The sequence below is a fragment of the Pseudomonas sp. CFBP 13602 genome (assembly GCF_014842725.1).
Taxonomy (GTDB): domain Bacteria; phylum Pseudomonadota; class Gammaproteobacteria; order Pseudomonadales; family Pseudomonadaceae; genus Aquipseudomonas; species Aquipseudomonas baltica.
In genome coordinates, this window is record NZ_JACYVT010000002.1 from 285,748 (window position 1) to 400,752 (window position 115,005).

Annotated in this window: 95 protein-coding genes, 1 tRNA gene, 12 pseudogenes and 1 riboswitch (2 of these 109 cut by a window edge); of the genes and pseudogenes, 52 read left to right on the plus strand and 56 right to left on the minus strand. The window is 56.5% G+C overall.

All coding sequences use genetic code 11. The annotated features are described in order from the left end of the window. Together IFU31_RS04450 and IFU31_RS04455 are read right to left on the minus strand one after the other, a co-directional pair. A protein-coding gene (locus IFU31_RS04450; protein WP_185794376.1) for a 4-hydroxythreonine-4-phosphate dehydrogenase PdxA crosses the window boundary here: on the minus strand, positions 1-584 show its 5' portion. It extends 475 nt beyond the left edge of the window; the window shows 584 of its 1,059 coding nt (coding positions 1-584); its start codon is at positions 582-584; the stop codon falls past the left edge of the window. Beyond that, positions 581-1,537 (minus strand): amidohydrolase family protein, encoded by a 957-nt coding sequence (locus IFU31_RS04455; protein WP_192102395.1) that lies wholly within the window; start codon positions 1,535-1,537, stop codon positions 581-583. The genes IFU31_RS04450 and IFU31_RS04455 overlap by 4 nt, the downstream gene beginning before the upstream one ends. A 398-nt stretch (positions 1,538-1,935) precedes the next feature. On the opposite strand from IFU31_RS04455, the gene IFU31_RS04460 reads away from it, so the two are divergent. From IFU31_RS04460 to IFU31_RS04500, 9 genes are all read left to right on the plus strand, one after another. After that, entirely contained in the window at positions 1,936-2,952 is a 1,017-nt protein-coding gene (locus IFU31_RS04460) for a tripartite tricarboxylate transporter substrate binding protein (protein ID WP_192102396.1), read from the plus strand. Between the two features lie 52 nt (positions 2,953-3,004). After that, a complete protein-coding gene (locus IFU31_RS04465) occupies positions 3,005-3,538 on the plus strand; it encodes a tripartite tricarboxylate transporter TctB family protein (RefSeq protein ID WP_192102397.1) in 534 nt (177 codons plus the stop codon). Next, positions 3,535-5,064, plus strand: a complete 1,530-nt coding sequence (locus IFU31_RS04470) for a tripartite tricarboxylate transporter permease (RefSeq protein WP_122476270.1) — start codon at positions 3,535-3,537, stop codon at positions 5,062-5,064. Before IFU31_RS04465 ends, IFU31_RS04470 begins: the two co-directional genes overlap by 4 nt. A gap of 69 nt (positions 5,065-5,133) precedes the next feature. Further along, positions 5,134-6,075, plus strand: a complete 942-nt coding sequence (locus IFU31_RS04475) for a LysR family transcriptional regulator (RefSeq protein WP_122476272.1) — start codon at positions 5,134-5,136, stop codon at positions 6,073-6,075. Between the two features lie 214 nt (positions 6,076-6,289). Then, positions 6,290-7,492 carry a pyridoxal phosphate-dependent aminotransferase gene (locus tag IFU31_RS04480; RefSeq protein ID WP_192102398.1) on the plus strand — a complete coding sequence of 401 codons (1,203 nt, stop codon included), beginning with the start codon at positions 6,290-6,292 and terminating at the stop codon, positions 7,490-7,492. Between the two features lie 52 nt (positions 7,493-7,544). Then, positions 7,545-8,444 (plus strand): transporter substrate-binding domain-containing protein, encoded by a 900-nt coding sequence (locus IFU31_RS04485; RefSeq protein WP_122476276.1) that lies wholly within the window; start codon positions 7,545-7,547, stop codon positions 8,442-8,444. A gap of 98 nt (positions 8,445-8,542) precedes the next feature. After that, complete coding sequence (locus IFU31_RS04490; RefSeq protein WP_192052989.1) at positions 8,543-9,271, plus strand: amino acid ABC transporter permease; 729 nt, start codon at positions 8,543-8,545, stop codon at positions 9,269-9,271. A gap of 3 nt (positions 9,272-9,274) precedes the next feature. Next, positions 9,275-9,961 (plus strand): amino acid ABC transporter permease, encoded by a 687-nt coding sequence (locus IFU31_RS04495; protein ID WP_122476280.1) that lies wholly within the window; start codon positions 9,275-9,277, stop codon positions 9,959-9,961. Then, a complete protein-coding gene (locus IFU31_RS04500) occupies positions 9,958-10,686 on the plus strand; it encodes an amino acid ABC transporter ATP-binding protein (protein WP_122476282.1) in 729 nt (242 codons plus the stop codon). The genes IFU31_RS04495 and IFU31_RS04500 overlap by 4 nt, the downstream gene beginning before the upstream one ends. A gap of 27 nt (positions 10,687-10,713) precedes the next feature. Here IFU31_RS04500 and IFU31_RS04505 read toward each other — a convergent pair whose 3' ends face one another. From IFU31_RS04505 to IFU31_RS04515, 3 genes are read right to left on the minus strand one after another with little or no spacing between them, the layout of a single operon-like run. Then, a complete protein-coding gene (locus IFU31_RS04505) occupies positions 10,714-11,502 on the minus strand; it encodes an NADPH-dependent F420 reductase (RefSeq protein WP_192102399.1) in 789 nt (262 codons plus the stop codon). 46 nt (positions 11,503-11,548) lie between these two features. Then, positions 11,549-12,289: an NADPH-dependent F420 reductase gene (locus IFU31_RS04510; RefSeq protein ID WP_192102400.1), complete on the minus strand. Its 741-nt coding sequence runs from the start codon at positions 12,287-12,289 to the stop codon at positions 11,549-11,551. A gap of 34 nt (positions 12,290-12,323) precedes the next feature. Continuing rightward, positions 12,324-13,637: an NtaA/DmoA family FMN-dependent monooxygenase gene (locus IFU31_RS04515; protein WP_192102401.1), complete on the minus strand. Its 1,314-nt coding sequence runs from the start codon at positions 13,635-13,637 to the stop codon at positions 12,324-12,326. Between the two features lie 227 nt (positions 13,638-13,864). Between IFU31_RS04515 and IFU31_RS04520 the strand changes: the two genes are divergently transcribed. Beyond that, entirely contained in the window at positions 13,865-14,473 is a 609-nt protein-coding gene (locus tag IFU31_RS04520; RefSeq protein ID WP_192102402.1) for a TetR/AcrR family transcriptional regulator, read from the plus strand. Positions 14,474-14,564: 91 nt separating this feature from the next. Here the strand turns inward: IFU31_RS04520 and acnB are convergent, their stop codons facing one another. From acnB to IFU31_RS04555, 7 genes and pseudogenes are all read right to left on the minus strand, one after another. Beyond that, entirely contained in the window at positions 14,565-17,165 is a 2,601-nt protein-coding gene (gene acnB, locus IFU31_RS04525; RefSeq protein ID WP_192102403.1) for a bifunctional aconitate hydratase 2/2-methylisocitrate dehydratase, read from the minus strand. 191 nt (positions 17,166-17,356) lie between these two features. Continuing rightward, positions 17,357-17,968 (minus strand): annotated as a pseudogene (locus IFU31_RS04530) (PrpF domain-containing protein); the annotation flags it as partial. A 136-nt stretch (positions 17,969-18,104) separates the two neighbouring features. After that, positions 18,105-18,455 (minus strand): annotated as a pseudogene (locus tag IFU31_RS04535) (aconitase family protein); the annotation flags it as partial. A 44-nt stretch (positions 18,456-18,499) separates the two neighbouring features. Further along, positions 18,500-19,387: a methylisocitrate lyase gene (gene prpB, locus IFU31_RS04540; protein WP_192057975.1), complete on the minus strand. Its 888-nt coding sequence runs from the start codon at positions 19,385-19,387 to the stop codon at positions 18,500-18,502. A gap of 204 nt (positions 19,388-19,591) precedes the next feature. After that, positions 19,592-20,512 (minus strand): NAD(P)-dependent oxidoreductase, encoded by a 921-nt coding sequence (locus IFU31_RS04545; protein ID WP_192057973.1) that lies wholly within the window; start codon positions 20,510-20,512, stop codon positions 19,592-19,594. 95 nt (positions 20,513-20,607) lie between these two features. Beyond that, entirely contained in the window at positions 20,608-20,892 is a 285-nt protein-coding gene (locus IFU31_RS04550; protein ID WP_192057971.1) for a YciI family protein, read from the minus strand. Between the two features lie 166 nt (positions 20,893-21,058). Further along, complete coding sequence (locus tag IFU31_RS04555) at positions 21,059-21,961, minus strand: LysR family transcriptional regulator (RefSeq protein WP_192102405.1); 903 nt, start codon at positions 21,959-21,961, stop codon at positions 21,059-21,061. A 576-nt stretch (positions 21,962-22,537) separates the two neighbouring features. Between IFU31_RS04555 and IFU31_RS04560 the strand changes: the two genes are divergently transcribed. Continuing rightward, a complete protein-coding gene (locus tag IFU31_RS04560; RefSeq protein WP_192057968.1) occupies positions 22,538-24,169 on the plus strand; it encodes an MFS transporter in 1,632 nt (543 codons plus the stop codon). Positions 24,170-24,203: 34 nt separating this feature from the next. Continuing rightward, positions 24,204-25,730, plus strand: a complete 1,527-nt coding sequence (locus IFU31_RS04565) for a CoA-acylating methylmalonate-semialdehyde dehydrogenase (protein WP_192102406.1) — start codon at positions 24,204-24,206, stop codon at positions 25,728-25,730. Between the two features lie 245 nt (positions 25,731-25,975). Here IFU31_RS04565 and IFU31_RS04570 read toward each other — a convergent pair whose 3' ends face one another. From IFU31_RS04570 to IFU31_RS04580, 3 genes are all read right to left on the minus strand, one after another. Further along, positions 25,976-27,292, minus strand: a complete 1,317-nt coding sequence (locus IFU31_RS04570; protein ID WP_192057964.1) for a CitMHS family transporter — start codon at positions 27,290-27,292, stop codon at positions 25,976-25,978. Positions 27,293-27,608: 316 nt separating this feature from the next. Then, positions 27,609-30,380 carry an aconitate hydratase AcnA gene (acnA, locus tag IFU31_RS04575; RefSeq protein ID WP_192102407.1) on the minus strand — a complete coding sequence of 924 codons (2,772 nt, stop codon included), beginning with the start codon at positions 30,378-30,380 and terminating at the stop codon, positions 27,609-27,611. A gap of 225 nt (positions 30,381-30,605) precedes the next feature. Continuing rightward, entirely contained in the window at positions 30,606-31,535 is a 930-nt protein-coding gene (locus IFU31_RS04580) for a GntR family transcriptional regulator (RefSeq protein WP_192057961.1), read from the minus strand. Positions 31,536-31,692: 157 nt separating this feature from the next. Between IFU31_RS04580 and prpF the strand changes: the two genes are divergently transcribed. The 3 genes from prpF to IFU31_RS04595 all read left to right on the plus strand — a co-directional run bounded on the left by prpF (position 31,693) and on the right by IFU31_RS04595 (position 35,405). Continuing rightward, positions 31,693-32,865: a 2-methylaconitate cis-trans isomerase PrpF gene (prpF, locus tag IFU31_RS04585; protein ID WP_192102551.1), complete on the plus strand. Its 1,173-nt coding sequence runs from the start codon at positions 31,693-31,695 to the stop codon at positions 32,863-32,865. Beyond that, the gene (locus IFU31_RS04590) at positions 32,862-33,590 is read left to right on the plus strand and encodes a transporter substrate-binding domain-containing protein (RefSeq protein WP_192102408.1); all 729 of its coding nucleotides are present in this window, start codon (positions 32,862-32,864) and stop codon (positions 33,588-33,590) included. Before prpF ends, IFU31_RS04590 begins: the two co-directional genes overlap by 4 nt. 171 nt (positions 33,591-33,761) lie before the next feature. Beyond that, positions 33,762-35,405, plus strand: coding sequence for an acetolactate synthase large subunit (locus IFU31_RS04595; RefSeq protein WP_192102409.1), 1,644 nt, complete (start codon positions 33,762-33,764; stop codon positions 35,403-35,405). A 115-nt stretch (positions 35,406-35,520) separates the two neighbouring features. Here the strand turns inward: IFU31_RS04595 and IFU31_RS04600 are convergent, their stop codons facing one another. Then, on the minus strand, positions 35,521-36,861 hold the full coding sequence (locus tag IFU31_RS04600) for an MFS transporter (protein WP_192057954.1): 1,341 nt from the start codon (positions 36,859-36,861) through the stop codon (positions 35,521-35,523). Positions 36,862-37,456: 595 nt separating this feature from the next. On the opposite strand from IFU31_RS04600, the gene IFU31_RS04605 reads away from it, so the two are divergent. The 3 genes from IFU31_RS04605 to IFU31_RS04615 all read left to right on the plus strand — a co-directional run bounded on the left by IFU31_RS04605 (position 37,457) and on the right by IFU31_RS04615 (position 39,697). Further along, on the plus strand, positions 37,457-37,684 hold the full coding sequence (locus IFU31_RS04605; RefSeq protein ID WP_192102410.1) for a ribbon-helix-helix protein, CopG family: 228 nt from the start codon (positions 37,457-37,459) through the stop codon (positions 37,682-37,684). Further along, complete coding sequence (locus IFU31_RS04610; protein WP_192102411.1) at positions 37,678-38,049, plus strand: type II toxin-antitoxin system VapC family toxin; 372 nt, start codon at positions 37,678-37,680, stop codon at positions 38,047-38,049. The genes IFU31_RS04605 and IFU31_RS04610 overlap by 7 nt, the downstream gene beginning before the upstream one ends. 424 nt (positions 38,050-38,473) lie before the next feature. Next, a complete protein-coding gene (locus IFU31_RS04615; protein WP_192102412.1) occupies positions 38,474-39,697 on the plus strand; it encodes a tyrosine-type recombinase/integrase in 1,224 nt (407 codons plus the stop codon). A 338-nt stretch (positions 39,698-40,035) separates the two neighbouring features. On the opposite strand, the gene IFU31_RS04620 is transcribed toward IFU31_RS04615, so the two are convergent. Continuing rightward, entirely contained in the window at positions 40,036-42,501 is a 2,466-nt protein-coding gene (locus IFU31_RS04620; protein WP_192102413.1) for a P-loop NTPase, read from the minus strand. 813 nt (positions 42,502-43,314) lie between these two features. Between IFU31_RS04620 and IFU31_RS04625 the strand changes: the two genes are divergently transcribed. Together IFU31_RS04625 and IFU31_RS04630 are read left to right on the plus strand one after the other, a co-directional pair. Next, entirely contained in the window at positions 43,315-44,337 is a 1,023-nt protein-coding gene (locus IFU31_RS04625) for an AAA family ATPase (RefSeq protein ID WP_192102414.1), read from the plus strand. 44 nt (positions 44,338-44,381) lie between these two features. Further along, a complete protein-coding gene (locus tag IFU31_RS04630; protein ID WP_192102415.1) occupies positions 44,382-46,877 on the plus strand; it encodes a S8 family peptidase in 2,496 nt (831 codons plus the stop codon). Positions 46,878-47,186: 309 nt separating this feature from the next. On the opposite strand, the gene IFU31_RS04635 is transcribed toward IFU31_RS04630, so the two are convergent. Beyond that, positions 47,187-48,170 (minus strand): tyrosine-type recombinase/integrase, encoded by a 984-nt coding sequence (locus tag IFU31_RS04635; protein ID WP_244657630.1) that lies wholly within the window; start codon positions 48,168-48,170, stop codon positions 47,187-47,189. A 290-nt stretch (positions 48,171-48,460) separates the two neighbouring features. Between IFU31_RS04635 and IFU31_RS04640 the strand changes: the two genes are divergently transcribed. Both IFU31_RS04640 and IFU31_RS04645 read left to right on the plus strand, forming a co-directional pair. Next, positions 48,461-48,922: a DUF411 domain-containing protein gene (locus IFU31_RS04640; protein ID WP_090361361.1), complete on the plus strand. Its 462-nt coding sequence runs from the start codon at positions 48,461-48,463 to the stop codon at positions 48,920-48,922. A gap of 252 nt (positions 48,923-49,174) precedes the next feature. Beyond that, positions 49,175-49,501 carry a four-helix bundle copper-binding protein gene (locus IFU31_RS04645; RefSeq protein WP_090361366.1) on the plus strand — a complete coding sequence of 109 codons (327 nt, stop codon included), beginning with the start codon at positions 49,175-49,177 and terminating at the stop codon, positions 49,499-49,501. A gap of 64 nt (positions 49,502-49,565) precedes the next feature. On the opposite strand, the gene IFU31_RS04650 is transcribed toward IFU31_RS04645, so the two are convergent. The 8 genes from IFU31_RS04650 to IFU31_RS04685 all read right to left on the minus strand — a co-directional run bounded on the left by IFU31_RS04650 (position 49,566) and on the right by IFU31_RS04685 (position 57,270). Beyond that, positions 49,566-50,927, minus strand: a complete 1,362-nt coding sequence (locus IFU31_RS04650; protein WP_244657631.1) for a heavy metal sensor histidine kinase — start codon at positions 50,925-50,927, stop codon at positions 49,566-49,568. Next, complete coding sequence (locus IFU31_RS04655) at positions 50,924-51,610, minus strand: heavy metal response regulator transcription factor (RefSeq protein WP_192000376.1); 687 nt, start codon at positions 51,608-51,610, stop codon at positions 50,924-50,926. The genes IFU31_RS04650 and IFU31_RS04655 overlap by 4 nt, the downstream gene beginning before the upstream one ends. Before the next feature lie 55 nt (positions 51,611-51,665). Continuing rightward, positions 51,666-52,598: a copper homeostasis membrane protein CopD gene (copD, locus tag IFU31_RS04660; protein WP_192102416.1), complete on the minus strand. Its 933-nt coding sequence runs from the start codon at positions 52,596-52,598 to the stop codon at positions 51,666-51,668. A gap of 3 nt (positions 52,599-52,601) precedes the next feature. Continuing rightward, on the minus strand, positions 52,602-52,982 hold the full coding sequence (gene copC / locus IFU31_RS04665) for a copper resistance system chaperone CopC (RefSeq protein WP_090361382.1): 381 nt from the start codon (positions 52,980-52,982) through the stop codon (positions 52,602-52,604). A 61-nt stretch (positions 52,983-53,043) separates the two neighbouring features. Beyond that, on the minus strand, positions 53,044-54,030 hold the full coding sequence (locus IFU31_RS04670) for a copper resistance protein B (RefSeq protein ID WP_192102417.1): 987 nt from the start codon (positions 54,028-54,030) through the stop codon (positions 53,044-53,046). Positions 54,031-54,035: 5 nt separating this feature from the next. Continuing rightward, positions 54,036-55,856 carry a copper resistance system multicopper oxidase gene (locus IFU31_RS04675; RefSeq protein ID WP_192102418.1) on the minus strand — a complete coding sequence of 607 codons (1,821 nt, stop codon included), beginning with the start codon at positions 55,854-55,856 and terminating at the stop codon, positions 54,036-54,038. Positions 55,857-55,984: 128 nt separating this feature from the next. Then, a complete protein-coding gene (locus IFU31_RS04680; protein ID WP_192102419.1) occupies positions 55,985-56,176 on the minus strand; it encodes a co-regulatory protein PtrA N-terminal domain-containing protein in 192 nt (63 codons plus the stop codon). Positions 56,177-56,307: 131 nt separating this feature from the next. Then, positions 56,308-57,270 (minus strand): tyrosine-type recombinase/integrase, encoded by a 963-nt coding sequence (locus IFU31_RS04685; protein ID WP_192102553.1) that lies wholly within the window; start codon positions 57,268-57,270, stop codon positions 56,308-56,310. 294 nt (positions 57,271-57,564) lie between these two features. On the opposite strand from IFU31_RS04685, the gene IFU31_RS04690 reads away from it, so the two are divergent. Both IFU31_RS04690 and IFU31_RS04695 read left to right on the plus strand, forming a co-directional pair. Next, positions 57,565-57,915 carry a metalloregulator ArsR/SmtB family transcription factor gene (locus IFU31_RS04690; protein WP_090361397.1) on the plus strand — a complete coding sequence of 117 codons (351 nt, stop codon included), beginning with the start codon at positions 57,565-57,567 and terminating at the stop codon, positions 57,913-57,915. A 20-nt stretch (positions 57,916-57,935) separates the two neighbouring features. Continuing rightward, a pseudogene (locus tag IFU31_RS04695) lies at positions 57,936-58,097 on the plus strand (ArsB/NhaD family transporter); the annotation flags it as partial. Between the two features lie 16 nt (positions 58,098-58,113). On the opposite strand, the pseudogene IFU31_RS04700 reads toward IFU31_RS04695, so the two are convergent. Both IFU31_RS04700 and IFU31_RS21645 read right to left on the minus strand, forming a co-directional pair. Continuing rightward, positions 58,114-58,722: pseudogene (locus IFU31_RS04700) on the minus strand (LysR substrate-binding domain-containing protein). Beyond that, on the minus strand, positions 58,613-58,963 hold the full coding sequence (locus tag IFU31_RS21645; protein WP_320498481.1) for a LysR family transcriptional regulator: 351 nt from the start codon (positions 58,961-58,963) through the stop codon (positions 58,613-58,615). Before IFU31_RS21645 ends, IFU31_RS04700 begins: the two are co-directional and overlap by 110 nt. Positions 58,964-59,141: 178 nt before the next feature. Here IFU31_RS21645 and IFU31_RS04705 point away from each other — a divergent pair, with 178 nt between their 5' ends. Continuing rightward, positions 59,142-60,314, plus strand: a complete 1,173-nt coding sequence (locus IFU31_RS04705; RefSeq protein WP_090361400.1) for a TDT family transporter — start codon at positions 59,142-59,144, stop codon at positions 60,312-60,314. Between the two features lie 155 nt (positions 60,315-60,469). Here IFU31_RS04705 and IFU31_RS04710 read toward each other — a convergent pair whose 3' ends face one another. The 3 genes and pseudogenes from IFU31_RS04710 to tnpA (IFU31_RS04720) form a co-directional block, all read right to left on the minus strand. After that, the gene (locus IFU31_RS04710) at positions 60,470-61,798 is read right to left on the minus strand and encodes a voltage-gated chloride channel family protein (protein ID WP_192102420.1); all 1,329 of its coding nucleotides are present in this window, start codon (positions 61,796-61,798) and stop codon (positions 60,470-60,472) included. Between the two features lie 80 nt (positions 61,799-61,878). Continuing rightward, positions 61,879-61,951, minus strand: a riboswitch (Fluoride riboswitch). 213 nt (positions 61,952-62,164) lie between these two features. Further along, a pseudogene (locus IFU31_RS04715) lies at positions 62,165-62,533 on the minus strand (IS66 family transposase); the annotation flags it as partial. A gap of 1 nt (position 62,534) precedes the next feature. Next, complete coding sequence (tnpA, locus tag IFU31_RS04720; protein ID WP_192067646.1) at positions 62,535-62,828, minus strand: IS66-like element accessory protein TnpA; 294 nt, start codon at positions 62,826-62,828, stop codon at positions 62,535-62,537. A gap of 62 nt (positions 62,829-62,890) precedes the next feature. Here tnpA (IFU31_RS04720) and IFU31_RS04725 point away from each other — a divergent pair. Next, positions 62,891-63,748, plus strand: a pseudogene (locus tag IFU31_RS04725) (ArsB/NhaD family transporter). A gap of 94 nt (positions 63,749-63,842) precedes the next feature. Here the strand turns inward: IFU31_RS04725 and IFU31_RS04730 are convergent. Both IFU31_RS04730 and IFU31_RS04735 read right to left on the minus strand, forming a co-directional pair. Further along, the gene (locus tag IFU31_RS04730; RefSeq protein ID WP_090361409.1) at positions 63,843-64,835 is read right to left on the minus strand and encodes a YVTN family beta-propeller repeat protein; all 993 of its coding nucleotides are present in this window, start codon (positions 64,833-64,835) and stop codon (positions 63,843-63,845) included. Between the two features lie 136 nt (positions 64,836-64,971). Then, the gene (locus IFU31_RS04735; RefSeq protein WP_090361411.1) at positions 64,972-65,889 is read right to left on the minus strand and encodes a LysR family transcriptional regulator; all 918 of its coding nucleotides are present in this window, start codon (positions 65,887-65,889) and stop codon (positions 64,972-64,974) included. Between the two features lie 117 nt (positions 65,890-66,006). Here IFU31_RS04735 and IFU31_RS04740 point away from each other — a divergent pair, with 117 nt between their 5' ends. Next, entirely contained in the window at positions 66,007-67,176 is a 1,170-nt protein-coding gene (locus IFU31_RS04740; RefSeq protein ID WP_192102421.1) for a TDT family transporter, read from the plus strand. A gap of 8 nt (positions 67,177-67,184) precedes the next feature. Here IFU31_RS04740 and IFU31_RS04745 read toward each other — a convergent pair whose 3' ends face one another. Next, positions 67,185-67,787, minus strand: a complete 603-nt coding sequence (locus tag IFU31_RS04745) for a uracil-DNA glycosylase (RefSeq protein ID WP_090362448.1) — start codon at positions 67,785-67,787, stop codon at positions 67,185-67,187. 586 nt (positions 67,788-68,373) lie between these two features. On the opposite strand from IFU31_RS04745, the gene IFU31_RS04750 reads away from it, so the two are divergent. From IFU31_RS04750 to arsH, 4 genes are read left to right on the plus strand one after another with little or no spacing between them, the layout of a single operon-like run. After that, positions 68,374-68,724, plus strand: coding sequence for a metalloregulator ArsR/SmtB family transcription factor (locus IFU31_RS04750; protein ID WP_192102422.1), 351 nt, complete (start codon positions 68,374-68,376; stop codon positions 68,722-68,724). Positions 68,725-68,744: 20 nt separating this feature from the next. Next, entirely contained in the window at positions 68,745-70,034 is a 1,290-nt protein-coding gene (locus IFU31_RS04755) for an arsenic transporter (protein WP_192102423.1), read from the plus strand. A gap of 9 nt (positions 70,035-70,043) precedes the next feature. Beyond that, a complete protein-coding gene (locus tag IFU31_RS04760; protein WP_192102424.1) occupies positions 70,044-70,514 on the plus strand; it encodes an arsenate reductase ArsC in 471 nt (156 codons plus the stop codon). Beyond that, the gene (gene arsH / locus IFU31_RS04765) at positions 70,514-71,248 is read left to right on the plus strand and encodes an arsenical resistance protein ArsH (protein WP_122743641.1); all 735 of its coding nucleotides are present in this window, start codon (positions 70,514-70,516) and stop codon (positions 71,246-71,248) included. The genes IFU31_RS04760 and arsH overlap by 1 nt, the downstream gene beginning before the upstream one ends. A gap of 86 nt (positions 71,249-71,334) precedes the next feature. Here arsH and IFU31_RS04770 read toward each other — a convergent pair. The 6 genes and pseudogenes from IFU31_RS04770 to tnpA (IFU31_RS04790) all read right to left on the minus strand — a co-directional run. Next, a pseudogene (locus IFU31_RS04770) lies at positions 71,335-72,129 on the minus strand (arsenic resistance protein); the annotation flags it as partial. Between the two features lie 175 nt (positions 72,130-72,304). After that, the gene (locus IFU31_RS21820; RefSeq protein WP_411431746.1) at positions 72,305-73,180 is read right to left on the minus strand and encodes a methyl-accepting chemotaxis protein; all 876 of its coding nucleotides are present in this window, start codon (positions 73,178-73,180) and stop codon (positions 72,305-72,307) included. Further along, a pseudogene (locus IFU31_RS21825) lies at positions 73,181-74,341 on the minus strand (HAMP domain-containing protein); the annotation flags it as partial. Between the two features lie 286 nt (positions 74,342-74,627). Next, on the minus strand, positions 74,628-76,154 hold the full coding sequence (locus tag IFU31_RS04780) for an IS66-like element ISPsy43 family transposase (protein ID WP_192102425.1): 1,527 nt from the start codon (positions 76,152-76,154) through the stop codon (positions 74,628-74,630). Between the two features lie 83 nt (positions 76,155-76,237). Beyond that, positions 76,238-76,573: an IS66 family insertion sequence element accessory protein TnpB gene (gene tnpB / locus IFU31_RS21650; protein WP_004409766.1), complete on the minus strand. Its 336-nt coding sequence runs from the start codon at positions 76,571-76,573 to the stop codon at positions 76,238-76,240. Continuing rightward, positions 76,570-76,902: an IS66-like element accessory protein TnpA gene (tnpA, locus tag IFU31_RS04790; protein WP_054081783.1), complete on the minus strand. Its 333-nt coding sequence runs from the start codon at positions 76,900-76,902 to the stop codon at positions 76,570-76,572. The genes tnpB and tnpA (IFU31_RS04790) overlap by 4 nt, the downstream gene beginning before the upstream one ends. Positions 76,903-77,003: 101 nt before the next feature. Between tnpA (IFU31_RS04790) and IFU31_RS04795 the strand changes: the two are divergent. Beyond that, a pseudogene (locus tag IFU31_RS04795) lies at positions 77,004-77,192 on the plus strand (IS3 family transposase); the annotation flags it as partial. A gap of 146 nt (positions 77,193-77,338) precedes the next feature. On the opposite strand, the gene IFU31_RS21830 reads toward IFU31_RS04795, so the two are convergent. Continuing rightward, positions 77,339-77,821 carry a YagK/YfjJ domain-containing protein gene (locus tag IFU31_RS21830; protein WP_192102426.1) on the minus strand — a complete coding sequence of 161 codons (483 nt, stop codon included), beginning with the start codon at positions 77,819-77,821 and terminating at the stop codon, positions 77,339-77,341. On the opposite strand from IFU31_RS21830, the pseudogene IFU31_RS04805 reads away from it, so the two are divergent. Continuing rightward, a pseudogene (locus tag IFU31_RS04805) lies at positions 77,760-78,470 on the plus strand (aldehyde dehydrogenase family protein); the annotation flags it as partial. The gene IFU31_RS21830 and the pseudogene IFU31_RS04805 sit on opposite strands and share 62 nt — an antisense overlap. Positions 78,471-78,714: 244 nt before the next feature. Here IFU31_RS04805 and IFU31_RS04810 read toward each other — a convergent pair. Next, positions 78,715-79,209 (minus strand): annotated as a pseudogene (locus IFU31_RS04810) (3-demethoxyubiquinol 3-hydroxylase). A gap of 814 nt (positions 79,210-80,023) precedes the next feature. Here IFU31_RS04810 and IFU31_RS04815 point away from each other — a divergent pair. The 6 genes from IFU31_RS04815 (at position 80,024) to IFU31_RS04840 (ending at position 88,201) form a co-directional block, all read left to right on the plus strand. Then, positions 80,024-83,020: a xanthine dehydrogenase family protein molybdopterin-binding subunit gene (locus IFU31_RS04815; RefSeq protein WP_134723314.1), complete on the plus strand. Its 2,997-nt coding sequence runs from the start codon at positions 80,024-80,026 to the stop codon at positions 83,018-83,020. Beyond that, the gene (locus IFU31_RS04820; protein ID WP_134723315.1) at positions 83,017-83,823 is read left to right on the plus strand and encodes an FAD binding domain-containing protein; all 807 of its coding nucleotides are present in this window, start codon (positions 83,017-83,019) and stop codon (positions 83,821-83,823) included. Before IFU31_RS04815 ends, IFU31_RS04820 begins: the two co-directional genes overlap by 4 nt. Positions 83,824-83,825: 2 nt before the next feature. Further along, a complete protein-coding gene (locus IFU31_RS04825) occupies positions 83,826-84,326 on the plus strand; it encodes a (2Fe-2S)-binding protein (RefSeq protein ID WP_134723316.1) in 501 nt (166 codons plus the stop codon). 5 nt (positions 84,327-84,331) lie between these two features. Further along, entirely contained in the window at positions 84,332-85,870 is a 1,539-nt protein-coding gene (locus IFU31_RS04830; protein WP_134723317.1) for an AMP-binding protein, read from the plus strand. Positions 85,871-85,889: 19 nt separating this feature from the next. Beyond that, positions 85,890-86,693, plus strand: a complete 804-nt coding sequence (locus IFU31_RS04835) for an enoyl-CoA hydratase/isomerase family protein (protein ID WP_134723318.1) — start codon at positions 85,890-85,892, stop codon at positions 86,691-86,693. A 122-nt stretch (positions 86,694-86,815) separates the two neighbouring features. Next, positions 86,816-88,201, plus strand: coding sequence for an MFS transporter (locus IFU31_RS04840; RefSeq protein WP_240050141.1), 1,386 nt, complete (start codon positions 86,816-86,818; stop codon positions 88,199-88,201). On the opposite strand, the gene IFU31_RS04845 is transcribed toward IFU31_RS04840, so the two are convergent. Next, positions 88,194-89,021, minus strand: a complete 828-nt coding sequence (locus tag IFU31_RS04845) for an alpha/beta fold hydrolase (protein WP_192102427.1) — start codon at positions 89,019-89,021, stop codon at positions 88,194-88,196. The genes IFU31_RS04840 and IFU31_RS04845 overlap by 8 nt on opposite strands. A 66-nt stretch (positions 89,022-89,087) precedes the next feature. On the opposite strand from IFU31_RS04845, the gene IFU31_RS04850 reads away from it, so the two are divergent. Next, positions 89,088-90,059, plus strand: a complete 972-nt coding sequence (locus IFU31_RS04850; RefSeq protein ID WP_192102428.1) for an XdhC family protein — start codon at positions 89,088-89,090, stop codon at positions 90,057-90,059. A gap of 219 nt (positions 90,060-90,278) precedes the next feature. Then, a complete protein-coding gene (locus IFU31_RS04855) occupies positions 90,279-91,133 on the plus strand; it encodes an AraC family transcriptional regulator (protein WP_134723321.1) in 855 nt (284 codons plus the stop codon). 92 nt (positions 91,134-91,225) lie between these two features. On the opposite strand, the gene IFU31_RS04860 is transcribed toward IFU31_RS04855, so the two are convergent. From IFU31_RS04860 to IFU31_RS04875, 4 genes are read right to left on the minus strand one after another with little or no spacing between them, the layout of a single operon-like run. Then, the gene (locus IFU31_RS04860) at positions 91,226-92,635 is read right to left on the minus strand and encodes a UbiD family decarboxylase (protein WP_192102429.1); all 1,410 of its coding nucleotides are present in this window, start codon (positions 92,633-92,635) and stop codon (positions 91,226-91,228) included. A 56-nt stretch (positions 92,636-92,691) separates the two neighbouring features. Next, positions 92,692-93,924 carry an alpha-hydroxy acid oxidase gene (locus IFU31_RS04865; RefSeq protein WP_244657632.1) on the minus strand — a complete coding sequence of 411 codons (1,233 nt, stop codon included), beginning with the start codon at positions 93,922-93,924 and terminating at the stop codon, positions 92,692-92,694. Between the two features lie 14 nt (positions 93,925-93,938). Beyond that, on the minus strand, positions 93,939-95,591 hold the full coding sequence (locus tag IFU31_RS04870; RefSeq protein WP_192102431.1) for a thiamine pyrophosphate-dependent enzyme: 1,653 nt from the start codon (positions 95,589-95,591) through the stop codon (positions 93,939-93,941). After that, a complete protein-coding gene (locus IFU31_RS04875; RefSeq protein ID WP_134723325.1) occupies positions 95,588-97,006 on the minus strand; it encodes a sodium:solute symporter family protein in 1,419 nt (472 codons plus the stop codon). Before IFU31_RS04875 ends, IFU31_RS04870 begins: the two co-directional genes overlap by 4 nt. 336 nt (positions 97,007-97,342) lie before the next feature. On the opposite strand from IFU31_RS04875, the gene IFU31_RS04880 reads away from it, so the two are divergent. From IFU31_RS04880 to IFU31_RS04895, 4 genes are read left to right on the plus strand one after another with little or no spacing between them, the layout of a single operon-like run. Beyond that, complete coding sequence (locus tag IFU31_RS04880; protein WP_192102432.1) at positions 97,343-98,101, plus strand: SDR family NAD(P)-dependent oxidoreductase; 759 nt, start codon at positions 97,343-97,345, stop codon at positions 98,099-98,101. Positions 98,102-98,121: 20 nt separating this feature from the next. Continuing rightward, a complete protein-coding gene (locus tag IFU31_RS04885) occupies positions 98,122-99,564 on the plus strand; it encodes an aldehyde dehydrogenase family protein (RefSeq protein ID WP_134723327.1) in 1,443 nt (480 codons plus the stop codon). A gap of 24 nt (positions 99,565-99,588) precedes the next feature. Continuing rightward, positions 99,589-100,536: a LysR family transcriptional regulator gene (locus IFU31_RS04890; RefSeq protein WP_134723328.1), complete on the plus strand. Its 948-nt coding sequence runs from the start codon at positions 99,589-99,591 to the stop codon at positions 100,534-100,536. After that, a complete protein-coding gene (locus IFU31_RS04895; protein WP_134723329.1) occupies positions 100,526-101,143 on the plus strand; it encodes a UbiX family flavin prenyltransferase in 618 nt (205 codons plus the stop codon). The genes IFU31_RS04890 and IFU31_RS04895 overlap by 11 nt, the downstream gene beginning before the upstream one ends. Positions 101,144-101,314: 171 nt before the next feature. Here the strand turns inward: IFU31_RS04895 and IFU31_RS04900 are convergent, their stop codons facing one another. Then, positions 101,315-101,590 carry a hypothetical protein gene (locus tag IFU31_RS04900; RefSeq protein ID WP_197979600.1) on the minus strand — a complete coding sequence of 92 codons (276 nt, stop codon included), beginning with the start codon at positions 101,588-101,590 and terminating at the stop codon, positions 101,315-101,317. Between the two features lie 558 nt (positions 101,591-102,148). Between IFU31_RS04900 and IFU31_RS04905 the strand changes: the two genes are divergently transcribed. Next, entirely contained in the window at positions 102,149-102,436 is a 288-nt protein-coding gene (locus tag IFU31_RS04905) for a hypothetical protein (RefSeq protein WP_192102433.1), read from the plus strand. A gap of 460 nt (positions 102,437-102,896) precedes the next feature. Here the strand turns inward: IFU31_RS04905 and IFU31_RS04910 are convergent, their stop codons facing one another. Next, positions 102,897-103,247 carry a helix-turn-helix domain-containing protein gene (locus IFU31_RS04910; protein ID WP_134723330.1) on the minus strand — a complete coding sequence of 117 codons (351 nt, stop codon included), beginning with the start codon at positions 103,245-103,247 and terminating at the stop codon, positions 102,897-102,899. Between the two features lie 118 nt (positions 103,248-103,365). Between IFU31_RS04910 and IFU31_RS04915 the strand changes: the two genes are divergently transcribed. Then, the gene (locus IFU31_RS04915) at positions 103,366-104,346 is read left to right on the plus strand and encodes a toxin-antitoxin system YwqK family antitoxin (RefSeq protein WP_192102434.1); all 981 of its coding nucleotides are present in this window, start codon (positions 103,366-103,368) and stop codon (positions 104,344-104,346) included. 22 nt (positions 104,347-104,368) lie between these two features. Here the strand turns inward: IFU31_RS04915 and IFU31_RS04920 are convergent. Both IFU31_RS04920 and IFU31_RS04925 read right to left on the minus strand, forming a co-directional pair. Continuing rightward, positions 104,369-104,494: pseudogene (locus IFU31_RS04920) on the minus strand (IS3 family transposase); the annotation flags it as partial. Positions 104,495-104,680: 186 nt separating this feature from the next. Next, positions 104,681-105,823 carry an inovirus-type Gp2 protein gene (locus IFU31_RS04925; protein WP_192102435.1) on the minus strand — a complete coding sequence of 381 codons (1,143 nt, stop codon included), beginning with the start codon at positions 105,821-105,823 and terminating at the stop codon, positions 104,681-104,683. Between the two features lie 346 nt (positions 105,824-106,169). On the opposite strand from IFU31_RS04925, the gene IFU31_RS04930 reads away from it, so the two are divergent. After that, the gene (locus IFU31_RS04930; protein WP_192102436.1) at positions 106,170-106,901 is read left to right on the plus strand and encodes a hypothetical protein; all 732 of its coding nucleotides are present in this window, start codon (positions 106,170-106,172) and stop codon (positions 106,899-106,901) included. Between the two features lie 7 nt (positions 106,902-106,908). Here the strand turns inward: IFU31_RS04930 and IFU31_RS04935 are convergent, their stop codons facing one another. Together IFU31_RS04935 and IFU31_RS21835 are read right to left on the minus strand one after the other, a co-directional pair. Then, complete coding sequence (locus IFU31_RS04935; RefSeq protein ID WP_122801090.1) at positions 106,909-108,390, minus strand: YfjI family protein; 1,482 nt, start codon at positions 108,388-108,390, stop codon at positions 106,909-106,911. Next, positions 108,387-108,626: a helix-turn-helix transcriptional regulator gene (locus IFU31_RS21835; protein ID WP_122743645.1), complete on the minus strand. Its 240-nt coding sequence runs from the start codon at positions 108,624-108,626 to the stop codon at positions 108,387-108,389. Before IFU31_RS21835 ends, IFU31_RS04935 begins: the two co-directional genes overlap by 4 nt. A gap of 364 nt (positions 108,627-108,990) precedes the next feature. Between IFU31_RS21835 and IFU31_RS04945 the strand changes: the two genes are divergently transcribed. Together IFU31_RS04945 and IFU31_RS04950 are read left to right on the plus strand one after the other, a co-directional pair. Further along, positions 108,991-109,386 (plus strand): hypothetical protein, encoded by a 396-nt coding sequence (locus IFU31_RS04945; RefSeq protein ID WP_192052977.1) that lies wholly within the window; start codon positions 108,991-108,993, stop codon positions 109,384-109,386. A gap of 2 nt (positions 109,387-109,388) precedes the next feature. Continuing rightward, on the plus strand, positions 109,389-110,357 hold the full coding sequence (locus IFU31_RS04950) for a DUF932 domain-containing protein (RefSeq protein WP_122743646.1): 969 nt from the start codon (positions 109,389-109,391) through the stop codon (positions 110,355-110,357). A 407-nt stretch (positions 110,358-110,764) separates the two neighbouring features. Here IFU31_RS04950 and IFU31_RS04955 read toward each other — a convergent pair. After that, a tRNA-Ser gene (locus IFU31_RS04955) sits at positions 110,765-110,854 on the minus strand. A gap of 213 nt (positions 110,855-111,067) precedes the next feature. Between IFU31_RS04955 and IFU31_RS04960 the strand changes: the two genes are divergently transcribed. Further along, positions 111,068-111,757, plus strand: a complete 690-nt coding sequence (locus IFU31_RS04960; RefSeq protein ID WP_122476290.1) for a crotonase/enoyl-CoA hydratase family protein — start codon at positions 111,068-111,070, stop codon at positions 111,755-111,757. Positions 111,758-111,945: 188 nt separating this feature from the next. Then, positions 111,946-112,917 carry a magnesium and cobalt transport protein CorA gene (locus IFU31_RS04965; protein ID WP_185794353.1) on the plus strand — a complete coding sequence of 324 codons (972 nt, stop codon included), beginning with the start codon at positions 111,946-111,948 and terminating at the stop codon, positions 112,915-112,917. A 36-nt stretch (positions 112,918-112,953) separates the two neighbouring features. Here the strand turns inward: IFU31_RS04965 and IFU31_RS04970 are convergent, their stop codons facing one another. Both IFU31_RS04970 and IFU31_RS04975 read right to left on the minus strand, forming a co-directional pair. Next, positions 112,954-113,679, minus strand: coding sequence for an amidotransferase (locus IFU31_RS04970; protein WP_192102437.1), 726 nt, complete (start codon positions 113,677-113,679; stop codon positions 112,954-112,956). A 538-nt stretch (positions 113,680-114,217) separates the two neighbouring features. Further along, positions 114,218-115,005: the 3' portion of a transglutaminase family protein gene (locus IFU31_RS04975; RefSeq protein ID WP_122476294.1), read on the minus strand. 46 nt of this gene lie beyond the right edge of the window; only the last 788 of its 834 coding nucleotides appear in the window; the start codon falls outside the window, past its right edge; the stop codon is at positions 114,218-114,220.

Consider the following 115,005-nt stretch of genomic DNA (forward strand, 5'->3'; position numbering starts at 1 on the left):
GCGGTGTCGATCAACTGAATCGCTTCGATCACCCTGGTCTGCGAGAGCAGGCCCGGCACGTCGGCCAGGGCAACGTGCGAGGTCACGCGCGAGGTCCACAGGTTGTCGAGCACGTTGAATTCGCAGAACGGCCCATCGAAGCCCAGCAACTCGGCGAACCAATGCAGCTCATCGCTGTGGGCCATGCCGGCCATGTGCAGCGAGGTCTTGTTCAACGGGCCGAACAGCACGGCATTGGTAGTGCCGGCTTCGGTCAAGCGCAACGCCTGTTCAAGGGTGTCGAGGCTGTAGCGACCGCCGATGACACTGGCTTCACTGCGGGCAAATTCGCCCACGGTGTCGCCGCGAAAGTCATACAACAGCGGCGTGTCATCGGCGAACGACAACTGCTCCAGCGACTCCACGCGGCGGTAGGGAAATTCCATTCCGGCGATGCGCATACCGCGCTGCATTTCCGCTTCGTCGGCGATCAGAATCACGTTGGCCTGGCTGCGCACCGAGGGCTCGGCGAGCAGCCGTGCGATCAGTTCCGGGCCGATGCCCGCCGGGTCGCCAAGGACCATGGCGATGGATGTCTTGTTCATGCTTCACTCCTCAAGGGTTCAGGCCGTGTCCGGTCAAGGGTGCCCGGCTCGCAGCGATACACGCGCTGCGCATTGCTGTAGAACAAACGTTCCTGATCGGCCAGGGGCAGATCGGCAACGATGGATTTGAATCCGTTGTAGATGACGTCGAACGAGCCACAGAGGCTGTCCACCGGAAAATTGCTGGCGAACATCACGCGGTGGGTGCCGAACATCGCGATCACCTCGCGCACGATCCAGGCGTTGTCCTTGGCCCGCCACGCCTGGCGCAGCTGGCCGAGCCCTGACACCTTCACCTGCACGTTCGGCCACTGAGCCAGCCGCGCCATGGCCAGTCGCCAGGCGGCGAGGCCTTCGGCGCTGCGATCATTGGGCAAGCCGGCATGGTTGAGAATAAGCGTGGTGCCCGGAAAATCCCGCGCCAGCCATTCCGCCTCATGCAGATTCCACCACGGTGTCTGCAGGTCGAAATGCAAGCCCAGCCCTTGCAGCACGGCATAACTGCGCCGCCAGCGCTCGTCGCTCATCAGGCTGCGCACGCGCCCGACCTGCGCCCTTGTGGTCGGGCCTCCAGGCTTGTGGCGCACGCTGCGCACGCATTTGTAGGAGGCTTGCTCGGCCAGTACGGCGGCGGCCTCGGGATGATCCAGCCAGGCTTGCGCGACGATTGCATTGGGCAAACCGTAGCGGCGGGCGAGTTGTTCGACGAAGCGGGTTTCGCCCACCGGGTCCTGCGGGTCCCATTCCGATTCGATGTACACCGTCTGCACGACCTGGTGAGTACCGGTATCGGCGAGGTAATCGTCGGGCAGGTAGCTGCGTTTGATCGCGCTGTAATCGCCATAGCGGAACGCGACACTGGCATCGGCTGCCAGCCACGGATGGGGATTGATCGAAGGATCCCAGAAATGATGATGGGCATCGATGATCGGACCGTTCCACAGCTCGGCCATGGCGCACCTCATTGGTGATTTATTGTTCTTTTGATTGATCGTTCTTCTGGGTGCAATCCACCGCAAAACACGGCGTTGGTGTGCACTATCGAAGGCTCCCCGATAACCGTCCAATCAAAACTTGGAATAGAGCGATAGCCTGGAGTTATCTCAACGGGGTTTTCGCGTGTCGGCGGATGGGTTGCAGCGAACTGGACTTTCTTATGAAATGGCTCTGGACCGGCATTTACACCCTGCTGTGCGGCTTTGAACCAAGCTAGCTATAACCCCTGGTTATCGGTGTATGTATTGTTTTGACTAGACGCGGAGCTTGCACCTTCCCACACTCACTCCAGGCTTGCGGTTCGACCGCTCAGACAAGTCACTTATAACAACTACAAGAAAACGAGGCTCTTTCCATGCGAAATGCATTCGTCCGTCGCACATCCCTTCTCATGCTCGGCTGCTCCCTGGCCGCTGCCGGCGCTCTTCCAGCGCTCGCCACGGCGGCCTGGCAACCGGACAAGAATGTCGAAATCGTCGTCGCCGGGGGCCCAGGTGGCGGCACCGACCAGTTGGGGCGCCTGATTCAGTCGATCATCTCCACGCACAAGCTGCTCGACGTCAACACCATCGTCCTCAACAAGGGCGGCGGCAATGGCGCCGAAGCGTTTCTCGACCTGAAGATGAACAAGGGCGATCCGGAAAAACTGGTGATCGGCACCAACAACATCTACCTGCTGCCGCTGGTGGCCAAGCTCGGTTACCAATGGCAGGAACTGACCCCTGTGGCGGCCGTCGCCGAGGATGACTTCATCCTGTGGAGCTACAAGGACGCGCCATGGAAAGACGCGAAAGGCTTCTACCAGGCGGCCCAGGCTGACCCTGCGAAAATGCGCATGGGCGGCAGTCAATCCAAGGATGTCGACCAGACATTGACCTTGCTGCTGAACCAGACCAACAACAGCAAGCTGGTCTACATCCCGTTCAAGAGTGGCAGCGAAGCCGCGACCCAACTGGCCGGCAAGCACATCGCCGCCAACGTCAACAACCCCAGCGAAAGCATCAGCCAATGGCGCGGCGACCAGGTCGAGCCGCTCTGCGTGTTCAGTAAAGAACGCATGATCTACACCGACAAAGTGGCCGGCGACAAATCCTGGGCCGACGTACCGACCTGTTACGAACAAGGCCTGGGCATCGATCAATATCGCTTTCCGCGCACCGTGTTCATGCCAGGCGACGTGACCGCCGAACAGCGCGCGTTCTATGTCGAACTGATGCGCAAAGTCACCGAGACGCCGGAGTTCAAGGCCTACGTCAAGCAGAACGCATTGGTACCGACCTTCCTCGAAGGCGAGCCGCTGACCGCCTACATCGAAAAAGACACCGCCCGCGTGACACCGGTGTTCAAGGAAGCCGGCTGGCTGAAAAACTGAGTCGCCTGCGGCCGTCCGCCTACGGACGGCCGTCATCTGCTGGAGGTGTTTCATGTCCCATTCTTCGGATTCACCGGCGCTGGTCGGCACCCGCTGGGTCGAACTTGGCCTGACACTCTTCACCACGCTGATAGGCGTGGTGGTGATGTTCGGCAGCGTCGAACAGGGTATCGGCTGGGGCGACTCCGGCCCCGAGCCGGGCTACTTCCCTTTCTACATTGGCCTACTACTCAGCGCCGCCAGCCTGGGCAACGGCGTGTTGACCCTGGTGCGCTGGAAAGCGCTGAGTGTTGCGTTCGTCAGCCGCAGCGCCTTTGGCCAGGTGTTGTCGGTGTTCATCCCGATTGCCCTGTTCGTCGGCGCGATGCCGCTGGTGGGCATCTACGTGTCATCGGCCTGCTTCATTGCCTGGTTCATGTGGAGTGACAAGGCACGCGCCACGCCCTACAGCAAATGGAAGATCGCAGGCATCTCCCTCGGTGCAGTGCTTGCCAGCTACCTGATCTTTGCGCTGTGGTTCAAGGTCCCGCTGGATGGCGGTCCATTGGGCGAATGGATTGCCCAGACCGTGAGATATTTCAAATGAGCGAATTCGATTCCTTGTTGCAGGGCATGAACCTGATCCTGACCCCGGGCCACATCGGCCTGATGGTGATCGGCGTGCTGCTGGGTATTCTGGTGGGGGTGTTGCCCGGTCTCGGCGCGCCCAACGGCGTGGCGTTGCTGTTGCCGCTGACATTCACCATGTCGCCGGTGTCGGCGATCATTCTGCTGTCGTGCATGTACTGGGGTGCGCTGTTCGGCGGCTCGATCACCTCGATTCTGTTCAACATACCCGGCGAGCCGTCATCGGTGGCGACCACCTTCGACGGCTACCCGATGGCCCGCGAAGGCCGCGCGGCAGAAGCATTGACCGCTGCATTCAGCTCGGCACTGATCGGTGCCCTTGCCGGTGTCCTGCTGCTGACGTTCCTGTCGACACGCATCGCCGAGTTCGCCATGTCCTTCAGTTCGCCGGAGTTCTTTGCGGTGTATCTGCTGGCGTTCTGCACGTTCATCGGCATGAGCAAGAATCCACCCCTGAAAACCGTAGTCGCCATGATGATCGGCTTCGCCATGGCTGCCGTCGGCATGGACACGGTGTCCGGCAACCTGCGCCTGACGTTCGACCAACCGATCCTGATGACCGGGATCAGTTTCGAAGTGGCAGTGATCGGCCTGTTCGGCATCGGCGAGATTCTCTGCACCGTCGAGGAAGGCCTGGTGTTTCGCGGCGAACATGCGCGTATCACACCGATGGTCATCCTGCGCACCTGGGCCAAGTTGCCGCGATACTGGTGGACGATCGTGCGCAGCACCCTGGTGGGTTGCTGGATGGGCATCACCCCGGGCGGGCCGACGGCCGCCTCGTTCATGAGCTACAGCCTGGCGCGGCGTTTCTCGAAAAACCGGGAAAACTTCGGCAAGGGTGAACTCGAAGGCGTGATCGCCCCAGAAACCGCCGACCACGCGGCAGGCACCAGCGCGCTGCTGCCGATGCTGACCCTGGGCATTCCCGGCTCGGCAACCGCGGCAGTGATGCTCGGTGGCCTGATGATCTGGGGCCTGCACCCCGGGCCGACATTGTTCGTCGAGCAGCATGACTTTGTCTGGGGGCTGATTGCGAGCATGTACCTGGGCAACGTGGTGAGTCTGATCGTGGTGCTGGCCACCGTGCCGCTGTTCGCTTCGATCCTGCGCATTCCGTTCTCGATCATCGCGCCGATCATCATCATGGTCTGCGCCATCGGCGCGTACTCGGTGCACAACTCGTTCTTCGACGTGGTGTTGATGCTGGGCTTCGGCGCCCTGGGTTACCTGTTCAAGAAGCTGGGCTACCCGATTGCGCCGCTGGTGCTGGCAGCGGTGTTGGGCGACAAGGCGGAAGATGCGTTCCGGCAGTCGATGCTGTTCTCGGACGGTCACATCGGCATCTTCTGGTCCAACCCGTTGGTGGGCGGCTTGACCACGGCGGCTCTGCTGATGCTGTTCTGGCCGCTGATCTCCAAAGCGCTGCAAACCGTGCTGGGCCTGCGCAAATCCCAATTGCCGAAGGCAAAATCAGTGCTGTGACACGCCATGCTGGCAACGCCTGGCATTTGTTGTCAGGCTTGCCGCAGTTCATTTTCGCGAGCCCGGCCCATGACCCGAATTCCTGATGCCAACGTGATCCACGGCCGCCTGCGCCTGCGCCAACTGCGGTTGATGCTGACGCTGCAGGAATTCGGTTCATTGCGCCGCGCCGCCGATCATATCGGCATGACCCAACCCGCCGCGACCAAGATGCTGCACGAGGCCGAGGATCTGCTCGGTGTCGAACTCTTCGAGCGCCTGCCACGCGGCATGCGCCCTACGCCGTTCGGTGAAACCGTCACTTACTACGCGCGCATGGTCTTCGCTGAATTGAGCGGCATGCGCGAGGAGCTGGTGGCGCTGGAATCCGGCAACCTCGGCCGGGTCGCCGTGGGTGCGATTCCGGCACTGGCCTCGGGCTTGTTGACCCGCACCATCGCCACCTTGAAACAAAGCCACCCTCGCCTGTCGATGAGCATTCAGGTCGACACCAGCGACGTGCTGGTGCAGGCGCTGTTGCAGGATCAACTGGACATCGTGCTGGGGCGGATTCCGGCCGGCGCCAGGGCCGAAGAACTGTTGTTCGACAGCCTGGGTGAGGAAGCCCTGTGCGTGATCGCCGGCGCACAACATCCTTTGTCCAAGGAGAAACAGCTGAGTTGGGCCGAGTTGCAGAACATGACCTGGGTGTTGCAACAACACCCCAGCCCGATGCGCTCGATCATCAATCAGGTGTTTCACAACGCGCGCGTGGACATCCCCAGCAGCATCGTCGAAACCACCTCGATCATGACCTTGCTGTCCTTGGTACAGCAGACCGACATGCTCGGCGTCACCCCGGTGTCGGTGGTCGAGGACTATCCCGGACGACATCTGCTGGCGGTGTTGCCAATCAAGTTCGAAGCACGCCTGCCACCGTTCGGGCTCATCACCCGACGCCATCGCATCCAATCCTCAGCGATGCAGGCGTTCATGAACTCGGTGCGCGCGGAGCACGCGTTGGTCAAATGAGCGGCGAGAAGAATCGAGCACACTGATAAATAGACCGCGCAAATTAAACGTTCGAGAGCTTCGCGTGACGTTCGCAACGCCCTTTTCAACGCACTGAACTTTTAGGTATTTGAGCGATTGCAGAGGGCGCCGCCCGTGTCATACTACGTCCTACAACTAGAACGACAGGATGTCTCAAAGGCCCTGGCGCACGACCAAAGGAAGGCTGTTTTTCATGAATTTTGAAAGCGAACGCGTCCGCCAAATCTCCTCGTCCCCCAGCATGGTCATCTCCATGCGTGCCAAGCAGCTGTCCAGTGAGGGTCGCGACATCGTCGACATGAGCCTGGGCGAACCCGACTTCGACACCCCTGCGCATATCATCGAGGCCGCGCATCAGGCGATGCTCGACGGGCACACTCGCTATACCGCACCGCAGGGCACCCTGCCCTTGCGCAAGGCCATCGTCGCCAAGTTTCAGCGTGATAACGACCTGGCTTATAGCGTCGACGAAATCACCGTCGGCAACGGCGCCAAGCAGGTGATCTACAACACCTTCGTTGCAACCCTGGAACCCGGCGACGAAGTGGTCATACCCGCGCCCTATTGGGTGTCGTACTCCGATATCGTCACCTTGAACGGCGGCGTGGTACGGATCATTCCCTGTGGCATCGATGCAGGCTTCAAGCTCACGCCGCAGGCCCTGCAAAGCGCGTTGAACGACAAGAGTCGCTGGCTGATTCTCAACTCGCCGTCCAACCCCTGCGGGGCGATCTACTCTGAAGCCGAGTTGCAGGCACTGGGCAAGGTGCTGGAGGACTTCCCCAATGTGCTGGTGATGTCCGATGAAATCTACGAGCACGTGCTGCTCGCCGACCAGCCTTTCGTGTCATTTGCCCGCGCCTGCCCGCACCTGCGCGAACGCACCCTGCTGATCAACGGTGTGGCCAAGGCCTACGCCATGACGGGCTGGCGTATCGGCTACGGCGCAGGGCCCAAAGGTCTGATCGCCGCCATCAGCAAGATCCAGTCACAAAGCACTTCCGGCGCGAGCGCCATCAGCCAGGAAGCGTCCCGCGCAGCGCTCGAAGGCCCGCAGGATTTCGTCAGCCGTTGCGCCAGGGAATACGCCCAGCGCGGCAAGCTGCTGGTAGACGGCCTGAGCCAATGCCCGGGCCTGCGCCTGAGCGCGCCGGCCGGTGCGTTCTACGCATTCCCGGAATGCAGCCAGTTGTTCGGCCGCATCACGGCGCAAGGCCAGGTGCTCGAGGACGACGTAGCACTGTCGGCCTACCTGCTCGATCACGCCGGTGTCGCCGTCGTGCCGGGTGCGGCGTTCGGCATGCCAGGGTACTTCCGACTGTCATTTGCCACTTCACGCGAACAGATAACCAAAGCTGTCGTTGCCATTCGCGAAGCGCTTTCGGCCCTGCGCTGACGCTATCGCTTTTCGTTGTGCCAAAGCTGCCATAACAACATCGGAGATCTACATGCTCGATCAAAAGAAACAGCTGCTTGCCCTGGTTGTCGCGGTTTGCCTGGGCGCCAGCGCTGCGCAGGCTGAAGAACTGACCGGTACACTGAAAAAAATCAAGGAAGTGGGCACTGTCACGCTGGGCTACCGCGATGCGTCGCTGCCTTTCTCCTATCTCAACGACGCCCAGCAGCCTATCGGCTACAGCATCGAGCTGTGCAAGAAAATCGTCGACCAGATCAAGGTCAAGGTCGGCGAGCCCAACCTCAAGACCGAATACGTATCGGTCGTTGCGGCCACCCGTACCCCGTTGTTGATCAACGGCACCATCGACATGGAGTGCGGCGTTACCACCAACACCGTCGAGCGCCAGAAGCAGATCGGATTCCTGCTGACCAGCTACATCGCCAGCGCCAAATACGCCGTGAAGAAAACCGCCGGCATCGACAGCGTGGCCGATCTGAAAGGCAAATCGGTGGTAGTGATCACCGGCGGCAGCGGCGAGTGGATCACCAAGAACCTGGACCGCGAAAAACAGCTGGGCTTGAAAATCCTCAACGCCAAGGACGGCGGCGAAGCCTTCCTGATGCTGGAAACCGGCCGCGCCGTGGCCTATATCAACGACGACGTGCAACTGATGGCAACCATCGCGCAAAGCCGCAGCCCGGACGCCTACGCCTTGCTGCCTGAGCCGATGTCGGCCGAACCCTACGCCATCGGCATCCGCAAGAACGACCCTCAATTCAAGACCTTCGCCGACGATGTGCTGCGCAACCTGTACAGCACCGGTGTGATCGATACGCTGTACCCGACCTGGTTCCAGCAGCCGATCCCGCCGAAAAACGCCACGATCAACCTGCCGATGAGCGATGCATTGAAGCAAGCCATCGCCAACCCGAACGACACCGGCGTCTGACCCGCCCCCTTCACGCCAGGCAGTGACGCGGCGCACATGCGCCGCGCCGCTGCGCGCCTGGCTGCATGCAGTGCTTCTCCCTGAACGTTGGTGTTGGCATGGATTACAACTGGAACTGGAGCGTGTTCTGGGATTTTGCTCCCGGAGAATCCGCCTCGTATTTGCATTGGTTGGTCACCGGCACGAGCTGGACCCTGGCGACCACCCTCCTCGCGTTCACCCTGGCGTTTCTGATTGGCGGCACGGTCGGCACCCTGCGTACCAGTACGGTGCGCCCGCTGGTATGGCTGGGCAACCTGTATACCGAGGTGTTTCGCAACATCCCACTGCTGGTGCAGATGTTCATCTGCTTCTTCGTGGTCCCCGAACTGCTACCCCTCTCCTGGGGCGACTACCTCAAGCAAGACCTGCCCTACCCGTCTTTCTTCAGTGCCGTCGTGGCCCTGACCCTGTTCACCTCGGCCAAGCTTTCCGAGCTATTCAAGGCGGGCATCGAGTCGGTTGCCTACGGCCAGCGCGGCGCGGCGCTCGCCCTCGGCTTGCGGCCCACCCAGATGTACCTGAACGTACTGCTGCCGCAGGCGATCCGCGTGGTGTTCCCGCCGCTGACGTCCGAAGCACTCAACACCCTGAAAAACTCTTCGGTAGCGTTGACCATCGGCTTGATGGAGCTGACCGCGCAAGCACGTAACGTCAGCGAATACTCGTTCAATACCTTTGAAGCCTTTACCGCGGCAACGGTGATCTACGTGGCCATTTCACTGCTGATGACGTTCGTCATGGGTCGTATCGAAAGCTCCCTGGCCGTTCGCGGCGCGACGAGGTAAGTCATGTTCGATCTAGACCCCAGTGTCATCGTGCGAGCCATGCCCGCACTGTGGAACGGCCTGAAGTTCACCTTGTTGCTGACGCTTGTGGCGATGTCGGTGGGCATCGTTGTCGGCACCCTGCTGGCACTGATGCGCTTGTCGGGCAACCGCGTGATGCGCGGCTTCGCCCTGGGCTACGTCACGGTCATGCGCAGCATTCCGCTGGTGCTGGTGATCTTCTGGTTCTACTTTCTGATGCCGCTGCTGCTGCAGATGACGTTCCACACCGAACGTCCCGTGCAGATAGGCCCGGTGGTGACTGCCTTCGTGACGTTCTGCATGTTCGAGGCGGCGTACTACAGCGAAATCATCCGCGGCGGCATCCAGAGTATTTCCGGCGGCCAGAAGCAGGCAGCCCAGGCCCTGGGCCTGCGACCGTCGCAAGCGATGCTTTACGTGATCCTGCCGCAGGCGCTGCGGCGCATGCTGCCGTTGCTGCTGACCCAGACCATTATCCTGTTTCAGGACACCTCGCTGGTGTACGTGCTGTCCATCGCGGACTTCACCGGCGCCGCCAGCAAATTCGCCCAGCGCGACGGACGCCTGGTGGAGCTGTACCTGTTCGTGGCTCTGGTGTACCTGGTGATCTGCTACCTGCTGTCGCGGCTCAGTAAACGCCTGAAAAGAAGCACGGAGAGAACCGCATGATCCAGATGAAAAACCTGAGCAAGTGGTACGGCGATTTCCAGGTCCTGAAAGACTGCACGACCCAGCTGTCGCGCGGTGAGGTGATGGTCGTGTGCGGGCCGTCCGGCTCGGGCAAGAGCACCCTGATCAAGTGCGTGAACGGTTTGGAGCCGGTGCAGGAAGGACAGATCTCGATTGACGGCCAACCCGTCACCGGCCGCGGTGTCGACCTGCCGAAACTGCGCGCCCGAGTGGGCATGGTCTTCCAGCATTTCGAGCTGTTCCCGCACCTGACTATCGTGGAGAACCTCAACCTGGCGCAGATCAAGGTGCTCAAGCGCGATGTCACCACCGCCACCAGCAAGAGCACGGCACTTCTGGAGCGCGTGGGCCTCAAGGCCCATGCGCACAAGTACCCCATTCAGCTGTCCGGTGGCCAACAGCAACGGGTCGCCATTGCCCGCGCCCTGGCCATGGACCCCATCGCCATGTTGTTCGATGAACCCACCTCGGCGCTCGACCCGGAAATGGTCAACGAAGTGCTGGATGTGATGGTGGAGCTGGCAGGCGAAGGCATGACCATGATGTGCGTCACCCACGAGATGGGGTTCGCCCGGAAGGTCGCCGACCGCATCGTGTTCATGGACGGCGGCGAAATCATCGAGGACGTGAAATCCGAAGAGTTCTTCAGCGCGCCCCGCTCCGATCGTGCTCGCAGCTTTCTGTCGAAGATCTTGCAGCATTGAGTACCCGACCCGGCGCAGAGACCAGGCTTACATATTGATGGCCCGAACCAGCCGCACGCCCCAGTCCTCGTCGGGGTTGGTTGTCCCATCTCCTAGCCGTTCCTGCATAACCGCTACGCCCAGATCACGGCGCTTTGGCAATCTCTCGCGCTCAGCGGCTTTCAGGGCAGGCTCGATTTCTGCGTTCGAAAGATCCGTGCAATAGACAGGCGCCCCTGGCTGCTGGCGCCAGGAGTCCGCCAGCGGACCGGCGTAAACGGCGTCCAGCCCCGTATCATTGACCAATGACATGGTCACATCGCGATCACGATCGCGATCGGCTGATACCGGAATGGCGATCCGATCGGCTGCTCCGGCAGGCTTTCCTTTTTTGGCCAGCGAGGCCGATCCGATTGCATTCCACGCTTTGGCTATCGGGCGGCCTAGTTGCTCTGTGACCCACAGACTCTCTACCTGGCCGCGCTCAATGGCATCGATCTTCTGGTCGCGGAAAGGATAATAATTCGAGGTGTCGATCACGACCGTCTCTGCCGGGAGGCCAGCGATCAGCGGGGCGATGCCGGCCAGGCGGTTGAGAGGAATGGACAAGATGACCACCTCGACATCGACCAGTGCGTCTTCGGTCGTTACCGCTCGAGCACCCGACGCCAGCAGTTCTGGAGCGATGGAGTCAGGACCTCGAGAATTGGCTACCTTGACGTCATGTCCTGCTTCGCTCAGACGCACAACCAGTGTTTTGCCGATGTTTCCGGTTCCTAGAATGCCAATTTTCACGAGGGTGTCCTTAGATGAAGTAAAGCTTTGTTTGAGTTGCATAACTGGACGCTCACACTGAAGATCTGCATGTGTTTGGGACATGCCATCAGTGGGGAGCCGTAACTTCTCGATTTCGCTTGATGACAGTGTCGTGGTCGAGCGACGTTGTGCTTGCTGCAAACTCGGCCATCAGGCTGTCACGATGATGAGGAGCGAGTTTTTTAACGGCGTGAGCCACTGCCCACTTGAGCTCTGGCAGCGTCAGTTCGGTGCAGTAGGCAGGCGTGCCTGGTTGCTGACGCCATGACAGCGCAAGGCTTCCTGCATCAAATGGCTCGAATCCGGCGTCTTCGATCAGCTGAAATGCCACTGCCTTTCCAGCCTGGGAGTCACCGGATACGGGCATAGCGATCCTATCTATGGTCCCTTTGGGCTTGCCGCCGTCGGCCAATGTTTTAGCCAGTGCAGCGTTGAACGTCTTGATGACAGGTCGCCCCAGTTGCTCGCTCGACCACACACTTTCAGGCGTGCCCGCATCGACTTCCGCAACACGTGTACCGAACTGCGGATAATAGTTCGAGGTGTCGATCACAATGGCCTCTGGGGAAGCGCTGGCAACGATCCCAGCAACCTGCGGGATGCTTGCAAACGGGATCGACAAGATGATCACTTCTACATCTTGTGTGGCTTCATGCGAAGCGACTGCAATGGCACCTATTCGATCGGCAAACTGCTGGATGTCAGTCGGCCCCTTGGATCCTGCCAACTTGACTTTATGGCCTGCGGCGACGAGTTTACGTGCGAGGGTTCCGCCGATGTTGCCTGCGCCGATAATACCTATTTTCATATACTGTCCTCATGGGTTTAGGGTAGATGTTGAGTCAGGTGGCAATGCGCGGATCGGTGCCATACTGGGCCGTTGCGTCCAGATGATCGCGCAGGGTGGCACCTTCATAATCTCGATGAAAAAGACCACGTTCTTGAAGAATCGGGACAACGCCGTCGACAAATGCGTCGATACCGTCGTCGTTGATGTCGGGTGAAATCCAGAAGCCGTCAGCTGCCCCGGCCTCAAACCATTTCTGCATATGGTCTGCCGCTTCAACGGGTGGGCCGACGATAGCCGGGTGATAATCGATCACGCCGTGGGCCAATATGTCTTTCACACTCCAACCCTCGCGGGCAATCTCCAACGCGTGCAGCGCGCGCGGGTCGAATGGCGATGGGTGCGCTGTCGCCAGCTGCATTGGCGACAGCGGTCGGTCAATCAGCGCGAGATCGAAACTCAGGCCTAACATCTGCCCCAGGTAAGCAGCCTGCTGGGCAAAATAGCGCTCGTTGAGCATCGTTCGACGATCCAGCGCCTCGCGACGGGTGTTCGCAATAGTCGTCATCAAACCGGGAATGAATTTGATTTCATCCGGATGCCGACCAGCGTTTACAGCTGCGTTGCGAAAAGCCTGCCTCTGCGCCTGGGCATCTTCCACTGTGAAGCACGCACCGATCACCGCAGTTGCATACCGACCGGCAAACTCAAAGGCATTGCGGCCGCCGCCCGCATGAAAAACGACTGGCTGTCCTTGCTCGGAAGGAGGGATGTAAAGAGGTCCGCGAGAGCCTACGTACTGGCCCTGAAACGCTATAGGTGCGATCTGATCCGCCTTTGCGAATTGCCCGCTGACTTGGTCGTGAACCCACGCGTTTTTGCCCCAACTCCCCCACAAAGACTGCACCAGTTGTACAAACTCGTTGGCACGCGCATAACGATCTGCACTGGACGGGATTCGCTGGCCATAGTTTGCGGCCACGTCATTGCCGCTTGAGGTGACGGCGTTCCAACCCGCGCGACCATGGCTCATGATGTCGAGCGCCTTGAATTGCCGCGCGAGGTTGAATGCTTCATTGAACGTCGTGGATCCAGTGGCTACCAAGCCTATGCGTTCGGTACCACGCGCCACGGCTGCCAGTGTCATCATCACATCAAGGTTGAAATGAGGCGCCTCGTTTTCAATATCAGCCACCGCGCCAGGGCCATCGGGCAGGAAAATGAACTGAAATTTTCCACGCTCTGCCGCTCGCGCCTGACGTACTCGCGCATCGAAGCTCACGTAATTTGTAGGATCGACCCACGGCATGCGCCATGCGCCGGGTTGTGAACCGTAACCGTTACCCAGATGCAGGCCGATGATCATCATACTCATAACCTTCCCGCCTTGTGGCCACCGGTCTTGAGATAGGCAGTGCCGGTGAGCCTGACTGTGTCCACGCGGACACCTTGGTATGGCGAATGCCACGGATAGGGATCTATCATGCCGTCCTAACGCCCCAGTATTAGCCAATGCATAAAAACGGAAAGCCTCTCCGCTTGTCTTGAGCTAATATATGGAGATGCACTCCGGATATCAAGAGCCAAATCACAGCCATGCCTACACAACCCTCGATACGGCCCCCACGGGCCGATGCACTGCGCAACCGAAACCATATTCTGGAAGTCGCAGGCCTCGCCTTTGCCGATGAGGGCGTCGACGTCTCCATGGACAGTATCGCCAAACGTGCAGGGGTCGGCCCCGGGACCTTGTACCGCCATTTTCCGACGCGCGACGCCCTGCTGGCTGCTTTGATGGAGGTGCACTATGCGTATCTCGATCAAGCACGCATGGCCATCCAAGCCGATGAGCCAGATCCTGGAATTGCGCTGGACCGTTGGATCGAAGCCTTGGGAACCTGGATGAATGCATACGAAGGGCTACCAGAACCTTTGCGTGCGGCCTGGTCCCAGCCGAGTTCTGTTCTCCGCCCCACCTGTCAATCACTCGTCGATGCTTCCGCCGTATTTCTTGAAGCTGCGCAGCGCAATGGTGATGCGCGACCTTCGCTGACCGGGCGCGACATCTTTCTTGCGGCGTTAGCCATTGCCTGGGCAGGCGCCAATACTGGCGGGGCCATCGATACGCGTCAGGCCTTGCAGGAGGTCTTGCGCACTGGCTGGGCGCTACCGGTCTCTGCGCAAGATGGGCCTCATGAGAAGTAAAATGGCTCATCCCCTGCTCGCCCATCGCCGTGTTAACCCAGTAGTGCGCAGCACGCCATTTGCCTGTACGCCTTTCCTATTGCTGCCGGGTCTAAGCTGACGCGACAGCTATCCGGGCGTTCTGCGCTGCATTCTTGAAGCTCGCAATCTGATCAAAGCTCAAGTATCTGTAAATGTCAGAGGACATTTTCGCGATCACTTCTGCGTGCTGCATGTACTCATCCAGGCTGGGAAGCTTGCCAAGGATCGCAGCCACGGCGGCAAGCTCTGCAGACGCCAGGTAAACATTGGCCCCGCCTCCCAGACGGTTTGGAAAGTTGCGCGTCGAGGTCGAAACAACGGTCGAGTCTGGCGCGACGCGAGCCTGGTTGCCCATGCACAACGAACACCCGGGAATCTCGGTTCGAGCACCAATACGCTTGAACACATCGTAGAACCCTTCCGTTCTCAGCTGGTGCTCGTCCATTCTGGTGGGTGGACATAACCAAAGTCTGGTCGGAATCGAACCGACCTGCCGATTCAAAAGTGTGCCGACGGCTCGGAAATGGCCAATGTTGGTCATGCACGAACCGACGAAAACCTCATCGACTTTGCTACCACTCACGTGTGAAAGAAGCTGCGCATCATCAGGATCGTTAGGTACACAAACGATCGGCTCGATAATGTCGCTCAGATCGATCTCGAGCACGGCCGCATAGTCGGCGTCGGGATCGGCGGACATCAGCGACGGGGTACTCAACCAGTCCTCCATCGCGGCTGCACGCCGCTCGAGTGAACGGGCATCACCGTAGCCCTCGGATATCATCCAGCGCAGCAGCGTGACATTCGAGTTCAGATATTCAGCGACAGCTTTCTCTGGGAGCTTGATCGTGCAACCTGCTGCAGAGCGTTCGGCCGAGGCATCGGACAGCTCGAATGCCTGCTCGACGGTCAAGTGATCGAGACCTTCAATTTCAAGAATCCGGCCGGAGAAGACATTCTTCTTGCCTTTCTTCTCGACCGTCAGCAACCCTGCTTTGATCGCGTAGTACGGAATGGCATGCACAAGATCCCGTAGGGTGATGCCTGGCTGCAATGTCCCTCTGAACCGAACCAGAACCGATTCAGGCATATCCAGAGGCATCACACCCGTCGCTGCCGCGAAGGCCACCAGACCTGAGCCGGCCGGAAACGAAATGCCCAGCGGGAAACGCGTATGGGAGTCACCGCCGGTGCCGACCGTGTCAGGCAGAAGCATTCGATTGAGCCAGCTGTGGATGATCCCGTCGCCTGGCTGCAGTGATATGCCTCCTCGGTTCCTCATGAAGTCCGGAAGGGTGTGATGAGTCATAACGTCTACAGGTTTGGGATACGCGGCGGTATGGCAGAAGGACTGCATTACCAGGTCTGCGGAAAAGCCCAGGCATGCCAGATCCTTGAGTTCGTCTCGCGTCATGGGCCCTGTCGTGTCTTGCGAGCCCACCGTGGTCATCTTCGGTTCGCAGTACGTTCCTGGCCGAATGCCTGCAACGCCACAGGCCTGGCCCACTATCTTTTGCGCAAGGGTGAAGCCTTTTCCAGAATCCGCTGGCTGCTCTGGCTTATGGAAGAGCATAGAGGCTTCGAGCCCCAGTTCGACCCGAGCTCTTTCTGTCAATCCACGACCGATGATCAGAGGGATTCGACCGCCGGCTCGTAGTTCGTCGAGTAGAACAGGGGTCTTCAGACTAAACCTTGCTACGACTTCGTCCGAGTCGTGCTTACAGACCTTCCCTGCCAGGGGGTACACATCGATGACATCCCCCATGCTCAAAGCCGAGACATCGAACTCAATCGGAAGCGCACCGGCATCTTCCATTGTGTTGTAGAAAATGGGGGCGATCTTGTTTGCGAAGCAGAATCCTCCCGCACGCTTGTTCGGTACGTGAGGTATGTCATTTCCAAAGAACCACAGTACCGAGTTGGTAGCCGACTTGCGCGACGAGCCGGTCCCAATCACATCGCCCACAAAGGCAACGGGATAGCCTTTGGCACGTATGTCTTCGATCTGCTTGAGCGGACCAATTTCACCGGGGCATTCCGGCTCGATACCGTCACGGGTCATTTTGAGCATGGCCCTGGCATGCAGTGGAATGTCCGGACGCGACCAAGCATCTGGCGCTGGAGAAAGATCGTCCGTGTTCGTCTCCCCCGCTACCTTGAAGACGGTCAGCGTGTATTTATCTGCAATAGCCGGTCTGCTGGAAAACCATTCACCCTTGGCCCATGATTGCAGCACTTTCTGGGCATAGTGATTTCCCGCTCTGGCTTGGTCCGCCACATCACGAAACGCATCGAACATGAGCAGGGTGTGCTTGAGCTGCGCCGCTGCTTCTGCAGCCAGAGTGGGGCTATCCAATAATTCGACCAAGGTTGAGACGTTATAGCCGCCCTGCATGGTGCCAAGCAGTTCAACGGCCTGCAGTGGGCTTATCAAAGGAGAGTGCCCGGTGCCGTGTGCAATGGCCGACAGGAAGCCCGCTTTTATATACGCGGCCTCATCGACCCCAGGCGGCACACGGTGTGTGATCAACTCCAAGAGCAGTTGCTCATGCTCAATGGGTGGCGACTTCAAAAGCTCCACCAGCGCCAACGTTTGTTCCGGGTTCAGAGCCAACGGGGGCAAACCAAGCGCCGCTCGTTCACGTACATGATCGAAGTATTTCTCTAGCACGTTGTCATTCCTGATCTGGGGCCGTGGGACATTGACCAGCTGTAGGCAATGCCGTTGGCATCAGCCCTGAAAATCGGACACTCAGTTCACCGCTACCAGGTTTTAGGTACGCGAACAAAGCCGTTCATGAGCACTCGGGCACTGCGACTCGTCACCATGCGATCGATGTGCCCCACCTCATGGTGACGCTCAACGCTCGGGTCCACTTGCAAGGTTTCGCTGGGAAACATCGATTTGCCATCGCCATCTGCGCCGGAAGCGGAGTCGAAGAACTCGAGGACAATCTCTCCTGCTGGAAACGTCACACCCTCCAGCTCGAAATCACCCAACTCCTGCACTTCGGCATCCCTGATGGGAACCTTCGCCAGCACGGTCCTGCCGATATTCTTCTGCCATATGCGAACGGTAGCGATACCGTCGAGGGGAACGCGTGCGAACGGCAGCAGTGCGTTGCTGATTGCAAATGGGCCCACCGCAGCCGATAGATCTGCGCAGCTTCCAGACCAGTCGACGAGGGCGTCATCGATCGACACCTGTCCAAACAGATAATCGACATCATGATCAGGGACTTGGCTGCGGCTGACGATCACCACCTTGCTAGTGCTGGAAGTGGCTCCTCCCATTCCATCGATCTGTTTGCCATAGGGGTCGGGACTTCCGATGATTCGAAGAACCAGGGCATCTCTCTCGACACCGGGTCGTTGGGCCTCTCTGGGTAGATCGTCGAGTGAGAAAAAAACGCCCTTGCTGGCTCCGCCTCGCATGTAGGTAGCGGGGATTCGCAATTGTGCCGGATGACTCATGACGCCACTCCCGTCTTATGCCGGTGCATTTTCAAAGAAGTCTTCTGCAAAGCGCTGCAACACCCCACCGGCCTCATAGATCGAAACCTCCTCGGCCGTATCCAGACGACAGGTGACAGGCACCTCAAGGGAGGTTCAGCCGCATCCACGAGGCCCGACCCAGCATGACGTTCTCAGCCTCCAAACCACCTACACCCACCGCGATGACGCCAAGCGCATCGACATGGGGAGTATGGCTATCGGTACCTACCAAGGTATCGGGAAAAGCCACCCCGTCCTTCACTTGAACCACCGGGGACATTTTCTCCAGATTGATCTGATGCATGATCCCGTTGCCGGGGGGTATGACCTCCACATTTTCGAACGCTTTCTTTGTCCACTCGATGAAGTGAAACCGGTCTTCATTGCGGCGATCTTCAATCGCACGGTTTTTGATGAAAGCGTCGGGGTCGTAGCCCCCGCATTCCACAGCCAGCGAGTGGTCGACTCTGACCCGCAGGATTCATCGACGCCCGCCGACAAAGCGGGTCGTTACGCCCGACTCCGCGCAAAAAGCGCGTCGAGCTTTTGCTCGTACTCGTGGTAGCCGATTGACTCATACAGCTCCATTCGGGTCTGCATGGTTTCCACAGCGCCTCGCTGGGTGCCCGTTCTACGAAGAATTCGATAGACGTTTTCCGCCGCCTTGTTCATCGCTCGAAAGGCCGAGAGCGGGTACAGCACCATTGCCACATTGACCGAAGCCAGCTCGTCAGTTGTATAGAGTGGGGTTGAGCCGAATTCCGTGATGTTGGCCAAGATGGGCGCCCGCGCCCGTTCAGCGAATTGCTCATACATGGCAAGTTCGGTCACTGCTTCGGGAAAGATCATGTCCGCCCCCGCTTCGACGTACGCAGCTGCACGGTCCAGAGCCGACGCTACTCCTTCGATCGCCAGCGCATCGGTGCGGGCCATGATGACGAAATCCTCGTCTGTCCGAGCATCGACAGCAGCCTTGATTCGATCGACCATTTCCCGCTGGCTGACGAGTTCTTTGTTGGGGCGATGGCCGCAACGTTTGGCACCGACCTGATCCTCGATATGGATTGCACCGGCGCCGAACTTGATCATCGACTTTACCGTTCGCGCAATATTGAACGCCGACGAACCAAAGCCGGTATCGACGTCGACCAATAATGGAAGATCACACACATCGGTGATACGGCGAACGTCGGTCAGAACATCATCCAGACTGCTGATTCCGAGATCGGGTATGCCCAAAGATCCAGCTGCTACCCCTCCTCCAGAAAGGTAAATGGCGCGGAAGCCAGCACGTTTCGCCAGTAGCGCGTGGTTCGCATTGATCGCGCCTACAATCTGTAACGGACTTTCCTGCGCTACCGCTTGACGGAAGCGCTGACCGGCAGAGGTTATCGTCATATCGACCTCACTTATTATTATGGGCGACTTCATGCGGCAAACCGAGGCCGCAGCCGAACGCCAAGCGCCAGCCCTCATGAGACCGCAGTTACTTAGGGACACCAGCGATGGTTATTTAAATTTGCATATGACAGGTGAATCAGAAATGGCCCGAAGCTGAGACTCCGGGCCGGATGTCGCAATGTTCCAGGACAGCGCTTGCGATCAAGCGATAGCTTTCTGTGGTACGGCTTTTTCAGCGGCGTCTTTCAGGCTAAGCACCAAGGAAGTAGCATCCATGTCTGCGCCGCCGTTATCCATGTGTTTTTTCAAGATGGCGTGGGCAGCTTCGGCTGTGGCGATCGTGGCACCCACTTCGCGGCCTGCCTCCATGGCAAGGCTGAGATCCTTGGCCAGCAGCCAGGTCTTGAAGCCTGCTTTATAGCCCTTCGATGCGGGGGCAGTTGGAACTACACCCACACCAGGATTCCAGACGCGGAACGTCCAGTTATCGGCAGTGGATCGAATGGCAATTTCGAAAAACTCTTTCAGGTTCAGACCCAGGCGCTCGGCCAATGCAGTGGCTTCGCAGTTGACCGCGACGCAAACCCCCATGATCAGGTTGTTGACGACCTTTGCTGCCTGGCCAGCCTCCGGACCACCGGCATGGGCGATGTAACCACCCATCGGGCCCAGCAGCTCCTTGACGCGGGCCACGTGCGGGTCTTCACAACCAATCATGAAGGTCAGACTGCCATCTATGGCCCCCTCGGTACCACCGGAGACGGGCGCCTCGGCAAAGATTCGACCGGCTTTCCTGGCAGACGCATGTACAGCACGGGCGTTTTCAATGCCAATGGTGGAGCAGTCGATGACCACGGTGCTTGGATCAATGCTGGCAAATACACCGTTCGGACCGGTCAGGACTTCCTTGACCTCGGTACCTGTAGGCAACATGGTGAATACGGCATCGACACCCTTACAGGCTTCAGCCACCGTCGCACAAACTTCGACGCCGTTTTTTACAGCCGCTTCACGGGCAGCAGCGTCAATATCCACACCCCTCACGGTGTAGCCGGCATTCAACATATGTTTGGACATAGGGATGCCCATGAAACCAAGACCGATCCAAGCGATAGTTTTCATTTTTGTTCTCCATTGCTTTACAAGGGTTATGCCAAACAGTCAGGCGCGATTATCGTAGGTTGTCCAAGTACAGGCGTTTACGCTGCACGCTTGGATTAACGCTGATCGATTGCTTTGATATAGGGGTTGATGCTGACTTCACTCCAAACATTGTTTAGAGCAAACGGATCATTTTTCTGAAAATTTGTAGCTTGCTCGAGAGATTCTGCTTCCACCACCAGCATGCTCCCAATCTTCTTTTCGCTGTCGGTGGACGTGTAGGGCCCGGCGACCAGAATCTTGATCGATGCACTTTTAAGGTAAGCACGATGCGCGTCGTAGAACTCATCACGCAAAGTGGGTGTAGATGGATTATCTCTGCAGTAGATGACGTAGAGCATGCTGCACCTATTATTGTTTTTAGACGTTCCAACGAAGCCAGACTTCCGAGGAAGTATCCTGCTCGATGGAATGACGTTACGCCCGCCGGTTGTGCCTTCACAACACAATAAATACACATCCGGCGTGCAAAAAATCACTGACGTCCAAAGGTGCCTACCCGTGCTACTACAGGAAGAGCTGCTGGTTGGCACCGACCTCGTCCGCGATGAACCTGGCGACTTCGCGTATGTGCGCAGCTTTGCGATGGTCCTCATGCACATGCATGTAGAACGAGCGCTTGATGTTGACCTCGTCAGCCAGCACGGGAATCAACTTGGGGAAGGAGTTTGCGATGTAGGCAGGCAGGATGCCCAGGACCGTCCCTCCCAGCACCGTGTGCAACTGAGTCAACAAATTGGTACTGCGCAGGCGCGACACCAGATCAACCTTCAGACCGCTCGAAAAATTGAGCTGAGGTGCGAACAACAGTTCTTCAACGTACCCCACGAACGAGTGCTGCTGCAGATCCTCCTGCGTCCGTATTGGAGCAGCCTTATCGAGGTATTCACGAGTGGCGTAGATCTGCAGGCGATAATCCGTGAGCCTGCGAGAAGCTACACGCATGTGTTCCGCTGTCGCCAGGCTGATGCCGATATCAGCTTCGCGTTTGGAAAGACTGAACACGCGAGCGGCGGCATAGATCTCGACCTCAAGATTGGGGTGTCTCCGTGTCAGTTCGGCCATGCGCGGGGCGAGGAATACGCTGCCGAAACCATCCGGGGCACCGATTCTGACCAGACCGGAGATTTGCCCCAGGTCACTCTCGTCACTTTTGTAGGACAGCAGAATGCTTTCCATACTTTCAACCGCATTCAGCACACGTTCCCCCTCAGGGGTGAGTTCGTAGCCCGAATTGCTTTTGTGAAAAAGCCTGATGTTCAACCCATCCTCGAGCGCAGAAACGTGCCTTGCAACGGTAGTGTGTTCCGTTCCCAGCGTTTCGGCAGCGCCCGACAAGGTTCCGGCTCGGGCAACAGCTAGAAAATACCGAAAATCATCCCAGTTCTCTTTTTTTTGTTTCTTTGCCATCACTCGGCTCCTGGTCTTGGTGCGAACCTCTTGAGGTTCCTGCCATCAACTCCCTGCTGAAAGCCGGAGCAATGTGTGGTTCATGAATACGTCTGTGGTCGCGCGAGTGTACGCAGGTGCAAGCTTGGCTAGGTAGCGGCCGGAGTCTGCGCCATGATCCAGCCGCATTGGAACTGCAAACCGTCCTTCCTCACCAGGCTTGGGTACCTCGAGCAACGCGCACCGATTTTGTGTCTCACGTAGCTGCTCCGTATGCGAGATCACACGGCCCATAACGACGCTGCCGCGTTGCATTGGGCTGTGCGAGGGATAGAGGGTCACATGCCGGCCATCCCGCCTTTTTTGCACATCCGTTGAGCACATTCTGCTCTGTGCCACGCTATAAGGCGCTCATAGACTCGGCCTCATTACCGCTGGCGCTTGAAGACAAAGCATCCGTTGTAAGAAGCATGAACCATCGGTTGAAAGTTAAATTGTTGGAGGGTGAACTCCAATGATCCAACGATGGCGGCCTATCCAATTGGCCGGCAGTCAAGAACAAAAACAAAATGAGCCCACCGGGCCGAGGAACTGCAAATGAGTGATATTGCGCACACCGAAAGCGTCGGCGCGTCCGAAATAGGACGCCAAGACAGAAAAGTTATTTTCGCCTCGTCCCTCGGGACTATATTCGAGTGGTACGATTTCTTCCTGTATGGCGCCATGGCGGTCATTATCGGCAAGCACTTCTTCTCCGGCGTCAACGACACTACTGCCTTTATTTTCGCTCTGATGACGTTCTCTGCCGGCTTCCTGGTAAGGCCCTTCGGCGCACTTGTGTTTGGTCGTTTGGGCGACATGATCGGCAGGAAATATACATTCATGGTGACGATCGTCCTCATGGGTGTATCAACTTTCCTCGTAGGTATCCTTCCCACTTATGCGTCTTGGGGTATAGCTGCTCCGATCCTTCTCGTCGTTCTGCGCATGCTTCAAGGCCTGGCGCTCGGCGGAGAGTATGGCGGAGCCGCGACCTATGTCGCAGAGCATGCGCCAAGAAACAAACGTGGAATGTTTACTGGCTGGATTCAGTCAACAGCGACCTTTGGATTATTGCTTTCACTGCTGGTCATCTTGATCTGTCGCAAACTCACCGGTGACCAATTCGAAGTGTGGGGCTGGCGGATCCCATTCCTCTTGTCTCTGATTATGGTAGGTATCTCCGCCTGGATTCGCATGAGCATGCACGAGTCGCCCTCTTTCAAGAAAATGAAGGAAGAAGGCACCACAAGTAAATCGCCTATCCGGGATTCGTTCGGTTCCTGGGAGAACTTGAAGGTTGTACTGATTGCGCTGTTTGGGATCAATGCCGGTCAGGCAGTGACTTTCTACACCTCGCAATTCTATGTCCTGTTCTTCATGACTCAGTTTTTGAAGATGGACCCCGCACAGGCCAACACACTGCTGATCATCAGCGTTGTCATCGGCGCCCCGTTCTTCGTCATATTCGGATCGCTGTCCGATAAAATTGGCCGCAAGCCCATTCTGATGACGGGATTGCTACTGGCTACCGTTCTGTACTTCCCGTTGTTCAAAGCCCTGAGCCATTATGCAAACCCGCAGATCTCGCAAGCCAGCATGACGGCACCCGTCACGGTGACTGCAGACCCTGCATCGTGCACCTTCCAATTCGACCCGGTTGGCAAAGCCAAGTTTGATAGCCCCTGCGACAAGACAAAGGCTTACCTGGCCAAGATGGGTATTCCTTATGAAACCATTGCCAGCCCGGCTGGCAGCGAGATCGAGATTGCCGTCGGCAGCACGGTGCTCAAGGGTTTCGATGCTGTAGCCATCAAGAACGTGACCGTGGCGGCGGGTTACCCATCCAGCGCTGATCCGGCGCAGGTCAACCAACCCATGGTAGTCGCGATCATCGTCGCTCTGATTCTGATCGCCTGCATGACCTACGGTCCATTGGCAGCCACGATGGTGGAATTGTTTCCGACGCGTATACGTTACACCTCGATGTCCTTGCCTTACCACATCGGTAACGGTTGGTTCGGGGGACTGCTGCCCACCATCTCTTTCGCACTTGTGGTTTACACAGGAGATATCTACTACGGCCTCTGGTACCCCGTCCTCATCACAGGCGTCAGTCTCGTCATTGGCGTCATTGCACTCAGAGAGACCAAAAACGTTGATCTCGATGCCGTAGAAACTTCGAAGTAAGCATTGACTTTAGAACTGTAAACAAGGAGACATCATGAATGCTTCATTGAACAAGAACAATACTACAGTGGCTCAGGTCAAGTTGCTGATCAACGGAGAATGGGTCGACTCCAAGACGAAAGAGTGGCTCGATGTGGTGAACCCGGCCTCCCAAGCCGTATTGGCGAAAGTGCCGATGGCCACTCAGGAGGAAGTCAAAGCTGCCATCGACGCCGCCGAGCATGCGTTTCACAGCTGGAAAAAAACACCGCTTGGCGCACGCATGCGCATCATGCTCAAGCTTCAAGCGCTCATCCGTGATAACTCCAAGCGCATCGCTGAGGTATTGAGCGCCGAACAAGGCAAGACCATCGCGGATGCTGAAGGTGATATCTTCCGAGGCCTGGAAGTCGTGGAGCACGCGTGTTCAATTGGCAGCCTGCAAATGGGCGAGTTTGCCGAAAACGTCGCAGGGGGTGTGGACACTTATACCCTGCGGCAGCCCGTTGGTGTATGTGCCGGTATAACGCCCTTCAACTTCCCCGCCATGATTCCACTGTGGATGTTTCCGATGGCGATCGTTACGGGTAATACCTTCGTACTCAAACCATCGGAACAGGATCCGCTGTCCACCATGATGCTGGTCGAACTGGGACTGCAGGCTGGTATTCCGGCCGGGGTCCTTAATGTGGTGCATGGTGGTAAAGAAGTCGTCGATGCCCTCTGCACCAATTCAGACATCAAGGCTATCTCGTTCGTAGGTTCCACGCACGTGGGTACCCACGTCTACAACCTGGGCAGCCAGCACGGCAAGCGTGTTCAATCGATGATGGGCGCCAAGAACCACGCCGTGGTGCTGCCTGATGCGAACCGCGAACACACATTGAATGCACTGGTTGGCGCAGGTTTCGGCGCAGCCGGTCAGCGCTGCATGGCCACCTCGGTGATCGTCTTGGTGGGCGAAGCCCGCACTTGGCTGCCCGATATCAAGGAACTGGCTCTGAAACTGAAAGTCAACGCCGGCTCTGAACCGGGTACCGACATCGGTCCAGTCATTTCAAAGCGTGCCAAACAAAGGATCCTGGATCTGATTGAAAGCGGTGTACGTCAGGGCGCGAAGTTAGAGCTCGATGGCCGAAATATCAATGTCCCGGGTTTCGAAAACGGCAATTTCATCGGGCCGACCCTGTTCTCAGGCGTCACCACCGATATGGATATCTACACCCAAGAGATCTTCGGTCCGGTTCTCGTCGTCCTCGAAGCCGACACCTTGGACGATGCCATTGCCCTGGTGAATGCCAATCCCTTCGGCAACGGTGTGGGGTTGTTTACCCAAAGCGGCGCCGCTGCCCGCAAATTCCAAAGCGAGATCGACGTCGGTCAGGTGGGTATCAATATTCCGATCCCGGTACCCGTACCGTCGTTCAGCTTTACCGGTTCGCGTGGTTCGAAACTTGGTGACCTTGGCCCCTATGGCAAGCAGGTCATTCAGTTCTATACGCAAACCAAAACCATCACAAGCCGCTGGTTTGATGACAAAAGCGTCAGCGAAGGGATCAATACGACCATCACATTGAAGTGAGATGTAATGCCCGGCTCGATGCCGGGCAGCGGTGTACATCATCCTGGTATGGTCACTGGCCGCATTTTACAGAGCACGCTGTCTCCCAAGTCCGGGCTATCAGCGTGAAGGCACCACGGCAGTGAGGCCAGTCACCCGCTCAGAATCCCTACCCCCAGGTGTCCAGATATGACTTTTCCATGTCTGGACACCGTGACGTCCTCCAGATGCAATTCAGTAAGCTTTGCAAACGATGCTGGCCGGCATCACTGCGCGCGGTGTAACGGAAACCCTCCGAACAACACCCCTCCCACCAACAGCGCCAGGCTCGCAAGCACTGCCCACTTCAGGGCAAATTTCTGGTGGTCACCCAGGTCGACCTTGGCAAGCGCGACCAACAGGTAGAGCGATGGCACCAGGGGGCTCAACAGGTGCACGGGCTGACCGACGATGGAAGCTCGCGCGATTTCCAGCGTCGTGAACCCGTAAGTGGTAGCCGTTTGGGCCAGCACTGGCAGGATGCCAAAATAGAATGCGTCGTTTGACATGAAGAACGTGAAAGGCAAGCTGACCACGGCTGTGAATACCGCAAGGTACGGGCCGAAGCTGTCTGGAATGACATGCAGCAAGCTCTGCGCCATGGCATCGACCATGCCGGTGCCTGAAAGAATGCCGGTAAAAATACCTGCAGCGAAAATCACCGACGTTACGGCCAACACGTTTGCGGAGTGTGAAGCGATGCGCTCCTTCTGCTGCTGCAAATGGGGGTAGTTCAATGTCACGCCAATACCGAAAGCGACCATGAACAGTACTTGAATGGGCATGAGGCCCAGCACCAGACAGGTCAGCAATCCAATGGTCAGTATCAGGTTTGGCCAGAACATTTTCGGACGCCGATTCCTCGCGCATTCCTCTGCATCGCCGTTACCCAGCGCAAGTTCACCATTGGCAAAGTCCTCGACATCGACGATGCCAAGCCGGGCCCGTTCGCGGCGACCGATGATGACTGCGGTGAGCATCAGCACAGCGCAAGCCATCAGCATGGCTGGAATCATGGGCAGGAAAATATCCAGGGCATCGACGTGCAGCGCTGCAGCTGCCCGCGCGGTAGGGCCTCCCCACGGCGAGATGTTCATGATCCCGCTCGCAATGTTGACCACGCACGTCAAGCCTAGAACACTCATGCCGAGCCGTTGGTAAAGAGGCAGGAAGGCAGCGATAGCGATCATGTAGGTGGTGGAGCTGTCACCGTCCAGGGAAACGAACAGCGTCAACACCGCTGTACCGACGACGACCTTGAGTGGATCACCCTTGACCAGCCGCAGTATGAAACGAACCAGCGGGTCGAAGAGGCCTGCATCGATCATGATGCCGAAATACAGAATGGAAAACGTCAACATCACGCCTGTCGGGGCAAGCGCCTTGATGCCATCCAACATCATTGCGCCCAGCCCTGTCCAGAAACCGCCGATCGCCGCAAATACAATAGGCACCAACAAGAGTGCAATAAGGGCAGTCATGCGCTTGGTCATGATCAAATACATAAAGCAACAAACCATCGAAAAGCCGAGAATAGCGAGCATGGCGATACCCTATCTTTAATGTGAATTGCTCAGGCGCACGGCGCACCGGCATGTAGTCGCGAACTGACTAAGTTGCGACCCATCAAAAATAAGATTTTCTTTCCAACACCCATGACCGGACGACTTGCATCGTTTGATAGCAATCATTGAAACTTCCTCATTCATTGTTTTTATCATTGGAGGCTGTCGATAGCGTATTGACCGCCAAGACTCATTACTTATGCGACGAACCCGACCTCCATCAGGCTCGCACTGTTTTGTGGTTCAAACGTACGGAACAAAAATCAATGCCGAGCCAATCGACGCCCGAAGGCGATCAAGCTTGCGCTGCGGTTGTCTTTTCAACCAACTGCCCGTTCGCGGAGGACAGCAGGCCCGCCAATACGAAAGGCAGAATGCCTCCATTGGCGAAGTAGGTTGCTTCGATCGCTGTATCGATACGGGCCAATAGAGTTACGTCTTGCTGGCTGCCGTTCTGGCGGGTGATCCGAAGCGTGACATCTTGAGCAGGCGTTACGCCGTTTTCCACACCGAGAAGGTCGAAGGTTTCCGTGCCATCCAGCGCTAGGGACCTCATATCGTCAGCGCCTTTGAATTGCAATGGAAGTACGCCAAGTCCAGCCAGGTTACTGCGGTGAATACGCTCGAAGCTTTTGGCAATGACAGCCCGTACGCCCAGCAAGCGTGTACCCTTCGCCGCCCAGTCTCTACTGGAGCCCGACCCGTACTCCTCGCCGGCAAAGATCAACGTTGGCGTTTGAGCAGCGATGTAGCTGCGCGACGCATCGAACAAGGTTGTCCGAATACCTGAAGGCTGAAGTAACGTGTAGGGACCTTCGTCTGCCGATCCATCTGCCTTCGTCGCAAGCATCAGGTTCTTCAGGCGAACGTTGGCAAACGTACCACGTACCATGACCTCGAAGTGACCACGGCGAGCACCATAGGTGTTGAAATCCTTGCGCTCTACACCGTGTTCGGCGAGCCATTTTCCAGCACTCGAATCAGGAGTGATCGAGCCGGCCGGGCTGATGTGGTCTGTGGTGATGGAGTCGCCCAGGATGGCCAGCGCACGCGCGCCAAGGATGGGACGAGCCGCTTGAGTGGTGTCGAAGAAATCGGGCTCGGCGGCGTAGGTTGATTGAGGCCAATCGTACACCTCCCCCTCGCTGGTCTTGATTGAGTTCCACAGGTCGTGATCCTTGGTCAAATCGGCATAGAGGTTCTTGTACAGTTCAGCGTTTGCAGCCTTCACGCTCAGCGCTTTGATTTCATCATTGCTTGGCCAGAGATCGGCCAGCAGTACGGGCTTCCCATCGCGATCATAGCCCAATGGTTCAGTGGTCAGGTCACAGCGCGTGGAGCCCGCCAACGCAAATGCAACCACCAAAGGTGGACTGGCAAGGAAGTTTGCCCGCAGGTTGCCGTGAATACGGGCTTCGAAATTTCGATTGCCCGACAGCACTGCGCTGCATACCAAGTCCTCGCCAACCACTACCTTTTCCAAGGCAGGATCAAGCGGGCCGATATTGCCGACACAGGCGCCGCAGCCATACGCTGCGATGTCGAAGCCAAGCTGGCTCAGGGGCTGGGTCAGGCCGGCATCCTGCAGGTACGCGGTCACGACGCGCGAACCCGGTGTGAAAAGCGTCTTCACCCACGGCTTGGCGACCAGGCCCTTCTCGACGGCTTTTTTGGCCAGCAAGCCAGCGGCGATCAAGAGCTCGGGATTCGAGGTGTTGGTGCACGAAGTGATCGCTGCGACCAGCACATGACCGTGCCCTACTTCGTAAGTCTGTTGCAGACCAACCGCGCCGGCAGGCTGGGCAGTGACTGGGTACAGCTGCTCAAGCTGGTCCTTGCTCTTGGCATAGCCACCGCTCTTGGCATCCTGGACCATGACTTCATCGAACCGACGCCCGAGGCCCGTAAGGTCAACGCGATCCTGGGGACGCTTGGGGCCAGATACGCACGGAACGATCTGGTCGAGATCGATCGTGATCACTGTCGAGTAATCAACACTGCCAACAGCAGGTGTACCGAACATGTCCTGGGCTTCGAAGTACTTGCGAATCAGCTCGATCTGCTCGGCACTACGCCCAGTCTGGCTGTAGTAGTCGAGTGTCTTGTCGTCGACCGGAAAAAACCCCGTCGTTGCGCCGTATTCGGGCGCCATGTTGGCAATCGTTGCGCGGTCGGTCGCGCTGAGGGAGCTTGCCCCCTCACCAAAGAACTCGACCAGCTTGCCTACCACCTTGGCAGCACGCAGCGTCTGAGTTATCTGCAGCACAGCATCTGTGGCGGTGACTCCAGGACGCAGGCTGCCGCTGAGTTCAACCCCGACCACATCCGGCATCAACATGTACACAGGCTGCCCCAGCATGCCAGCTTCGGCCTCGATACCCCCCACGCCCCAGCCCAGCACGCCAATGCCATTGATCATCGTCGTATGGCTATCAGTGCCCACGAGCGTATCGGGATACACGAGCGAGTTCTTCTCGATGACACCTTGAGCCAGATACTCCAAATTGATCTGGTGACAGATACCGATGCCTGGAGGAATGACCTTGAATGTTTCGAACGCTTGCATGCCCCACTTCATCAGTTCATAGCGCTCACGGTTACGCTGGAATTCGACCTCCATGTTCTTGCGAAGCGCGCCGGGCACATTGGAAAACTCTGTCTGCACCGAGTGATCGACAACGAGGTGAACGGGTACCAGTGGCTCAATAGCTTTGGGGTCACCACCCCGCTTTTTCGCCTGGCTGCGCATGGCAGCCAGGTCGGTCAATAACGGGATACCGGTGAAGTCCTGAAGAAGGACACGCCCCACTACAAACGGGATTTCACGCTCCCGACTGCCCTGTGGCTGCCAGCCTGCGAGATCCTCGACGTGAGACTGGAGCACCTTGCTGCCATCGCAGTTGCGCAGTACTGACTCCAACAGGATCCGAATCACGACAGGAAGACGGCTCAAGTTCGGATAAGCCGTCGCCTGCAGCGCAGGCAGTGAATAATAGTGGTGTTCACGGCCATCGGACGTCTTGAACGACCGCAGACTTGTTGTTGAAAGCTTGTTGGCGTCGGTCATGTGGTTCTCTCTAGGCAACTCATCAGGTACACGGTTGGAACTGGAGTCATTCGTCCGGCAGCGTCGAGTCCATGAAAACTGGACATTGTTTATTGTCTGCCGAATGTGCAGTCAGACTAGATCCGCTGAATTGCGCTTGTCAATTAATAAACGCAATAAAAACCCTGCCCCATAAAAAAGCCACCTATGCGGTGGCTTTGCTGGACGTACGATAGTTGGCCAGGGTCAGATCGTGTCCGGCACCGATTGCACCTTTGCAGTGGATTGGAATACGGCGGAAACCGCCTTCTTGCGCCACGCACCTTCGATATGCTGCCGCATGTAGCTGGCGGCGCCGAGGTTATCACCCGCTTCGATGGCACCCAGAATCTGTAGATGCTCTACAGCGAGCGCCTGGCGCGGCAGATCCAGCTGGGTCTGGCGGTATTCGGCCAAGCGGCGCACCTGGTCGAGCCGACGAAGCGTCTGGAGCGCGAATCGGTTGCCTGACCATTCGGCTATCGTTTCATGAAAGCGGGCATTGGACTCGAACCGCTCGATGGCGGTCATGGTCAGGTAGCCGCCGTCCAGAATCGCCTGCTGCTCTTCGCGCAGCAGGCGCAACTGCGCCAAATCAGGCCTGAACTTGCTATTCAAAATGCCGGCCGGCTCAATTGCCAGTCGCAGCGAGTACATGTCCTCATAGGCTTCCAGCGAGTCAATCATCGGAAGAAAACGCCAGCCGTAACCGACTTCCTTTTCAACCCAACCTTCGCTTTGTGCTCGCGAAAGCACTTTGCCAATCTCGCTTCTCGACACGTTCAGCAGGCGGGTGAGATCAGCCTCCGTTACAGAGTCAGCTACCAAACGATCAAAACGCGCGTCTGCCAAACGCAGGTAAAGCGGATCGTCGATTTCCTGAAAATGAGCCTGCAACTCTGGTGGCAGCGTGTCGACGTCCCCATGCACGTGATAGCCCCGGTTTTTGTCGAACCGCATCAGTCCGGCGCTCACCAGACACTCCAATGCCACCTTGACGGGTGAGCGAGACGTCCCTATCAGTTTGGCTAACGTCCACTCAGGTAGATGCGTGCCCTTGGGCAAGCGCTCTCGTCGAACGTAGCTGATGATCTCGCGCAACGCCTTGCGCTGGCTTTTGGTCAGATCCTGGGTCATGTCTTATGAGCTTAATAGGCCTGGCGGAGCGCCGAATATACACGCCGCAGAGCGATTCGGGGACAAAGCGCAACTGCTGGGAAAATTTCCACTTGCGGTATTTTTGCGTTTGTTGTCGAATAAACGCATAAACCTATTACAGTTCCCTGAGGTGCTCATGCCGCAACAGTCCTTCAAAGCCGTTTACATGCGAGGCGGCACCAGCAAGGGGGTCTTCTTCCGCACGGATTGGTTGCCAGACGATCCAGGGATCCGAGATCGCATTTTACTGCGCGTGATTGGCAGCCCGGACCCTTATGGTCAACAGATCGATGGCATGGGCGGAGCGACCTCCAGTACCAGCAAGGTCGTACTCGTCAGTAAATCCAAAGAGCCTGACTGTGACGTGGACTATCGCTTTGGTCAGGTCGCGATAGATCGGCCGATGGTCGACTGGTCCGGCAACTGCGGTAACCTGACGTCTGCCGTAGGTCCCTTCGCGATCGCACAAGGTCTTGTGGACGCGCCGGCAAATGGCATCGCGGTCGTCCGAATCTGGCAAGCCAATATCAATGCGAAGATCGTTGCCTACGTCCCGATGCGTGACGGACAGGTCGTCGAAGAAGGTGATTTCGAACTGGATGGCGTGACCTTTCCGGCAGCGGAGATAAAAATCGAATTCCTCGACCCCAGTGGCGATGCCGACGAAGAAGGCGCTAGTGGCATGTTTCCTACAGGAAATGCGTTGGACACTCTCTCTGTACCGGGCGTCGGTAACGTCGAGCTCACCATGATCAATGCCGGGAACCCAGCCATTTTCGTACATGCGGATGTTCTGGGCCTAAAAGGCAACGAGCTGCAGAAAGACCTCAACAGCAACCCCGAATTGCTGGCCAAAGCCGAGGCGATCCGCGCTCACGCAGCTGTGAAAATGGGCTTGGCAGAGTCCCCCGAGCAAGCGACACAGTTACGCCCTCACACCCCGAAATTGGCTTTCGTTGCAGCACCAGAAGGTTACACGGCGTCTGATGGCAAGGTTGTCGATCCGGCAACGCTCGATCTCAATGCGCGAATTTTTTCCATGGGCAAGCTGCATCACGCGATGACTGGAACCGGCGCTGTTGCAATCGCTGTTGCGGCCGTCATTCCTGGCACGGTCATCAATCGTCTGGTGCCAGATTCCGCGGGCCGCCAGATTCGCTTTGGGCATCCATCCGGAAGCCTGGCCGTAGGGGCAGAAGCGAGGCAGACCGAAGGCACGTGGGTAGTTTCAAAAGCGGTCATGAGCCGTTCTGCACGCCGTCTCATGGAAGGCAGTGTTCTGGTTCCGTCGGACACCTTATCGATATGAAAGCGATCAGCTCCGAGTTGCGTCAGGCCTTTGCCCTCACGGAAGAGCTACGGGTGGTGATCAACTATGGAAACCCTATTCTGGCTCATCGTCCGGTATCGGGCGATGAGCCCCAGGGAGTGTCTGTCGATATCGCTCGGCGCCTGGCTCAGGCCTTGAACCTGCGTCTGCGTTTGGTAACGGTCGACACAGCAGGGTTCGCAGTCAAGGCCGTCGAGAACGGCGAGGCTGACGTTGGCTTTTTCGCCATTGATCCTGTGAGAGGTGCTCAGATCGCATTCACCTCTCCCTACGTCATCATCGAAGGCTGCTACTTGGTGCGCGAGCACTTCCCGGCATACGCACTGGGCGATATCGATGTGGCTGGCAATCGCATCGCAGTGGGTGAAGGTAGCGCTTATGACCTGTTCCTGACTCGTGAAATACAGCATGCGACGCTGGTTCGCGCCCCGTCTTCACCGGCTGTGGTCAATACCTTCATTGAGCAGAATCTAGAGATTGCTGCAGGCGTTCGCCAGCAATTGGAGGCCGACCGCAGTACGAAGCCTGGGCTCAGGCTGATAGAAGAGCCTTTCATGCAGATCCGGCAAGCCATGGGCGTGCCCAAGGCGCGAGGGCAGCAAGCATCCATTTGGCTCGACGATTTCATCAGGGGCCTGATTGCCGAAGGCTTTATCCATCAGGCACTTTCACGTCATTCCATTATTGGCGTAACTGTTCCCTGACGAAGCGAACCGCTGTGTTCCACAGCGGCGTAGCTCTGCATCGCCATAACGGCAATCGGTAGCCCATAATCGACCCGGCGCTTGTAATGGAGCTGGCAGGCCTCACTGGGCAGGGCTGACTGGCTGCGACAGGCGTTTCTTTCTACTCCCCCCCGAAGAGGTTCAAACCCAATGGCCAAGGCCGCAGATGTCGTCGTGCAATGTCTGGAGAACGAAGGCGTTGAATACGTTTTCGGTATTCCCGGCGAAGAAAACCTGGACCTCCTCGAATCCCTGCGCAAATCACCCATCAAGTTGATATTGACCCGCCACGAACAGTCTGCCGGCTTCATGGCGGCGACCTATGGCCGTCTGACCGGCAAGACCGGGGTTAGCCTCTCTACCCTTGGACCAGGTGCAACCAACCTCGTGACCGCCGGCGCCTACGCTTATCTGGGCGGCATGCCAATGCTCATGATCACAGGCCAAAAGCCGATCAAGAAGTCCAAGCAAGGTCGGTTCCAGATAATCGATGTCTGCCAAATGATGAGCCCTATCACCAAATACACTCACCAATTTGCCTCGGCGGACAACGTTCCGGCGCGCATGCGTGAGGCTTTCCGCCTTGCCGAAGAAGAGAAGCCTGGTGCCGTGCATCTGGAACTGCCGGAAGACATCGCGGCTGAGCAGACCGACAGCCTGCCTATCCCGCCGAGCCTCGCACGTCGCCCATTGGCCGAGCACAAGGCCGTCGAAGCTGCAGTCGCGAAGCTCAATAGCGCGCGCAGCCCGATCTTGGTGATAGGCGCCGGCGCGAATCGCAAAATGACCGCCAAGGTTCTCAAGCAGCTGATCGACCAGACGGGTATTCCGTTCATCACCACGCAAATGGGCAAAGGCGTTGTCGACGAGCGTCACCCACGTTTCCTCGGCAATGCTGCACTGTCGTCCGGCGACTTCGTGCACCGCGCCGTCGAGGCTGCCGACCTGATCATCAACATCGGCCACGACGTCATCGAGAAGCCGCCGTTCTTCATGGTCCGAGGCGGCACCGAAGTGATTCACATCAACTTCCGCTCCGCCGAAGTCGACGCTGTGTACTTCCCGCAGATCGAAGTCATTGGCGATATCGCCAATGCCGTCTGGCAGATCGGCGAAGCCCTGACCGACGTCAGCCACTGGGACTTCACCCGCCTGCTGGCCATACGCGAAGCCAATGAAGCGCAGATCGTCGAGGGTGCCGACGACGACCGCTTCCCGGTCTACCCACAACGTCTGGTGGCAGACGTTCGTCGCGCCCTGCCCTCCGAAGGCATCGTTGCGCTCGATAACGGGATCTACAAGATCTGGTTCGCGCGCAACTACAAGGCGCACAAGCCCAACACTGTTCTGCTCGACAACGCCTTGGCGACCATGGGAGCGGGCCTGCCCTCGGCCATGGCTGCACACCTGGTACACCCGGACCGTTCGGTGGTCTCGGTATGTGGTGATGGTGGCTTCATGATGAACAGCCAGGAGCTGGAAACCGCAGTCCGTCTGGGCATGCACATCACTGTGGTGATCCTGCGTGACGATGGTTACGGCATGATCCGCTGGAAGCAGGCCAACATGGGCTTCGCCGACTATGGCCTGGACTACGGCAACCCGGACTTCGTCAAATATGCCGAGGCTTACGGGGCCAATGGTCATCGTGTGGAAAGCGCCGCGGGTTTTCTGCCGCTTCTGGAGCACTGCATCAAGACCCCAGGCGTGCACGTGATCGATTGCCCCATCGACTACAGCGATAACGACCGTATCCTGAACTACGAGCTGCGTGAGCGCGCTCTGGCGGTTTAGACGTTAGCGGTTCATCCGCGAGAGCATCAAAAAGCTCGTGGGTGAATACCACTGCCACGCAGCAAAAAGCCCGGGTAGCTGAGCACAGCACCCGGGCTTTTTTTGCGCATGCTTTTTATCTAGAGGCTTGGGCAAGCTTCTGGGACTTTGCGTTCTGGCTACCGATGTAGAACACCAGTATCACGCCCACGAAGCACATGCCGGCAATGGGTAACAACGCCAGCGGGAAGCTGCCTGTTTTGTCCCGAATGAGGCCCACGAAGAAGTTCAGCGTACCTGTACCCAAATGCCCCAACGTATTGACTGCTGCGATACCCACCGCCAACACACTCGGAGAAAGGGTTTCACCGGTAAGGGCCCAGAAAGGTCCTTTCAATGCAAAATTGCTGATCAGTACCATGGACAGCAAGATCAGAGTGATGACCAACGAGTCGGTCATCAGGGTGGCGACGAAGCTCAGCCCCATGATCGCCATAGGGATCGCCGTGCTGAAGATCCGGTCGCCCGTTTTGTCGGCACGCATACCCCAGAAGATCATGAACGCCGCACCAAGCCCGAATGGAATCATGTTCAGCAGACCTGTCTGCGTATCGGTCAGGTGGAACGACTTGAGAATCTGAGGCATCCAGAGCGACAGGGTGTTGCTGGTGGCCGAGATGCTCATATAGATCACGGCGAGCAGCAGCACCCACTTGTTGCTCATGGCTGCCCAAATCTTGCTCGCACCGTGTTTGTGTGGCTTGTTGTTCTCGCTTTGCTCGCGATCTTTTTGCTCAGCTTCAAGACGGCCTGATAGCCAGCTTTTTTCGTCATCGGTCAGCCAGCGAGCTTCAGACGGTTTGCTGGGGAGAAAAAACAGCGTGGCAATACCCATGATCACAGCAGGCAGTGCTTCGAGCATGAGTAACCACTGCCACCCACGGTAGTCCCAGATGCCATCCATTTTCAGCAACAGAACCGACAGCGGCGATCCGATGAAATTGGACAGCGGTACTGCGACCATGAACACGGCTACGATTCGTGCCATGTACGCTTTGGGGAACCAGGTAGTGAGGTATAGCAGGACGCCTGGAAAGAAACCCGCTTCAGCGGCACCGAGCAGGAAGCGCGAAATACCATAGGAAATCGGACCGGTAATGAACGCTGTACAAAACCCTACAATGCCCCAAGTGATCATGATGCGGGCGATCCATCGCCGTGCGCCAAATTTCTCCATGGCGACGTTGCTGGGCATTTCAAACAGCACGTAGGCGACGAAAAACAAGGTAGCCCCGAAGCCGAAAATGCTTGCGGTCAGACCAATGTCTTTGTTCATGGTCAACGCAGCGAAGCCAATGTTGACGCGGTCAATATAGGCGATGAAGTAACAGAACATCAGGAAAGGCAGCAGCCGCAGCATCATTTTGCGCACGGCGGCCTTCTCGACCGGGGATATGGTTTTCGCGTCGGTGCTCATGACCGTTCCTCATTATTTTTAGATTCGGCCTCGACCCTGACAGTCAAGGCAGGTTCTCGGCTTCTGTTTGGATCTGTGAGCGTCGGAAGGCGCCAGCCTGAAATCCCGGGAAACCATACCCAGACGGGCCATGCGTATTTCACATCACAAACGCAATGAGGCTATGTGCATGCGTTGCGTTCGTCAATTCAGAAAAGCATTTATCGCCCTCTCTTCTGCCAATAAAACCCATGAAAGCGGATTTCTATGGCAACCTTCAGCATGAGCGTATTGCGCTTATCGTCACTGATAGGCAATCTCTTTGATTTTACAAAGCGCCATACACGCGAATTGTCGCGTGGGCCACATGAGTGCTGCGCTTACGCAAGGAGGGTAGTGACCGGTTCCTGAAGGAACGGTACGCATGGCGGAGACCGCATCAATTCAATAAGGACTTAGCGTCTTGCGCTGCTGAGGGAAGACGCAACATAGTGTCCGGGATCAATGGCCCCCACCGGTGGATGTGTAGCACCACCCTCGGCGAAGTGACCAGCGGCGCCAACCGCTCTCTCGTGGCTGATATACACTAATGATATCAACCACGGGAGATTACCCAATGAGCCGGATTCTTGCCGACCTCACCCCCAAGCAACTTGAAGACCTCAACCACCTGGCATCGGCCTTGGACACATCGCGCGCAGCCCTGATCCGGGAAGCGGTGGCCGCCTTCGTCGCGGTCAAGAATGAGGAGCTGAAGCACGCCGCCCCGAACGTTTTCGGGCTGTGGAGGGATCGCGCCGTGGACGGCCTGGCTTACGAACAGGAGCTGCGCAACGAATGGTGAGGTCCCTGTTTGATACCAATATTCTGATCGACCACCTATCTGGTAGACCCTTGGCCGAGCAGGTCATCCAAGCTGCACACAGACCCATGATCAGCTTGATCACGTACATGGAGGTACTGGTGGGTGCAGGTGATGCCAAGGAGGCCGACACCCTGCGTCATTGGATGGGGCAGCAATTCGAAGTGGTACCGGTCTCGCTTGATATCGCACATGAGGCCGTCTTGCTACGCCAGCAGCGCCGCATCAAATTGCCCGACGCGATCATTTGGGCAAGTGCGCGCCTGGCAGGCGCAGTCCTGGTGACACGTAACACCAAGGATTTCCCCGAGACCGAACTGGGCGTGCGTGTGCCGTACCAGCTGTAAGCGTTTTGCGAATGCGGCCCCGTGCAGTGTTCTACCAACCCCGGCCACCTTTTCAGGCGAAAATGATCGCTACCTAGAGGTGTTGGATGAACGGACAACGACGTACCGTTGCCAAACAACGGATCCTGGATTTGATTGAAAGCAGTGTACAGCCCAACGGGTGACTCCTTGCCCAGAAACCAAAAACCCCCGGAGCACTAGACGCTTCGGGGGTTTTTGACGTATCGAATATGGCGGTGAAGAAGTCCGCCATCGACTTATCCTGTTTTGTCCCACAACGTCCGAGGAAGCTAGGTAAATCGGGCCTCTGAGCCTATCATACCGTCCGAAGACGTCCGGTAAGATATCACTGCATCTATCTAAAAATGTGGGAACAAATGGGGGAACGATTCTCCTGGGCTTGTAGGAGTGTGAGTGCAACGTCATGGGTAAACTCAACCCGAAGCAAATCGAAAACCTAACGACCTCAGGGACCTACGAAGATGGCGAAGGTCTCAGAATGGTCGTCAAACCGACCGGGAAGAAGTACTGGGTTCTGAGGTACCAACTGGCGGGTAAACGACGGGAAATGGGCCTAGGCAGTTTTCCTACGATCACGTTGAAGAAAGCGCGAGAAGCTGCGGCCGGACATCGAAAAATGCTTAGCCAAGAGATCGATCCGCTGGTGAGCAGGGATGCTGAACGCAAAGCATCGCGACTTGCCGAGGAAGCTCGGCAGGCGCGTGCTATCAGCTTCAGAACGGTAGCGGAAGACTATATAGCGGCACATAAAGCGGGATGGAAGAATGCGAAGCACAGTCAGCAATGGCTGAACACGCTGACCACCTATGCCTTTCCGGTGATTGGGGACACGCCAACGGAAAAGGTCACAACTGAGGAAATTTTGAGGATCCTTACCCCGATCTGGCAAACAAAGCCTGAAACAGCGTCAAGAGTTCGTAACCGAATGGAGATGGTGCTCGATGCAGCAAAGGCAAGGTGCCTCCGAGACGGTGAAAATCCAGCCCGCTGGCGCGGGCATTTGGACAAGCTTCTTCCACCTCGCTCAAAGGTGAAAGCGGTAGTACATCATCCTGCTTTGCCATGGCGCGAACTGCCAGGCTTCATCAGCCGCATCAAGGTTAGGGACGAGCCCAGCTACAAAGCGATGTTACTGACCATTTTGACGGCTTGCCGAACAAATGAATGCTTGGCAGCAACGTGGGATGAGATTGACCTGAAGAATGCGGTTTGGAAAATTCCAGCTCATCGCATGAAGGCTGGCAAGGAACACCGGATCCCCTTGAGTCAGAGGGCATGTGACGTGTTGCGCAGCTTGATAAGGATCAAGGACAACCCCTACGTGTTCCCCAGCACCCAGAAAGGGAAGCATCTCTCGAATATGGCTATGCTGATGGGGCTACGGTATCTGGGCCGTGGAGACCTCACTATCCATGGATTCCGCTCGACGTTCAGGGACTGGTCAGCGGAGGCGACGAGTTATCCTCGCGAGGTCTGTGAGCAGGCATTGGCGCACAATCGGCAGGACAAGGCGGAAGCGGCGTACTTCAGAACCGATCTTTTTGAGAAGCGTCGTGCAATGATGGAGGAATGGGCGGAATACGGATGTTCGGTAAAGGCAGACAAGACGCAGACTTCCGGGCCATAGGCCTAGAGGTCTGCTTTCTTTTTTTGTCTTGATCCGAGCCCTTTCGAGAGGTATGGGCTGCCCGACAAGCGGCCGAATCAGTGCAGTCATTAGCGACAGGCTCCTTTAAGCCGAAAGCGGTCCGTCGTTTACCTATAATAGGAGTGTCAGACATTACGAATAACGGGTGCTATGTTAAATCCGGCCATGATGCTATTAGGACCAAAGGCAGCATTGTGGACGGCTGCACTCGATTCAAAGCTGTAAAACGCGAAGGGCCGCTTCCGGCCAAAAGCAGACATTCATCTATGGCTGCTTTCGACCTTTAACTGCGACCAACCGGACTTAACAGACTATTTTTAATCTGCTACGGCATTCAGAATCCATTGACGTTGAAAATTTTCTAACGAAGATTTGCCTTGATCATCAAAAATTAACGACTTGGCATTTTCTGCGGCCTTCATCCAACTCTTCCATTGCAAAGATAACGCATCCATCTCACCGCTAAAGTGAGGAGACTTCATAGCCCGAAGCGAGTAGGTAAAGAAGGTAATGTAAGGATGCTCCCACTCCAATCCGTTTTGCGTAGAAAGTTCTCTGGAGATTCTAAGCTCACTCACTCCTTCCCAGAAGCGCTCGACGCCAACTGAATCTTTTCGATCTATCCCTATTCTTACGCAGATTTTACCAAGAGTAGTATGCGGAAATGGGTCATGTTCAAGCAGTGCTACAGCTTTTTTTGCATAAGAATATGCAAGAATTTCTTGGCTCTTATTACTTGCCAATAGTGCTCTCTGTTCCCAAAACCTTGCGTTCCAACCGCATGCGGATTCTAAGCTAGAGTACCAGGCACCTGCACTAGACCCCATATCTTTTTCGATTGTGTCATGATCCATTAATGCGCGCATGATTAGGTATGGCAAAGTCCGGCGAGCTATAGTCTGAGGAACTACCAGTGGCGCAAGTGCGCGCACAATAATTAATGAAATCTTATGTTTTTCACCGCTGCCAATTTGACCCCATACAAAGTCAGAAAACGCACTACTGCGAAGCCTTAACCCCCTATCATCTAAATAGCCGATTTGTCCTATAGCTGTGTCTTGATCGAAAACATCCTCTAGCTTTCCCTTTGAAAGGAAACTATCAGCCAAGTCGAACGGTAAAGAGTACCCGAACCGATGAACTGCTGCGGCGGCTACTATCAGCTCGATTAAACCATTTGGCAATGAGTTTGGATTCGCAAGCATTTCAACAATTGCATTTCGATAAGAGTGAGCATTCTCTAAACTTTCCAACCACTCAAGCAATTGCCCCGAATAATCTGACTTGAAGCCCTTCCATGCTTGACTAACAGTCAAAGTGCTGCGCGTCCCCAATCGGCCTTTGCTGCTTCGCTTTGAAAAAATATTGGCAAAATCTATTCTGATAAGCGGCTCTAGCGAGCATTCCAAACGATCCGCACCAATTACGTCAGCTCTCACTGCGCGAACTCTGTGAGAGTCACATGTAGCAACAATGCGAAGATCATGCTTGTTTTCTATTGCGAGGTTTATAGATGACTTCAATGAGCTTGAAAAATCTGCACAATCGTCGAAGATGAACGCCACCTTAGTCGATTTTGCATACTCAACTATGCCAGCATCGTTAAAACGCTCTTCACCTCTAAAGAACCAAACTTCATAGCCTTTGTCTATTAGTTCTTTCGCTGACCGAAGTGCAGCGGCTGATTTTCCGCTGACAGATCCGCCATAAATTAATGAAAGTTTAACAGCTGGTTTCGTAGTAGTCTCTGTGAGCCACTGTGCGCTATGCAGCGCCGCTGATAGTGGAGCATCTAAGTCTTGAAGTATATGAACCCACTGCGTTTCCGCTGACGCGTAGAAATCTAATACTTTCCTTGGAGCAATGATATCCAGCGTTAGCTGCTTGAACTTAGCTCTGACTTCTTCACGAGCGGCCTTAAACTCTTTACTTACAGTTGGATTGCGCCCCTTCCAATCAAGTAGGTCCTTCAGCAACGCATCAAAAAAATCTTTTCCGTTCGCAGCAATTGGAATAAGTCCCTGGCGAGCAAATCGAGCAACTTGTGCTTCGGTCATGCTATTTAAAACTATTACAGAAGGACAGCCGCCTCGATCTCTGGACCGATTCCCAAACTCAAAGACAGTTATTAAATCAACCTCTTCTTGAAGCCTTGCCCCGCAAACGATAAACGGCTTTTTTACCCATTCCGATCTAAACTCTGCATGCCAACCAGGCGTGCTCTCATTACGGGAAGCGTATTCTTTTAGCGAAAAGATAAGATGATCGGGTTGCTCTGATAACTTAGATGCCTTTCCATGAAGGTAGACAACTTGTAGCTCTTTTTTCTCTAGAGAACGCGGCTTATATGGTTCACACCAAAGAAAAGATTCAAGCTTTGGTATTGACCCGCGTGTCTTTGACCTGTCAAGAATATCATCGATATTTAATGTCCAAATCCTTTTCCAAGGTAGGTCGTGGAGCACGCGCTGCCAAGTTGGTCTACACCCAACAAACCTGCCACTGAGAAAACTATTTAAAATTGGCTTATTTTTAGGAGAGCTTTCAAGGTCCCCATATACTAATGGTAAATTCCATTGCTCTGAATCTTCCAGTCCCAACTTAAAATTTTCGTTTAACTCACTAGCTAAACCCGAGCCGCCCTTGAGTTCAATGCCATCTCCGCCAAAAGCTCCAATGCTTCCTCCAGCCCCCAACAGCAAATTCATCGCGCTATTTGCAACAGCGGTAACAATCAGTAAAGCGTCCTCTTCACTAATATTGAACTGATCAACCAACTCCATTTGCAGCTCCTGTTTTACATTATAGCGCTATTGTAGTGGCGCTTTATTAGCCGTTCCGCCTCACTAAAAAGCGTGAGACATGCTCCACGCCGAGGCATTCATTTGGTGTGAAGGATAGGCATACGAGTAACGCAGGTGCAAGCTGGGAGCTAGCGCGTGGTTCTAGCTTACGCTCGCTACATACCGATCAGATGTACGAAAAGGAGTGGGGAATAACTTGAGCCAAACCTAGCGCTTGCGATGTAGCCCACGAGCCCTCTGCACTGACAAGGTTCAGGCTAGGACGAAAAACTTGATAATGGGACTAGGAGGGACGGGCTGGTGCTTGGCATTCCCCCTTCCAAAGCCCAGCTGTCGTAAGTCTTCGTACTGAGGCGAAACGCCGCCCTCTGAAAAAATGGTAGCTTTTGGCCGATTCCTGCCCTCGATAAAGGGCAGCTTTGGGCCGTTTCCAGCCGGTCAAGGCGTACCGGTGCACTGGGCATATCCAATGCAGATGGCTGGTCAAATCGAATGCAAAGAGGTGGTTAAATTAGTCGATTACCCACTGTGCGTTGGAGGTTGGCCTGAGCTGCAATGAACGTGGCGCCTGTGCCTTAGATTGCATGGCCATTAGCGACCATCAGCGGCTTGGGACCCAGCAGCTGCGGCATCTGACGATGCTTGATCAGATTTGCCGTGGGGTGGACCACTGATGGGTGGTGCCTCCATTTCAGGGTGAAATCAGATGATCGTAAGTAGGCCTGGTTAGGCGAATAGACTAGAATGCCATCAAACGCAGTGGCCCGCAGACAGGACAGGGATATCGCTCAAATGGCTACGGCCCAACAAATCATTGCTCTGCTAAGCAGCCATAATCAGGGGGATGAGGAGCAATTCCTCTCAATCGCCTTGCAGGTTGCGGCCGCTGAAGCGAGACGCGGTCGGAGTGATGTTGCGGCCGAGCTGAAAACGCTGGTTGATACTGCTCGGAAACGTGGACAGAGCAAATCGCGTCAGGGGCCCAGCCATGAGCAGGTTGCCATTCCGATTTCTAAACCTCGTGGCGAACTGGAAAACCTTCTCTCTGTAGCCTACCCAAAGTCTCAGCTGCAAGATTTGATCTTGGATGAGTCCAAGAGTAACCGGTTGAGGAGGCTAATCCACCAACAGCGTCAGCGGGATAAGCTGAGAGCTCATGGCATGCCTCCTAGTTCGCGGCTACTTCTGGTGGGACCTCCTGGCGCCGGCAAGACGTTGACTGCTTCCGTTTTATCCGGGGAGCTGCAGCTGCCTTTATTTACCATCCGCCTAGAAACGCTAATCACCCGTTACATGGGTGAAACTGCATCCAAATTACGTTTGATTTTTGACCATCTCAATACAGTACGCGCGATATACCTCTTCGATGAATTTGATGCGATTGGGGGGCGGCGTAACGCTGATAACGACGTTGGCGAAATGCGCCGCGTCTTAAACTCCTTTCTTCAGTTCTTGGAAGAACCTAATAGCACTGATAGCCTAGTGGTGGCGACTACGAATCATCCAGAGCTCCTTGATAAAGCGCTTTTCCGACGATTTGATGAAGTAATCGAGTACGCCCTGCCGGATGCTAAGGGTATAAAAGCGGTTATAGAGATGTGTATGAGCGCCTATCTTCCCAAAAGAATGTCATGGGCCAAGATCGGCACTGTTGCTTCAGGTCTCAGTCAAGCTGAGATCAGCCGTGCGGCGGCTGAAGTCATAAAAGACTTGATTCTCCACGATGCTAAGCAGGCATCTGTCGAGCAGATTGTAGCCGCACTTCAGCAACGGCATGAACTCAAAGATACTCTTTCAGGATTAGGCCCTAGCTGATAGCTTAAACGTCTTGGGCTTTGGATTTATGGAAAAATTCCAATATGGCATCGTACGAGCTTCCGCACTGCAGATTTGAAAAATTTAAATCCGGTCGCCCTTATAAAAAACGGCAGATGGATATGAGCTCTGCCTCGAACGAGCGAGAGGCAGGCCATGGGAGTCGTCTCCGTGAGAGATTTGATCTTTCCATCAAAGCTCATGCAGGGCGAAATGGATATTTCAGCAATGAGATTAGCGAAACTCCACCCGCTCTTTACCTCGATGTAGTGATTCAAGCAGGGGCGCCCCCGCCCGATCTTAATTGGAAAACACAAAACATTCGGTTATCGGCTCTGAGGGTGCAAGAAGACGGAGTAACTGTCGGCGCGTTGTACGTGCCTGAAAGCTCGGTTTCCTTTTTTGATCAAAAACTAGTTGAGTATGCCGAGCAGAGAACTCTAGGAGGCAAACCAAAGAACGACTCAAAGTTCTCTTCCCTAAATCATTTCTCACTCGGATCCATTCAGAGCCTCTGGACGGATTCTCGCCCCTTCCCAGCAGGTACGAATAATCTTTGGTGGGAGTGCTGGTGCGGATCATGTCAAGTCAATCTGATCAGACGAATAGCGGAAAAGCTCAATCTTAGAATTAACGAAAATCTACTAGTTTTCCCCGATACCGAGGTCCTGCTAATTTTTGCAAATGCTGTCGAAATATCTATGCTTGTGGATAATTCCTGTGGTATCCAAGAGCTGCGAAAAGCATCCGACAGCCCTTACTTCTTCACTAGGTTAGCGCCTCGTGAGCAACAAGACTGGAGTAATAACTTACTAGAGCGGATCCGGATTACCAGCAATGACCGCCCCGCAGTTTGTATCTTGGATAACGGCGTGAACTCGGCACATCCATTACTGCAGCCAGCGTTAGATCCAGAAGATTGTCAAGCAATAAATAGCGACTGGGGAAGCGATGACCATAATGGGCATGGTACCAACATGGCGGGAGCCGCATTGTTTGGTGATATGACCTATGCGTTGGCTGACCAAAGAGATTTGGAGCTGACCTACAAGCTAGAGTCAGTAAAATTCTTGCCACCCTCCGGCTGGGCACGTAACGCTCCGGAAAGCTATGGAATCATTACTCAGGCAGCGGTTAGCTTAGCGGAGACGAAGGCTCCTACAAGGAGCCGAGTATTCTGTATGGCCGTGTCGAATGAGCATGTCTCTGGAGAGCGGCCAACAACATGGAGCTCTGCGATCGATCAGTTGTGTTCCGGTACAATGATTGGTGACTTTGACGATGAAGATCATTCTGGTCCACGACGCCTATTTATACTTTCGGCAGGCAATATTCCGGATTCAACAAACCCTGCAGATGTATCTGATCTTTACGACTATCCAATCGAAGATCCTGCTCAATCTTGGAATGCAATAGCCATAGGCGGATTCACCAATAAAACTGATTTGGATGGGCAGCCTGGATATGAGGGCTGGGGAACATTCTCCGAGGCAGGAGATCACAGTCCCTATAGTAGGTCATCGGTCGATTGGGAGCATAGTCGATGCCCCATCAAACCTGAGGTTGTCTTCGAAGCAGGTAACAAAGCCTTAAGTCCTGATGGTCAGCAATTCTATTCAGGAGTACCTGCGCTCTCGATTTTGACAACTGCTAGAAACTTTGCACGAAATCCAATCGAAGAGTTTTGGGCTACTAGCTCAGCAACGGCCCAAGCTGCGGGTATGGCTGCCGCCATCATAGCTGAGCACCCAGACTTCTGGCCAGAAACGGTTCGAGCGCTGATGATTCATAGTGCGCAATGGACACCTGCCATGCTCCAAAAATTACGAGGAAAGAGCAAGAGAGAGCGCATCCTTCTCGCTCGGCATTTTGGATATGGAGTTCCGCAGTTACCACGCGCTCTAGCTTCTGCTGAGCACGATTTAGCGTTGATATCTGAAGCCCATATTCAGCCGTTTAAGAAGGACCTAGACTCCCGAGGACGAGAGAGCGGCGAGCCTCATTTCAATGAAGTCCACTACTACGATCTTCCATGGCCAAAAGACGAACTTGAGCGGCTTGAAAACCGTGTTGTTCAGTTAAAAATAACTTTATCGTACTTCATAGAGCCGAGCCCTAGCGAGCTAGCACAAGTTATTCCCGCAAGATATCAGTCATTTGGACTTAGATTCGATTTGAAGCGTAAATCAGAAACTGAGCAGGCATTCCGTCATCGGATAAATAAGCTGGAGTCGCTTGAGCAAAAACCACCAAAAACAGAGAGTGACAATAACTGGACGTTTGGTTCAAAACATATTTCCGCCGGATCGGTACATAGTGATGTCTGGGTAGGCCCAGCGATCGACTTGGCAGCAAGGGACAAAATTGCAATATCACCGGTTTCCGGATGGTGGCGATATCGCCACCATTTGGGAAAGTACAACAGTCAAGCTCGATATAGCCTTATAGTATCCATTTCATCTGAGGGTGAGGATGTTAGGCTCTATACGGAAATCTCAAACCTAATCGCAGCTTCGGTTGAGCCAAATATTCTTGTATAAATCAATCAAGCTAGGCAATTTCTGCCTGAAAGCACTTATCAGGGCAAAAACTGTGATATTTAATTCGGTTTGGATTGCTCACTATAAGCATTACGCCCTAGTCTTCCTCGTATTCCGACTGCCCCGCTAAAGCTTGGTCGTCGCTTACTCAGCCGTTGTAGGTAAGCCCCATAGAAAAGATAGGCTAGACGCGCTCATCCCGGCGCCTTAGAGGTCCCCGAGACCTGACTTAAATGTGAGTCGCTCCAGCTTGGGTAGACACTGGATGACTGCTATTGGCCGATAGCTGACGTCAGTCTGTAGTTACGATCAGTACTTTATCTTATACGTAGGCGAATCCTCCGGTCGGTTCTGCCGCCGGTCGTAGATCTTCGTCGTGCTGATATTGGCATGCCCCAGCCAGGCCTGCACCTTGGCGATGTCAGCTTCGTGCTCCAGGGCATTAGTGGCCGCAGTAGCCCGCAGGCCATGGACGCCCAGGCCCTCAACCTGGATGCCGGCCTTTTTGGCGTACGCCTCGACCAGTGTGTAGATGCCATTGGCTGTGACGCCCAGGCCTTTCGCCCAGTGTCGTAATGGTACGAACAACGGGGCCTTTGGGTTGGCCAGCCCATGCCCCGAGCGTTCCAGGTACGCATGAATCCGATCCGCTGCTACAGGATGCACCGGGAGGTAGCGAACCTTGCCGCCTTTGCCGTGCACCATCAGGTGTCGAATGCCGCGGCGTTCCACCAGATGATTGACCTGCAACTGCGCGGCTTCCTCTCGGCGCAAGCCGTGGTACAGCAACACAGCCAGGATCGCTCGATCGCGTAGCCCTTTCAGCGATGTTTCATCCGGCGCATCGAGCAGCGCCTTGGCTTGGTGATCGCCCAGGGCTGGAGTCTTACCTTCATTGGTTTCGATCCTGGGCCGTTTGACCCCATGCACCGGGTTGCCACCTGCTACCGCGTTACTGTCCAGGAGGTGATCGAACAGGCTGGCCAGGGCGGCGAGCTTGCGGCGAATCGTGGCCCCGGCCAGGCCGCGCCCTTCCAGATCCGCGCGCCAGGCCAAGACATGCGAGCGGGTGACCTGGCGAAAGTCATCGGCGCTGGCCAGCCCTATAAAGGAAGAGAAATCCGTCAGGTCATTTTGATAGGCACGGCGGGTGCGTGGGTTGTCGATGTTGGCAAACCATTCGACGGCAGCCGGTACCGCTGCCAGCTGTTGAAACTCGACCGCCGTTAGCCGCCTCTCCCCTTCCCGCACCTGAACAGCCGTGCTCTGAACGTTTTTCATTTCTGTGGTCATCTATCGAACCCTCGCCGCGATCAGGTCATCACCTGCACGTTCTGACGCCTATCCGTCCACCTTAACTGAAAACAGTCTTTTACTGGTGATAACGTATTTCTTACACTGATTAAGCAGCGACCGATGCATGGTGCGCTGAATCAATCCTGTACAAATACCCAATGGCCTTAACGTCGGGTACCAGTGCAAACGCTTATACAGTCAAAAATCTCAAGGGTCGACTACTCCGTTTTTCTAGCTCATTGAGGCAAGGTAAGCTGTAGATCACTCAGTTTATAGGATGGCCGCACATGAAACTCATAAGCCTAACTACCGCTGGACGGCGCACTGTCGCAGCCATGGCGCTGGCTGTCGCGTCCGTGACGCAAGCCGCTCCTGCGCACGTAATCGACGTGTACCGGGATCCCAATTGCGGATGCTGCTCCAAGTGGATTGCTTACCTGCGGGACAATGGCTTCACGGTCAATGACCATCTGGAAGAAAACATGAGCCTGGTGAAGGCCAAGCTGGGTGTGCCTGAGAAACTGACGTCGTGTCACACTGGTGTGGTGAACGGCAAGTTCATCGAGGGACATGTCCCGGTGCAGCAGATCGCTGAGCTTGAACGCCGGACCGACCTGATCGGCGTAGCGGCACCCGGCATGCCAATGGGCTCACCCGGTATGGAAACAGGGCACAAAAGCGCTTATCAAATCATAGGGCTGAAGAAAATCGGCAAGCAGGAGGTGGTAGCTGACTACCCATCACAATGACTTTTCTCCACACCAACCGGACTTGTGCCAGCTTACCGGGAAGACAGCTAATTGGTTGGTCCGGTATTGCTTTACAGCAAGTGATCTCCGTGGAGCTAACAAGCTGATGATAGGTGCCTTTGCCATACCTTACAGAAATGTAATAAAACTTGCGAAACTCGCAAAGCCTGGATCAGTCGGAATTATTGTGTCTTGAGAAAAGGGTATCGAGTTCAACATCTGAACTCGACCGTCAATCCAGGAGATTACTTCATGAACAGTGCTTACGATGACTGCATTTTAGAGTGCCTACGCTGTGCAATGGCTTGTGAAAGCTGTGCTTCAGCCTGCTTGCAAGAGCAGGATGTTCAAATGATGGCGAACTGCATAAAGCTGGACAGGGATTGCGCAGACATGTGCAGGCTCGCGGCAACCTTGATGGCTCGCCAAAGTCCTCTGGCCAATGAATTCTGTGCCCTGTGCGCAAAGGCCTGCAAAGCCTGCGCCGACGAGTGCGGCAACCACAGAGCCGATCACTGCCAGCATTGCGCGCAGGCTTGCCATGCCTGCGCTCAGGCCTGTGAGGCGATGGCGGCCTGAGCCAGCTTTTGGCCAAGAGCCCGAGCATAGCCGCCGTGCGAGGCTGGACGATCTAGATATTGCCCTAGCGCACAAACGTTAGGACAAAGACTGTTCGGCAGCTAGTTGACGTACACGAGATAGTGCCGCCATGAGCTTGCATCAAGGATCGGGCGATCGCCAGCCCCAACCCTGAATTCCCGGCGCCTTCGCGCCGCGCAGGGTCCACTTGGTAGAACCGGTCAAAGATGCGGTCCAAGTGCTGCGGGGCTATCTCGGGACCAGGGTTTTCCACCCAGAGCGCTACTCGCCCTCCGTGGTCGTGGATGCTGACCTTGATAGCCCCCCCTGACGGCGTGTAGCGCAGGGCATTGGACAACAGGTTTGACACGATCCGGTCGACCATCACGCTGTCCGCAAAGACAGAGGCGTTGCCTGATGCTTGCAGCTGAATCCCCTTATCCTCGGCCAGAAATTCATAATAGCCAAACAGCTTGCTGATGACCGTTCTCAGGTTCAGTTCAACAGGCTCGGGCACAACTAGTCCGTTATCGGACTTGGCCAAGAACAGCATCCCGTCGATGATTCCCGAAAGACGGTTGAGCTCTTCCAGGTTGGAGCTCAAGTTATCTTCGTACACTTCGGGCGCACGCTTTTTGGCCAAGATGACCTCGGTATGGGTCCGCAGGTTGCTGATCGGTGTACGGAGCTCGTGCGCAATGTCAGCAGAGAAATTCGATAGGCGCACGAAGGAATCGTCCAGGCGACCAAGCATGGAATTGAACGCGGTGATCAGCTCACGCAACTCATCCGGTACCGGCTCTAAGGGAATGCGTTCCTTCAGCGAGCCAGCGGACATTGAGGCGGCGGTCTGGGTCACCCTGGCCACCGGCCGCAGTCCGTTCTTGGCGACCAGCCACCCTAGGGCCGCGCTTAACACGGTACTGGCTAATAGAACGCCCCAGAACCAGCGTTCAAGCATGGCAAAAAAGTGCATATGCGTGGTGACGTCCAGGACAAGCCACGCGGTCAGCGGTGGGCTGGCAGTGGGCAAAGACACCGAGGTGATCAGGGCCCTGAACATGCGGCCTTCTTTTTCCCACTCCCAGACGCCATCGCGCTGGGTGGCCTGCGCGAGCGACGGCGCCGCTGATTGGGGAGGTTCTGCAAAAAAAGGCGTCCCATCGATCTTCAGAAATACAGCGCTGAGATCGGGATGTGCGCTCAGAAGAGTGTGCCAGCGCGCCTTGAGCTGGTCCGGGTTCGCGCCTGACTCCTTGGCAATCTGGGTAATCGCTTCCAGCTTTTCTCCCAGCGCCTGCGCATCCAAGGCGCGGAAGTGGTGACGACTCAGCTCGTTGAAGGCGACCCCCACAATGATGAGGACGGCGGCGACCGCGACCACAAACAGAAGGCTCAAGCGCAGGGTGAGTGAGCCAGGCTTCATCCTTCGTCCTGCGCGTCTAGCATGTAACCCATTCCCCGGCAGGTATGCAGCAGTTTTGCCTCGAAGTCATCGTCAATCTTGGCCCTCAACCGTCGTATTGCCACCTCGATAACATTTGTGTCGCTGTCGAAGTTCATGTCCCAGACCTGGGAGGCAATGAGCGATTTGGACAGCACTTCACCCTGCCGGCGCATCAGCAGTTCCAGCAGTGCAAACTCTTTGGCTGTGAGGTCGATTCGCTTGCCGCCCCGAGTCGCCCGACGCTTGAGCAAGTCCACATGAAGGTCTCCGATTTGCAGGCTCGTTTGAACCGGCAGGCTGCTGCTGCCGCGCCGTAACAGCGTTCGCACCCGTGCCAGCAGTTCTGAAAAGGCAAACGGCTTGACCAGATAATCATCGGCACCGAGCTCCAGGCCCTTGACCCGGTCGTCTATCCCGTCGCGTGCGGTCAGAAACAGCACTGGAACGGACTGGCCAGCGGTGCGAAGGCGTCTGATGACTTCCCAGCCATCTAGGCCCGGCATCATCACGTCAAGAATCAACAGGTCATAGGCTTCACTGAGCGCCTGTTCAACGGCATCCGTGCCGGTGACCACGCGGTCCACATTGAAGCCGGCCTCCCGCAAGCCTTGCTGCAAATAAATCCCGGTTTTCGGTTCGTCTTCGGCGACCAGCAGTTTCATGTTCGACTCTCCACGGCACCGGGCCAGTGTGACGGCAAAACAGGACCAGGCACACTCACATCCCCGCTTCCATCTCAGGGGACAGCGTGCCAAGCCAGGCAATCAGGCCTAGCACCAGGACGGCGGCGCCCAGCTCCAGGGCCATGCTGTAGCGGATCGAGCGGACCGCTCGCGTGTACTCGCCCCGGTGGACCGCCTGTTCAAGCGTCGGGCTCAGGACAAAGCGGTTAGCCGAGGCCAATCCGAGCATCAGGCCAAACAGTGCCAGCTTGCCCAGCAGCAACACCCCGTAGGTGCTTTTCACCACGCCACTGACCTGGGGACCGACGATAAACAGATAGTTCACCACGCCTGTGAGGACTATCATCGCCACGATCACCGCGCCGGCCCTTTCGAAACCGCTGAGCGTGCGCGACAGCACTTGGACTGACTGTAGGGATTCGACCTTGTTAGGCCGCAGCATCAGTGCAAAAGCCACCAACGCGCCGAACCAGCCGCCCGAGGACCACAGATGAAGGATGTCCGCGCAGAAGTGCCAGAAGCGCGGGGAGCCTTCATCCATAGCCCCATGGCCTGTCCACGCCAAGGTCGCCAGGGCCACACCTCCCGACAGCGAAACCATCAGCAGGCTTGCCATGGGCGCCCGAGGGTTGAAGGCGATGGCCACCGCAGCCCCCACCAGTGCGGCTATGCGGATGAGCCAGATGGTACCAAGCTCTGTCTGCGTCATCATCATCTCGACGTGAGGGACAGCCTCCAGCCATTCGGATGCACCGCTCATGTTCTTGGCCATTAGCACAAAGGAGGCGGCCGAAAGCAGCAGGCCGATCAAAGCGGTCGCGCTTAGCAGGGGGCTGAAGGGCAACACGGCGCCCGAGCGGCGTTCTGCGCCGCGTAGGCTGTAGAGGCCAAAGAGGGCCAGCCCGAACAGCATCATCAAATCGGTATACAACGCGAAACGAACTGCGATGCTGAGCGGATCTTCCATGTTTTACTTGACCTTAAACGTCACGCTACCGGTAATCGGGTGGGTATCGGAAGACACTGCCCGCCAATCGATCTTGTAGGTCCCTGCCGTCAGAGGTGAGGCCGGGGTAATGATCATGGTCTTGGGGTCACCCCCGCCCGATACTGCTGCTTTGACTGCCATTGGTGAGTGCTCCATGCCTGGCATCGCCGTCATGACCAGCTTCGCGCCGGAAAATTGGGTGACGAGGTTTTCGGAAAAATGCAGCTCGATCTTGCCAGGGACCGCGCCTTCACTGCCTTCAGCGGGAGTCGAAGACACCAGCTTGGGGTGGGCTTGGGCCAGTGCGCTGACCAGCATCCCAGCGGCAAAGAGCGTGACGAAACGTGTGCGGTTCAACAACATGCAACTCCTTACAGCCCAAAAAAGGGCGTTCGTTGGGGTATCAGATTTAGACTAGAGTGGCTCAGAACCACATGCGCACACCCAGGACTAGGCGGGCTTCGCTACGGTCCTCGCCTTCCTCGCGGGCAAAGTCGGCTGTATTGCCGTAGGAGCGGTTCCAGGTGACGCCAATGTACGGGGCAAACTCCCGGTAGATTTCGTAACGCAAACGCACCCCCACTTCGGTTTCAGACAGGCCCGAGCCGATGCCGCGCTGATGATCGCTCTGACCGTAGAAATTAACCTCCGCCGTGGGCTGCAAAATCAGCCGGTTAGTCAGCAAAATGTCGTAGTCACCTTCCAGCCTTAACCCAGTTTGGCCGCCTTCACCTAGAAACGCAGTGGCTTCGGCTTCGAAGTTGTACAACGCCAAGCCCTGAAGGCCAAATGCAGCCCAGGTTTGCGGCGAGCCTGGTTTGAAGTCTTGCCGGACGCCGCCGACCAGGTCCCACCAAGGACTGATCGCATGGCCCCACAGCGCTTGCAGTTCGGCCGATTCGGTCTTGCCGTTGATACGTTCGCCCTCGGAGCGAATCCAGAGCCGATCGATGTCACCACCCACCCAGCCGTTAACGTCCCAATTCAGGACGCTGCCGTTGTCGGCGTCCTGCCATTCGAGTTGATCGAAGAGCAGGAAGTAATTAGCCGCTTCGTCATGGACAGTGTGGCCTTTGGCACTTTGGTAGACCGCTGCCCGATTGGCATCGGTGATAGGCGCAATAGGCGTGCGGCTTTGGGTAGGTGCCGCAGGCTTGCTGGGGGCCATGGTCGTAATGTCCGAGTCCATGCCCTGCATCTGGCTATGGTCCATACCCTGCATTTTGGAATGATCCATGCCCTGCATCTGGCTGTGGTCCATACCCTGCATTTTGGAGTGATCCATGCCTTGCATCTGAGAATGGTCCATGCCCGGCATAGCGGCCTCTGCCGCAAACACGCCCACTGGGAGCATTCCCAGGCCGGTGACCGCGAGCAGTGAACAAACGTGGAGTCGATTCAAAACAGTCATTGGCTTCACTCCTCTACCCGAACTTCGCGGAACATACCCATCTCCATGTGGTAGAGCAGGTGACAGTGATAGGCCCAGCGCCCCAGAGCATCGGCGGTGACACGGTAGCTGCGCTTGGAGCCTGGCGGCATATCGATGGTATGCTTGCGCACCCTGAAGTTTCCGTCCTCGTCCTCCAGGTCACTCCACATACCATGCAGATGGATCGGGTGAGTCATCATCGTGTCGTTCACCAGCACGATTCTCACCCGCTCGCCGTATTTGAGTACCAGAGGTTGAGCGTCCGAGAATTTGATGCCATCAAACGACCAGGCAAATTTTTCCATGTGCCCCGTCAGGTGCAGCTCAATGGTCCGGCTCGGCTCGCGCCCGTCAGGGTCTTCAAAAGTGCTTTTAAGGTCGGCATAGGTCAGCACCTTGCGCCCGTTATTACGCAGGCCCAGGCCAGGATCGTTCAGCTTGGCGGTGGGGCTCATGGCCTGCATGTCCACCAGCGGGTTGTTTTTCTCGCTGGCAGGGTGGCTCTGCATCACCATGCCTCCCATCGAACCATGGTCCATGCCAGACATAGCGCCGTGGTCCATACCCTGCATGGTCGACATTTTGTTGTGGTCCATGGCGGCCATAGAATTGCCCCCCATGCTGCTCATGGTCTGCATACCGTCGTCGGCACCCGAATCCATGCTGCCCATGCTGCCATGGTCCATACCACCCATACCCATATCGTCCATCGTGACCAGCGGACGAGGATCAAGGGGGGGAACCTGGGCTACCAAGCCTTTCCGCACGGCCAGGGTGCCGCGGGCGTAGCCCGTGCGATCCATGGATTGAGCAAAGACCGTGTACGCCTCGGCAGTGGGCTCAACGATCACATCGAAGGTTTCGGCCACGGCGATGCGTAATTCATCGACCTCAACCGGGTTCACATACTGGCCATCCGACGCTACCACGGTCATTTTCAGGCCTGGAATACGGATGTCGAAGTACGTCATAGCCGAGCCGTTGATGAACCGAAGACGCAGCTTTTCGCCAGGACGGAACAAGCCGGTCCAGTTCATATTGGGGGCCTGACCATTGAGCAGGTACGTGTAGGTGGCCCCGCTCACGTCCGCAAGGTCCGTGGGGTTCATCTTCATCTCGGCCCACATCTTGCGATCCGCGACGGTTGCGGCCCAGCCCTTGTCAGCCACATCGTTGACGAAGTCCCCGACTGTGCGCTTGTGGAAGTTATAGTAATCGGACTGCTTTTTGAGGGTACGCATCAGCGAGACGGGATCTTCATCCGTCCAGTCGGTCAGCATCACCACATGTTCACGGTCGTACTTGAAAGGCTCGGGCTCTTTCGCCTCGATGACGAGGGGGCCATACACCCCTACTTGCTCCTGAAACCCGGAGTGGCTGTGGTACCAGTACGTCCCGTTCTGTTGGACCTTGAACTGGTAGACGTACACGCCACCCGGCTCGATGCCTGCGAAGCTCAGTCCTGGAACGCCGTCCATGTTTGGCGGCAGGATAATGCCGTGCCAGTGTATGGAGGTTGCAGCGTCGAGTCGGTTGCGTACCCGGAGCGTAACCGTGTCACCCTCTTTCCAGCGCAGCAAGGGACCCGGCAGCCCGCCGTTGATCGCCATCGCTGTGCGACGTTTGCCGGTGATGTTTACCGGCATCTCGCCAATAGACAGGTCGTACTCCGTACCGCTCAATACGCTGAGCGCCGGCGAGCCGGACGCCGCCCAACTGGGCGAACGCCATAAGCCTAGCCCACCTAGCGCGCCGGCAGCCGCGAGGCCCTTGACGAAAGTACGTCGAGAAGTTCTTGATTCCATACGCGCGGGTCCAGGTAGGCAAGGACGGCAACTAAGCCGTGTGTTGGGTTTAACGAACTGGAGTGGACGATGTCACAGCATCGTAAGCGGCGCGATTACATTTCTGTAAGCTTGAAACCCCGGGTTGGTTAGCAACATGCCTTAGAGCTTTCAGCTTTTTTAGTATTTGCAGAAGCCAGTTGCGCCTCAGCTTTTTTGTTTAGGGTTGTTTGTTGCGCATCCATCATTCGAGCGAACACGCGGTCGGCACCACCTTCAGCAAAGGCGACTGAGGAAATACTGAATGCGAGGGTAAGGAGTACAGCTTTGGACAGGTTCATGACGAGTTACCTTGTATTGGGAAGGCGGCACATGCCGCTGGGCCCAAGGTAACGAGTAGAGGCTTTCAGTTGGCTGAGTTGAGGGTTACAAAAAAGTCAGGTTGAGCGTTAACCAAGCCACCAAATGGTGGTTAATACTTCACCTTATAAGTCGGTGAATCCTCAGGCCTGTTCTCTCGCCGATCGTAGATTTTGGTTGTACTGATGTTCGCGTGTCCCAGCCAGGCCTGGACCTTGGCAATATCGGCTTCATGCTCCAGGGCATTGGTGGCGGCGGTTGCTCTGAGTCCATGCACCCCCAGGCCGTCGACTTTAATCCCGGCCTTTTTCGCGTAAGCCGCCACCACGGTGTAGATGCCGTTGGCCGTGATGCCCGCACCGGTCAGCTTGCCGCGTAACGGGATGAAGAGCGGCACCTTCCTGTCCGCCAGATGATGGCCCGAGCTTTCCAGGTACTGATGAATGCGCCCGGCCGCCACCGGGTGCAACGGCAGGTATCGCACCTTGCCGCCTTTGCCATGCACCTTGAGGTGTTGAATCCCGCGGCGATCCTGAATGTCGCTCACCTGCAGCAGCGCCGCTTCTTCGCGGCGCAGCCCGTGGTAGAGAAGAACAGCCAGTAGCGCCCGGTCCCGCAGCCCTTTCAGGCTGGTTTCGTCCGGCGCCTCGAGCAGCGCCTTGGCCTGGTGATCGCCCAGTGCCGGCGTCTTGCCTTCGTTGCTTTCTATCTTGGGACGTTTAACCCCGTGCACCGGATTGCCGCCGGCGATTGCATTGCTCTCCAGGAGATGATCAAACAGGCTGGCCAGTGCGGCCAATTTGCGTCGGATCGTGGCTCCGGCCAAACCGCGATGCTCGAGCTGGGCGCGCCAGGCCAGCACGTGTGATCGGGTCACCACGCGAAACTCATCCGCTGAAGCCAATCCGACAAAACCACAGAAGTCCTCGAGGTCATTTTGGTAGGCGCGTCGTGTGCGAGGGTTATCGAGGTTGGCAAACCACTCGACTGCGGCCGAAACCCGGGCCAGCGTCTGGAATTCGACTGACGTGAGCCGGCGCTGATCATTCTGATGGGACTTCGTCAGTTCTTGCATAGATTTCTCATGCTTGGCTGTCTTGCGATCAATGCTCATGTCCTCAGTCACTAAAGCAACGCTTAATGATGACGATGTTTCCGAAACCGATAAACGGCGATAATTGGTGATAACCTATTTTATCACCAGTAACACGTCAAAGGATCTGTCCAGACTCTCAAGGTCATTAATCAACCTAATTTGCAGTTTTAGTCTTGACAGGACGGCATAAATAAAATCGCTCCTGATCATGCGCTATCATAAAAATATGTGTATATTCGAATACACACATATAAACATCTTTTAGGATTGCTCATGGATTTGTCACCGGCGACCGTCTTTAAATGTCTTGGCGACGAAACGCGCACACGCATCATGCTCATGCTCGCTGGCCAAGACGAGCTCTGTGTCTGCGAGCTGATTTGGGCGCTGGATGATAGTCAGCCGAAAATCTCTCGGCATTTAGCCCAACTTCGTAATTGCGGGTTATTAGCGGACCGCCGTCAGGGGCAGTGGATTTATTACCGCTTGCATCCACAGTTGCCCGAATGGGTTTTGCATGTGCTCCAGATAACACGCAGTGCTAATCAGTCCTGGATTGATCAAGACGTAAGCCGTCTTGCATCAATGGAAGGTCGTCCGGTCCGTCAGGCCGCATGCTGCTGATTTCGCCGGAGCGTCTCCATATGGTTGCTGCAATCACAATATTCGCTTTGACACTTATGTTGGTCATCTGGCAGCCGAAGGGATTGGGCGTAGGCTGGAGCGCCGCTGCCGGCGCAGTACTGGCTTTGCTTACGGGTGTGGTTGGTCTAGGCGACGTACCTACGGTATGGGCCATCGTGTGGTAAGCGTTCAGCAAACTCACACTGAATTGGATGTGATTTCGAGGCTTTCAGCCCCACTCACCTCAAAGTCTTCCACAGTCCGTAAGAAAACCTCGAGAAATCGAGAAATAAATTTTTCGCGGTGATGCACGATGTGGATCTGTCGCTTATGACGCGGCAGGTCATGGTTCAACAACCTCAGCTTACCTTCCGCGATTGCATCGCTCACTACCCAGTAAGACAGACAGCTGATTCCGATTCCGGAAGCGACCATTCGCTTAATGGCTTCAGAGCTACCGATCCGGCGAGCGTCGCTCCAGGCGCCAAGGTAGGGAAGTAGCCATTGAAGCACCTCATCAGCAGTTCCTGAGCCGTCCTCGCGAATCAGTCAGGTAGCGGCATTGAGGTCGTCTGAAGTGACCTTTTCCTGAGCGGCAAGGGGATGATTTGAGGCTGCGATGATCGCTAGTTCGTCCTCAAACCATGGACGAATCGTCAGCTCGGGTTGGCGGCACGGCCCCTCAATCAAGCTGATATCAATCGAAAGCTGTGCGGCTTGCTTGGCGATATCTGCACTGTTGCCCATGATGACATCGACTTGAATGCCCGGCGCTCGCGCAGCCAAACGTTCGATCAGCAGGGGCATGATGTAATTGCCAATTGTAGTGCTGCAACCGATCCTCATCCGAGCCGTCGTGTCCTTTTTGAAAACCTTCTTCAATTTGTGCCGCCGCTTCCAGCAGCCGGATGGCCTGAGGTAGAAGCGTTTGCCCGTTTTCATTCAGCACTAGGCGTCTGCCGACCCGATCAAATAACTGGGTGCCCAGCGCGCTTTCCAACTCCTGGAGGGCAGCGCTCGTAGCTGACTGAGACAAAGCCAGTGACACGCCCGGGTCGTGGAGCCCAGCTGAGCGATGCCTCGAAAAATGTCCAGCTGGCGGAGAGTCAGCTTCACGAACTTACCTATTAAGTGGGTATGGCATAGAGAAATTACCCGTTTTCCTAGATAAATTCACCCCGCTATTCTGTAGGCACTGCTCCGATGAAGTACGCCGTGGAGGCACCATGCGAGACATCAGCTTGTCAAAAGTAATGCAAGGAGGGCAGCCGCTGTCGGCGCTCTCAAATCCAAGGGAAGCGATCCGGCAGTTCACCCCGAACTGGTTCGCCGCCACGATGGGTACGGGCATTCTGGCCCTGGCATTAGGACAGCTTCCAGGAGATATCGCGCTGCTGTCATACGCGGGAAAAGCACTTTGGCTGTTCAACATTGTGCTTTTCAGTGCCTTTACGCTTATGTACGCGGCACGTTGGGTTTTCTTTTTCAACGAAGCCAAGCAAATCTTCGGTCATTCAACCGTCTCTATGTTTTTCGGCACGATCCCGATGGGGCTGGCAACCATCATCAACGGCTTGATGCAGTATGGCGTACCTACCTGGGGTGATGCTCTAATACCATTAGCCCATGGCCTGTGGTGGCTAGATGTCGCCATGGCACTGGCATGCGGTGTTCTCATTCCATTCATGATGTTCACGCGGCAAGAGCACAGCATCGACCAGATGACTGCTGTGTGGTTACTTCCCGTTGTCGCTGCGGAAGTCGCTGCCGCCAGTGGTGGGGTGATCGCTCCACATTTAGCCGACGCGAGCGCGCAGTTCAATATGCTGATTACCAGCTACGTGCTATGGGCCTATTCCGTCCCTGTAGCCTTGAGCATTCTGGTGATCCTGGTGCTACGCCTGGCGCTTCATAAACTGCCTCACGAGAACATGGCTGCATCATCGTGGTTATCGCTGGGGCCTATTGGAACAGGAGCGCTGGGCATGCTGGTTATCGGCGGCGACGCCCCTGCCATCTTTGCCGCTCACGGCATGGCTAATGTTGGAGCCGTGGCAGCAGGGATTGGCCTGATCGCTGGCATTTTGTTCTGGGGCCTTGGCTTGTGGTGGATGCTCTTGGCACTGCTTATCACTGCCCGATATGCGAAAGGTGGTATTCCATTCAACCTGGGCTGGTGGGGCTTCACATTTCCTTTAGGCGTCTACGCCGTGACCACTCTGAAATTGGGCGTGATCTTGGACTTGGCTTTTTTTGACGTTCTGGGTGTGATTTTGGTGTTGATGTTGGCGGTAATGTGGTTGGTGGTGGCGGCGAAGACCACCATAGGTGCTTACCGAGGGAATCTGTTCGTATCCCCGTGCATTGCTTCTCTCAAGGCAAAGCAGGCCCAGCGTTAATTCAAATCATGTAGCCGCCTTGATGCCCGCGACAGCGTCACAACGATAGCCTTGGCTGCGTTGGGATTTGTACACACTGAAAGCGGGCTCGGATGTGGCATTTCGAACAGGCCCAGGTGACCGCCTGTTACTTCATGAATCGGGGTCTGACTTGCTCATTTTGGTTCGTCCTCCTCGACTTTTTTCGGGGCGCTCACGGCGTTGCGCTGAGAGTGAAATTTATTGATGTCCGAAAGACGGATATCAGTCGGTAGGGCATAACGGTGTTTGCTGTGGCCCACGCGCTGGGCGTGATAGATCCCGGTATGGCCGGACACTAGATAACTGGCGATACAGGCAATCGCGGCAAGTGGAGCAATCTCTGGGCCGAACAGCTCCATGGCCATGACGATGGTCGCCAGTGGTGTGTTGGCGGCGCCGGCGAAGACTGCGACGAAGCCGATACCGGCGAGCATCGAGAATGGGAGGTGTAGCAGCGGCGCAAGCGCGTTGCCCAGCGTCGCGCCGATATAGAACAGCGGCGTGACCTCGCCACCTTTGAAGCCTGTGCCGAGTGATGCGACGGTAAACGCGAGTTTGCCGAACCAGTCCCATGGCGCAACGGGGGCGGCAAAGGACTGGACGATGCTCGGAATACCTAGGCCGACGTACTGATAGGCATCCAATGCCCACACCGCCGTGGCCACCACTATCCCGCCGAGAACAGGGCGCAAAGGCGAATAGGGAATCAGCTTTTTTATCCACGCCCCGAGGGTATGGGTGGCGGTGGCGAACAGCAGCCCCGCGAGTCCGAACACGATGCCTGCGACAACTATTGCCACCACTGTCCAGAACTGCACGGGCGCGATCTCGCCGATGACGTAGTGGGTGTGGACGACGCCCCAGAGCAGCCCGACTTGATCGGCGACGATCGCGGCGACCATGCATGGAAACAACGCGTCGTAGCGCATGCGGCCAATGGCGAGCACTTCAAGGCCGAACAATGCTCCCGCCAGCGGGGTGCCGAAGACCGAAGCGAAGCCTGCGCTGATGCCTGCCATGAGCATGATTCGGCGATCTTCGGGGCGCAGTCGGAACAGGTGGGTTATCTGATCGGCCAGAGCACCGCCCATTTGCACGGCGGTGCCTTCGCGTCCGACCGATGCGCCAAACAGATGCGAGATTAGCGTACCCGCAAGCACCAGAGGCACCATGCGCAGCGGCACGGTTTGCTTCGGGTCGTGAATCTCGTCGATCAGCAGGTTGTTGCCCGCGTCAACCGGCTTGCCAATCAGGTGGTAAACCAGCCCTACACCAAAGCCTGCCAGCGGCAGCAGCCAGATCGCCCAGCGGTGGGTCTCGCGCCATTGAGTGGCGTGATCGAGGGAGAACAGAAATAGCGCGGATGCCGATCCCGCCAAAAGTGCCACGGCGCTGGCAAGTACCAGCCATTTCCCGATGTAGGGAAGCAGAACGAGTTGTTCAGGTTTTCTGAGTTTTGACATAGGGTCGGCCACACAAGGAAAGTGAGCCTGACCAAAAAGGAATTTTTTCGCGCGAACGCCTACAGTCCTGTCTTGATCAGGTGTCTGTAGGCATCATCAGCTGCTACGGGCGCAGCGGTTGGTAAGTGGAGGAATGCCATCTCCAGGGCCCGAATATAGCGATCTCTCCCGGAGATGTAAACTTGGTCATCAGGTAGAAGGACGAATAGCTTTCCTAAAAGCTTGTCATGAGTGACAGGAGCATCGAGTCGCATCTCACTCGTAAATTCAAGTGTCTGCTTCAGCCGATCTCTATTGGTCAAGGCGAGTCCCTGCCCTGATTAAGTCCATGCAATGTAAGCGGCAAGCAAAAAAACCTTGCACAGATCAGGCGGGCATCCACTGATGCGGCAGCAGCTGCTCGATCTCGCTGGCCTGCTGCGTCGGCAGCCGCGTCAGCACATCCTTGAGATAAGCATACGGATCATGCCCATTGATGCGCGCCGACTGGATCAGGCTCATGATCGCTGCCGCCCGCTTGCCGCTGCGCAGCGACCCAGCAAACAAACAGTTCGACCGCCCGAGCGCCCACGGCCGGATCAAGTTCTCGATCTGGTTGTTGTCGATGAGCACAGCACTATCTTCCAGGTAGCGCGTCAGCGCTACCCAGCGTTTAAGGCTGTAATCCAAGGCTTTAGCCGTCGCTGATCCGTTGGGCACAAGATCGCGCTGGGTCAACATCCAGTTGTGAAGGGCTTTAGCCATCAGGATCTGCCGAAGGCCATTTGACGGTGATGGTTTGCTGACCGAAAGGGATCTCGAGACTCACCAGCAATGGCTGATCGGGCCGAGCTATGGGCTCCATTTTTATTGGAACGAAGGCAGGTAACGCCGGAGCCTGAACATCATGATAAAGAGGTATCCAATTTCGAGCCAGATTGGCATTGATGCCGTGGCGCAGGGCAACACTGGCCATGGACACGCCAGGTTGCAGGCATTCTTGGACTATCTGGGCTTTGAGGGGTTTGGGATAAGAGGTTCTTTGGCGCATGGGAATCCTGACGATAAGAGTGATGGTGTCCACGTATTTTTAGGTGGAGAACATCGCCCTTATTGCTGGGTTCGGATACCGCGAGCCTACCGATGGTGGTGTCCAACCTAGTCAATATCGTGTCAGCGGATTTCTTCCGAATAGGCTTCGCTGAATATGCTTCGGTGATGTGGCCCGTGAACATAGTCAGCGTGATGGCGACCTTGTTCATGCTGTGGCTGTGCTATCGGCGCGACATCCCTACTACCTATAATCCACAGCAGCTTCATGCGCCTGAGACTGTCACCCGTGACAAGGCTACCTTCGTCGCCGGCTGGTGGGCCTTGGCGTTGCTCCTTGTTGCCTGTTCGCGCTGGAGCCGTTGGGGATCCCCATCAGTGCGGTGGCAGCCAGCTGCGCACTCATCCTTCTGGTGATCGCCGGCAAAGGCTGCGTTATTTCTACCCGTACGGTTATCAAAAATGCACCGTGGCAGGTTGGTGTTTTCGCTAGGGATGTACCTGGTGGTCTATGGGCCGCGCAACGCGGGGCTCACGGACGCTCTCACGTCTCTGCTCAATGTCTTCGCTGAACAGGGCCTGTGGACTGCAACTATGGGTACCGGCGTGGTGGCTGCATTGCTGTCGTCTGTTATGAACAACATGCCCAGCGTGCTTATCGGTGCCCTATCGATTCAGGCCAGTCAGGCCACAGGCGTGGTCCATCAGGCCATGGTGTACGCCAACATCATCGGCTGCGACTTGGGGCCCAAGATCACTCCGATCGGTAGCCTGGCCACGTTGCTGTGGCTTCACGTACTGACTCAAAAAAACATCCGCATCATGTGGGGATACTACTTCAAGGTTGGCAGCCTGCTGACCATCCCTGTGCTGCTTATCACCCTGGCCGCACTCGCCCTGCGGCTCAGCATCCAAGCCTAGGACAATATTCCGGCGATTTCCCGAGTAGTCCAAGCCGCCTGACAGGTTCTGATCATGGAGTACTTGGCCTCCGAGAAGGCCTTGGCTGTGTCAATCAGTCGGACGTGAGCGTAGATACAACCTTGTTACTGGCGAGGTCGACTGTGGAGATGCTCAGATCTTCATTGAGCACATAAGCCTTCGACTTATCTTTGGTGAAGACGATAGCTTGGCGAGGTGCCTTCAAACCGGTCACCGTGGTCGTCACTTTCAGCGTTTTGGTGTCAATCACTGAAAGGCTATTGTCGCCTAGGTTGCCTGTGTAGACCTGCAAGCCGTCTGGCGTCAGGGCTGCACCGTAGGGGTCTTTGCCCACCATAACGGTGGTCGTGATGACGTGCTTTTGAGTGTCAACAATGGCAATGCTGTTACTGCCGCTGTTGGCCGCGTACAAGGTGTTACCGTCGGCAGAAATAGAGATGGCCCGCAGCTTATTGAAACCAGTAATTTCACCTTCGATCGCATTAGTCTTGCTGTCGACCAGGGTGATCTTGTCACCCAGAAAGTTGGTGACATAAACGGTTTTACCGTCAGGGCTCAACCGGATGCCCTGGCGCGGTTGAGAGAAACCGGGTACCACGGCGACAGGACGCTGATGCTCCAGGTCGATGACCGACAGCGTGCTGGCCGCTTGATTGTTGACGTAGAGCAAGCTGCCGTCCTTGTTGAGCGTGGTACCAAAAGCACCTGCGCCCAACGGCAGGTCTGCAATGACTTTCAAGGTTTTGGTGTCTATCTTGCGTACTACTCCCAAGCTGCTGTCGGAGAGGTAGAACACATCACCCTTTGGCGAAAATACAATGTTGCGCGGCGTGATGTAGCCGGTGAGAATCTGACGAACCTTACCAGTTTTCAAATCGTAGACCACGACGTCAGGACGCTGGCTGTAGGAAGCCACCGCCGTCGTTTCATCCGGGCTGATAGCCAGCGAGTTGTTGTGAATAGCGCCGTCGAAGGTCCAGCGATCTTCCGCTGCCAAGGCGCTCAGCGATGTTGCCAAGGTAATACCCAGCGTAAGGGCAGTTATTTTTTTCTTCAGTACATTCATCAAAGATTCCTCATCAGGGTCGGCCAGGCATGGGATAGCGCCTTGGCAAATGCAACTCGTTGGTGGCATGTGGCAACGAGCTGACCTTATGCGTCTCTTCTAAGTTCCGGAAACAACTTGTTAAGGTATCACCTACCTATTTTCTACATAGGTCCAGAAAGGGTTGGTTCGCAAACTGGCCACAGCTCTCCCAAAATCGACCGAGACCCGGTGAAATGAATTTGTCCCGGTGACGGATCAAGAAAAAGCGTCGGGTTAGCATAGGCAAGGCGTGCGGCAGTTCAATGAGCTCTTGAGAAACCAGCAGATCCCTCACTACCCAGCGCGACAAGCAGCTGATGCCGATGCCTTGTGCAAGGGTATGCTTGATGGCCTCTGAACTACCGATCTGGTGGGTTTCAGCAAGATTATGCAGATGACGCAGCAGCAACTGTTCGACTTCTTCACGGGTACCGGACCCTGGCTCGCGGAGTAGCCACTCAGCGGTCCGAAGGTCATCAAGCGAGACCTGTTGCCTGAGCGCCAAAGGATGTCGCTGGCTTGCGACGATGAGCAACTCATCCACAAGCCATGGCTCGGCATTCAATTCGGGCAGGTGACACGGTCCTTCGATCAGGCCCATGTCGATCTCGAAATCAGCGACTTTCCTTGCAATAGCCATGCTGTTCGCCATGTCCACATCGACCCGTAAATGCGGCGCCGATTGGCGTAGCTCACCAAGGATCAATGGCAGAACATAATTGCCAATGGTGGTACTGCAGCCCACTCGCAAGCGTGTCTTCAGCTCGGCATGCCCTGGAAGGAAACGGGTCTCTATTTGTTGTGCGTTCTCCAGCATCCTTCTGGCCTGAGGCAGTAAGGCCAAGCCGTTATCGTTCAGCACCAGGCGCTTGCCGACGCGGTCGAACAGCCGAGTACCCAGCGCGTTTTCCAGTTCGTTAAGTGCAGCACTGGTGGCCGACTGCGAAAGTGAAACCGCAATGGCGGCGCTGGTGGTACTGCCCTGTTGCGCAATGGCGCAGAAAATTTGCAGTTGACGCAGACTTAGCTTCAAAGGATCTACCTTGTTGATAGGTAACCAAAACCCATATTATCCGTTTTTACCGCTATGTTCATCGAACTACACTTCAGGCATGCCACATCGAATGAATAACGAAGCGGGAGTAACACTATGAGTGACACACGACTCGCAGCGATCATGGGCGGCAGCCATCCACTGGCTGCCCTGTCCAATCCGCAGGAAGTAATCCGGCAATTCACACCCAACTGGTTCGCCGCCACGATGGGGACCGGGATTCTGGCTCTGGCGTTGGGCCAACTGCCATTCGCTGCACAATGGCCCAAAGCGTTAGGGCAAGCCTTGTGGTTTTTCAATATCGCGCTGTTTTGCCTGTTCACAGTGATGTACGCGAGCCGTTGGGTTCTGTTCTTTGATGAGGCCAAACAGATTTTCGGTCACTCCACCGTATCAATGTTTTTCGGCACTATCCCAATGGGGCTAGCGACCATCATTAATGGCTTCTTGCTTTATGGTGTACCGCAGTGGGGAGATGGGGTTGTCGCTGTGGCTGAGATGCTGTGGTGGATCGATGTCGCCATGGCATTGGCCTGCGGGGTATTGATCCCATACATGATGTTCACTCGCCAGCAGCACAGCATCGATCAGATGACAGCGGTATGGCTACTGCCTGTGGTGGCGGCCGAGGTAGCCGCCGCAAGTGGCGGACTCCTCGCGCCGCACCTCGCTGACGCGAGTGCACAGTTCACCCTGCTTATCACCAGCTACGTGCTATGGGCTTACTCGATGCCGGTCGCCTTGAGCATCCTGGTGATCCTGCTGCTACGCATGGCGTTGCACAAATTACCTCATGAAAGCATGGCGGCATCGAGCTGGTTGTCGTTGGGGCCGATCGGCACCGGTGCTTTGGGGATGTTGGTGCTAGGCAACGATGCTCCGACGATCTTCGCTGCCCATGGAATGGCCAGCATCGGTGCCGTCGCCGAGGGCATCGGCCTGATCGGTGGTGTGCTGTTCTGGGGGCTGGGATTGTGGTGGATGGTATTGGCGCTGCTGATCACGGGGCGTTATTTCAAGGCAGGCATCCCTTTCAACCTTGGCTGGTGGGGCTTCACCTTTCCACTGGGGGTGTACGCCGTGACTACCCTCAAACTGGGTTCAATGCTGCACCTCGCTTTCTTTGACATCATGGGCATGGTGCTGGTGTTGCTGCTGGTTGTCATGTGGATCATCGTCGCGGCCAAAACCCTGGCGGGAGCCTATCGCGGCAACCTGTTCGTGTCGCCTTGTATCGCCTCGCTGAACAAGGCGAGCAAAGCCTGAGCCTTTGGCTACTCAACCGACTGTTTGGCGTGAAACAGTGCGGACAGGATGCGTTGCCGGACACTTGGGTGAGTGCAAACAGAAAGCGGACTGGGATGGGGCATTTCCAGCAATTCGAAATCAGGAAAGGCTAACCGGATACGCGGCATTGCCTGCTGAGCGACACGCCCTGCAAACACGACAGTGACGAGATCTGGGAAACGAGGCAGCAGGGTGATCAGCATCTCTATACCCTCGTCAATTTGCGCTCTGCGGAGCGCACCCTTGGTTTTTTCGAGGTTGGGCAGCCAAGGGTACAGATTCCAAAGGACTGTCTCTTGGCGTGCCAATCCAGCCTGCTCCATGAAACCCTTGAGGTTGCGTTGTGCGGGCCCTGGATTGTCTCGTGAGACATACCGTGGACGACTGACCGTTCGAGCCGGCGATTCCAACAAGATCAATACTCGGGCGAAGACCCCGCCATCCAACGGATCGAAATACGGCAACGTTTTATTGTCCGTGGACTGGGAATTCACCCAGCGTGTCAATTGCGCAACGTTCGGCAACAGCAGAAGGTCTTCGCGCGCTTGTAACGAAATTTCCTGCTGCGCGGTGATTTGATTAGGTAACACTGCTTGCACGCACCCTTCTATTGTCAAGAAATTGCCATTCGAAGGCCCGCTATGTTTGATTTGCAGGCTTTAGACCTCGCGCTGTCAAATTGCGATGCCTATGATGCAGGCATTCTATGCGATGGAAACTCTCCGAAGTACGACACACCTCGCCTGTTACTCTGTAGTGGTTTACTAACCCCGGACACGTTTTTAGGCGAAAATGGTCGCCACAGAGAGGTGTCTGATGACCAAGCAACGCCGTACCTTTTTCGCCGATTCCAAGTCCGAAACCGCCAGCTTTGTGCGCAATCAAGGCTGCATTCTTCCCTTGCCAATCGATCTAAAACCGTTTAGGTCATCTATAGCAGCCGAATGCAGATGATCGATATGCTATGCCCTACCACCGCACGTCCCAATGGGAACAACGTATTTTATCACCAGTAACAGCGTAAAAGCCTGCGTATGTCTCGAAAGTCATAAATCAACCTAATTTGCGGTTTAAGTATTGACAGACAGGAAAAAAAGAATCCTTCCTGTGGCGTGCGGAGTCAGAACAATATGTGTATATTCGAATATTCGAATACATGCATATCTAGGAACGCTCATGGATCTGTCACCGGCGACCGTCTTCAAGTGTCTTGGCGACGAAACGCGCACACGCATCATGCTCATGCTCGCTGACCAAGACGAGCTCTGTGTCTGCGAGCTGATTTGGGCGCTGGATGATAGTCAGCCGAAAATCTCTCGGCATTTAGCCCAACTTCGTAATTGCGGGTTATTAGCGGACCGCCGTCAGGGACAGTGGATTTATTACCGCTTGCATCCACAGTTGCCCGAATGGGTTATGCAGGTGCTCCAGATAACACGCAGTGCTAATCAGTCTTGGATTGATCAAGACGCAAGCCGTCTTGCATCAATGGAAGGTCGTCCAGTCCGCCAGGCCGCGTGCTGCTGATTTCGCTGGAGAGTGTCCATATGGTTGCTGCAATCACAATATTCGCTCTGACACTTACGTTGGTCATCTGGCAGCCGAAGGGATTGGGCGTAGGCTGGAGCGCCGCCGCCGGCGCACTACTGGCTTTGCTTACGGGTGTGGTTGGTCTAAGCGACGTACCTACGGTGTGGACCATCGTGTGGAATGCAACGGCCACTTTTATCGCCGTTATCATCATTAGCCTGTTACTGGATGAGGCCGGATTCTTCGAGTGGGCTGCCTTGCACATGGCACGGTTGGGCCAAGGCAAAGGCATCCGGTTGTTCATCCTGATGATCCTGCTGGGCGCCGCTGTTTCAGCTTTGTTTGCAAACGATGGTGCCGCGTTGATCCTCACCCCTATCGTCATTGCCATGCTCACAGCCTTGCGCTTTAGCCCGGCGTCTACTTTGGCCTTTGTCATGGCTGCAGGTTTCATCGCCGATACCGCGAGCCTGCCTATGGTGGTGTCCAATCTGGTCAATATCGTGTCGGCTGATTTCTTCCAGATTGGCTTTTCCGAATATGCCGCGGTCATGTGGCCTGTGAACGTGGTTAGCGTAGTGGCGACCTTGTTCATGCTCTGGCTGTGCTATCGGCGCGACATACCCACCACCTACGATCCGCAGCAGCTCGATGCACCTGAGACTGTCATCCGTGACAAGGCTACCTTTGTCGCCGGCTGGTGGGTCTTGGCGCTGCTGCTTGTCGGTCTGTTTGCACTAGAGCCGCTGGGGGTACCTATCAGTGCAGTAGCAGCCAGCTGCGCACTCATCCTTCTAGTGATCGCCGGCAAAGGCTGCGTTATTTCTACCCGTACGGTTATCAAAAATGCACCGTGGCAGGTTGTGGTGTTTTCGCTAGGGATGTACCTGGTGGTCTATGGGCTGCGCAACGCAGGGCTCACGGACACTCTCACGTCTCTGCTTGATGTCTTCGCTGAACAGGGCCTGTGGACTGCAACTATGGGTACAGGCGTGGTGGCTGCATTGCTGTCCTCAGTGATGAACAACATGCCCAGCGTGCTTATCGGTGCGCTTTCGATACAGGCCAGTCAGGCCACAGGCGTGGTCCATCAGGCCATGGTGTACGCCAATATCATCGGCTGCGACTTGGGGCCCAAGATCACCCCGATCGGTAGCCTGGCCACGCTGCTGTGGCTCCATGTCCTGGCTAAAAAAAACATCCGCATCACGTGGGGGTACTACTTCAAGGTCGGCAGCCTGCTGACCATCCCTGTGCTGCTTATTACCCTGGCCGCACTCGCCCTGCGGCTCAGCATCCAAGCCTAGGAGCCACCGATGAAAATCCTTTTCATGTGTACCGCCAATAGCTGTCGGAGCGTGCTTTCTGAAGCGCTGTTCAACCACCTGGCCCCTAAAGGCGTCACAGCAGTGAGCTCCGGCAGCTTTCCCAGCGGACGACTCAATGCTCAGGCGGTCAGTACCCTCCAAGCGCTCGGCATCGATACGTCAGTGCTACATAGCAAGGGCTCAGAGAGCTTCCAGGACAATCCGCCTGACGTTGTGATCACCGTCTGTGACAAGGCTGGAGGCGAGCCCTGCCCCGTCTATTTTGGCCCTGCTATCAAGAGTCATTGGGGGTTGTCTGATCCCTCGGATGTCGTTGGTAGCGATGAGGAAAAGCAGGCAGCCTTTGAGGGTACCGTGGCAACTATCCAGAACCGATTTACGGCCTTCTTTGCTTTGGATTTGGATGCGCTCAGTTCAACAGAGCTTAAGCATGCGTTGGACAGGATTGGAGCGCTGTAATGATCGAGCCTACATCCGAATATCCGGAAGACTTCCCCAGCCTGGACCTAACCCTGCTCGATGTGCCTACGCCTGAGAAGCTTGGCCAGGGTATGCAGCCCGATCACAAGCCTCGCATCCTGTTGCTCTATGGATCCACCCGTGAGCGCTCGTTCAGTCGGTTGCTGACTCAAGAGGCAGCGCAACTCCTGAATCTCATGGGCGCAGAGACGGCCATCTTCGACCCTTCAGGTCTGCCGTTACCTGATGATGCACCCGTGGAACATCCAAAAGTCCAGGAACTGCGCGACCTGGTGCTGTGGTCTGAGGGTCAGGTGTGGTGTGCGCCGGAACGGCATGGGTCGATGTCGGCCGTGTTCAAGGCGCAGATCGATTGGATACCCTTGGCCATGGGCGCGGTACGGCCCTCGCAAGGCAAGACGTTGGCCGTGATGCAGGTATGCGGCGGATCCCAGTCATTCAATACGGTCAATCAGCTTCGTATCCTGGGCCGCTGGATGCGCATGGTCACGATCCCGAATCAATCCTCGGTACCCAAAGCCTTCCTTGAATTTGACGAAGCCGGGCGCATGAAGCCGTCTGCCTACTACGATCGGGTAGTGGACGTGATGGAGGAACTGGTGAAATTCACGTTGTTGGTACGAGGTCGAGAGAGTTACCTGGTAGACCGCTATTCGGAGCGCAAGGAGGACGCCGAGGCCCTTTCCAAACGGGTGAACCAGCGGTCTATTTAGTTAACCTTGAGCTTACAAGCCTGTTAGCGCAATGCGCTAACAGGGCCAACGAGCAGCTACGGCGTGGGAGGATGAGTCATCGGCTCCTAAATTTTGCGCCACACCAACGCAGGAATGGCTCGGATATAGATCAGCTCGCTTATCAACTCAATCAACGTTTGAGTAATGACCGCAGCTGCAGCTAGCCCTCTGATTTCTTCGGGTAAAGCCAACGCTAGAGGTAAAACGACTAATGAATTGCGTGTCGAGCTACTGAATGCAACTGATCTGGCAGTGATAGCTGGCAATTTGAATGCTCGCGCAACCAGCGCACCCACCAGTGGAGCCAGGAGCATGAAGCCGATGTAGACAGGAATCACAGGTAGCAGCTTATCTATATCTCTGACCACTGCCGAAATCTGCGAGCCAATCACTACCACTAGCACAGCAGCCATAGCCGGCACAGGCATCCAAGCCCATGCGCTATTCCAGCCGTCAACAAAGCGCGACCGCTTCGCCCCGGCAGCCGTTGCTATCGCCAAAACCAAAGGCAGGGCGATCAGCACCACAAAGGCCTCAATGAATGGTCCGATGGATATGACTACTGCAGAGTCGTCGCCCAGCATGAAGGCAAGGTACAGCGGCAGTAGCACAAGCTGGAGCAAAAGTAGCAATGGAGTGGCTGCAAGGATCAGTTTGGAATCGCCCTTCCCGATATGGGTAAACACCACCACATAATCGATACAAGGCGTCAGCAGAACCAGCAAAGCACCTACCAAAATCGCGGGATGATTGCTTAGTCCCGTAGTCAACGCCCAGACCAACAAGGGAATGGCTAGGAAATTCGCGGTCAGCAGCGCCGCCATGAAGCGCTTATTGGCCAGCCCATCCCGGAGATCCAAGGTAACCGTCCGGGCAAGTCATCTAGCGTAGCTGGCTCTATTGTTTTACGAGATTGCGCAACGATGAAGCTCAGCCCTCAATGTCGATCAGGGACTGCCGGGCATCATCACCCCAGTCAGACCCGATCAAAGCACTTTCTCGTGCTATCAACAATTGAAACGCTTGAGATTCCTTTCAAGCGTTGCTGGATAACTTAAACTTGCCGACTACGCTGCGAAGTTCATTAGCGAGCAATGAAAGCTCGTCAGCCGTTACGGCGTTGTCCTCTACGCCTTTCATGACGATTAAGCTGCTGTTTCGAATGCCGATGACGTTGCGATTGATATCCTCTGAGACCGAATGTTGCTGCACCGCCGCACTTGCAATCTGAGTGTTCATGCCCACAATTCCGTCTACTGCTTCATTGATCTGGTTCAGGCTGCCAGACGCTTGGCTCGCTGCCTGAATGCATTCCCTAGCTCGGGTTTGCCCAGCTTTCATCTGTTGAACAGCGGCATCAGTAGCGCCTTGCAACTGTTGGATGATCCGTCGAATTTCTTCTGTGGAGTTTTGTGTGCGCGAGGCCAGAGTCCGCACTTCGTCAGCCACGACCGCGAAACCACGGCCTTGCTCGCCAGCTCGCGCCGCCTCGATGGCCGCGTTAAGGGCCAGCAGGTTAGTCTGATCCGCGATGGTACTGATGACCTCGATGACACCACCGATTTCTTTGCTGTGTGTCGCTAACGCTTCGACTTTGCTTGCACTGAGCTCCACTTCGTTGGCCAACGCCTCAATAGCGGCACTTGTTTCAATCATAACTTTCAAGCCGTCGTTAGACGCACTGCTTGCAGATTCAGCGGCACGTGCTGCGCCCTCGGTATTCTGGGCCACGTCGGCAACGCTCGCGGTCATTTCGTTGATGGCAGTAGCAACCTGCTCGGTTTCAGCCTGTTGTGAGTTCATTGAGGCTTTGGCTTGGCCTATGGAGATCTCTAGTCGCTTTGCCGCATCTGAGACTGAATGCGAGCTACGCTCCACCTGGCTCAGTGAGCCAGAGAAGGCCGTTACCATGCGGTTAAGTCCCTCGCCTACATCACCGATTTCATCGTGGCTGTTGATTCGGACGCGCGCGCTCAGATCGCCTTGAGCAATACGTGCCGTCACAGCTAGGAGCTCATCAACCCCAATCCGCAGAGCCTTGTAGATGCCGACGAACGCATAGAGCAGCAGTATCGCAATGGCGATAAATAGCTCAGTGCCGAAAGTACGCTCATTACTCAGTGTATTCAGACGCTCATCAATTCGAATTCGCAGCGATTCCTGCATCTGATCCTGAGCTTTGTAAAACTGAGCAACGACGGCGTTTCCACGCTCGCCCAAGGTGTTGGCATTCACGTTTGAGCGCTTGCTCGGATCAAGGTAGTCCACCAGGTCTTTACGCAGATTTTCCAGGTCGGTAATGGCTGTTGTTACAGACGGCTGAACTACACCAGATAATTTCGGCTCTTCTCGGCGAAGCAGGGAAAGGCTCTGCTGCAACTCTTGACGCATTAGCAGCTCATGTTTCAACAAAGTCTGGGCAAAAATACGAGTGGTGTCGTCCAGAGGACGGTCAGCGCTAAAACCGCTGGCCAGACCGCGAATCTGTCCGACCAGATTTATTTGCCGAGGCAGACGTATAGAGCTTAGATCGATGAGGTACAACGAACCTGCTTCTTCGTCCAAAATCATGCCGGAAGTGGCCGTAATGTAGTAAACGAAATTCATTAGGTCGGTTAACTGGTCGTTCCACGCGGAAAAGATCACCAAAGGTGCTTCGCCTGCTTTGGCGCGTTCAACCAGCTGCACACTAGCGGTACGCAACGTCTGAACTCGGTCTGTCGTTGCCAGTTGGGTGCTAAATTTTGCGTCCTGCGCAGCAAGAGTCGCATAGGCATCGTTAAGCTTTTCAGCATTGCGTGCTGCATTGGCTACTGCGTTGGTGTCACCGCTGAGCATGCCGTGTGTCAGCGCCCTCTGAATCATGGTTAGACGCAGGATAGGGGTGACGTCCAACAAGTATTGTTGACCCACCTGTTCATGCTTGATGCCCGTGATGCTCGTGTTCAGTGAAAGCATCACCCGGGTGCCTAGCAGGAGCAGAGGAATCAGGACAATAAATCCCAAAATTGCGAATTTCATGGGGAATCGAACACGGTTGGTAACGAACAGGGCAGGCGCTAATAAATTCATCGGGTTCTCGATCACTCAAGGTCTGTGAGTGCTTTCTTAGGCGTTAAAAAGTGCCCATCTCTCATTTATGGTTATGAGGTAATGAAAGCATTCCAAGAGATCTTCCTCAAAAGCCGCTTACTCTCCTTTTTTACAGGATCGAATTGCCGCGCTTCTCTTGGTACGAAAACTATCGGCTGAACCGGGCGAAGCTGTAGGGAGGAATGCATGGATAACCAGCATAAAGGCTAAGTAGACCGGTAATGGCACCAGTTGGAGGTGCGTCCGGGCATCCCGTCTTGCGCAACTAAACCGGTCGCCACCTATGCGGTAGTAGCTCCGCAATCTCACTTGCCCGCTGCGTCGGCAGGCGCGTGAGGACGTCCTTCAAATAAGCATACGGATCATGGCCGTTGAGTCGCGCCGATTGGATCAAACTCATGATCGCCGCTGCACGTTTACCGCTGCGTAACGATCCCGCGAACAGCCAGTTCGAACGCCCAAGAGCCCACGGCCGGATTTGATTCTCGCACCAGTTATTATCGATGGGCACGGCACCGTCATCGAGATAGCGCGTCAGCGCTATCCAGCGTTTGAGACTGTAATCCAGGGCCTTGGCGATGGCCGAACCCTCAGGCACAAGCTGTCTTTGGGCGATCATCCAGGTATGAAGTGCGTCGGCGATTGGCGCTGCTTTTTCCTGCCGTATTCGCTGCCGATCACCCGGCTCCAGCTCTCGGACTTCTCGTTCAGCTTCGTACAAGGCCGCGATGTAGTTCAGCGCTTTTTCGGCGACCTGGCTCTTGTTGGTCACGTCCAAGTCGAAGAACTTCCGGCGGGCATGGGCCATGCAGCCGATCTCCGTAACGCCCAGTTCAAAGCCTGCCTTGTAGCCGGCAAAGTCATCGCAGACCAGCTTGCCGTTCCAACTGCCCAAGAAGGCTCGGGCATGTTCGCCAGCGCGGCTCGGGCTGAAGTCGTAAACGACCGCCGCCAGGTTGGAGAACTGACTGGTGGCATAGGCCCAGACGTAAGCGCGATGAGTTTTTTTCGCACCAGGCGTCAGCATTTGTACCGGCGTCTCGTCGGCGTGAACGACGTCGTGCGTCAGCACGGCTTCGCGCAGCGCATCAACCAGCGGCTGTAATTGCACGCCGCAGTTGCCCACCCACTGCGCCAAGTTCGAACGGGCGATGGGCAGCCCGGCGCGGCCGAAGATTTTCTCTTGGCGATACAGCGGCAGATGGTCGGCAAACTTGGCCACCATGATGTGGGCCAGCAGGCCTGCGGTCGGGACGCCTTTGTCGATGACGTGCGCCGGTACCGGCGCCTGGATCAGTGTTTCGCACTGTTCGCAGGCCCACTTTCCACGGATGTGGCGTTCGACTGTGAACACGCCGGGCGTGTAGTCGAGCTTTTCGCTGGCGTCTTCGCCGATGCGCTTGAGTGCGCAGCCGCACTGGCAGTGGCTGTTGTCCGGTTCGTGATGGATCAGTGTGCGAGGAAACTGCGGTGGCAGCGGTGCGCGCTTGGGTTGCTGGCGCACTTTGGCTTCGACAGGTGCCGGTTGCAGCGCCTCAAACTCGGCTTCGATAGCGGCGATATCCGTATCGATCAAGTCGTCGAGCAGGCTGGCTTGATCCGGGCTCAACTGCTCGCTGCGCTTGGCAAACTTGAAGCGTTTGAGCAGCGCGATCTCGTGGGCCAGCTTCTCGTTGACCGATTTGTGATGAGTGATTTGCTTGTCCATCGTCTCGACGCGCTGGATCGGCTGCGCCGCCAAGGCACGCAGTTCTTCAGGGTTTAATTGATCGAGATTCGGATGCGAAGTCATGCCGCCGATTTTGCCAGAGAGGGCTAGTGGCGGCGATAGACTGATGGGCCAATTGCGCTGGCAAGCAGGCCATGGCAGGCGAATTAGAGCACCGTGATGGCTGCTCCGGAACCGACGCGTTGCCAAGGCAAGCCGAGCACCAAGGCTTGAAGTTGCTCTGCATCCAACTCGACTTCAGAGCCGTGCCGCACGCCCGGCCAAAAAAAACGTCCTTGATTCAAGCGCCGAGCAGCAAGCCAAATCCCCAAGCCATCATGCACCAGCACTTTCATGCGATTGGCACGACGGTTGGCAAACAGATAAGCACAGTGCGGCTTCGCCGCACCGAACACCGCCACGACCCGCGCCAGCGCAGTTTCAGTGCCTGCGCGCATGTCCATGGGCTCGGTGGCAAGCCAGATGGAGTCGATGCGGATCATCGCAGCAGGTCTCGCAGGAAAGCAGAACACGCCGCTGCATTTTCTGCCGGCCAACTCACCACGACTACGCCTTTTGAATGCGGCACTTCGATTCGGATCGTGGCAGGAAGGGCCTGATGCATCGGCACCGGCGGCGATGTCTTGACCGGGATGAAGGCGGTTTGAAGTGTCAGGTTTTTTTGTGCATGCACCCGAATCCATTTATGGACGAGGTTTGCATTGAGGTTGTGGGTCAAGGCGACATTGGCAATTGAAGTGTCAGGTTGGGCGCACTCAGCAATGATCTGGGCCTTGAAGGACTTGGAATAGGAACGGCGTTCTTGTGGCATGGGCGTCCGCTTAAAAAGGCTAAAAATGGTGTCCACCTATATTTGGGTGGACACCATCGCCTCAAGCGACGGTGTCAGGAAGGTGTGTTGCCCGGACGGTTACCTTTTTCCAGCTTTTGAAGCGGGAGCGAATCCGACGAAAGATCTACACAACGCGCGAAGACGCCCGAAGTGATATTTTCGATTACATCGAAATTTTATATAACCCTAAACGCTGGCACAGCAGTGCTATGCTGCTGTCTCCAGTAGAGTATGAAAAACGCTATTTTCTGAGCTTGGAGAGTGTCTAGAAAATCCGGGACTATTCAGACCTCATCTATTTATCTGTAAACAGTGGATTGCTAGAGTTTTTCATGATAGATGCTTATTCCTTAATTGAATACTCTATTACCAGATCCGCCGCGACAAGTATTGCTGGCGTAGTGACTCTTACCAACTAATGAAGGCACTGGATGCTACATCCGTGGGTCATCAAGTCCTTACGAGCGAGGCTATAACCAATGTTACAAGCTCCATCCTGCACTTTAGAATACTCTTTAGAGAGGTATTGCATCGCCCCCAGCACCTGCTTATACCCATTGTCGTTGATGATGTCGTACTGCCCTCCCCGAGAGAAGCTGACCAGTCCCCTGTACGCATCAGGATTCAGTCTCAAGGCACTTGCCCAAGCACCTTGGATGCAGCGTGCTAGGTTATCGTCATTGGAATTCAAGTCGCCTACACCGCGATAAGCATCGCGATTAACAACGACCATGAGATGATAGTGAGGTCGTTTACTCACAGGACCGAATTCCCTTACCCATACCAGTCGCACATCTGTAGGATGCGCTCTCTTGCCCCCCTTACTGGCTCTTGCACGCGAACATACGTTGAACGCACTGGTAGGTGCCGGTTTCGGTGCAGCCGGGCAGCGCTGCATGGCCACCTCGGTAATTGTCCTGGTCGGCGAAGCGCGCACCTGGTTGCCTGATATCAAAGAATTGGCTCTGAAACTGACAGTGAACGCCGGCTCTGAACCCGTTACCGATGTCGGCCCGGTGATTTCAAAGCGTGCCAAACAGCGAATCCTCGGTTTGATCGAAAGCGGGGTCCGCCAAGGTGCGAAGCTGGAACTCGATGGCCGTGAGATCAGCGTTCCAGGTTTCGAAGAAGGTAATTTCATCGGACCCACTTTGTTTTCGGGTGTCACTACCGACATGGATATTTACACCCAGGAGATTTTCGGACCGGTTCTCGTCGTCCTGGAAGTTGACAGCTTGGACGAGGCCATCGCCCTGGTGAATGCAAATCCGTTTGGCAACGGTGTGGGGTTGTTTACCCAAAGCGGCGCCGCAGCCCGCAAATTCCAGAGCGAGATCGATGTCGGCCAAGTGGGTATCAACATTCCGATTCCGGTACCCGTACCGTCGTTCAGCTTCACAGGTTCACGCGGTTCGAAACTCGGTGACCTTGGTCCCTATGGCAAGCAGGTCATTCAGTTCTATACGCAGACCAAAACCATTACAAGCAGATGGTTTGATGACAAAAGCGTAAGCGAAGGGGTTAATACTACGATAACGTTGAAGTGACATATGATGCCCGGCTCAATGCTGGGCATTTGCATTGATAACTCCTCTAGGGTGACTGCATAAGTTTCATAAGACCCTCTCTGTTTGGATATCCTTATTTATTTCGTTGAGAGAGATGTACTCGCTGGTCTATCTAACCTTGGAAGTCTATCAATCACCCTTTCAACGTTTGCTTCCGGCCAGAAGCAGTCGTTTATTTGTCTAAAAGACTGCGGCAGTGAAACGGGATAATTACACATGCGTCCTAAGAACGCATACCCATCCAGATTACCGCCTCAGTCCATGCAGTCACCATCGGTGTCAGTACCCTGAACCAGGGATCGCGCACATCAATCTGCGCTGCGGAGTGGTCATGATGATGCTGCTCCTCCTCCACAATCGAAGTAATGGCCGCCACCGCGGGGAGATCGATATCGGCCAGCACTTGAAGTTGATGAGCCAGGTGCTTGAGCACCACACTCTCAACTGCGACGGTAGTAGCAACAACAGCTTTGCGGCCACAGATGCCAGTAACCAGACCCAACGCCAGACCGCCGATGCCACACAACCAATAACTACGGCAGCGGGGATAACTGCGGCGTTGCAGCTCTTCCTAAAAAACCGTCCGATGGCGGCGCTCGTGGGAGAGGAACTCCTTGAGTTCATCCACCATGCCCGGGACGAAAAGCCGGGCCATAAACAGCTGTCCGCTGTAGATACAGATCGCGCCATGCTCGCCCGCATGGTCGACTTTCATCATGCGGTTGCCGAGGTCTTCGCCCTTAGCCGTGTAGTCTGGTGAATTCACATTGAGATTTCTTGTTCGAGGGGCTTGGTCATCGGGCCGGTCCTTGCTCTTGAGCCGGCATCGTGCTGTAACACCAAGCAGATAAGCAAGTGAGTTCACAGGGCGGCCCCTCACCCTCGTCGATTTGGCCGATCTTTAAGCGGCTGAGTGACCGCTTTGGGTCGATAGCGGTCCTTTGGAAGACCATCTTCGCTGCTCAGGATCACGCTTCTAGCTTTCCAGCCAGCGCCCATAGAGTTTATTCATCAAACAAATAGGGTGACTCTGAAGTCATCCGATGGATGCATTGGCCGTAAACGACGTCACGCCCTACGCCACACCGGTGATTGCCACAGCAGATGCAATCCCTGTTTTTTCCTGGGATGCGCCTTTGACGAACATGGTTTCGGGATTGGTCTGGCAGCGAGCCTGCTCATGTCGCAACTGGTCCAGTGGCCAACCCGCCCTGCATCGATCTAATGTCGTTCCGTTTTGACCGTTTCAGCGCTGAATGCCCAGGCGGTGCGCAACGCCGTGAAGATTGCGCCTGACTGAGACCTGTTCCCTGGCATTTTCAAGCTACACAAACCGACTACATCTGCAGATGGGAGGTTCGCAGCCCTTATTAGTTGGTCAGCTGTCCTTAAATCAGACTCCAGGGCAATTTTTCCGACTCCGGCGCAGAACTCCATCAGCCAAGGCAAGGAAAAACCTGTGCCCTTCTCTCACACTCGGCCCCAGAGCAATCGCGTGAATAGCGCGAAGCATAAAAACAAGAGCCGAAAACATGAACAGTCATCCGCATGATAGCCAGACCAGCACAGGCCATATCGGTGCCCGGCAGGCCCGCGTCGAAGACGCCGCGCTGCTGCGTGGTTTGGGCCGTTTCGCCGACGATGCCGCCATTGCGCCCGGCACGCTGCATGCCGCCATCGTTCGCTCCCCCCATGCCCATGCGCGTATTACGTCCATTGATTTCGCCAAAGCCCTGACAATGAAAGGCGTTCACGGCGTGCTGGTCGGCGAAGACGTCAAACGCTGGGCGCTACCGTTTCCTGTAGGCGTGCGGCAACCCATGGAGCACTGGTGTATCGCAGTCGACAAGGTGCGTTACGTTGGCGAACCGGTCGCGGTGGTGATTGCCGAAAACCGCTATCTGGCCGAAGACGCCATCGAAGCCGTACGCATCGACTACGAGCCATTGCCGCCGATCATCGATCCCGAGGCCGCGACTGAAGAACAAGCGCCCGTGCTCCATGAAGCGGTCGGCAGCAACGTAGTCAACGAGCGTCATTTCCGTTACGGCGAACCCGAGCAGGCCTTTGAGTCCGCACCCCACCGGGTCTCGATCAAGGTCCAGTACCCGCGCAACTCCTGCACGCCGATCGAATGCTATGTAGTGCTCGCGCAGTTCGAACGAACCACTGGCGTGTACGACGTCATGGCCAACTTTCAAGGCCCCTATGCACTGCATACCGTGATGGCCCGTGCCCTGAACGTTCCCGGTAACCGGCTGCGGCTGCGGACCCCGAAAGATTCCGGCGGCAGTTTCGGGATCAAACAAGGGGTATTCCCTTACGTGGTCATGATGGGCCTGGCGGCACGCAAGGTCGGCGCTCCGGTGAAGTGGGTCGAGGACCGGCTGGAACATTTGCAAGGCGCGTCATCGGCAACCAATCGCGTCACCGAAATCGAAGCGGCGGTGGATGCCGACGGGCTGGTCACGGCGTTGCGTTATGACCAGATCGACGACTGCGGCGCCTACTTGCGCGCCCCGGAGCCCGCCACGTTTTATCGCATGCACGGCAATCTGACCGGGGCCTATGCCATCCGCAATCTGCTGGTGCGCAACCGCGTGGTGTTGACTAACAAGACCCCAACCGGCCTCAACCGTGGCTTTGGCGGGCCGCAGGTGTATTTCGCCCTCGAACGGCTGATGCAGCATATCGCAGTGCAGCTCAAGCTTGATCCGCTGCAAGTGATTCGCCGCAATCTGGTCCCCGCCGATGCCTTCCCTTACCGGGCCGCAGCTGGTGCCCTGCTCGACTCCGGCAACTATCAGGCGAGTATTGCCCTGGCCGTCAATGATGGCGGGCTGGCAGATCTGCTCCAGCGCCGTGACAAGGCGCGAGCCGAAGGACGGATTTATGGGATCGGCTATACCGCCGTGATCGAACCGTCGATCTCCAACATGGGTTACATCACCACGGCCATGAGCGTGGAGGAACGTGCCAAGGCCGGGCCGAAAAACGGCGCGGTGAGCACCGCCACGGTCACGGTCGGCCCTTTGGGTGATGTCACCGTGCATGTCTCGTCGACGCCTCAGGGTCAGGGTCACCAGACCGCTGTCGCTCAGGTTGTGGCTGAGGTGCTGGGCGTGGCGCTGGAATCGATCATCGTCAACGTTGAGCTCGATACCCAGAAAGACGCCTGGTCGATTGCCTCCGGCAACTATTCCAGCCGCTTTGCCGGTGCGGTCGCCGGGGTGGTGTATCAGGCCGCCATCAAGATCCGCGACCGATTGGCCAATCTGGCCGCCGTACAACTCAAGGTCGAGGCTCGAGACGTGCGTTTCGCTGGCGGTAAGGTTTTTGTCATCGATGGGCCGTCGGCACCCTTTCACCGAATCGCCGGCGCCGCCCACTGGGCACCGGGACTATTGCCTGAAGGTGAATCCGGTGGCATGCGGGAGACCGCCTTCTGGTCGCCGCAGCAACTCACCGCCCCGGACGATGCCGACCTGGTCAACAGCTCCTTGTGCTACGGCTTTGTATTCGATATCTGCGCCTTGGAAATCGATCCGATCACCGGTGCCGTTCACATCGACCGCTACGTCACCAGCCATGACGCAGGCCGCATGCTCAACCCAGACCTGGTCGACGGGCAGATTCGTGGCGGCTTTACCCAGGGGCTGGGCGCAGCATTGATGGAAGAATTCGCCTATGGCGCGGACGGCAGCTTTCTCTCCGGCACCTTTGCCGACTACTTGGTACCCACCGCGCCAGAAGTGATCGAACCGATGATTCTGCACATGGAAACCCCCTCGCCCTTTACTCCGCTGGGAGCCAAAGGTGTGGGTGAAGGCAACAACATGAGCACCCCGGTGTGTATCGCCAATGCCGTGGCTGACGCGCTGGGCCGTTCCGATATCCGTCTGCCGCTGACACCATCGCGGGTACGGACCCTGATCGGCATTGACGAGCCGCCACGGCCCGCTGGCATGGAGCAGGACGACAGCTTCCCGGCCGAGCCAGCCGGCGGTTCGGCCCTGCGCGCCAACGATTCGGTGGTGATACCGGCCACGCCGCAGCAGGTGTTCGACACCCTGCTGGATCCACAAACCCTCAAGGCGATCATTCCTGGCTGCCATGACCTCGAGCTCGAAGGTGAGAACCGCTACAGGGCCGACGTAACAGTGGGCGTGGGCATGATCCGGGCCCGCTTCGAAGCCAAAGTTGCGCTCAGTGATCTGGACCCGCCGCATTCGCTCCGTCTGTCAGGCTCGGGCAATAGCTCCATGGGCTCGGCCATCGGCCACGCCAAGGTGCGTTTCGTCGAGCTGGATAACGGCCACACACGCCTGGAATACCACTATCAGGTATCGGTCAGTGGCAAGGTCGCAGCGGTCGGCGGACGCATGCTGCAAGGTGCCTCAAAAGTGATCATCGGCCAGATATTCACTCGCCTCTCCCAGCGCGTCACCGGCCAGGCCATCAGCGAAGGCTGGTGGACCCGCGTGAAAGCCAGCCTCGCCGCCCTCCTCGGTAAAGGAGGTGCGCAATGAAAGCCGCTGCCTTTGATTATGTGCGTGCCAGCAGCCGCGGCGAAGTACTCGACCTGCTGGCCGAGTATGGCCAGGAAGCCCGAATCATCGCCGGCGGTCAGTCACTGATGGCCGTGCTGAACATGCGCCTGGCGCAGCCGAAACTGTTGATCGACATCAACCATGTGGCTGACCTGAATTTCATCGAGCGGCGCCAGGATTGCCTCGCGGTGGGTGCCGCCGTGCGTCAGGTGCAGTTGCTGGAGCGCCCGAGCCTGATGGATGAAGTGCCGCTGCTGGCGAAAGCGATGCCTTGGATCGGGCATTTCCAGACCCGCAATCGCGGCACAGTCTGTGGCTCGGTGGCGCACGCCGACCCCAGCGCCGAATTGCCGTTGTGCCTGGTCACTCTGGGCGGCGAAGTCATCCTGCAATCGAAAAAACGCCAGCGCACGGTCAAGGCGGCGGATTTCTTCCAGGGGATTCTCACCACCGACAAACAGCCCGATGAGTTGGTGGTTGAGGTTCGTTTCCCCCTCATGCGCGAAGGCATCACCTATCGCTTCCAGGAAATCGCCATGCGCCACGGCGACTTTGCCATGGTCGCCCTGGCCGCAGCGATCGGCGATGAACAAGTCGAGTTCGGCATCGGCGGCGTCAGCGATCGGCCGCAACATCGGCACCTGACACGCGGCGCCAGCCTCAAAGACGCCCTCAATGAAGTGGCCTGGTCGCTGGACGCCCAGGACGATGTACACGCCAGTGCCGCCTATCGTCGGCAACTGGTTCGCGAACTGGGGCTGCGCCTCATAGAAGGAGCCTGATCATGCGCGCCAATGCCGACCAAGCATTTCTGGTGAATCTCAAACTCAACGGCCGCGACCGCGCGGCCAGCACCGAATCACGTACTCAGCTGTGCGACTTTCTGCGCCACGACCTGGGTGCCACTGGCGTGCATGTGGGCTGTGAGCATGGAGTCTGCGGTGCCTGCACGGTGCTGGTCGACGGCGTCGCCATGCGTTCGTGCCTGATGCTCGCTGTACAAAGCCATGAGCGGCGCATCGATACGGTCGAGTCCCTGGCCGAAGACGACGTCCTCAGCGATCTGCAACAGGCTTTCCGCCGTCATCATGCGCTGCAATGCGGGTTTTGCACGGCAGGAATTCTCATGTCCTGCGTGGACTTTCTTGAGCGGGTCCCCAACCCCGACGAGCCCCAGGTACGCGACATGCTGTCCGGCCATTTATGCCGCTGTACCGGTTACACCGGCATGGTCCGTGCCGTGCTCGAAGTGGCTACACAACGTCAGAAGAACCTGGAGGTATAACAATAATGTTCGATCTCGGACGCAGCTTCCTTGCGGCTGTCGAGCGTCGTCCCGATGCGGTGGCGATCAGCGATGCAGCTCTGAAAAAAACCTACCGGCAATGGTTCGAGGACATCCAGCGCGCTGCGCATGGCCTGGAACGGCTGGGGCTCAAACGCGGTGACCGGTTGCTGGTCGCCATGCAGAATCGCTGGCAAATGGCAACGCTTCACTGGGCCTGTCAGTTCACAGGCATTGTCGTCACCCCGCTGAACTGGCGCTCCACGTCCGAGGAACTGGCGTATTGCATCAGCGACGCCAACATCAAAGCGATCGCCTACGACGACTCGACGGTTGCGGCCGTGGCGGCGTGCACTAACGCCACAGGCTTGCCGCGCATCGCTACCGGACAACGAGCGGCCGCGCAGGATATGAGCTTTGAGGAGCTGACCGCCGAAGCGCCGGTCTCGACCATATTGCGCGCCACGGCGGAAGATTTCTCGCTACTGTTGTACACCTCTGGCACCACCAGCAAACCCAAAGGCGTCCCCCGCCGCCACCGTGCCGAACGCGCCGCAGCCGTGGCTCATGTGGCACAGAATCTGTATCGCCATGACGAATGCACTTTGGGGGTCATGCCGCTTTATCACACCATGGGAGTGCGTTCATTGCTGTCCATGGCCTTGATCGACGGCCAATTCGTCTGCGTGCCGCGCTTCGATGCCGAGGCCACCCTGCAAGCTATTGAACAACAGCAAGTCAGCAATCTGTATCTGGTGCCGACGCTGTATCACATGCTCATCGAGCACCCGGCCTTTCGCAAGGAACGGGTCGCCAGCGTCAAGAAGATCGGCTTTGCCGGAGCCCCCATGAGCGACGGCCTGATGAGGCGCGTGGAACAGGCGTTCGAGCCTGAGCTGTTCGTCAACCACTACGGCTGCTCGGAAATCTACACCTTCACCATCGACCAGCATGCCCATCACAAACCCGGGTCGTCGGGGCGCTGCGCGCTCAATCAGCGCATCCGCGTGGTGCCCATGGATGCCCGCGACCCGAGCGTGGCGAACCGCCAGGGCGAGGAAGGCCAGATCATTGCCGACCTGGCCAGTGACGAGGCGTTCGAAGGGTATCTGAACCGTCCCGAAGCCACCGCCAAGGCACTGCATGATGGCTGGTACTTCACCGGTGATACCGGCTATTTCGATGCCGACGGCGACCTGTTTGTGACTGGCCGGGTCGATGACCTGATCATCACCGGTGGTGAGAACGTCAGCCCTGTGGAAATCGAAAGCCTGCTGTCACTGCACCCCGCTATCGAGGAGGTGGTGGTGGTCGGTCTGCCGGATGAGCAATGGGGCAAGATTATCGCTGCGTTCATCAAGCTGCGCAGTGAGGTCAGCGACGCCGAGCTGGACGCCCATTGCATGGCCTCCGGGCTGGCGAAATTCAAGCGCCCGCGTCTTTATCAATTCATCGATCAAATTCCGAAGTCGCCGGTTGGCAAGGTACTGCGCCGCGTGTTGCTCGAAGAGCATCAGGCAAAAACCTTGAAAACCGCCTGCTAATTCCAAAGAGGACGTTCACATGCAACTGCAATCGATCCAGCAATTTCTTGACACCGAATTCGATGGTTTCCAGGTCGTGGTCGACACGGCACGCGAACGCGCCGACATCATCCTCAACCGGCCGCCACTGAACGTGATTGCCATGCCTCAGCGCGACATGCTGCGCAAAGTATTCGAGGCATTGGACGAGCATCCGGGAGTCCGAGTTATTGTCCTTCGCTCGACCGGCGAGCACTTTTCCAGTGGCGGCGATATCAAGGGATTTCTTGAGGCGTCCCCGGAGCATGTCTCGAAGCTGGCCTGGAACGTTGCCGCGCCAGTACGCTGTGAAAAACCGGTGATTGCCGCCAATCGTGGCTACACCTTTGGCGTGGGATTCGAGCTGTCCCTGGCCTGTGATTTCCGGATCGCCTCGGAAACCACCCGGTATGCGTTGCCGGAGCAGAATCTGGGCCAGATCCCCGGCTCCGGCGGTTCTGCCCGCTTGCAGAAAATGATCGGCATCACCCGCACCAAACACATGGTCATGCGCGCCAAACGTATCAGCGGCCAGCAGGCATACGACTGGGGCATCGCCACCGAGTACGTACCGGACAGCGAACTGGAAAACACCGTCGATGCCCTGGTTGACGAACTGCGTCGTTTCTCACCGCTGGCGCAACGCACCGCCAAGCGCCTGATCAACGACAACGAAAACTCGCCCCTGACGGTGGCGATAGAAATGGAAGGCCACTGCTACAGCCGCCTGCGCAGCTCTCAGGATTTCAAGGAAGGCGTCGAAGCCTTCCATGGCAAGCGCACGGCGGTATTCAAGGGCGAGTAACCCCGGCAGATGCCGCTCTTGCCACCCCTTGGCGGTGTGAGCGGCTGAACCTCAGGGTTCTGCTGCGACGATCTGTTTCTCCCTGATCTATAAAAACAACTATAAAAACCGGAGTCACTGTCATGGCAACAATCAACACCAGCACCACGACTCATTCACCTGATGCCGTGCCCGGTGCAGGGGCCCAGACTGCGGCCCAGGAGCCTGCTGCAGGCTATCTGCCGGCGCGCAAGGCTTTGCTGGCAGGCTTCGCTTCCACCTTTGGCTGGGCGCTGGATCTGTTCGACCTGTTTATCCTGCTGTACGTGGCGCCGATCATTGGTCGGCTGTTTTTTCCGTCTGATACGCCCACGCTATCGCTGGCTGCGGTCTACGCCTCCTTCGCAGTGGCCCTGCTGGTACGCCCACTGGGTTCAGCGATCTTTGGCGCGTATGCCGACAAACACGGGCGCAAACGTGCGCTGATGGTTTCAATGGTGGGCGTTGGGATTTCCACCGCGCTGTTCGGCGTGCTGCCGACTCTGGCGCAGGTCGGGATCATCGCGCCCATCCTGTTTCTGATCCTGCGGATCATTCAGGGCATCTTCGTCGGCGGCATCGTTGCCTCGACCCATACCATCGGCACCGAGTCCATCTCGCCCCGTTATCGCGGCCTGATGTCAGGCCTGATCGGTGGCGCGGGCGCTGGCATGGGTTCGTTGCTGGCATCATTTGCCTACCTGGTGCTTTCGGAAGTATTCCCCGGCGCCGAGTTCGATGTCTGGGGCTGGCGCTGCATGTTTTTCTGCGGCCTGATCAGCACCTTCTTCGGCCTGATCATGTTTCGCTTTCTTGAGGAAACCCCGGTCTGGCGCCAGTTGCAGGAAAGCCGCAAAAACAATGCCGCGAAGCCTGCCGTGTCGCCCCTCAAGCGCCTGTTCGGCGCGGAGTATCGCAAGGTCATGCTGGTCAATCTGCTGATTACCTTTGGCGGCGGTGCGACCTACTACCTGGCGTGCGGTTATCTGCCAACACTGCTCAACGTGGTGGCCAAAGTCCCGCATACCCAAACCTCGCAGCTGTTGATGTACGGCTCGGTGGCAACCATCGTAGGCTCGTTGATGTTCGGTTACGCCAGCGACCTGATCGGCCGGAAAAAGACCTTCGTGCTGTTGAGCCTGATCAACCTGATCTGCCTGCCACTGATGTTCCTGCATGTCGCCGAGCCCGGTTCGCTGCTGCGCACCGCGCTGTACTGCTCCGGCATTGCGTTCATGGGTGGGGCGATGATTGCGCCGATCCTGATCTTCCTCAATGAACGCTTTTCCACAGAGCTGCGGGCCAGCGGCACCGGCCTGTCCTGGAATATCGGCTTCGCGCTTGGGGGTACCATGCCGACGTTCGTTTCACTGGTCAGCAGCAGCCCGGCGCAAATACCCCATATGTTGGCGATGTTCGCCGTGGCGCTGTCACTGATCTATCTGGTGGGCAGCCTCGTGGTGCCGGAAACCAAAGGTAACTTCAGCTGATGACCGATGCTGCCTGGGCGTCGCGGTCCTCCGTCAAGGCCGCGACGAAATCGACGATCAGCCGCAGCGTTTCCTGCGTAGCTTCACGCTGGGGAAAATGCTGGCAATCGTTGAGCAGCACGCAGCGACAAGGCGCGGTCACATGAGCGTCTATCGCCGCCAGTTGTTCAGGCGTGGCGTACTGATCGTCACGACCCTGAATGACCAGCAAAGGCCGGGCGATCTCGCCAAGCCTTGCCACCAGCGGCTCCAGGCTGAAATCAGGGTGCAGCCAGCTGTCGCTCCAGCCATGGAAGGCGCCGTTCACGTTAGCGCCATGATGACGCATCAGTTGTTCGCGCAACCGGCCAGCTTCCCATTTGGCAGTGGTCTGACGAATGCCCGCGAGCGTCCTGGCTTCGACCAGCACATGGGGAGCGAGGGCGATGCTGCCCCGTACCCGGGGATCATTGAGCGCGGCATAGGCCAGAACAATCGACGCCCCGTCGCTGTGGCCCAGCAGCACCACATCATCGAGCGACAGAACATCAAGCACCCGGGCCAGTTCTGCGGGGCCGTCCTGCGTGAGGTAATCCAGCGGTCGCGGCAAGTTCACCGGGTTGGATCGACCATAGCCCTGACGGCTGTAGACCAGCACGCCACAGCCGGTAGCGGCGAGCAATTGTTCGGGAAAGTCCCGCCACTGAGCCGCACAACCCAAGCCTTCATGCAACAGCACAAGGGTCGGCCGTGCCGGGATCGTAGCCGGCAGATGGCGGTATTCGATCCGGGTTTCGCCCAGGTCGAGAAGATCAGGCTGCACAACGATTTCACAGGACATAAAGGGGCTGGCTTTCAAAACAAGGCCCGAAGATTAACGCAATCGTCTGCCATGAGGTGAACCGACATGCGACATCTCGACATACAGGTCATCGAGCAGGCCCTGCAATGGGCGCAGTCTGGCCAGGCGCTATGGCTATGCACTGTGCTTTCCACCTACGGATCAGCACCCCGTGCGCCAGGCGCCATGCTGGTCGCCAATGCGCAGGGACAATTCGTCGGTTCACTGTCCGGTGGCTGCGTCGAGGACGAGTTCCGCGATAGTCTGGCCCGAGGCGAACTGCTTGAAGCGGCGCAAATCGTCCGTTACGGCGAAAACGCCGAGCAAAGCCGACGCCTGCAACTGCCCTGCGGCGGCATGCTGATCGTTCTGGTGGAGCATCGCCCCGCCACGACGGCCTGGATCGATCACTTGCGGCAAATGCAGGCCACCTTGCTCGGGCAGCATCAACAAGTTCGCCACATCGACCTGACCACGGGGTTAACGCAGCTGGAACCGGGCACCCATCAGTCGGGTGAAAGGGTATCGCTCAGTGACGAACAGGTGCGTATTCGCGTAGGGCCTGCGCTGCGGTTGATTCTGGCCGGGCTGTCGCCGGTGGCCGAGTTCTGCGCCAGTTTCGGCCGGGCGATCGGCTGTGAAGTGATTGCCTGCGATCCCCGGGAAGAAATGCTGCATGTGCAGCTTGAGGGGGTCGAAATGCAACGGGTGTTGCCGTCAATGTTCATAGCAGCAGGCGGCTGCCACTCGGCAACGGCGGTGGTAGCATTGACCCACGATCCAAAAATCGACGACCTGGCGTTGATGGAGGCCGTCCACACGTCAGCCTTTTACATTGGAGCCATGGGCTCAAAGGCAACCTCGGCCAAGCGTGCCGAACGTCTCAAGCGTATCGGCGGGCTTGACGATTCGCAGATTGCCCGATTGCACATGCCCATCGGCCTGAATCTGGGCAGTAAATCTCCTGCCGAGATAGCCCTGGCGGTGATGGCCGATGTGCTTCGCGTGTACCACGGTAAACCACGCAACGCACTATGAGGTCAATGGTCATAAAAATGCCCTGCAGACCAAGGTCTGACTGGACGCCCGCCCCCGTTTTGCGGGATATTTAGCCTTCACGAACCAGATGTCTCGCCGTGCTGCGCCGCTGCATATCCTGCACCGTTCAGACAGGAGCGCAAACGACAAACGACTGCCCTGCTCCTTCGGTGCAGTCGAACAACAATAGCCGCTAGAAGCGAGCGAGGGAGCTACACAATGTCGATTGCCCAACGGGTGTTTCACGGTAAATTCGGCCGTGTCGCGCTGCTGAACATGGATTGGCCGCTAGTGACTCACACCCACTCCGAATGCCATGTGTTGGTCAAGGTGTCTGGCCAGGACACCTATTTCAACGTCAATGGTCGTGTGGTGCCGCTGGCGGATCGCACTGCGGTGCTGGTCAATGCCTGGGAACCGCACTTCTACGCGCCGCAACCCGAGGCAGGCAACACGCTGATCCTGGCGCTCTACATCGAGCCGGCCTGGCTGGCCACCGCGCAGCAGTCCCTGGCGCTCAGCGCCCGGCCGGATTTTTTCGCCCACCCCTGCATTGACCTATCGATGCAGAACCGTACCCTGGCCGACATCCTGATCGCTGAAATGCACGGTTATGGCCTGGTCCCCAAAGAGCGGATCGAATTCCTGCTGTTCGACTTTCTGATTCAACTGATCGAAGACTTCTCCCAGTGGCGACAGCTCTGGCGCCAGGGTGCACCGACCCATGGCGAGTTCCGCGACGCGCGCATCCGCCGTGGCACAGCGTATATGCTCGAACACCTTGAAGATCCTGACCTGATCGAAAATGCCGCTCGCGCCAGCGGCTTGTCCCGTGCGCACTTTTTCGCCCTGTTCAAGAAAGACACCGGCATGACGCCGACCTTGATGGTCAACGATGCGCGGATGCGCCGCGCCTTCACCTGGCTCGAACATGAACGCAGCGGTACCCTGGGGCTGCTCTCGGAAAGCCTCGGGTTCTCTGAACAAGGCCACTTCACGAGATTTTTCCGCCAGCACATCGGGGCGTCTCCAAGCCAGTATCGTCGTGTGGTGGACAGCTACACCGTTACATAGACCACTGGCAGCAGAAGCTTTTGTTTACCGCACAAACAACGATGCCGAATCCCCGCGAGGAGATTCGGCATCGTTGCATCAAGCGTCCTGAATCAGAACAGACGTTGCCAGTCTGCAGGTGCCGGGCGCGTCGCGGCGTCCAGATCCACCTCTGCCTCGCCGGGCACGCGGATGCGGGTAAAGCGCATCGGCGGCGCGGACAACGGCACCGTGGCGTCGTAGCCCATTTTCGAGCCGACGCCATCCCGGGTTGAGGGATCGAGCTTCGAACCCTGGGCCTCATGCACCAGCACCAGATCGCGGTCGGCCTGGAAGCGTGTGGCAATTGCCCACTCCACTTCGGTGGGGTTATGAATGTCCACGTCGAGGTCTACCACCACCACATGTTTGAGATCGTAGTGGCCGCCAAATGCGCCGAGGATGACGTTTTTCGCTTCACCTTCGGAGCGCTTGTACAGCTGCACGTACAGGTGATAACGGCAGACCCCGCCCTTGGCCAGGTGCACATCGCGGACGCCCGGAAAGCTGCGGCGCAGATGGGCCAGTAGCGTCGCTTCCCGAGGAATGCCGCCCAGCAGCAGATGCTCCAACCCGCCGCCAACGATGGTGTGGAAGAGCGGCGCGAGCCTGTGAGTGATGGCATCGACCTCAATCACATGGCGCTCGGCACGCTCGCCGTAGTACTGCGGAAACTCGCCGAAAGGCCCTTCCAGCTCACGAACGTTAGCCAACAGACGTCCTTCCAGAACGATCTCCGCCTCGGCCGGGACCCGAATCCGGTTAGTCACGCACCGCACCACGGGCAGCGGACGGCCATGCAGAGCCCCGGCAATTTCCAGCTCATCGTGATCAATGGGCACGATTGCCTGCGACGCCAGAAGGGTCAGCGGGTCAGCACCAATCACCACCGCGACTTCCAGATCTTCTCCCGTGCCTTCAACTTCCTGAAAGAACGCCAAGGCATGGCGAGGCAACAACAATGCGCCCAGACGATTGGCGGAGCTGACCTGCAATCGGTGGATGGAGACGTTCTGGATACCGGTGCGCGGGTTGCGGGTAATCAGTAAACCGGCAGTGATGTACGCGCCGCTGTCATGTTCGTTATGAGTCGGAATCGGCAGCTGCTTCAACAGATCCACCTGATGGTGCACCACCGTCTGGCACGGTGCATCCGCCACTTCCTGACTGGCAATGGGGTTGAGGCTCGCGTCCTGAAAGCGGTTGAGCACTTCAGCAGGCTTGACGCCCATCGCTTCGGCCATCCACAGGCGATCCGAGAGCAACCCGGAAATCACCGGGATTTCGTGCTGGTCCGGGGCAAGAAACAGCGAAGCGCTCTGGCCATCCAGACGGTTGGCGACCGCAGCAACACCAAAGCGTAAAGATGTGCCGGGCTCGACCAGCGTCAGGCGCTGGCTGCTTTGCAAATGATCCAGCCAGCCACGCAAAGTAGCGCCAGGCGGCAGGGGTTGATCGTAGGCAGAAATGTGGTCGTTTGACATCGCTGATCTCGCTATTGGGATTGTTATCGATTGGCCTTGATCACCCGCGATCAAGCCTACCAGGCCGCCGGATGGCGCACCGCAGCGTTGCGCAATTGCGCGCAGGTGTAGGCGCCGTGTTGTGCCAGCGCAGTACGCAGTTCATCGTCGAGCAATTGCGCCACGTGGTCGGGACCCTCGGCGCCCAATGCGGCAAGACCATAAAGGAACGCTCGCCCGCAAAAGGTGCCATGAGCACCGAGCGCGATAGCGCGGGCCACATCCAGGCCGCTACGGATGCCGCTGTCGAACAGCACGGTGGCGCGCTCGCCTACGACCCGCACGATGCTCGGCAACATGTCGATGGAAGGCGGCGCAGCCTCTGACTGTCGCCCGCCATGATTGGAAATCAGGATGCCGTCGATACCCAGGCTGATGGCTCGCTCAGCATCTTCGGGATGCAACACCCCTTTGACCACCAGCGCTCTGGGCCAGGCGTCGCGCATGCGGGCCAGGGTCTCCCAGTCGAACGTGCCTTTGATCTCGCTCTGCACGAAACCCGCGGTGGCGGCCATGCTGCTACCGCCGCTGACATAGCGTTCGATATTGGCGAAGCCAGGTGCTCCGTTCTTGAGCAAGGCTTGAGCCCAGGGCAAGGAAGTGGCGACTTGCCAGACCGTGCGCGGGGTCATGCGGAACGGGACAATCAGACCGTTGTGCAAATCCTTTGGCCGCTTGGCACGAACCGGCGCGTCCAGGGTGGCAACCAAGGCATGCACCCCACACGCCTCGGCTCGCTGGATCAGGTCGAGGGTTACGCGGTGCCGATCCCTCGGCAGGCCGTACAGTTGGAGCCAGACACTGTCAGGACAGAGCTCCGCCACCTCCTCCAGCGAGCCACTGGCCAAGGTGCCGGTGATGTAAGGGATCCGCGCCCGATGGGCCGCCTTGGCCAACAACTGGGTCGCGCCCGGCCAGACCAGGCCGTCCACCCCGACCGGCGCTATACCGATGGGGCTGGCGTAGCGGCGCCCGAACAGCTGCACTTCGGTGTTCAACACGGCACTGGCACCATAGCGCGGGATGATCTGCACGGCGTCCAACGCTCTGCGATTGCGTTCGGCGGCCAGGTGCTCGCCGGTTCCGCCGTCAACGAAATCAAATGCAAAACCCGGAATCCGGCTCCGCGCTGCTTTCTCCAGATAACTGAAGGTGGGCAGGCGTTGCTTGAGCTTCGCCGATCTGCTGGTGCCGCTGCCCGCACCCCAGGCCTGTACAGGCGCGACTGGTTGTTCAAGTTTGACTTCCATCTCGACCACCTCGCTCATTGCCCAGTGCCGGACTGCCGGATCTGCTCGATGGTCTGGCGCACGGATATACGTTGCGGATCACAGACAATTTCGATCAGCACCGGGCCAGTGCCTTGGAGCGCGATTTGCAAGGCTTGGGCAAAAGCGGCATCGTTGCTGACCCGTAAACCCTGTGCCCCGAAGGCTTGGGCCAGTAGGACAAAATCAGGATTACCCAGATCCGAGCCGATGACCCGTCCGGGGTGGGCCTTTTCCTGGTGCATGCGGATCGAGCCGTACATGTTGTTGTTGAACACCAGGGCAATGACCGGCAGTTTGAGGCGCACTGCGGTTTCCAGCTCCTGAATGGTCATCATCAACCCGCCGTCACCGGACAGGGACACCACGGTTCTACTGGGCTGTGCGAGCTGCACACCGATGGCCGCCGGCATGCCGTAGCCCATGGCGCCTGATGCGGCGCCGACATAGGTGTTGGACTGGCGGAAGCTGAAAAATGTGTGCATCCAGCCGGCGAAGTTACCCGCGTCATTGGTGAGGATCGCATCGTCTGGCAGTTGGGCGCGCAACTCGCGAATGATCTGCCGATTGTCTACGTAGTCGTCATGGGGTTCGACGATCAGGCCGGTGACGTCTTCATAAATTGCCCGCCGGGATTTCGCCCAGTCTGGCGAGGGCGCGGCGAATCTTTGCTCCAGCAGCGCTTCAAGGGCTTGGCGTGCATCGGCGACTACGCCGTGTTCGATGGGATACGCCTTGCCCAATATTCGGTCGTCAATGTCGATTTGCAGGATGCGCTGCCCGGCATTGACTGCCGTGTAGTTCTGGGTGGTGATCTCATTGAGCCGCGCGCCGATGACAATCAGCATGTCAGCCTGGCGCAGGGTATCGACCAAGGCCGGATGAGTCCCCATCTGCAAATGCCCGCAATACAGCGGATGGCCGTTGGGAAACACATCGTGGCGCCGCCATGCAGCCATGACCGGAATGGCGCAGCGTTCGGCGAACTGCACAAGCAGTGACTCTGCGCCGGCACGTTTGACCCCTGCGCCGGCGACAATCACCGGCCGCCGGGCCTGGGCCAGTAACCGCACCAAAGCGCTGACTTCGTCCGGTGACGGGCGCGGGCGGCTGACGGCCAGCGGCGTACTGAAGTTCGCCTCCAGTTCGTCGTGCAACGCATCTTCGGTCAACGACACCACCACCGGCCCCGGCCTGCCACTGCGCGCCAGACGAAACGCCCGTTGCAGGATTTCTGGCAGCCGCCGGGCATCGCTGAGTTCCATCGCCCATTTGCACAGCGGCGCGAACATGCGGTCCAGATCGATTTCCTGGAAACCTTCCCGACCACGAAATTTCGAATCCAGCTGGCCGAGCAACACCACCATGGGCGTAGAGTTTTCCATCGCCGTATGCACGCCGATACTCAGGTTGGTCGCACCCACCGCCAGGGCGCCCAGCACCACACCCACCCCGCCACCGGACCCTGCATAGGCTTCAGCCATGAAGGCCGCACCACCTTCCTGACGACCGACGATGAATTCGATGGAGGGCTCGTCGTATAAAGCGTCCATCAGCGGTGTGAAGTTTTCACCTGGCACGCCAAACAAATGCCGCACCCCTTCGCGCTTGAGCACTTCAAGAATGGCCTGAGCTCCAGACATCTTCATGGATGTACTCCTTCGGTTTTCAGCGACGGCTCGGTTTGCAGGGGCACGTCTTCACCGCGGCGCATGATGTGGCTCAAGGTCATGATCACCAGAGGCGTCGCCAGCGCCACATAGGCATTGTCGATGCCATAAGGGTTGCCCATCAGAAACCAGCTGACGGTCACGATCAGCGAGGCGATGATGCTCAGGAACGCACCCCGCCGGGTGCCGAAGGTCGGCGCGTAGAAGACCATGATCACCAGCACCGCGAGGGAGGCGCGCAAGGCTTTGGCGAGGAACGTCACTTCCAGTACTCCAGAGGCAAAAATCGCCAGGCTGATGGGCAGCAGACCCGCCACCACCGTGGCGGCTTTGACGAACACCAAGTCACGTTTCACCTGCTTGGTCTTGTTGAAGAACGGCTGATAAAAGTCTTTGAGCGCCAGGGTGGCGATGCCCATGGTCAGCGCCGAGATAGTGCCAAACAGCGACCCGGCCAGCCCCGCCACCACCACGCCGGCCATGATGCTGTCCATCTCGCCGATCAATGCCGGGAACGCCAGCAACGGCGCGATGGCCGGAAACAACACGCGACTGCACATGCCGATCAGTGCTGCACAGATGCCAAAGGGCACCAGCATCACCGCGCAGTAGAAAGCCGCATGCCGGGCCTTGTCGCCACTGCTCACGGTGTTGACCGCCTGAATCACGTACTGCGTGGCGAAGGTCGCACCAATACCGGCCACCATCCACGCCATGATCTGGCTCCAGCCGACGTTGTCGACCGTGAGCATCGGCGCGGGCAGTTTTTCCAGCAGCGCCTCCATACCGCCGACGCGGCTGAGGGCGAAACCCAGGGTCAGAATGATCCCCAGGTATTTGATCAGTGCGTGGAGAAAGTTGGTGTACACCACCGAGCGCATGCCGCCAACGCTGACGAAAATCACCGCTACGACACCGGTGATGACAATTGCCGGCGCCTTCCCAATGCCCAGCAACCCAGCCAATACCGCGCCGCCGCTGGCATAGACCGACACGGCAACAATCATGAGGGCGAAGATCATGATCACCGAAGTCGCGAAGCGCACAGGCTCACCATAAGTGAGAGCCAATGCCCCGGAAATCGTGTTCTCCCCCAGGTTGCGATACTTGTGCGCCAGCAACAGCGAGAACAACACGAACCCGACCCCCAGCGACGCCAGGTTCCAGGCGGCGGAGATGCCTGATGTATAAGCCGCCTGAGCGGTACCGACGCTGGCCGTGGTGCCGATGAACTCGGACATCATCAGAAAGCCGATCAATATCGCCGGAAAGTGACTACCACCGGTGGTGTAGTTGGCGGCGCTACGCGAGTGACGGCGCACCGCGTAACTGATCAGGGCAAGCGCGAACATGTACAGAACGGTGATGGATAGCACCAGCCAGCTGGAACCCATGATATTTCTCCGATTTTTTGTTGTTGTGTCGGACTAAGCCACTGCGTCGGCGGCTTCGATTGGGATCAAGCTAAACAGGCATTTGCGGCCGCTGCCTATTAACAAATGTTGATTCGAGCCATCAGTAATTGCTTACCCATCCGGCGGGTTTGCGCGGTTCGAGCGCAAATCAGACTGCAAGGCAAATTCACCGACTGTGGCGCGAAATTCCAGCCCTCAGGGCAAGGCGCAGGGCGTGATGATCTACCAGACTCGGCGCAGACAACCCTCTGCCGTGGATCAACCCGCAGCCAGCGGTGCGGCAGTTCATTCCAATAAAAACAAGAGAGACATGCCATGAATCGGCTCAACGACAAGGTGGCTATCGTCACCGGTGCAGCTCAGGGAATCGGTGCCACCTATGCCCTGGCGCTGGCCGCAGAGGGTGCCAGCGTCGTGATATGCGACCTTCACGCGCCACAAGAAACCGCCAATGCAATACACGCTCAGGGCGGCACGGCGCTGGCAGTTGCTTGCGATGTCACAGACGCAAATGCCGTCCAGGCCATGGTCTACGCGGCAGTCGAAGCCTTCGGCGGCGTGCATATCCTGATCAACAACGCTGCCCTTTTCGCGACCCTGCAACTCAAACCCTTCGAACAGACCGAGTCCGCCGAATGGGACCGGATCATGACGGTCAACGTGCGCGGCTCCTTCGAATGCGCCAAGGCGGTATTGCCCGTCATGCGTCAGCAGGGCTACGGCAAGATCGTCAACATTGCTTCGGCGACCGCGTTCAAGGGCGCGCCGATGATGCTGGCCTATGTCGCCTCCAAGGGCGCGATCATTGCCATGACCCGCTCCATCGCCCGGGAGGTTGGCGATGCCGGCATCCGCTGCAACTGCCTGGCTCCCGGACTGACCATGAGCGCCAACGTGCAGGCCAACGCCGACTGGGCTGACGTCATGGTCAAAACCAACATCGCCAGCCGTTGCATCAAGCGTGAGGCGGTACCTGAGGATTTGATCGGCGCGTTGCTGTTCCTCAGCAGCGCCGACAGTGACTTCATGAGCGGCCAGACCATCGTGGTCGACGGCGGCTCGGTCACCCATTGATCGCGAATCGAGGAGTATTCATGCAAAGCCAACATTTTATCGACGGTCACTGGGTGTCTGATGGTCAATGGGCTGATAGCCTCGACCCCGCCAATGGTGAGGCCATTGGTCGTTTTGCCGATGGCGGCGAGGCTCAGGCCCGAGCCGCGGTTGCGGCCGCCACAGCGGCATTTGCCAAGCCACAGTGGGCGCAGAATCCACGCCTGCGCCAGCAATTGCTGCTGGACTGGGCGGTTGAACTCAAGGCTCGTCACGAATCACTGGCGCAACTCCTGAGCCGCGAAAACGGCAAAGCCCTGACCCAATCCCGGGGTGAGATCGCCGGGGCGATTTCGGAAATCATTTATTACGCGGGTCTGGCGCGCCATAACCCTGGGCATGTTCTGGAAGTCGCGCCGGGGGAGTTTTCCAGCCTGTTGCGCGAACCGGCGGGGGTCGCCGGGCTGATTATTCCCTGGAATGCACCGGCTGTACTGCTGATCAGAGCCCTGGCTCCAGCCATCGCTGCGGGTTGCACCTCGGTGATCAAACCTGCGCCGCAAACCGCGCTATTCAATGCGGCGATTCTTGAACCGCTGCTCAATCTGCCTGGGCTGCCGGCCGGTGCGGTGAATCTGTTCGCCGAAACTGGTCATGCAGGAGCTGGCTTCATGGTCGCCTCGCCCGATGTCGACGTGCTGAGTTTCACCGGCTCAACGGCAACCGGCCAGCGCATCATGCAGGACGCTGCCGCGACGATGAAAAAACTCTCACTGGAGCTGGGGGGAAAATCCTGCTGCCTGGTGTTCGAAGATGCCGATATCGCGGCCATCGCCCCGAAACTTGCCGCTGCAGCGACGATTATTTCCGGACAGCAATGCACCGCTGCGCGACGAATTCTGGTGCATGCGAGCCGTTTCGACGAGATGCAAAAGGCCCTCAAGGCCGCGCTGGCAGAGATCAGGATTGGCCCTGGAACCGACCCTGCCACACAAATGGGCCCGCTGATTGACTGGCATTCCAGGGATAAGGTCGAACAGCGTATCGCCCAGGCACTGGACAGCTGTGATCAAGTGCTGCTGTCTGGTGGTCGCCCGCAAGGGGTGTCGAGCAAGGGGGCTTACCTTGCGCCGTCCCTGATCACCCATCGCGACAGCGGTGCATTCTTCTGCCAGGAAGAAATCTTCGGCCCGCTGCTGGTTATCGAGCCTTTCGAGGATGAGGCCGAAGCGGTTGCGCGGGCCAATCACACCGAGTTTGGTCTTTCGGCCAGCGTCTGGACCGAGCACGGCGCACGTGCCTGGCGGGTGGCGCGGGCATTGCGCAACGGCACCGTCTGGATCAACGACCACAACAAACTGTTTGCCGAAGCCGAAACCGGCGGCTATCGCAAAAGTGGCCTTGGCCGCCTGCACGGCGTCGATGCCCTGCTGGACTTCAGCGAGCTCAAGCATATTTATCAGAGCGTCGGCACCCTGGGCTGAACCCCATACCGAGGAAACACAGCCATGGAGCTGCGCCAACTGAAATACTTTACCTGCCTCTACGAGGAGGGTTCGGTCACTCGGGCGGCGCAACGCCTGAATATCGTCCAGCCCGCGTTGTCGATGCAGATTGCCAAGCTCGAAGAAGAACTGGGCCAGACCTTGTTCGAACGGAGCTCAAAAGGCATGCACCCGACCGAAGCCGGTGATCAGGCTTACCGCCTGTTCATGCCGATCCTGGGACAGTTTCTTGAAGCGCGACAATCCCTCATCGACCGTAGCGGGCAGATCGGCGGACGGGTGCATGCCGGGTTGATTGCTTCAGCGACCAATCACGCCCTGGCGGCAACCCTGGCGCACTTTGTTGAATACCATCCTGATGTGCAACTGTGCGTCACCTCAGATTACAGTCAGGAGTTGATCGATAAGGTATTGGCCGGGACGCTGGATTTTGCTGTCATCAACCAAAGCTTTCAGCAGGATCACCTGCACTGTCACGACATCCTCAACGAAGAACTGCTGGTAGCGGGTGGCGCGGCCCATCGTCTGAATTGCCCGGTGCCGATTCCGTTGACGGCGCTGCAGGATCTCAAGCTGGTGCTGCCGTCAAGGCGACACGGGCTGAGAATTGTCATCGATCAACGAATGGCCGCCGAAGGGCTTGAGCTGACGCCACGACTGGAAGTGGATGACCTGGCGGTCATCGAGGAGTTTCTGCGCCGTAGCGACTGGGTCAGCATTCTGCCTGCCACGGTGCTGCAACGTGGTCTGCATCAAGGTGCGTTGCGCGCTTACCCCCTGACCGCTCCCGGAATAACCCGGCGGATGATGTGCGTCCATGACGTACGCCGTCCGCTAACCCCGGCGGCATTGCTATTCATCGAAGTCATCGGCAAGACCCTGAACTCCACCTTGAGCACCATTCCTTACTACAAAGAGGGTTCAGCCCCGGGAGAAACACATGAACGATAACCGCCCGCAGCGACTGATCATCGGTATTTCCGGTGCATCGGGGGCCATCTATGGCGTACGCCTGCTGCAACTGCTTTGCGACACGCCCATCGAAACGCACTTGGTGGTCAGCAAATCGGCGATGATCACCCTGGCCCACGAAACCGATGTCAGTTGGTCGCAACTCAAGGACATGGCCGATGTTACCCACTCCAGCCAGGACATTGGTGCTGCCATCGCCAGCGGGTCATTCAAGACCATGGGCATGATTGTCGCGCCCTGCTCCATCCGCAGCCTGTCCGAGATCGCCAGCGGCGTCACCTCCACCCTCCTGACCCGCGCCGCCGATGTGGTGCTCAAGGAACGCAGGCGTCTGGTACTGATGGTTCGTGAAACACCGCTGCACCGCAATCACCTTCGCAGCATGACCGAACTGGCCGAACTGGGTGCCATCATCGCGCCGCCATTGCCAGCGTTCTATGCCCGCCCGCAGAACCTGGAAGAAATGATTGACCACAGTGTCGGACGAGTCTTGGATATGTTCGATATAGATTTGGGTGTCGTGCGTCGCTGGAGACAAGAGGCTGAACACGTCTTGACCTTGGACGAAGTCAAAAGCTGCTCTTGATCATAACGCCTCACTTTGCACAGTGCGGGCCGATACCCGGAAGCCTCACAGGGGAGTGCGGATGACTGGTGACATGCCGCGCCCTGGTGTACTCGCAACCGGCTGCTCTCGGCCAGAAGCCGCCCTTCCGTCTACGCTGCTACCATGTGTAGCGTAATTACTCGGTTACTATCAACTTCTCCGGATATGGCCAAGCATGGCCTGCTGCAACCCCGGCGTGATGCCGCACAGCACGATTCGAGCCGCCGAATTGACGGGGTCGAAGGGCGCATGGAAGGTCTGCAGATCGCCTTCTGATGCCAGCAGGAGTTCCGCTGGCAGGGGATGAGCGAAATTGTGGGTCGAGGCAGAAATCATGCGGCTGAAGCGTTCTAGGCTTATGACGATGTCCTTTTTGCGATGGCGATAGGTTTGAGTTTCGGTACCAATCTGCGCGGGTGGCAACAAATCCCCCGGCGCCCTTTCAACCAGCGCAACGCCTCCCGGGCGTCGACCATCGTCTGGCTCTGTTCCATGCGAGTCTGAAGACGATCCGTCGCCGTAGGCTGGGCCGCATTCCGCACCGCACCCTCAGACATCTGCCCTAGTAGCGCAATTTCCTTCAGTGTGAGGTATTCCGTGCGAGTCTCTCCACGAAGGATCATGGGTATTTCCTCGTTTTCCTCGAATGCCGGGTTGGTATCCAGATCAAGTTGGGCTCTTACCAGCGCTTGGAAATAGACGTATTCAAGACGCATAGACACGTCTGTCTAATAATCCCGAACTGACCTTCTATAGCGACCATTTCAGTGACTGATTAGGTCCTTAATAGGCCCTCAACAAGTCAACGCTTGCTGGCTACGAAGGTTTCCATATCAGGTGCTTTTTTCAAACTCCCCCCCTATCAAAAGCCCGCCTTGGCGGGCGTTTTGGCGCCTTCTGGACGCCAGAGCCCCGGGCACTGCAACGCCGCCGTGCTACCGTCTGGTTCAAGTGTTAACGGCATTAACCATAAGGAATCGTGACATGAGCATGGCGGCGTTTTACAGCAACGGTTGGCCGAGCTGCGTGATCGCCGGGCAGTTTGCGGAGGACCTTTTTGTCGCCTTGGACTTTAAAAAGATGGTGATACGCGATCGAGCCGTGGCGCGTGGCATGGTGTTCTCCCTCTGTATACCTTTAGCCAAGAAGCCAGCACAGGCCGGGAAGCTGAAGGTATGGCTTCGGCGGTTTGTCAAAGAGGGCTCGCTCGCTCAGCCACAGGCCGATGCCTTTTGGCTGCGGGCGAAGAAGCTGGCGAAATCCCCAGAATGAGCACGCGTCTTTCACCGCCTGCTACAGACGCTTCCGTCATTCCCAGAGTTGAGAATTAACACGGCTATCGATACGGAGATTAGGATGAGAAACCGACCGTCGGCCGACAATCGTCTGGTGCACTGGAAAGCGTGGTGGGACATCTATGATCCGGATGTTCACTGCCGCTACTGCAGCGGCAGGCAGCCGATCGATGAGTCCTACCTGTCCTTCTACCCTCACCACACACCGGGCTGCGCCCGAAGCAGCGATCTCCCGCAGTTTCCTTGGCAAGAGCTGGTGCGCATTCTCAAAGACTGGAAAACGGAGGTTGGCCGTGCGCCAAGGAATTCATGAGGGCAATTGCCGACTTCGAGGCCTGAGATCGGCCACACAGCCCTCGCACGGTCAGCTACGACAATTAATCTAGGACTGGCGCGCGATGCAAGCCTCGATGTCTATACGCAGCTATGGCCCATATTCAACCCGGCCGCTTGAGCCGTTCTGCCAACGACTCAACTAATGCTAGGATCAACTGCCTATCCGACGGAGCTAGCTCTTGAAGCATTTGGCTAATGTATCGGGTCTGGTCACTGCTTCGCGAACTTGTTTTCATCAACAGCTCCGCAGCCTCGCAACCGAATACATCAGCGAAATCGAAAAGACGTGCGACGTTGGGGACGACCAGCCCCCGCTCGATCCGGGACACTGCTTCGCTGCCAATCCCCAGCTTCTCCGCTACCTCATCCTGTGTCAAACCCGTCTGAGTACGTTGGTTGGCGATCGCTTTACCAATCGACTCGGCAAGGTCTCGGTGATCATCTACAGCCACTAGGCATGCTCCCTTTAGTCAACCTGAATGGTTGAGGAGCCACTCATTGACATGAAGGACCTCTAACGTTGAGACTCAACCCTAAAGGTTGATTGGTGGCGTATTAGGACGGTTTTTCATGGCGTACAGCAGAATCTCACTCGCGGCAGTTGCTGCTCTTATTCTCTCAGGCTGCGGTGACGCAACCCTAGATTTTCGCAATGCGGAGTTATCGAACGGCAAGGTGTACCAGAAGGGTGGCAATGAGCCTTTTACGGGAAGCCTGACGAATTTTCCGCACACACTGATCAGACAGACTGGTGACCTAACCGGGATCCTAGCGGGATTGGCCGCAACACTGGATCGCATGCAGCGCCCTGACGAATCTCTGCGTTTCTTGAAGTTGATCTGTAATGGCCGGACAAGTGAGGGCCACTTGGACGGCGAAGTGAGTTGCTACGAGCCAGGCACAACTACCCTTCGCTACCAAGCCCACTACAAGCAAGGCGCGATGGACGGCGACTTCACTACGTGGGGAAAGCACAACAACGTCCTGAGCAAAGCGTCCTTCAAACAAGACCGAACTAATGGAGACGTCCAAATCTACAGCCCGAATACCGGAACGCTTATTCAGCAGATCCAGCTTCGCGCTGGCGTAATCGATGGGCTTGACCAGCGATGGGACGATAAGACCGGTCAGCTCACGTACCAAGCCAAAGCAGAAAAAGGGTTCTATGTCGGAGTTGCAGAAAGCTGGGGGCCTAATGGTAGAAAAACCGGTGAGGTGCCGTATCAGGCCGGTCGTGTTAACGGGGTTGTGAGGGCATGGGATGCTGGCACCGGACAATTGATCGAGGAAACTACTTTCAGAGATGGCTCTCCGGACGGCCCTAGCAAGGAATGGTCTAAAAATGGCGAAGTGATGAAGGTTGGGGAGTACAGAGATAATGTGTTCTATACTGCCTCCGCCGCTGGACCGTCGGACAGCACGCAGCTTGATAGCTGCGTGAGTGACTACATCGACAAGTTCCATTCTACCAACGGCGAGAATGTCCCGATCAATAATGAGCAGCTTGGAGAATGGGAAAAATGGTGCACGCAGGGACAGCATTCGAATTGATCGTCTGACAAAAGTGTAGTGGTCAACTGATTCCGGACACTGAATTAAGTTTTTCCTCAGCGACCGCAGGCGCGAACCCGCCATTGAACTGATGCGGTCGCCGACAGTTGTACTGCTGCATCAGATACCGACCGATGTCCCGTTGCGCTAAAGGACCTCCCCTGAAGAGCGCAGACAGTCGCTCCCGGAGCAAAAGAGATCTGATCTCAATGGACCAACCTTGGCGCTATTTGCCCCGAGCTTACCGGTCGAGCTGCCAGTACTGAGAATTTGCTTACCAAACCCGGCCCGGCCCAACGTGTTCGACGAAGCCTATTAGCTACCTGGACAGCAGTTATCTAAGTGACTCAGGCCATTGATCCCTACCCTTCTCGGCTGCCCGAGGCCTCCCCCTCCTCGGGCCTTCCTTCCGAGGAGCCAGCCGACCTCTGATGAACGCCTGTATACCTGGTAACGCAAGCCGCAATAGTTCATCAGGCTTTGTCGCATAGGCTGCATATAGTTCAAAGCCCTCTCGCGCTATTGGGTCTGTGCAATGTGCCAAGCCCAGAAAGCATTTTTTATAGCGCTCCTTGCGCGCGTTGCAATTATAATGACTGCCCATCCCTCCAGTAATAACTTTATCCCAATGCTGGCCAATACGCTTCCCCAAAATTACATCCTTACACATTGCTGAGCTATCAAAGAAGAACAAGCCATGAATGTGATAGCCTTTGTATCGCCCCAACTCTAGCTTGCATGCGTAACCTAGCATTGGCCCAAATGCGCCATTTTGCAGATCTTTCAGTAGCATATCTCGATGTCTACACGCATCTGTGCCAGTGATATGTTTGGCCAATCGGTATTTTTGTAAGTAGGATAAATCAACCCTCAAGATCAACATTCTCGAATATCTTGCAAAGAGCTCAGCCGTGTACCTCATGAGCGTATCGTATTGCCTTTTAATGGGCCTCCTAAAAGCTTTAAGCCTACTTCGAAACTCTACGGTACTGACCTCAGCACGAAATTCAGAGATGCAGGCATTCAACCTATGGACTACTTCATTCACGTGTTCCCCTTTGGTTCCAGAGAACGAAGTTTCCGATGGCACCAAGTGATGCTTTAATACCGCGTTGTAGAATACTTCAAAGTAAGGATTGAATTGAGCACTTGGAAACATCTCAAATGAGATTCGAATATCTCTTTTGATGCAGTTAATAAACCTACGCCCCAACGAATGAAAGGTGATTCTAGCTTCAACATTTTTAGCATGGCCGACTGAATACAACTGATGCTTGGTCGCAACTAGATCTTGCAACAAAGGCAACAACCTAAAAGCCAACCAGCTTCTCGCATCATATTCCTCATCGAGCTCCACTACTCCAGGTTTTACCTCAGGCATGCTTTGCTTCACGAACAATAATGCAGCATCACTTAGCACTTTAATTGAAGATGCGAGCGGATCAGGACGCACGCAGCTAACATTGACAGTAGACATAAACAATACCCCGGAATACATGAAAAAGAATTGAACACATCCACGCCCCACACACTAAACTTTTACACCTCAACAAATAAATCTAGGCGGCATTAAGACGGTATATGAAAAGATCCATATTTATAAACTACTGAAACCCACGCAGCAGCAGGCGCCAACAGTAGTTAACGCCTTCATAATCACGGTTCTAGAACCCTGCAAAGTACTTTGCGCTATAACGACTTCCAGGCATGCAGCGATTAAAACTTTGACGCTAGCGGCGTGCTGGAATGCATACTGCTTGCACATACGGGGCGAAAATCATACCCTAACCTTGACAAGGTGCGCACAACCAAGGAGTTTCCGTATGAAAGACAAACAAGGAAGAGAATTTTATTCCGGCGATGAAGACCTGACTCATCTGGAATTATACATCAAATATCGCGCCTCAAAATCGGTCACTTGGTCTTTACTGGTTGCTATAGAACAACTTGGTACCCTAGTTCATGTCCAGTTGAAAGATTCCGCGATAAAACAATTGGAAAAATTTATCGAAACCAACCCGGCAGAGCTACCTGAAATCGATCAACTCCTCAACGAATTAGGATACCTCAAAGCTGAGACACCCAAAAAAAACACCAAGCAAAATGCAATTAGGGACGAAATCCTAAGGGGTATATGGCATCTTTCGTATGCCATATATTTTAATGAACTCGATTCTGACAAAGCCCACCAGGCACTGCAACATTTCTGGTATCACGCTGGCTTAGTTGAGGGGATGGAGTATTCTACTTCAGGCCCTATGACAACGGTTAAGCTTTCTCGCGCCAGCAAAGGAGGCAAAACCAAATCGGATAAATACACAGCACGAATTGAAGCCATCGCAAGCCTTTTAGAAGAAGAATCACCTCCTGCCGGATGGTCAAGCGAAGCACAAGCAGCCTCAATGATTGCTAAGGTAGTCGTATCTCGTAAAATAAGTAAAAGTTTAAATCTTTCATCTAGCGCCATGAAATGCTATGACCAGCTTTCAGAAATGATCAATTCAAATGAAAAGTTGAGAAATATTGTCAATCCGGGAAAAACACTAAAGCAGTGATTTTCTACTAATTATTTCTATTTCTAAATTGTAGTATTACATTGTTCAAAGCAGCCTGATCATCGGGATACCATGGAATTAGGTCTATCACCAGATGGTCTAGATAAGGAACAACTCTAATTCGATTGTCGTCAATGAGCGCGTCCAATGCTCGATTGAATCTGTCTTTCCGCCTCAGTTCAGCCCCTGGAGCCACTCGCATTACAACTGATTTACGAACATAACGGTGATTAGCGTGACGATACTCATTCAGCTTGCCATCTAACGCAACTGCATCAATCTGCTGCTGCGATGGCTGATGTAATATATCCATAGTTTCGGCCAAATACCAATTAACAACACTAATTGCATCGCGCAACACCTCTACCGAAATGCTTCCGTCAATGCCGCTGCTGTAGCAGTGGAATAGTGCGGCCAACCTACTGGTATTATCCATCAATCTATTAGCGATATCCTTAGATTCGTATAATAACCCCCCAACCTGCATTAAAGACTCAACGTTATTGAAGGTCTGATTCCACAGCTCAACAGCTTTGGCATCGAACCCAATTATGTCACGCCCGCTAAAAACTTCAGCTTTTTCTTTAACTAACTCCAAGTGCGATGCCATAGCTAACAGATACCGTTGATAGTTATCCCCTAATGAACCAGTATTTGTGGTAAAACGCGATCCTTGGGTAGTTCTCGGATATGACACCAGAAATCGAGCTAGCAGACCCGAGTCTCTCGCTTCAACGCCCCGCTTTTCAAGAAACCGAATAAAAGGTCCTGGTTGGACTTGGATTGCGACGGATAACCTTCCTTTCCAAATAAAGCTCCCCCTGATCCTGTTTATAGGAATCTCATCACCATCCCATGCGCTGTTGAATTTCGTCATATCCGAAAATGCCCGTCCATTCAACATACTGCTACCTTCGCTAGACAGTAGTACGGCATTTTCAGTCTTTTTGCTCATTCCCTCAAATAGCGCAATAGGAGTCGACTCGTTGTAGACTATCTGGGGCTCTCGGGGCTGGATAGGCTTCACGCTCATTAAGTGTGCAATCTGTTCATCGAATTCATCCTCCATTTTCAATTTTGATTTAAAATTACTCTGTTGGGCTTTTTTTATTTTTCCTTTCCATAATTCGAGAGAGATTTCCCAGTCAGAGATTTTTTCTCGATATTCTTTCCGCAGTTTTTCCTGAAATTTTATAACTGGTTCAAAGCAAAGTTTTTCCACAGTCCCTTTTCTCTCCCCTGCATTGGCAATAGTCAGCGTTAATATTGAAACAGGACTTACCTGCCCTGGTGGCTTTCTTACATCCACCAACCCTTGAAAAACTGTTGAAAGCGCGGAAATGAGCGACGCGGCTACAATTCCAACAGGAGCTTGAGTTGATATATGCAGTTCGCTTATTAGATCTCTAAACTCTAAGAGTTCTAGAGATTGCAAGTAAGGAAAATCTAACTTAGGATAATTACCCCCAAGGGCACCCTGAATACTCATACAGCTTCATCCCTCTGCTGCGCTTTCTGGAACACCCAGTGCATCACCTCCTCCTCTATAAACCCAATACGACCGTTACTCGTAACGGAAGAATATAGCTTTATCGGTCTTGGAAATGTGGAGTCATACTGACAAGATTTTTTATCAAGCCGACCGTATACCGTGGATCGGCTAATCTGCAAAATTTTCACCAGTTGCTGAAGCGACAGCACTGACTTCACTCGACTATCATTCATAAATCACCTCAAGGGCTGGGTCAGAACGAGTCTTAAGCTACCTGTACCCGCGAACCCAGGCTCGCTTCTGCTTCCAGTAGAAACTCCCTAAGCCATGCCACGTCTGGCCTGCAGCGTTTTTTTTGCCGAAAATAGCCCAAGTATGAGATCGAATATTTCACGCTCGTCGCGATGTCGGCGCTTAGCTGTAAACCTGCTAATTCGTGTCCGATTAGCAGGTTTTCAATATGTTCCCGACGAGAACTAGCGCTCCTCTCGAATTGAACCCACTGGATCACCTCCCTTTTCTCACAGCGTGATAAGATCAGTTCTCTTACCATAGAGACGCCCGTCGCCTACCATTTAACTAAGAACTGGCGATTGCATGATTTTTGAAACCTATATCACCAAGGCGACCAACCATCCTGGAATCGCCATGCCCGCTATATGCCCGCAATGCCAATCAAGAAAGACTGCTTCAATCAAAGCCACACAACGTCTCGCACTGTGTGCTGAAGCGGTGAATGTACTCATCCTCAGCCGTTTGAAAGCGTGCTATCCCGCCATACCACAGTCCGCTGCCTATCACACACTGGAGAAACTTTCTCAGAACTTGGTTGAAGCACTCGCTAGATCAGTGCAACTCAAGCTGCGAAACATACCAGACGGTGATCTCCATACGCATGTTTGCCTAGGCTGCGGATGCATGTTCGATCCAGTCAGCCAGTCCGCCCAGCGTCCCGATAACCACAACCAATCAAACCCTGCCCAAGGAAATTAATCATGGCTCATGAAGTACACCAAATGGCGTATATCGGCGAAACACCTTGGCATGGCTTAGGGAATCGTCTCTCGCCGAATCAATCGCTTGAGATCTGGCAGCGTGAGGCAGGCATGGACTGGCGGATTGAATCCAGCGCCGTTCATTTCAAATCCACTGGATCAGGGCTACTGGCTCCGATCCATACCTTCCCTGATCAGAAGGTTCTGTACCGCTCCGACACACAAGAGCCGCTCTCGGTAGTGTCGCAACGCTACCAGGTCGTTCAGCCAAACGAAGTGCTCGAGTTCTACCGAGACCTCACAGAGGTCTCGGGGTATGAGCTGGAGACAGCAGGCGTATTGAAAGGCGGCCGGAAGTTCTGGGCGCTAGCACGAACGGGCCAGTCGGTAGCGCTCAAGGGAGGTGACCATGTCGGAGGTTATCTGTTGCTTGCTACCTCCTGTGACGGCACCCTTGCCACTACGGCAACGCCTACGACTGTCCGCGTGGTGTGCAATAATACTTTGGCATTATCGCTCAATGGCAGTACGACCGCTATCAAAGTCCCCCACAGCACAAGTTTCAACCCTGACCTCGTCAAGAAGCAGTTAGGTATTGCAGTATCACGCTGGGAGCAATTCATGTACGAGATGCGGATCCTCAGTGAGCGAAAAGTCTCGCGCAAGGAAGCCGACGCGTTCTTCAATCAGGTACTCAGCGTCGCCGGCACCAGCGCTTCTCCACAGGGCCAACACAACAACCGCCACGCCATTGCGAAAGCAAACAGTTTATTCGAGGGTAAAGGCAAAGGCTCAGACCTGACATCAGCCAAAGGCACCGCATGGGGGCTGCTGAATGCGGTGACCGAGTTCGTTGATCACGAAAAACGAGCTCGATCCGCCGACTACCGGATGGACTCCGCCTGGTTCGGCCAGGGCGCTGCCCTCAAGCAAAGAGCCCTTCACAGCGCATTAAGCTTAGCGGCGTAGCAAGAGCAGACCACCAACCGATACCTGCTCGCCATGTGGCGGGCTTTATGTGGCTGCTGCAACTGAACATCAGCTCAATTACGTGAGAACCAGAATGCACAAACTCAAAATCGTATGCGCACTGCTCACGCTTGCAGTCGCACTGTACTCGGCGACCCTAGTCGTAGCGGTGAAGATCAACCTAGCACTCGCAGTGATGTGCTGCGCAATGCTGATCGCGTTGCTCTGCAGCTTTATCAACGCTCTGTCCACGCCACCTGAAACCTGTGAGGACCTTCGCTAGTCTGCAGCGCTGTAGGCGGATAGAGGTTCGGGGAGACGCGACATTGAAGTGGGGGACCGGATGGGGGAACAACGAACCTCAGAATGCAGAAAGCCCCGCATAGCGGGGCTCTCTAGGTACAATATGGCGGTGAAGAAGGGATTCGAACCCTTGATACAGTTTCCTGTATACACACTTTCCAGGCGTGCTCCTTCAGCCACTCGGACACTTCACCGTTTCTCGGCGCACCTGTTCGGTGTGTCGAGGCGCGCTAATGTAGTCGATAGCGTTCGTGATGGCAAAGCTTTTCTGCAAGTTTTTCATGCGCTTAAGCCCAGCGCCGAATTCCCTCGGGCCTGTCAGCGTGACCGGCCAGTCAGTCACGGCGCTTTACCCGGCCGGCAAGGCTGGGTAACGTCGGCGCCACAACACGACAAGGAATACCGGCATGAGTGAGCTGATCGATTACCAACTCGAGGGCGGCATCGTCACCTTGACCCTGAACAACGGCAAGGTGAACGCCATCTCGCCTGCCGTCATCGCGGCGCTCAACGAGGCTCTGGATCGGGCCGTAGAGGCGCGCGCCGTGGTGGTCATCACCGGTCAACCCGGCATCCTTTCGGCAGGCTACGACCTCAAGGTCATGACCTCGAGCCCGGAGAATGCGATCAGTCTGGTCACCCAGGGCTCTACCCTCGCCCGTCGGCTGTTGAGCCATCCGTTCCCGGTCATCGTGGCCTGCCCAGGACACGCCGTGGCCAAGGGTGCGTTCCTGCTGCTGTCGGCCGATTACCGGATCGGCGTGGAAGGCCCGTTCCATATCGGTTTGAACGAGGTGCAGATCGGCATGACCATGCACCACGCCGGCATCGAGCTGGCCAGGGATCGCCTGCGCCGTTCAGCCTTTCAGCGCTCGGTGATCGGTGCGGAAATGTTCGACCCTGCCGGGGCGTTGCAGGCCGGTTTTCTCGATGAGGTGGTGCCGCCCGAGCAGTTGCAGGCCGCCGCCCTCGCTGCAGCGCAACGCTTGCAGAAGCTCAACATGAAGGCCCACGCCAGGACCAAGCTCAAGGCACGTAAAGCGTTCCTGGAGACCTTGGACGAAGCCATCCGGATTGACCAAGAGCAAGGCTTCTAAGGCGCGTCAGTACGAGCGGTAGGGACCCTTGCCCACACGTTGGGCCTTCACTGCGGCGGGCGTGAGCAGGCCGCTGCGCAGTGCAATGCGCGATCGATGAACTGAACCGCGAACTGCGCCGCGCCGGAACACTCCTATCCACAGCAGGCCCATCCCGGGTGTCCCTGCCAATCGAAGAAGTGAGCATCATGGGCCGAGTGGTCGCCGCCGCGGTATACAGCGCGGGCAAGAAGATTACCGACATCAGCCTCGACGACGGCGCGCAGTGGGCGCGGCGTCCGGGGCATTTCGTATGGATCGGCCTGGAACAGCCCGACGCCGAACAGATGAGTCAACTGCAGAAACAGTTCGACCTGCATGAGCTGGCCATCGAAGACGCCCTCGAGGTGCACAGTCGACCCAAACTCGAAACCTTCGGCGATGCACTGTTCATCGTGACCTATTCGCCGATCCGTCGAGACGGCAAAGTCGAGTTCGTCGAGACCCATATCTTCGCCGGGCGCGGCTACATCATCACTTGCCGCAACGGTCACTCGGCCTCCTACGCCTCGGTGCGCAAGCGTTGCGAAGCGCGACCATTGCTGCTCGATCACGGCGAAGATTTCGTGCTCTACGCTCTGCTCGATTTCGTCACCGAGAATTACCAACCGGTCAGTGAGACCATTCACTGCGAAATCGAATCGCTGGAGCGCCGCGTGCTCGGTGGCTCGCTCAACGAAGCCGATATCCAGCACCTGCACGGGCTGCGCCGCGAGCTGCTGCGCATGCGCCGCTATGTGGCGCCCATGGTCGAGATCAGTGAAGAGCTGCAACGGCTGGACTTCCCGTTCATCGACAAGAACATGCGCCCCTATTTCCGCGACGTGCAGATTCATGTGAACCGGCAGATGGAAGACTTGGCGACCATGAGTGACATCGCTACGCAGACCATCGAGATCGGCCTGCTGCTGGAGTCGTCGCGGCAAAGCCTGACCCAGCGCAAGTTTGCCGCGTGGGCAGCGATCCTGGCCTTTCCCACGGCCGTCGCCGGTATCTACGGGATGAACTTCGAAAACATGCCGGAGCTGACCTGGCACTACGGCTACTACATCGTGCTGGGGGTCATCGCATCCGGCTGCACCGGCCTGTTCGCCGGCTTCAAGCGCGCTGGCTGGCTGTAGCCGCGCGCTGTCCGACCCTGCCACAGGGCACGAGCGTCACGCCGCGGGCGGGGTGCCCTGTGCGACGAAACGCATCATCCATTCAGCCACGGTGATGCCGTGGTGATCACGGTCCAGGCTGGCAATGGCTTTCTGATACACCGGCTCGCCCAGATGCTGCTGACGAATGTCGAGCAGCGCTCTGGAATAGTCATGGATGAATTCCGGATGCCCCTGGAAACACAGGACCTGATCACCGATCTGATACGCCGCGAATGGGCAGAATTCGCTCGACGCCACGACCGATGCGTTCTGCGGCAGCGACGTCACCTGGTCTTGATGGCTGATCAGCAGGGTCAACGTTTCGACTTCCGGACTCATCCAGGACGCACGGTTGGCCAGGCTGTATTCATGGGTGCCCACGCCCCAGCCTTGGGTCGCGCGCTCTGCCTTGCCGCCCAGCAGCAGCGCCAGCAACTGATGGCCAAAGCAGATGCCGAGCAGCTTGTCGCCGCGCTGGTAGCGCTTCAGCAGAAACGTCTTGAGCGTTTCGATCCACGGGTCGGTGGCAAAGGAGTCAGCCTTGCTACCGGTGACCAGATAAGCATCGTAGTGGGCATCGGCCGGTGGGTATTCACCGTTCATTACGTTGAACACGGTGAACTTGGCAGGAATGGGCTGGCTGGCGAACAACGTTTCGAACATGCGGCCGTAGCCATGGTATTGCTCGACCAGTTCGGGCCGCAGCACGTCGGTTTCCAGGATGCAGATGTTGAGGGTCATAGGTCACTCGATGGAGAGGGAACGCAGGTAGCAAGCGTGCCCGTTATCGGCGCTGGCTGGCAAGTGAAGCTGCGCCGGATTTGCCCGATGAACGGTAATTCACATCGCAGAGCTTGCATTTGCCTTCTTGGGCGTCTAGCACGGCATGTTCAAAATCGGCAAAAGAGTTCCTTAGTCGAATTTGATCGAAACGACCCTGCCTACCGTGGCAAAGCGTTCTAAGGCCCGTCAATCAAGGGTTCTAAGGTAAAAGCATGACTATTGATGCAGCCGTATGGGTACATCGAGTCGTGGGGGGTGCACCTTTTCGCCAAGCTCAACCGCGGTTGCAGCATGGGTTGGCGCCAGGAAGAACATAACTCATAGGCAGTCTGCCATGTTCAAACATCCAAAAATCCGCCAGGCCGGACTCATCGTGTTCACCATGACGCTGGTGCTGATCCTGCCCAATCTGGGCAGGCTGTTCAGCTGACGTTTCGCGGCCAAACCTCAGGGCGCTCTCGCCGCAGCGGCGCCTGTGCAGGCGCACGTCCGAAATCTAGCCTTGAGTCTGGCTCTGGGACTGCGGCGCAGTGGCCACGCTGACCACAGGTGCGCTCGGCGCGACCAGTACCTTGGCGTGCATCTGCTCGAAACCGCCACCGCGACGCATGCCGCGCACCGGGCAGGCATCCAGGTAGTCCAGGCCTATCGCCAGTTTCAAGTGGCGTTCCGGGCGCGCCAATTGGTTGGTCACATCGAAGCTGTACCAGGCATCGTCGAGCCAGGCTTCGGCCCAGGCGTGGCTGGCCATGTGCTCGGTGTCCTCGGTAAACAGGTAGCCAGAGACATAGCGTGCCGGGACCCCCAGGCTGCGGGCACAGGCAAGAAAGGCATGGGTGTGGTCCTGACAGACCCCGGCACCGCTGGCGAAGGCTTGCGCGGCACAGGTGTCCACGGCCGTCGCACCGCTGGTGTAGGTGATGTGCTGGTGCAGGCCCTGCATCAGGTCGATCAGGCCATTGCGGTCGCGCCGCGTGTGGCATTGTTCGGCGGCAAAGGCACGCAAGGCGTCGTCGGCCTCGGTCAGCCGGGTGAACCGCAGGAACGGCAGCGGTGACTGTGTTTCGTGTTCGGCCTCGCGGGTTTCGTCGATCTCGACCTGGCCACGCGCGCCGATGATGATCGCGTCGTGCGGCTCGTCCAGGGTCAGCACATGCAGGATGTTGCCGAACGGGTCGAGCTGGGCGCGCACCGGGCGCGGCAGGTCAAGCTGCCAGCTGAGAATGCGCTGGCGTTCGCTGTCGTGCGGCGTAAGGCGCAGGTACTGGATGCTGGCGCGCACCT

What these genes read in the sequence shown, in the direction of transcription:
- IFU31_RS04870 (WP_192102431.1), bottom strand. Translation starts at nt 95,591, where the DNA reads ATGAAGATGTCTGGAGCTCAGGCCATTCTTGAAGTGCTCAAGCGCGAA.
- IFU31_RS04880 (WP_192102432.1), top strand. Translation starts at nt 97,343, where the DNA reads ATGAATCGGCTCAACGACAAGGTGGCTATCGTCACCGGTGCAGCTCAG.
- IFU31_RS04600 (WP_192057954.1), bottom strand. Translation starts at nt 36,861, where the DNA reads ATGAGCACCGACGCGAAAACCATATCCCCGGTCGAGAAGGCCGCCGTG.
- IFU31_RS04855 (WP_134723321.1), top strand. Translation starts at nt 90,279, where the DNA reads ATGTCGATTGCCCAACGGGTGTTTCACGGTAAATTCGGCCGTGTCGCG.
- IFU31_RS04905 (WP_192102433.1), top strand. Translation starts at nt 102,149, where the DNA reads ATGAGCATGGCGGCGTTTTACAGCAACGGTTGGCCGAGCTGCGTGATC.
- IFU31_RS04895 (WP_134723329.1), top strand. Translation starts at nt 100,526, where the DNA reads ATGAACGATAACCGCCCGCAGCGACTGATCATCGGTATTTCCGGTGCA.
- IFU31_RS04460 (WP_192102396.1), top strand. Translation starts at nt 1,936, where the DNA reads ATGCGAAATGCATTCGTCCGTCGCACATCCCTTCTCATGCTCGGCTGC.
- IFU31_RS04685 (WP_192102553.1), bottom strand. Translation starts at nt 57,270, where the DNA reads ATGCAAGAACTGACGAAGTCCCATCAGAATGATCAGCGCCGGCTCACG.
- IFU31_RS04570 (WP_192057964.1), bottom strand. Translation starts at nt 27,292, where the DNA reads ATGCTCGCTATTCTCGGCTTTTCGATGGTTTGTTGCTTTATGTATTTG.
- IFU31_RS04780 (WP_192102425.1), bottom strand. Translation starts at nt 76,154, where the DNA reads ATGACTTCGCATCCGAATCTCGATCAATTAAACCCTGAAGAACTGCGT.
- IFU31_RS04860 (WP_192102429.1), bottom strand. Translation starts at nt 92,635, where the DNA reads ATGTCAAACGACCACATTTCTGCCTACGATCAACCCCTGCCGCCTGGC.
- IFU31_RS04590 (WP_192102408.1), top strand. Translation starts at nt 32,862, where the DNA reads ATGAAAGCGATCAGCTCCGAGTTGCGTCAGGCCTTTGCCCTCACGGAA.
- IFU31_RS04565 (WP_192102406.1), top strand. Translation starts at nt 24,204, where the DNA reads ATGAATGCTTCATTGAACAAGAACAATACTACAGTGGCTCAGGTCAAG.
- IFU31_RS04545 (WP_192057973.1), bottom strand. Translation starts at nt 20,512, where the DNA reads ATGAAAACTATCGCTTGGATCGGTCTTGGTTTCATGGGCATCCCTATG.
- IFU31_RS04670 (WP_192102417.1), bottom strand. Translation starts at nt 54,030, where the DNA reads ATGACTGTTTTGAATCGACTCCACGTTTGTTCACTGCTCGCGGTCACC.
- IFU31_RS04850 (WP_192102428.1), top strand. Translation starts at nt 89,088, where the DNA reads ATGCGACATCTCGACATACAGGTCATCGAGCAGGCCCTGCAATGGGCG.
- IFU31_RS04495 (WP_122476280.1), top strand. Translation starts at nt 9,275, where the DNA reads ATGTTCGATCTAGACCCCAGTGTCATCGTGCGAGCCATGCCCGCACTG.
- IFU31_RS04820 (WP_134723315.1), top strand. Translation starts at nt 83,017, where the DNA reads ATGAAAGCCGCTGCCTTTGATTATGTGCGTGCCAGCAGCCGCGGCGAA.
- IFU31_RS04475 (WP_122476272.1), top strand. Translation starts at nt 5,134, where the DNA reads ATGACCCGAATTCCTGATGCCAACGTGATCCACGGCCGCCTGCGCCTG.
- IFU31_RS04885 (WP_134723327.1), top strand. Translation starts at nt 98,122, where the DNA reads ATGCAAAGCCAACATTTTATCGACGGTCACTGGGTGTCTGATGGTCAA.
- IFU31_RS21820 (WP_411431746.1), bottom strand. Translation starts at nt 73,180, where the DNA reads ATGGTAACGGCCTTCTCTGGCTCACTGAGCCAGGTGGAGCGTAGCTCG.
- IFU31_RS04595 (WP_192102409.1), top strand. Translation starts at nt 33,762, where the DNA reads ATGGCCAAGGCCGCAGATGTCGTCGTGCAATGTCTGGAGAACGAAGGC.
- IFU31_RS04950 (WP_122743646.1), top strand. Translation starts at nt 109,389, where the DNA reads ATGGCTCATGAAGTACACCAAATGGCGTATATCGGCGAAACACCTTGG.
- acnA (WP_192102407.1), bottom strand. Translation starts at nt 30,380, where the DNA reads ATGACCGACGCCAACAAGCTTTCAACAACAAGTCTGCGGTCGTTCAAG.
- IFU31_RS04455 (WP_192102395.1), bottom strand. Translation starts at nt 1,537, where the DNA reads ATGGCCGAGCTGTGGAACGGTCCGATCATCGATGCCCATCATCATTTC.
- IFU31_RS04470 (WP_122476270.1), top strand. Translation starts at nt 3,535, where the DNA reads ATGAGCGAATTCGATTCCTTGTTGCAGGGCATGAACCTGATCCTGACC.
- IFU31_RS04515 (WP_192102401.1), bottom strand. Translation starts at nt 13,637, where the DNA reads ATGATGATCATCGGCCTGCATCTGGGTAACGGTTACGGTTCACAACCC.
- IFU31_RS04640 (WP_090361361.1), top strand. Translation starts at nt 48,461, where the DNA reads ATGAAACTCATAAGCCTAACTACCGCTGGACGGCGCACTGTCGCAGCC.
- IFU31_RS04945 (WP_192052977.1), top strand. Translation starts at nt 108,991, where the DNA reads ATGATTTTTGAAACCTATATCACCAAGGCGACCAACCATCCTGGAATC.
- IFU31_RS21835 (WP_122743645.1), bottom strand. Translation starts at nt 108,626, where the DNA reads ATGAATGATAGTCGAGTGAAGTCAGTGCTGTCGCTTCAGCAACTGGTG.
- IFU31_RS21830 (WP_192102426.1), bottom strand. Translation starts at nt 77,821, where the DNA reads ATGCAGCGCTGCCCGGCTGCACCGAAACCGGCACCTACCAGTGCGTTC.
- IFU31_RS04465 (WP_192102397.1), top strand. Translation starts at nt 3,005, where the DNA reads ATGTCCCATTCTTCGGATTCACCGGCGCTGGTCGGCACCCGCTGGGTC.
- IFU31_RS04740 (WP_192102421.1), top strand. Translation starts at nt 66,007, where the DNA reads ATGAGTGACACACGACTCGCAGCGATCATGGGCGGCAGCCATCCACTG.
- IFU31_RS04755 (WP_192102423.1), top strand. Translation starts at nt 68,745, where the DNA reads ATGGTTGCTGCAATCACAATATTCGCTCTGACACTTACGTTGGTCATC.
- arsH (WP_122743641.1), top strand. Translation starts at nt 70,514, where the DNA reads ATGATCGAGCCTACATCCGAATATCCGGAAGACTTCCCCAGCCTGGAC.
- IFU31_RS04675 (WP_192102418.1), bottom strand. Translation starts at nt 55,856, where the DNA reads ATGGAATCAAGAACTTCTCGACGTACTTTCGTCAAGGGCCTCGCGGCT.
- IFU31_RS04485 (WP_122476276.1), top strand. Translation starts at nt 7,545, where the DNA reads ATGCTCGATCAAAAGAAACAGCTGCTTGCCCTGGTTGTCGCGGTTTGC.
- IFU31_RS04655 (WP_192000376.1), bottom strand. Translation starts at nt 51,610, where the DNA reads ATGAAACTGCTGGTCGCCGAAGACGAACCGAAAACCGGGATTTATTTG.
- IFU31_RS04935 (WP_122801090.1), bottom strand. Translation starts at nt 108,390, where the DNA reads ATGAGTATTCAGGGTGCCCTTGGGGGTAATTATCCTAAGTTAGATTTT.
- IFU31_RS04520 (WP_192102402.1), top strand. Translation starts at nt 13,865, where the DNA reads ATGCCTACACAACCCTCGATACGGCCCCCACGGGCCGATGCACTGCGC.
- IFU31_RS04750 (WP_192102422.1), top strand. Translation starts at nt 68,374, where the DNA reads ATGGATCTGTCACCGGCGACCGTCTTCAAGTGTCTTGGCGACGAAACG.
- IFU31_RS04650 (WP_244657631.1), bottom strand. Translation starts at nt 50,927, where the DNA reads ATGAAGCCTGGCTCACTCACCCTGCGCTTGAGCCTTCTGTTTGTGGTC.
- IFU31_RS04960 (WP_122476290.1), top strand. Translation starts at nt 111,068, where the DNA reads ATGAGTGAGCTGATCGATTACCAACTCGAGGGCGGCATCGTCACCTTG.
- IFU31_RS04500 (WP_122476282.1), top strand. Translation starts at nt 9,958, where the DNA reads ATGATCCAGATGAAAAACCTGAGCAAGTGGTACGGCGATTTCCAGGTC.
- IFU31_RS04915 (WP_192102434.1), top strand. Translation starts at nt 103,366, where the DNA reads ATGGCGTACAGCAGAATCTCACTCGCGGCAGTTGCTGCTCTTATTCTC.
- IFU31_RS04645 (WP_090361366.1), top strand. Translation starts at nt 49,175, where the DNA reads ATGAACAGTGCTTACGATGACTGCATTTTAGAGTGCCTACGCTGTGCA.
- IFU31_RS04830 (WP_134723317.1), top strand. Translation starts at nt 84,332, where the DNA reads ATGTTCGATCTCGGACGCAGCTTCCTTGCGGCTGTCGAGCGTCGTCCC.
- IFU31_RS04680 (WP_192102419.1), bottom strand. Translation starts at nt 56,176, where the DNA reads ATGAACCTGTCCAAAGCTGTACTCCTTACCCTCGCATTCAGTATTTCC.
- prpF (WP_192102551.1), top strand. Translation starts at nt 31,693, where the DNA reads ATGCCGCAACAGTCCTTCAAAGCCGTTTACATGCGAGGCGGCACCAGC.
- IFU31_RS04550 (WP_192057971.1), bottom strand. Translation starts at nt 20,892, where the DNA reads ATGCTCTACGTCATCTACTGCAGAGATAATCCATCTACACCCACTTTG.
- IFU31_RS04825 (WP_134723316.1), top strand. Translation starts at nt 83,826, where the DNA reads ATGCGCGCCAATGCCGACCAAGCATTTCTGGTGAATCTCAAACTCAAC.
- IFU31_RS04730 (WP_090361409.1), bottom strand. Translation starts at nt 64,835, where the DNA reads ATGAATGTACTGAAGAAAAAAATAACTGCCCTTACGCTGGGTATTACC.
- IFU31_RS04610 (WP_192102411.1), top strand. Translation starts at nt 37,678, where the DNA reads ATGGTGAGGTCCCTGTTTGATACCAATATTCTGATCGACCACCTATCT.
- IFU31_RS04635 (WP_244657630.1), bottom strand. Translation starts at nt 48,170, where the DNA reads ATGACCACAGAAATGAAAAACGTTCAGAGCACGGCTGTTCAGGTGCGG.
- IFU31_RS04705 (WP_090361400.1), top strand. Translation starts at nt 59,142, where the DNA reads ATGCGAGACATCAGCTTGTCAAAAGTAATGCAAGGAGGGCAGCCGCTG.
- IFU31_RS04605 (WP_192102410.1), top strand. Translation starts at nt 37,457, where the DNA reads ATGAGCCGGATTCTTGCCGACCTCACCCCCAAGCAACTTGAAGACCTC.
- IFU31_RS04890 (WP_134723328.1), top strand. Translation starts at nt 99,589, where the DNA reads ATGGAGCTGCGCCAACTGAAATACTTTACCTGCCTCTACGAGGAGGGT.
- IFU31_RS04490 (WP_192052989.1), top strand. Translation starts at nt 8,543, where the DNA reads ATGGATTACAACTGGAACTGGAGCGTGTTCTGGGATTTTGCTCCCGGA.
- IFU31_RS04690 (WP_090361397.1), top strand. Translation starts at nt 57,565, where the DNA reads ATGGATTTGTCACCGGCGACCGTCTTTAAATGTCTTGGCGACGAAACG.
- IFU31_RS04480 (WP_192102398.1), top strand. Translation starts at nt 6,290, where the DNA reads ATGAATTTTGAAAGCGAACGCGTCCGCCAAATCTCCTCGTCCCCCAGC.
- IFU31_RS04925 (WP_192102435.1), bottom strand. Translation starts at nt 105,823, where the DNA reads ATGTCTACTGTCAATGTTAGCTGCGTGCGTCCTGATCCGCTCGCATCT.
- IFU31_RS04505 (WP_192102399.1), bottom strand. Translation starts at nt 11,502, where the DNA reads ATGCAACTCAAACAAAGCTTTACTTCATCTAAGGACACCCTCGTGAAA.
- IFU31_RS04930 (WP_192102436.1), top strand. Translation starts at nt 106,170, where the DNA reads ATGAAAGACAAACAAGGAAGAGAATTTTATTCCGGCGATGAAGACCTG.
- IFU31_RS04560 (WP_192057968.1), top strand. Translation starts at nt 22,538, where the DNA reads ATGAGTGATATTGCGCACACCGAAAGCGTCGGCGCGTCCGAAATAGGA.
- IFU31_RS04840 (WP_240050141.1), top strand. Translation starts at nt 86,816, where the DNA reads ATGGCAACAATCAACACCAGCACCACGACTCATTCACCTGATGCCGTG.
- IFU31_RS04835 (WP_134723318.1), top strand. Translation starts at nt 85,890, where the DNA reads ATGCAACTGCAATCGATCCAGCAATTTCTTGACACCGAATTCGATGGT.
- IFU31_RS04970 (WP_192102437.1), bottom strand. Translation starts at nt 113,679, where the DNA reads ATGACCCTCAACATCTGCATCCTGGAAACCGACGTGCTGCGGCCCGAA.
- IFU31_RS04710 (WP_192102420.1), bottom strand. Translation starts at nt 61,798, where the DNA reads ATGTCAAAACTCAGAAAACCTGAACAACTCGTTCTGCTTCCCTACATC.
- prpB (WP_192057975.1), bottom strand. Translation starts at nt 19,387, where the DNA reads ATGACGATAACCTCTGCCGGTCAGCGCTTCCGTCAAGCGGTAGCGCAG.
- tnpA (WP_054081783.1), bottom strand. Translation starts at nt 76,902, where the DNA reads ATGCCACAAGAACGCCGTTCCTATTCCAAGTCCTTCAAGGCCCAGATC.
- IFU31_RS04615 (WP_192102412.1), top strand. Translation starts at nt 38,474, where the DNA reads ATGGGTAAACTCAACCCGAAGCAAATCGAAAACCTAACGACCTCAGGG.
- IFU31_RS04625 (WP_192102414.1), top strand. Translation starts at nt 43,315, where the DNA reads ATGGCTACGGCCCAACAAATCATTGCTCTGCTAAGCAGCCATAATCAG.
- copC (WP_090361382.1), bottom strand. Translation starts at nt 52,982, where the DNA reads ATGTTGTTGAACCGCACACGTTTCGTCACGCTCTTTGCCGCTGGGATG.
- IFU31_RS04865 (WP_244657632.1), bottom strand. Translation starts at nt 93,924, where the DNA reads ATGGAAGTCAAACTTGAACAACCAGTCGCGCCTGTACAGGCCTGGGGT.
- IFU31_RS04580 (WP_192057961.1), bottom strand. Translation starts at nt 31,535, where the DNA reads ATGACCCAGGATCTGACCAAAAGCCAGCGCAAGGCGTTGCGCGAGATC.
- IFU31_RS04630 (WP_192102415.1), top strand. Translation starts at nt 44,382, where the DNA reads ATGGCATCGTACGAGCTTCCGCACTGCAGATTTGAAAAATTTAAATCC.
- tnpB (WP_004409766.1), bottom strand. Translation starts at nt 76,573, where the DNA reads ATGATCCGCATCGACTCCATCTGGCTTGCCACCGAGCCCATGGACATG.
- IFU31_RS04875 (WP_134723325.1), bottom strand. Translation starts at nt 97,006, where the DNA reads ATGGGTTCCAGCTGGCTGGTGCTATCCATCACCGTTCTGTACATGTTC.
- IFU31_RS04620 (WP_192102413.1), bottom strand. Translation starts at nt 42,501, where the DNA reads ATGGAGTTGGTTGATCAGTTCAATATTAGTGAAGAGGACGCTTTACTG.
- copD (WP_192102416.1), bottom strand. Translation starts at nt 52,598, where the DNA reads ATGGAAGATCCGCTCAGCATCGCAGTTCGTTTCGCGTTGTATACCGAT.
- IFU31_RS04510 (WP_192102400.1), bottom strand. Translation starts at nt 12,289, where the DNA reads ATGAAAATAGGTATTATCGGCGCAGGCAACATCGGCGGAACCCTCGCA.
- tnpA (WP_192067646.1), bottom strand. Translation starts at nt 62,828, where the DNA reads ATGCGCCAAAGAACCTCTTATCCCAAACCCCTCAAAGCCCAGATAGTC.
- IFU31_RS04965 (WP_185794353.1), top strand. Translation starts at nt 111,946, where the DNA reads ATGGGCCGAGTGGTCGCCGCCGCGGTATACAGCGCGGGCAAGAAGATT.
- IFU31_RS04815 (WP_134723314.1), top strand. Translation starts at nt 80,024, where the DNA reads ATGAACAGTCATCCGCATGATAGCCAGACCAGCACAGGCCATATCGGT.
- IFU31_RS04760 (WP_192102424.1), top strand. Translation starts at nt 70,044, where the DNA reads ATGAAAATCCTTTTCATGTGTACCGCCAATAGCTGTCGGAGCGTGCTT.
- IFU31_RS04555 (WP_192102405.1), bottom strand. Translation starts at nt 21,961, where the DNA reads ATGGCAAAGAAACAAAAAAAAGAGAACTGGGATGATTTTCGGTATTTT.
- IFU31_RS04845 (WP_192102427.1), bottom strand. Translation starts at nt 89,021, where the DNA reads ATGTCCTGTGAAATCGTTGTGCAGCCTGATCTTCTCGACCTGGGCGAA.